The following is an 81,906-nucleotide window of genomic DNA, read 5'->3' as shown; positions in this document are numbered from 1 at the left end:
GGTGATGCGTCGGCGTCGGGTGATGCGGGGCGGGGGTGTTGCCGTCGGCGTCGGGCGTTGCGTCGGCGTCGTCTTCAGCCGCGACTTCGCCCTGAGTCGGTGATTCCGGGGGCCTTGGGCTCGGCGTCTTCAGCAGCCACTCCACCCTCCGGCGCCACTTCCCCCTCCGACGCGACCTCACCCTCCGGTGCGACCTCGCCCTCCCGAGTCGGAGTCGGGGCCGGCGGGAGGCCGGCGCGGAAGGTCTCGAGGTGCGTCAGCACCGGGACGAGGAAGAGGATGCCGACGGCCGGCACCACGATGCCCGAGTCGTTGATGAGCGTGCCGACTCCCAACATGATCGCCAGGCTGATCATCGTCGCCCGCAGCAACGGGGTCCGCCAGTAGGTGTCCTCGATCCCGTGCAGCCCGAAACGCTGCGGGTCGAGCGCCATCCAGAACACGCCGATGATGATGAGCGGAAGCACCAGAGTCATCCACGACTGAGTGAGGATGTCGATGTTCATGCCGATCTTGCGAGCCAGGACGCTGAGCGCCTGACCGCTGATGATCGAGTCGAAGAACCGACCGAAGTGGGTGCGCTGGTCGGCTGGGCGCAGCCAGTCGAGGAACAGCACAGTGAGCATGACGAAACCGGCGATGCCCACCGTCAGCCCCAGACGTCTGAGCGAGAAGCGGATGCTCGCAGCAGCCAGCACCAGGTAGGCGATCCCGATGATGAGTGTGGGCACGGAGCCGAACTTCGTGCCCAGGCCGGGTGCGGCGAGGATGACGCAGGAGGCGAGCACGGGAAGAGTGACGATGAGGACCCGGTGCAGCGGCTTGGTCACCAGGGATGCGAACCCGGCGACCGCCAACAGCAGCGCACAGCAGTACAGCGCCAGCGCGGAATTCCCGATCCCGTAGAACCGGGAGGCGATGAGCAGCGGCTCACCCAGCAGAGTCGACATCTGCAGCTGGGAACCGGTGACGACGTCATAGGCGAGGACGGCGACGGTCACGGTGGAGACGAAGAGCACCGGCCCGAACTTGTGCCGCCGCCACGGCCCGAGCAGCGCCGCCACTCCGAGTACCAGCGCCCACCCTGCCAAGGCTCCGAGCATCGCGATGTCCGGGTTCGTCGCCCGCTCCCATGGCACCGTGTTGACCAGATAGGTCGAGATCGGCATCGCCGCAAACACCACACCGAGGCGGTAGGCCCCGGAATGGACGAGCTCACGATGGTTCTTCCGCATGAACCACGCCAGCGCCAGCAGCCCGACCATGAGCACAGCGACGACGGGGAAGAACCACGTCGACAGATCGTTCTGCGTCTTCACCGCCACCTGACGGTCGAGCACGGCCTGATAGCGCGAGTTCCAATCCGAGCCGTGCGACCCCGAGGTCATCGGTGCCCCGGCCGCATTGTCCATCTCCTCGGCCCCCGACAGAGCCACGAGCGTCGGCGCTAAGTCGGGCACCTGCACCAGCCCGGGCTGCCTGGTCGACGACGACGTGAGCAGTCCCGCCGGCTCGCCCGGTTCGACCATCATCGCCGCCTGCATCGACGACCCCCCATGGGCGCCGTCGGCGATCGAGGAGAACACCACGGGAACGCGTCCCTCGCCGAGGCGGTTCGGCCGGTCCGCACTCATCCATCCGGTCGATTCGAGGATGTTCCCGACCTGAGCGTCGAGCTTCTTCAGCGAGTAGCCGTCAGCTGCGGTATTGCCGAGATCGACGAGGGCGAGCTCACCGTCCCCAGCCGACTTCGCGACGTCTGAGCCCAGCTCGGAACCGACGGACGACCAGTTCTCGACATGTCCGGAGGGGGTGGCGGCGGCGATGGCTGCACCATTGCCGAAGGCGCGGATATCGGGCACCGCCTCGGCGAGGGCTCCGAGGGAGGCGTCGTAGTTGTCACCACGTGCCACCTGCGCATACACGTCCCAATCGGCGACCCAGCCGTCGAGCGGCGTCGCCGGCTCACGGCACAGTTCGCGGGGTTCGTCGGCGGCCCGCCGTCCGGATCCCAGACCCAGCCAGCCGTCGACCGGGCAGCTCGTCGCGCGCACGCTGCGCGGTGTGATCGTCCCGATCTGCCCGCCCTTCATCATCACCCACAGGTGCGGGGTGGTGCGGGGGCCGAGATCCTCGAAGCTGAATCCGGAGACGTTGATCGACACGACTCCGGGACTGGTCCCACCGTCATCCTGTCCCGCGGTCGGGGCTGCTTTCCGCGTATCCGGTGCCGTCTGCGCCGCGGCCTGGGCCGACCGGTCCGCGGCCGGGGCAGACCGGTGCGTCTCCGGGGCCGCCTGCGCTGCCTGGGGCAGACCGAGCACGAACAGGGCGATGGCCAGGACCCCGAGGAGAACCCGAGCGACGGGGGAGGTCACGGGGGCCCTCATCGGTGAGCCTCCTCGGCGTGTTCAGCACTGAGGGCAAGGAGGAAGGGCAGCAGCACCATGGCTCCGGTCGAGGGCACGGCGACCCCGGAATCGGTGAGCACGAGTCCGACGCCGAGCCCGGTGGCGGCGGCCAGGAAGCCGAAGTGCAGATCGGAATCGGTGAAGAGCCGGGGGAGTCGTCCCCGCCACTTGTTGACCAGGCGTCCGGTGCGGCTGCCGGCGTGGACGCGGGGGAAGTGGAGGAGGTAGCGGAGGAAGACGAGGATCGCGATGAGCGCGAGCGGGGTGACGATGGCCAGGGCCGGGTTGATCTGGATGATGTGGAGGTTCGCCCCCAGCTTGCGCCCGACGACCTGCAGGGCCTCACCCGTGACGATCTGGTCGAAGAACGTGCCGAAGTGCGAGCGTGCCCCCGTCGGGCGCAGCCAGTCGAGGAAGGCGATGCCGATGAGGATGGCCAACGAAGCCACACCGATGAGTGCGAGGCGGACGAGAGTCAGACGGATCTTCGACAGCAGCGCCAGCAGGACCATGAGGCCGGCGAGGATGGCGATCGTGCCGCCGAACTTCGCGCCCCAAGACGGATTGCCGGAGACGAACACGGCGGCGAGGCCGATGACGATCGGCACGACGATCACGGCACGAGCGTGACCTCGTGCTCGCAGCCAGGACACCACGAGTGCCAAGAAGATGAAGAGGCTGACGATGAAGATCGCCGCACCCTGATTGCCCAGTCCGTAATAGCGGCCGCCGACGATCGGGTTGTAGCCGAGCAGCGAATTCGCCTGCAGATGGGACCCGGTGGCCAGGTCGGTGGCAAGGATGAGCAGGTTCGCCCCGGCCAGCGCGCCGACCCGTCCCCGCCAACTCCGACCCCATGGCGGGATGAGGGAGACGACGAACAGCGCGGCGGCCGTGCCGATGACCGAGAGGAACAGACCGAGTTCGGGAGCGGTCGTCCGCGACCAGGGGATGAGCCCGGCGAGGAACGCGCCCATCGGCAGGGACGCGACGCCCAAGGACGCCCAGCCGAGGAATCGGTGGACGTGGGCTGCACGGGTGGCGCCGCCTCGGCGACCGAGGAACGAGCGGTTGAGCAGGACCGCGCACGCGAGGAAGAGGACGTAGAAGATGATGTCGAGGGTGATCGAGAACGTCGAGAGGTGCTGGTGGATCGTCGTCGACTTCTGCGCCTCGGCGACGAGATCGTCGATGCGCTGCTGCGGATCATCGTCGGTGGGGGTGAAGCCGAAGCCGACGGCACGCGGTGAATCGACGTCGAGGACATCGAGGATTCCCGGCGCCAGATCCGTGATCTGCAGCAGGCCGGGAGTGCGGGTCGTCGCCGAGGACAGGGAGCCGGGTGCGAGACCGGGACCTGCGGCGATGAACGCGCGCAGCTGCGGCAGACCGGAGCTGTCGCCGAGGCCCGCGACGATGATCGTCGGATCGGCGGCTCCGTCCTTCGCGTTCTCCCGCACTTCTTTCAGACGCACACCGAGGCGGCGGTCGGCTTCGGCGACGCGGGTCTCCCGGTCGAAGTCCGGCGGCACGGTATAGGAGTAGTTCGGGATCGGGTCGAACAGCCAGGACCGGATGCCGATCGCCCCCAGATCGACGACGTCGAGGCGGCAGTCCGTGGCGTTCGCGTTCTCCGTGAAGTTCGTCACCACCCCGTCGTCGTCTGCGGCGGCATAGGCGGCGCCGGGGCCTTCTGCTGCGACGCAGGGTTCGAGCAGAGAGTCCTCGTCTCCCTCCTCGGTGCCGGCGGGCACTACCTTGCCGGCTTCGGAGACGGTGCGCGAGAGCATCCCGTAGTCGACGGAGTATCCGGAGCCGATATTGGGCTCCTTGACCGCATCGAAGCCTTTGATCCGGGCCGTCGTCGCTCCTGCCACGGAGCGATCGGCATGAGCTTCATCACTCTTGGTCGCCTCATTCGCCGAGGCGGCCCCGGCCTCCTCGCCTTCGTGCACCGGCTCTGCGGCACCGGCATCGGAGTCGAGGGAATCGTGATCGTAGTCCGTGGTGGGGGCGATCATCGTCGGGCAGCGGGCCGGATCATCGGCGTCGGCATCCTCGGCGACGGGGGAGGGCCCGGCCTGCGCGCGGGCTCCGGCGCCGAAGGACAGCCAACCGGAGGCAGGGCAGGTGGCCGAGCCGATCGTGCGCACATTGAGATTAGCGGCAGCGCCCTCGGAAAGCAGGCGATAGAGGTTCGGAGTGTGCTCGGGATCGATATCATTGATGGTCAGGCCCGGAATGCCGAAGACGACCGTCTTCCCGGCCGGGGATCTGCTGGTGTCCGTGGCCTGTGCCGGGGCGGTCTGCGCTGAGGTCGCCTGTGTCGGGGCGGTCTGCGCCGAGGTCGCCTGTGCCGGGGCGGTTGACGGCTCGTCGGTGTCCGCGCCCTGCGCGGAGGCTGCCGGTCCGATTGCGAGGCCCGCAGTCAGGAGCCCGACCAGGAGACCCAGCATCAGGATTCTCAATGCGGGAAGTCGGAGGGGCAGGCTGGAGAGGGTCGGCACAGTTCAATACTATCGGCTCAGGTTTCGACCGGCCCTGAGACCGCTCTGAGCGTTTGCTCCCCAGGCCTGGAGCCATGTATATTTGATTGTCGTTGTGTGTACTTGTCGCACTCCCTTACATAGCCTCATGCGTTGCAGGCCCGTAGGTGAGGGGAATGCGTCGATAGGTTCACCCGATTGAAGACAACCAGCGCTTGAGACCCATTGGACTCACGACCCGATGAGGACCCGGCGCTGCACTGAACAAGATACGAAAAGAAGGCTACTTTTGCGTACGTACACAGCTAAGCCCGGTGACATTGAGCACCAGTGGCACGTCATTGACGCCACTGACCAGGTGCTCGGTCGCCTTGCTTCGCAGGTTGCACGCCTCCTGCGCGGCAAGCACAAGACCACGTTCACTCCGAACACCGACACCGGTGACTTCGTCATCATCATCAACGCCGACAAGGTCGCGCTGACAGGTGCGAAGCTCGAGAAGAAGCGCGCTTACCGTCACTCCGGTTACCCGGGTGGCCTCAAGAGCGTGAACTACGCCGAGCTCCTCGCCACCCACCCCGAGCGTGCAGTCGAGAAGGCTGTCGCCGGTATGGTCCCGAAGACTCGTCTCGGACGTGCCCAGATGCAGAAGCTGAAGGTCTATGCAGGTGCCGAGCACCCGCACGCCTCTCAGAATCCGCAGCCGTACGAACTCAGCCAGGTCGCGCAGTAAGCGCCTGAGCTCTAGACATCCCGAGGAGAACCGTGGCTGATACCACCAACGCGACAGAAACTGTCGAAGAAGAGATCACCGAATACACTTCCGAGACTCCTGCATCTGCTGGCCTGGGCGAAAGCACCGCCGGCGGACGTGGACAGTCCCTGACCGCTCCCGGCAACGGAGTGGGCCGCCGCAAGCAGGCAATTGCTCGTGTGCGCCTCATCCCCGGCACCGGTGAGTGGACGATCAACGGACGTACTCTCGAAGAGTACTTCCCGAACAAGCTGCACCAGCAGCTCGTCAACGAGCCCTTCACCCTGCTGGACCTCGGCGGACGTTTCGACGTCGTCGTGCGCATCTCCGGCGGCGGACCCTCCGGCCAGGCCGGCGCCGTCCGTCTGGGCGTGGCTCGTTCGCTCAACCAGATCGACGCGGAGTCCAACCGCGCCGAGCTGAAGAAGGCCGGATACCTCAGCCGCGATGCTCGCGTTCCTGAGCGTAAGAAGGCCGGTCTCAAGAAGGCCCGTAAGGCACCTCAGTTCTCGAAGCGCTGATCTCACTGGCGAACCGACTGTGGCTGGTCTGCCACTGAGTCGCAGTCATCGACAGTTCAGCATCATGAACATGAGAATGCGGCCCCGAACCAGGTTCGGGGCCGCATTTCTCATATCCGGACGCGGTCGCGCACGGCCGCCTCGGTGGCCCCATTCGCACACGGCCGCCTCGGTGGCCCCGGTCGCGGCAGCCCTGCCTCGCCTCGGTGACCACAGCCGCCTCGGTTTGTGCGGTTGGGCACAGCCGCCTCGGTGACCCCGGTCGCGCACAGCCCCGCACGTGCTTCATCCCGCCGTTCAAGCCCAAGCGCAGTTATCGAAAGGTACACCGGTCGATAAGTGCGCTCCGCCTTGAACGATTCACTAACGACCCAACAACGGGCCACCCACGGACTGCGGTGGCGTCGGTCGCGATCGGCCGCCTCGGCGAGGGCACCGTGTCGCGCCCAACGGATCGACTAAGATCGACTCCGACATTGACGAAAGGATCCCCATATGTCTCGACTCTTCGGCACCGATGGTGTGCGCGGTCTGGCCAACCGCGACATCACGGCCAAACTCGCACTCCAGCTCTCCGTCGCCGGCTCCCGCGTGCTCAGCCGCGGGTGGACCGGTGAGAGGCGGCCCTTCGCGGTGGTCGGTCGTGACACGCGGGTGTCGGGCGAATTCCTCTCCGCCGCTCTGAGCGCAGGAATCGCGTCGACCGGAGTCGATGTGCTCGACGCGGGAATGCTGCCGACCCCGGGCATCGCCGAGGTGGTCAAGGACACCGGTGCCGCGTTCGGCGTCGTCATCTCCGCCTCCCACAACCCCATGCCCGACAACGGGATCAAGTTCTTCGCCACCGGCGGCACGAAGCTCGACGACGCGGTCGAGGACGAGATCCTCGAGATCTTCGACCAGGACTGGGACCGACCGACCGGAGCCGACGTCGGCCACATCTCCCGCTACCCGGCGGCTGCCGATGAGTACACCGAACACCTCGTGCGCAGCCTCGACGCCGAGAGCGTGCGCCCCCTGTCCGGACTCAAAGTCGTCGTCGACTGCGCCCACGGCGCCGCTTCGATCGTGGGACCCGCCGCTCTGCGCCAGGCCGGGGCCGAGGTCATCGTCTCCGCCGCCGAACCCGACGGCTTCAACATCAATGACGGAGTGGGATCGACTCACCTCGAACCGCTGCAGCGCCTCGTCGTCGAGACCCAGTCCGATCTGGGCGTGGCCTTCGACGGCGATGCCGACCGCTGCCTGGCCGTCGACTCCCTGGGCCGCATCGTCAACGGCGACCAGGTCATGGGCATCCTCGCGATCGGGCTCAAGGAGCTCGGTGTGCTGAAGGGCGAGACCCTGGTCACGACCGTCATGTCGAACCTGGGACTGAAACAGGCGATGGACAAGTACGGCATCAAGACCGTGCAGACCGCAGTCGGGGACCGTTACGTGCTCGAGCGGATGCTCGCCGACGGGTATGTGCTCGGCGGGGAGCAGTCCGGACATGTGCTCATGCTCGATCACGGCACCACCGGCGACGGAGTGCAGACGGCCCTGCACCTGATGAAGCGCATGGCCGACGCCAAGCGGACCCTGGCCGACCTCGCCGCGGAGATCCCGCAGCTGCCGCAGGCGCTCGTCAACGTCAAGGGTGTGGACAAGAACAACGTCGATCACCCGCAGGTCGCCGCCGAGGTGGCCGCCGTCGAAGCCGAACTCGCCGACACCGGTCGCGTGCTGCTGCGCGCCTCGGGTACCGAGCCGCTCATCCGTGTCATGGTCGAAGCCGCCACCGAGGATGCCGCCGCCGCCCAGGCCGAGCGGTTGGCCGCCTCGGTCAAGGAGCACCTCGCCCTGTAGCGGGCGTCCTCGGGGCGCTTCGCATCCCTCAGGTAACGCGAACGTCGAAAAAGTCGTCACTGGCGACGACTATTTCGAGTTTCGCGTTACCTGAGCCTGTGGATTCGAGTGGGCGGTTATCCACAGGCGCAGAACTGACGGTTGTGGTCAGCTGCTCCGCTCCGGAATGCTTGATGCATGTTCGCATGTCTGACCTCGATCGAGCTCAACGCGGCGGGATTGAGCTCCCACCAGCTGCGAGTCGCTCAGCGTTGCTGCCTGAGGCGCGTCCGCCGCGGTGTCTATGTGGTGACGATGGTCTGCACCGACCCGGGACATCGATTCATCGCTGCTGTCGGTGGAGCATCTGGAACCACCCTGCCGCGTCAGTCGTCAGGGGCTTTGAAGAATAGTGAGGATCTGCGCATCCTCGTGCGATCCTATGTCGATGACCTCCCGGACGGAGCGGCATTCTCTCACCGGAGTGCCCTGATCGTCCACGGCCTCTCGATCCCGTATTTCGAGAACGACGAACCTCTCGTTGTGGAATTTGCCCATCCGGAGATCGGCGCGCGGCGTTCCTTCGTCCACATCTGGAAGCGGCCCTTGGAAGGCAGCACCGAGGATGTCAACGGTTGCCGTGTCACCACACTGCTGCGGACACTGCTGGACGTGGCCCGTGACTGCCCCTTGGCATTCGCCGTTGCTGTCGTGGACGAGGCGATCCGGCGAAATTTCGTTTCTGCTCGTGAGTTCGCAGACTACTGTGCCCGTGAACCGGTGCGGACCCGGCAGCGACGCATCAACGCAGTCATCACGAATGTCGATGCTCGGCGAGAGTCCGTGGCCGAATCGATCACGGCAGTCCGGTTCGTCGAATACTCAGTGCCGGGATTCGAACCGCAGGTGGTGATTCGCGACGAGAACGGAGACTTCGTCGCGAGGACCGACTTCGCCAATCCTCAGGCCCGAATCATCGCTGAATTCGACGGGGCTGGCAAATACTATCTCGACGGTGCTGACCCGAAACAGGCGTTCGAGCATGAGCGTCGGCGGGAGTATTCACTGCGCAATCTCGGCTTTCAGGTCTTCAGGATCACCTGGAAGGACCTCTTCAGGGGCGACTTGTTTCTGCGCATCAAGGACAGCGTCAAACAGCGCACACAGACAGCCTAAACGCGTGAGCTCCTTAGCCGAACCCGCGAGTCGACGGGACATTGGTCGGACGGGCGAATCGCAGTTGCATCCCTCAAGTCACGCGAATGTCGAAAAAGTCGTCACCGGCGACGACTTTTTCGAGATTCGCGTGACTTGAGCGGCGCCCGGGGGGTTCAGAGCTCCCGGAGAGGGCGTCCGTCGGCGGACGACAGGGCGAAGCCGCCACTGCGATATCCAACGCAGCACTCCGATGTAAGTGAGATGTAAGCGCCGGTTGGGAGCATCGAGGTATCCGAGGGCGGGTCAGAGTCGACTGTCGTCGGATGAGAACTTCACCTCTTCCAATGATCGGAGATCCATGATTCTGCAATCCCAAACCGTCCTCAGCGATTCCCTACGTGAGGACTCTGCCGATCCCAGTGCGCAACTTGCTTCGATGGTCGGCTCCACGGTGATCCACCTGCCCGGAGACCCGGGCTACGACGAAGCGAGGACGCTGTGGAACACAGCAGTCGACCTGCACCCAGCCGCGGTCGTCGAGCCGACCACCGCCGCCGAGGTGTCAGCCGTCGTTACGGCCGCTAGTCAGCTCGGGCTCCAAGTCGCACCGGTGAGCACCGGCCACAACGCCGGTCCGCTTGTTCAGCACGATCTTGCTTCGACCGTCCTGGTCAAGCTGTCTGCTATGGACGGGATCGAGATCGACCCCTTGACTGCCATGGCGAGAGTCCAGGGCGGTGCGCTGTGGGGCGACGTCACCGAGGCGGCTGGTCGTCACGGACTTGCCTGCCTGCACGGGTCGTCCCCCGATGTCGGCGTGGGCGGGTACCTGCTGGGCGGAGGCATCTTCCTCTACGCGCGTCGTCTGGGCATGGCCACCAGCAGCCTCACCGCTGTGGAGATCGTCCTCGCCGACGGTGAACTCATCCGCGCCGACCACACTCAGCATCAGTCGCTGTTCTGGGCACTGCGCGGTGGCGGCGGCAACTTCGGCGTCGTCACTGCCTTCGAATTCTCGCTCTATCCGGTGGAGACAGTGCACGCGGGAATGATGGTCTGGGACATCGACGACGCCGACCGGGTGGTGCGTGCCTGGGCCGAATGGGCTCCGTACGCGCCGCACGAGATCACGACGTCGATGCGCATCCTCAACCTGCCGGACTCACCGGACATACCCGAGTCCGTGGCAGGGCGACCCGTCGTCTGCATGGACGGTGCCGTCCTGGCCGATAAGAAGCGTGCGGTAAGGGTGCTTGCTCCGCTGCGGAAGCTGTCTCCGCGGGTCGACACCTTCGCGCAGGTGCCTCCGAGCTCCATTGCCCGGCTGCATATGGATCCGGAAGGGCCGACCCCGGTCACCGGAGACACTGCACTGTTGGGACGACTGACCGATGAAGCCGTCGATGCGTTCCTTGCCGAAGTCGGCCAGGGGACGGAGCACTCCCTGCTCTCGGCTGAACTGCGCCAGCTCGGCGGCGCTCTGGCCAGGAAACATCCCGACGGTGGGGCGCTGAGCCGGATGGACGGGAGCTTTCTGCTCTTCGCCGCGGCGATCGCCGACACTCCTGAGAACGAAGAGCGGGGAAAGCAGGATGCAACCGAACTGGTCCGGGCCATGTCACCGTGGAGCACCGGTCGTCAGTATCTCAACTTCGCTGAGGAGCCGGTCGACGTCGGCGACAGCTACGGTCAACGTGAGTGGCTGACGCTGACCCGGGTCAAGAGCGCATACGATCCTGAGAACGTGTTCGCGGCGAATCATCCCGTGCCGCCTGCGCAGCCCTGAGCACTGGAGCGTCACTCGATCTGCCAGCGATCGGGAATGGTATCGGGAAGTCGATGCGACGGTAGAAGGATTGGGCATCATGCCGGTGGCGGAGAGAGGAGGATTCGTCTCCCATCTGCTCTTCCGCCTCGGCGAGGCGGGCGACAGCCTTGGCGGCGAACAGCCAGCATCCGGACCACTGGGCAAGCTCGAGGCCGGCGCGGGAGTGCACGATCGCTGTCTTCGGCCTGCCCCACATCAGTTGTGCCTTCGCCATCGATGTATGAGCAATGGCGGCCAATGGGAAGCGCCCTGCCTCGTGGGCGAAGCGGAGCGCGGTTCGGTACCAGTCGAAGCATCGGACATCGCCGTCATCGCGCATCGAACAGGCGACATCGAGCAGAATCGGACCCACGTCGACTTCAGCGGAGTCCTGACGTGCGATGGTCCAGGCTGTGAGTGCTCCGACCGCTGAGTCGTGGCACCGACCTGCCCGCCGGTCGATCTGACTGCGAGTGCGCCACCACATCGCCTGCCGTGCCTTGGGGCCGGTCGGTCCGCCGGCGGCCGTCAGCGACTCTTCGGCTCGGTGCAGGCGTGACATGTGGGTGAGGACGAGGGCACGGACGATGCGCAGCATCGCATCGGTTCCCGTCGTCCGCTGGTCGAGCCTTGACGCTTCTCCGAGGAGCCGCAGGGCGCGGCGGAGGTCTCCGGTCAGCGCCATGACTGTCACCATGTCTTGGAGCAGGATCGCACACAGATTCTCGTGCCCCAGCCCGGAGTGGAGGGCTTCCAGCCGTTCCAACAGTGACAGCGCCTCGCTGTGACGCCCCTTCGCCATGAGGATATAGGCGAGTTCACGGCGCAGAACCGATCCGCGCATCGTCGGATCCGCCACATCCTCGCTGCGTGGTGTGAGGTCGCCCGCGGGGTCGAGGACGGCGAGGTCGGACCGGATCTCCTCTTCACGATTGCGAGCGAGTGTGCTGTGAGTATGGAGCAGGTCCGGGCTCGGGTCGATTCCCAGTTCGGCGAGGGCGCGGTGGACCTCGACGAACGTTCGGGGCAGCTTCGCACCCTGACCTGTCTGCTGCAGGGCCGAGAGCTTCAGGACCTGAGCATGCTCGTTCTCCGGGTGCTCATGCGTCAGGCGAGTGAGCAGCCTGAGCGCAGTGCTCCCGTCGCCGAACTCCAGATGGAATTCGGCGGATCTCTCTCGAATCCGGGTGTACAGACCGCTGAGCTCGGACTGCCAGTCCGCCGTATCGGGCAGGTCGACGTCGGGAAACGGTACGCCGCCCCACTGAGCCGCGGCTGCCTCGAGGCAACGGAGCGTCTCGAGGTCGTGGTCGGGCATATCCTCGGCGAGGGCGGTGCGGGCACTGTGCTCGAAACGCCACGCATCGACGGAACTCTGGCCGAGATCGAGTCGGTAGCCATTCGGTGAACTGCGCAGGACACCGCCTCCCAGCTGATTTCGCAGGCGGTGGATCTGGACGTGCAGGCGAGTGGTGACACGCTCGGACCACTCATCCGGCCACAGCCCTTCGACGATGAGTGACGCCGGCGTCCAGGCTCGGAGCCGGAGAACCAACAGAGACAGCAGGGCTCGCTGGGTGCGTCCATGTACCCCGTGGGCCACACCATCATGGAGAATCTCCACACGCCCCATTACGCGCACATCCATCCGGTCATCGTAGAGTCTCGAGATACCGGGCGGAATACTTCGACGAACCTCACGAACTTTCGGGGCGTTCGCGGCTCCGGCGTCCGGTCAGCGGCCGTAGGGTCGTCTCAGGGCACGCGAAACTCGAAAAAGTCGTCACCGGCGGCGACTTTTTCGAGTTTCGCGTGACCCGAGCGGAATTGGGACAGCTGGAGGGCCGTCGCCCGCGCCGGCACCGCCCGCGCCGGCATCGCACGACGTGCCGGCACCGCACGGGAGGCGTTCCTGTCAGCTCGAGGCGAACTGGGTGGCGTAGAGCTCGGCGTAGCGGCCGCCGCTGCCCACCAGCTCCTCGTGCGTACCCTTCTCGACGATGCGACCGGCTTCGACGACGAGAATCGTGTCGGCCTGCCGGATCGTCGACAGGCGGTGCGCGATGACCAGAGCCGTACGTCCGTGCATCGCCTGGGCGAGGGCCTGCTGAATCGCGGCCTCATTCGTCGAATCCAACGCCGAGGTGGCCTCATCGAGGACGACGATCTCCGGGGAGGCCAGGAGCATTCGGGCGATCGTCAGTCGCTGGCGCTCGCCTCCGGAGAGTCGGTACCCGCGCTCGCCGACGACAGTGTCCAGTCCATCGGGAAGCGCATTGATGACTCCCGTCAGCTGGGCTCGTTCGATGGCGTCGCGCATCTGATCCTCGGTGGCGTCAGGATTGACGAGTCGGAGGTTCGCGCGGATCGACTCGTGGAAGACGTGACCGTCCTGAGTGACGACGCCGACGGCTTCGCGCAGATCGGCGAACGACAGATCGCGAACATCCACTCCGCCGATGGTGATCCTGCCGCCCGTGACGTCGTAGAGGCGCGGCAGAAGTGAGGCGATCGTTGACTTGCCCGCACCGGAGGAGCCGACGAGGGCGACGGTGTGTCCGGCGGGAATTGTGAAGCTCAAGTCATGGAGGACCTCGTCGCTGCCGCGGGAATCGAGCACGGAGACGTCCTCGAGACTGGCCAGGCTGACCTGTTCGGCGCTGGGGTAGGCGAAATCGACGTGATCGAACTGCACATCAAGCCCACCGGCGGGCAGAGCCTCCGGCTGCGAGGGCTCCTTGAAGTAGGGCACGAGATCGAGGATCTCGAACACGCGCTGGAACGACACGACTGCGCTCTGGATGTCCAGACGGGCATTGGCGAGCATCGTCAGCGGAGTGTAGAGCCTGGTCAGCAGCAGTGCCAGGGTCACGACCTGACCGGCGTTGAGATTGCCGACCACAGCCTGGGCGCCGCCGACGCCGTAGACCAGGGCGAGGGCCAGGGCAGAGACCAATGTCAGCGAGGAGACGAACGTCGACTGCAGCATCGCGACCTTGACCCCGATGTCGCGGACCTGCCCGGCACGGTCGGAGAACTCCTCGTTCTCCTTGCGGGGATCGCCGAAGAGTTTGATCAGTGTGGCACCGGCCGCGGAGAACCGCTCCGTCATCCTCGTCGACATGTCGGCGGAGTTGTTCGCGGCCTCGAACTGCAGAGACGCAAGTTTACCTGACAGCATGCGGGTGGGGATGATGAACAGCGGCAGCAGGAGGATCGACATCACGGTCACCTGCCATGAGATCGTGACCATGACGCCGACGGTCAGAGCCAGGGAGACGAAGTTCGACACGATTCCCGACAGAGTGTTCGAAAACGCTCGCTGAGCACCGATGACATCCGTGTTCAGGCGAGAGACCAGGGCACCGGTGCGGGTGCGGTTGAAGAACGCGATCGGCATCGACTGGACATGGTCGTAGACGGCCGTGCGCAGATCGAAGATGAGCCCCTCACCGATCCGGGAGGACAGGTATCTGTTCGTGATCGAGATCGCGGCGTCGGCGATGGCCAGACCGCCGATCGCCACGGCCAGCCACACCACTGTTGAGACCGGGCCGCCGCCGGTGATCGCGTTGACGACGTCGCCGGCCAGCACCGGATTGAGCACACTGATTCCCGCGGTGAGCACGGAGAGGACGAGGAAGACGGTGAGCTTGCGCTTGTGCCGGGAGGCATACCCGGCGATCCGTCGGTAGATCCCCGGTTGGATCGAAGTCTGCGGGGTCTTCTGGGTCTTGACCGAGGAGTACATGACACGGTGCGCGGATGGCGAACTCATGCAGGCCCCTTTCTGCTGCTGATGCGACCGAGGCCCCACGGGGATCATGGGTGGTGACGTGCCAGAACACCCGGGGCGGTGCGGGGATCGCCCGCAGCCGGTCGCCGCCGCGGGCGGGTGGCCCACCGGCGAAGGATAGAACAGTGCACACTGTGCAACTGCGGAGAAGGCGAAACTATTTCCTCACGCCGGGCGAGGCCCGTCACAGCGCCATCGAAACGCGCCCCAACGACGCCGGCCACCGCAACCATCGCGCCGCACCGCCACAACGGTGCCGGCCACCGCACCATACTGCCGCGCCGCCGCAACCGCCGTACCGCAACCGCCGTACCGCAACCGCCGTACCGCAACCGCCGTACCGCAGCCGCGCCTCCGCAACCGCCGTACCGCAGCCGAGACCGCAACCGCCGCGCCGCAGCCGCGACGGCAGCAGTGCGATCGCAGGGTCCCGCTCACAGCTTCCGCAGCTGCACCTTCCGAATGGTGTGGTCGGAGGATTTGTGGAGCACGAGGTCGGCTCGGCCACGGCTGGGCTGGACGTTCTCGCGCAGGTTCGGGAAGTTGATGGAGTCCCAGATCTCCGTGGCCAGGGTGACCGCCTCCTCATCATCGAGCTGCGAGTAGCGGTGGAAGTAGGAGTCCTCGTCCTGGAACGCACCATGCTTGAGCTTGAGGAACCTCGAGACATACCACTGCCGGATATCTCGGGAGCGCGCATCGACATAGACGGAGAAGTCGAAGTAGTCGCTGATGGCCAAGCCCACGGTCCCGTCCTGACGGGGACGGGCGGGTTGGAGGACGTTGAGACCCTCGACGATGAGGACATCGGGCGAGCGGACGACCACCTCGGCGCCGGGGACGATGTCATAGGTGTGGTGCGAGTACACGGGCGCGCGGACCTCGGGCGCCCCGGATTTCACGGCGGAGATGAACTTGAGCAGTTTGCGCCGGTCATAGGATTCGGGGAACCCCTTCCGCCCGTTGAGACGCCGGCGATCGAGTTCGGCGTTGGGGTAGAGGAACCCGTCGGTGGTGATGAGTTCGACACGCGGGGTGTCGGGCCAGCGGGCGAGCAGCTCCCGGAGCACACGCGCCGTCGTCGACTTGCCCACGGCCACCGACCCGGCGACGCCGATGACGAAAGGTGTGCGCTTGGCATCCTGCGGTTCCAGCCCGCGTTCGTGCAGGGGAGAGAAGAACTCCCTGGTCAGATCGTGTTTCGCCCGGCGGGCGGAGACATAGAGGTTGAGCAGTCGTGACAGCGGCAGGTAGACCTGGGCCACCTCGTCGAGGTTGATCCGATCGCCGAGGCCGCGCAGCCTCTCGATGTCGCGCTGCTTCAGCGGCAGCGGAGTCGCCTGGGCCAGCGTGCCCCACACCTCCCGATCGAACTCCCAGAACGGGGACGTCGTGTCCGGCTCGCTCCGGCGGGCGATATTGAGGCCTGCAAGCCGGCGCGCACGGTCCAGCTGGGGGTCGACTGAGCTCATTCGCCCATTGTGTCATGCGTCATGTTCGCATCCTTCGCCGAGGTGGCCCCGCTGTCCCAGCCCACCCTCACCGGGATGGCTCGACGAACCCAATCCCACCCCCACCGAGGCGGCCCGACGAACCTAACCCCACCTTCGCCGAGGCGGCCCCACCGACTCGCGCGCGTGCAGTTCGTCACGTTGACCTGATCGTGACTCGCCGAAATACACGAGATCGCCGGTGAGTGCGTAAAATCTCCCTCATGTGTGGAATCGTTGGCTATGTATCGAAGGCCCCCGTTGACAATGCCGATCACTCGGCGCTCGATGTCGTGCTCGGCGGCCTGAAGAGGCTCGAGTACCGCGGCTACGACTCGGCGGGAGTCGCGCTCGTGACACCCGAGGGTCAGCTCGCCTCGGCGAAGAAGGCCGGAAAGTTCTCCGCCCTGACCGAGGAGATCGAGGCCAACCCGCTGCCCGCGGCACAGACCGGAATCGGCCACACCCGCTGGGCCACCCATGGCGGACCCACCGACGTCAACGCCCACCCGCACCTGGCCGACGGCGGCAAGCTCGCGCTCATCCACAACGGGATCATCGAGAACTTCGCCCACCTGAAGAAGGACCTCGTCGCCGACGGCGTCGAGTTCCTCTCCGAAACCGACACCGAGGTGGCCGCCGCCCAGCTGGCCAAGAACTACCGGACCACCGGCGACCTCACAGCCGCGATGCGCACGACCGCCGACGAACTCGAGGGCGCGTTCACTCTGCTCGCCGTCCATGCCGACCAGCCCGGACAGGTCGTCGCCGCACGCCGGAACTCGCCGCTGGTCATCGGCCTCGGCGAAGGCGAGAACTTCCTCGGCTCCGACGTCGCCGCATTCATCGACTACACCCGCACGGCGGTGGAGATCGGTCAGGACGAGGTCGTGACCATCACCCCTGATGAGGTCACGATCACGGATACGCAGGGCAACCTCGTCGAAGGTGAGCAGTTCCAGGTCGATTGGGACACCGCCTCGGCGGAGAAGGGCGGCTTCGCGTCGTTCATGGACAAGGAGATCCATGATCAGCCGCAGGCCGTGGCCGATACTCTGCTCGGACGCCTGGACACCGAAGGTCGGCTGACGCTGGATGAGATGCACATCGACGAGAACGTGCTCAAATCCGTCGACAAGATCGTCGTCATCGCGTGCGGCACCGCTGCGTACGCCGGGCAGGTCGCGAAGTACGCGATCGAACATTGGTGCCGCATCCCCACCGAGGTGGAGCTCGCCCACGAATTCCGCTACCGCGATCCGGTGGTGACGGAGAAGACGCTGGTCGTGGCGATCTCGCAGTCCGGGGAGACGATGGACACGATCATGGCCGTGCGCCATGCCCGTCAGCAGGGTGCGAAGGTCATCGCGATCTGCAACACCTTCGGATCGACGACCCCCCGCGAATCCGATGCCGCCCTGTACACGCACGCGGGCCCGGAGATCGCCGTGGCCTCGACGAAGGCGTTCCTGTCGCAGGTCGTCGCCTGCTACCTGCTCGGCCTCTACCTCGCGCAGCTGCGGGGCAATAAGTTCCGCGATGAGATCGCAGCGATCCTTAACGAACTGCAGACCATTCCGGAGAAGATCCAGCACATCCTTGATGAGACGAAGTCGCAGGTCCTCGCCCTGGCCGACCGCAATCAGGAAGTCGGTTCGGTGCTGTTCCTCGGCCGTCACGTCGGCTACCCGGTGGCGATGGAGGGTGCGCTCAAGCTCAAAGAGCTCGCGTATATCCACGCCGAGGGATTCGCCGCCGGTGAGCTCAAGCATGGGCCGATCGCGCTCATCGACGACGGTCAGCTCGTCATCATCGTCGTGCCGTCCAAGCGCGGTCGGGACTCGCTGCACGCAAAGGTCATCTCGAACATCCAGGAGGTGCGCGCCCGCGGTGCGAACACCGTCGTCATCGCCGAGGAAGGCGACGAGGAGGTCGATCAGTTCGCTTCCGAGGTCATCTTCGTGCCCGAGACGACGACGCTCATGGCGCCGCTGCTGACGACCGTTCCGCTGCAGATCTTCGCGATGGAGCTCGCCACGGCCAAGGGCCTCGACGTCGACCAGCCGCGCAACCTCGCAAAGTCGGTTACGGTCGAGTGATCCGCCTCGGTGCCGGGCCAGACGATGTCCGGTCCGGCACCTGAGCAGGTTGGTGTTCTCTGAGGAGGTTCGGTTATGGCGATTCTAGGGATCGGCACTGACATCGCGGATGTGCCGCGCTTCGCCGAGCACATCGAACGGGTGCCTGAACTCCTCGACCGTCTGCTCACCCCGGCCGAGCAGCTCAAACGCAACGGCAAACGTCGCACTGATGCCTCCTTGGCTGCCCGGTTCTCCGCGAAGGAGGCGCTGAAGAAGGCGATCGGCTTCCCCGGATGGCTGCCGTGGCAGTCCGCCGAGGTGGTCCCCGCCTTATCCGGTGCGCCGAGTTTCCGTCTGCGCGGGCTGGTGCTCGAACATTTCCGTGCCGTCGGCGGCACGAACATCCACCTGTCGATCACCCACGATGCGCACCTGACGATGACGTTCGTCATCGCCGAGGGGGAGGGGCCGTCGCTGAGTCCCGACATCGAGGGGGTCGCCGAGCATTTCACCCATTCGATGTACGGACGGAATCCTTCACCGGAGGTCTGACGCTAGGGGCCCGACACCGGACGACTGACGCCGCAGCTGAGACAATGAGTCCATGGACTCACGGACTCGCAGTGTTGCAGTGGTGCTCTTCGACGGCTTCGAGGTGCTCGACGTCTTCGGCCCCGTCGAACTCTTCAGCCGACTCCCGGATTCCTTCGCCCTGAGCTGTGTCGCGACACATCCGGGCCGCGTGCGCAGCGCTCAGGGCATCGAAGTCATCGCTTCCGAGTCCTTCGACACCGCGTCCACCCCGGACATCGTCCTGGTCCCCGGCGGAATGGGCACCCGCCAGCTGGTCGACGACCGAAGCTTCCTCGACAGCCTCGTGAACTGGTCGGCCGATGCCGACCTCATCACCTCGGTGTGCACCGGTTCGGCGGTCCTCGCGGCCGCGGGCCTGCTCGACGGGTACCGGGCGACGTCGAACAAGAAGGCGTTCACATGGGCGTCTGAACTCGGAGAGGCTGTCACTTGGGTGCCGCAGGCACGGTGGGTCGAGGACCGGGATCGGTGGACCTCATCGGGTGTGGCCGCGGGCATGGACATGACCGCCGCACTCATCGCCCATCTCCACGGCGCCGAGGCGGCCGCGACCGCAGCGCGCGACATCGAACTCGACATCCACACCGATTCCGACTGGGATCCGTTCGCCGCCCACCACGGACTGGTGTGAGCGTCGAATTCGAGTACAGTCTCGCACTACCGGGGCGTAATGATTTGTGCGGTGCGCTTGTATGAGGCGTAACCAGCACGGTAATAGACTCAGAACCATGAGCTCACTTCCCAGCACCTCCACCGACACTGCCGCTGGCGACGACACCACAACCCCGACAACCCCCATCCACCTGCCCACCGCCGAGGACGCCGCAGACATCGCGCCCGGCCTCGTCACCCTCCGCCGCGCACTCCATGAGAACGTCGAGGTCGGACTCGACCTGCCGGTCACGCAGAAGCTCGTCCTCGAAGCCATCGAAGGCCTCGACATCGAGGTGAGCACGGGAGAGAATCTGTCCTCGATCATCGTCGTCCTCCGCGGCGGGGCCCGCAAGGAGGACTCGACCGGGGTCGTGCCCGCCGTGCTGCTGCGCGGGGATATGGACGGGCTGCCCGTCACCGAGGCGACCGGATTCGACTTCGCGGCCACCTCGGGGAGGATGCACGCCTGCGGTCACGACCTGCATACGGCCGGGCTCGTCGGTGCACTCAAACTCCTCCACCGCGACCGCGAATCCCTGCCCGGTGACGTCGTATTCATGTTCCAACCCGGCGAGGAGGGATTCGACGGGGCCGGGAAGATGATCGACGAAGGCGTCCTCGACGCCGCCGGACCCCGCGTCAAAGCCGCCTTCGGCATCCACGTCTCTGCCGACGCCGACCTCGGAGTCGCCAGCTCCCGCCCTGGGTCCTATATGGCGGCGTTCTCGAAGATGACGATCACCGTCCACGGCAAAGGCACCCACGCCTCCCGCCCGGCCACCGGCAAGGACCCCATCCAGGTCGGAGCGATGCTCGTCGGCCAGCTGCAGGAGTACGTCACCCGCCGCTTCGACATCTTCGATCCCCTCGTCGTCACCGTCGGCCAGTTCAACGGCGGCACCGCCCCGAACGTCGTCCCCGACTTCGCGACTCTCGTCGTCAGCGTCCGCACGTTCTCCGAAACCGTGACCTCCCGCGCCGAGGCAGAGCTGCCCAACCTCGTCCGTGACCTCGTCGCCGCCCACGGGCTGTCCGCCGAGGTGGAATACGAACAGATCCTTCCCCCGACGATCAACAATGACGCCGAAGCCGAATTCTTCCTCTCTACCTTCACCGAACTCTTCGGTGAGGAGCGGACCGTGCGCAAGGCCAACCCGCTGCCCGGCTCCGAGGACTTCTCCCGCGTCCTCGACGCCGTGCCCGGCGCCTATGGGCACTTCGGTGTCGCGCTGCCGAACCTGCCGGTCGACGAACGAGAGGCCAACCATTCACCGCGCGCTCGCCACAGCGATGACGGCCTGGCCGACCAGGCACTGTTCCTCGCCCACTTGGCCGGTCGCCGGCTGGCACAGCTGGCCGAAAACTGACCCGGCAGTCTGGTCTGGAAAGTGGAAACGGCATACGGTGCAGGGACAGGTCCTATGCAGGGCGACGTCGAATCAGCAGCCGTGTCATGAAGAGGAGCAGTCGATGAGCGTGTTCGCCTACCCGAGCGAGATCATCCGGGAAGCCGAGGTGCCTCTGCTCGAGGCCGGCGTCCCGCTCATGGCCCGTGCGGCCCGGGCGCTGGCGAACATCGGCATCGACACGCTCACCACCCACCTCGGTCAGGTCGCCGGAACCAGGGTGTGCGTGCTGGCCGGTCCGGGCAACAACGCCGGGGATGCGCTCTTCGCCGCATCGACTCTGAGCAGGCGCGGTGCCGCCGTCACCGCCATCACACTCTTCGACCGCACTCACGACGAGGGGCTGACCGCCGCACGCCGTGCCGGAGCACAGGTCATCGCGTTTACGACGGCCGAGGCGAGCGCCGCTCCCACCAGCGCCGCTCCCACCAGCGCCGCTTCCACCTCCGCCGAGGCGGCTGGCCCCACTTCCGCCGAGTCTGCCCGCGCGGACGCGTACCGCGAACTCTCCCGCGCCGATCTCGTCCTCGACGGCATCCTCGGCACCGGCGGCAGGCGCGGACTGCCCGACCACATCGCGAAACTCATCGCCGTTTGGGCCCCGCACCGCACCGGGAGCCTCATCGCCGTCGATGTGCCCTCCGATCTCGACCCGGATCCCGACGACGCCGAGACCCGCCTGCATGCCGACCGCACCGTGACCTTCGGCGGATTGAAAGCCGAACTCATCGACCCGCGCGTGCACGAGTTCACCGGCAGGATCGACGTCATCGACATCGGCCTGGGACTCGATACAGATCTCGCTGTCGCCGAGCTGCTCGACTCAGGTGACCTCAGATCGGACTTCCCCCGGCCGCAGGAGAGCGGCCACAAATACTCCCGCGGCGTCGTCGGGGTCCTTGCCGGTTCCGAAGACTATCCGGGTGCGGGCGTGCTCACGACCACCTCGGCGGTGAGCACTGGGTCAGGTATGGTCCGCTATCTCGGCTCCCCGCTCGTCGCCGAGTACGTCCTCGGCCTCCATCCCGAGGTGGTCAGCTCCTCCGGACGGGTCAACGCCTTCGTCTTCGGGCCCGGCGACCCCGAAACCGAATTCGTCCAGGCCGCGGTCGACGCCCTCGGCGAATCACACATTCCCGTGGTCATCGACGCCGGCGGACTCGAGATGATCGGGCGAGCCGAGGCGATGGTCGGCACCTGGATGGCCGAGCGGCCGATCATCATCACCCCGCACGCCGGCGAGCTGGCCCGACTGCTCAGCCGACTCCTCGGCGAAATCATCACAGCCGGCCGCATCGGACAGGACCCGGTCGGGTGGGCCCGGCAGGCCGCGCAGCTGACCGGAACGATCGTGCTCCTCAAGGGCCACCACACCGTCATCGCCGCTCCCGACGGTCTGGTCGTCCTGCCCGAGCCGGGTCCGGCGAGCCTCGCCACCGCCGGGTCCGGCGACGTGCTGGCCGGGATCCTCGGCACGCTGACCGCGACCGCATCGGCACGGCACCGCTACGACGGCGATGACCTGCCCGTCCCGAACCGCGAATGGGCGCGGCTGGCCGGTCTCGGCGTGCTCGTGCACAACGCCGCCGGAGGGCGGGCCGTCACCGCCTCTGGGTTCGCCGATGCCCTCACCGAAGTGGTCGAGGAACTCATCCACGGCACCGACTGAACCGTGGGCTTCCGCCTCAGTGGATGAGGATCTGCGTCTCCGTCGATCCCTCCCACTTCATCGCCTTGACGAGGCTGGACTCGTACATCGATACGCAGCCGGCGGTCTTCATCGACTGCGTGTTCGCGTGTAGGAAGATCGCCGACCCCTTGCCTGGAGTGCGGGCCTCGTTGTAGCCGATGACCTGGGCATACTTATACGGCTTCGGCTGGTAGAGCGATTCGCCCTCGTATCCTTCCGACTTCAGCTGCATCGTGTTGTAGCCCTCGGCCTTCGTCGCGTCGCCGTCGACCCACACATGATCACGGGTGACCTTCGTCCAGGCCTTCTGCAGGCCCGGGTTCGCCGAGGTGCCGAATCCGTCGCGCATCCAGAACACTCCCTTCGGAGTCTTCCCGTCGCCTTCGCTCTTGCTCGACGTCGTTCCGTTGACGCCGAGCCGCGCCTTGTAGGGACCGCTGTCGCGAACGTACCGGTCGCCGGATTTACTGCACAGGTAGATATCGGCGGTGATCGTCGAGCGCTGCTTGACCTCGATGGCTTTCGCCGCCGTGACCGATTCGTTCGCCTCGACGCCGGTGCAGTGCTTCGCGGCCGCCTCAGCGGGGCTGGTCTGTCCGGTCATTGTGAGGACCGCCGCGACCATGACGGTTGCGATCACGATCGCGATGGTGCGAACTGATGTGGTGTGCATGATGTCTCCTTCTTCATCGAACGGTTCTGCGAACTCTTCTTCGCCGAACGCCTCGTCGGCTGCACCCGCGACGCCGGCACCGGAAGCGCCGACGGTCGCGGGGAAACAGCGTAGCGAAGGTGCTGACCGGGGACGGTGCATTCTCACATTGAAGATTTCGTCGGTGCGCCGCCTCTGCGAGATCGACCCCATCCGGCTCCGGCAGACGGTCCCGATACTGCTCGGCGGCAGGTGTCGGCGGTAGTCTTATCCAGTGACATCTTTCGACATCCCCGAGGCTCTTGTACGGGCCGAGATCGACGAGGCGGCCCTGCGGGACAATGCCGCTGTCCTTGCCGATCGCCTCGCACCCGCCCGCCTCAAATGCGTCGTCAAAGCCAACGCCTACGGCCACGGCGTCGACCTCATCGCTCCCGTCCTCTTCACGGCCGGATGGCGTGAGTTCTGTGTGGCCACGATCCCCGAGGCCCTTCACCTGCGCAGCCTGCTCGGCCCCGAGCCCGAGATCATCGCATGGCTCTACGGACCCACCACCGACCTCGACGAGGCGGTGCGCGCCGACATCCAACTGGGCGTGTCGACAGTCGAATCCCTCGACCGACTGACGAAGGCGGCCCGCCGCACCGGGGCCACGGCCCGAGCCCATCTGAAGATCGACACCGGCCTCGGCCGCAACGGCCTGTCACCGGAAGCAGTCGTCCGCGCCTTCGACTGGCTGCGCCGCCACGCCGAAGACAGCCGCAGCGCTGTCACCGACGACACTGACCCCACTCGCGACCCCGGCGCCACGACCGACCCCACCCGCGACCCCGGCGCCACGACCGATATCCGCATCGTCGGAATCATGAGCCACTTCGCTGTCGCCGATGAACCCGAACGCCCCGAGACCGCAGCGCAGAGCGCGGTCTTCTCCTCCGCCCACGGGCAGCTGCGGGCAGTGCTCGACGCCGCGGACGGCCGCCTCGGCGAATCGGATGACCTGGACGTCCATATCGCGAACTCGCCGGGCGCGCTCACCCTGGGACCGTGCCCGGGCACCTCGGCCAGGGTGGGGCTCGCGCTCTACGGACTGTCCCCGCTCGAGGGCGGGGATCCGACGGCCCTCGGGCTGCGACCGGTCATGCGGCTGGTCTCCACCGTCATCAACCTCAAGGACATTCCCGCTGGTCACGGCGCCTCCTATGGACTGACGTTCACCGCTGCGACCGACACCCGGTTCGCGCTCGTGCCCGGTGGGTACGGGGACGGCCTGCCGCGGTCGGCATCGAACCGCGCCGAGGTGGCCATCCGCGGTCGTCGCTACCCCGTCGTCGGGCGGATCGCCATGGATCAGATGATCATCGACATCGGCGTTGGAAACGACGAGGTGGCCATCGGCGACGAGGTCGTCATCTTCGGACCAGGCGGGCCGAGCGCGGCCGAGTGGGGGACCTGGGCGAATACGATCAACTACGAGATCGTCACCCAGCTCAGCGCACGTGTCGACCGCACAGTACGGAAAGGAGACGGACGATGAGGTTCCACCTCGAATCCTTGGAGCAGATGCGCACGTTCGCCGCCGCCTTGGCCGATCATCTGCGAGCCGGCGACCTGCTCATTCTCACGGGCAACCTCGGTGCGGGGAAGACGACGTTCACCCAATCGCTGGGGACGGCTCTCGACGTGGCCGGGCGGATCACCTCGCCGACGTTCATCATCGCGCGCGTTCACCCGTCGCGCAGCGGCGGCCCTGCGCTCGTCCATGTCGACGCGTACCGGTTGGCCGATGGGGAGGAGCTCGAAGACCTCGACCTCGACTCCGAGTTGGATGAGTCGATCACGGTCGTCGAATGGGGCGCCGGCATGGCCGAGCAGCTCAGCAGCGACCATCTCGACATCACCATCGCCCCGGTGTGGGACGACGACACCGACGACGAGGAACTGATCGGGGCCGATCCCGCAGACGAGTCTGAGGACGAACGGCGCACCGTCGACCTCACCGGCTGCGGGGATGCCTGGGCCGCGCGCATGCCCCGAATCCAGGCTGATATCTCGGCAGCTGCGAACGTGAGCGTCGAAAACCCGGCCTCCGCGGACCTGCCCGGCGAGGGCTCAGCGAATGAGGGAGACGAATCATGATCATTCTGGGCATCGACACCTCGCAGTCGGCCTCCGTGGCCCTCGTCGACACGGACACCGGTTCGGTCATCGCCGCCGAGCAGGCCGACGACCAGCGTCGACACGTCGAATTCATCGGCCCCGCGCTCGCCGACGTGCTCGCCGCGGAGGCCCAGCCCGAACTCGTCGTCGTCGGCATCGGGCCCGGTCCCTTCACGGGACTGCGAGTGGGCATCGCCGCCGGCATCGCCGTCGGCCAGGCCCGCGGAATCCCGGTCAAGGGCCTGCTGTCCCAGACCGCGATCGCCGAAGAGTTCGTTCGCAGCTCAGCGGGAGGCCCGCCCGGACCCGGCTCGGAGAGTGCCTCGGCAGCCGGCTCGACCGGCCCGAGCCCCGTCCTCATCGCCTCGGACGCCCGCCGCAAGGAGGTCTACTTCAGCGTCTATGACTCAGCCGATGCTTCGCTGAGAGCCGGACCCTTCGTAGCGAAACCGCCCGAGGTCGCCTCGGTCCTCGCCGCCAACGGTTGTCGGTTCGACCCGTTCGGAACCGAGCAGGCAGGGAACGAGGCCGCATCCGTCGAGTCGGCGACCGCAGCAACGGCCCTGATCGGCGAGAAGCTCGGCCGCGGGTTCCTCCTCTACCCCGACACCCTCGGAGCCACGACCACTGAGTCCATCACCGACCCCCGTGCCGAATACCTCGCCTTCGCCGCAGCACGTGAACTCGCCGCGGGTCGAGAACTGAGCGAACCGATCCCGGAATACCTGCGCGAACCCGATGCGAAGGCGACCCCGGTGCGCGAGAGCTCACTGAGATGACCTCCGTGACCATCGCCGAGCTGCCCTGGTGGGACCTCGCCGAGGTGGCCGACCACGATGCGGCGATCTTCGGGCCCACCGCGTGGACTCTCGGCTACTACTGGTCGGTCAAGGCACAGAACGGCACGATCATGCTCGCCGCCAGGACCGCCTCGGCGGGGGAGAACGGGCCCCTCGACGGTTCGACCGCGACGCAGGGCAACACCAACTCGGCGGGGGAGCTGGCCGGCTGGGTCGTCATGTCCGCATCCGGTGCGGAAGCCGATGTCATGACCATCGCCACCACCGAGGCGGCCCGCGGGCAGGGCATCGGTCGAGTCCTGCTCGACGCGGGGATCGACTGGGCGAAGGACCGCGGCGCCGAGGTCGTCCACCTCGAAGTCGACGAACGCAACACCTCGGCGCTGGCGATGTACGCGTCCTTCGGATTCGTGGAATGGGGACGGCGCCCGGATTACTATCCGGGCGCCGCGGCCGTGCTCATGCGTCTGCGGATCGGTGACTAGGCGACCGGAACCGCGCGCTGTTCGGTGGCGTCGGTGAGGTCGACGAGGAGGTCACCGTTGAGGCGGAAGGCCTCCATGGTCTCGTCGATGACGATCTGCTCGTCGCCGCCGGTCGACGCCACTTCGTCGAGGAGGCGGCGGTAGGCATCCTTGTACGGCTTCGTCTTGCCGAGTGCCGCGAAGTCCCACATCGTCAGTGAGGTCGCGGGCAGGCTGTAGTGACGTCCCATGAGGGCGCCGATCGCCTGGCCGCCGGAGAGATCCCCGAGGTAGCGCGTGTAGTGGTGGGCGATGACCTGGTCGGCTCGTTCGAGTCCGGCAAGGTGCGCGGCATAGGCGGCAGCGCTGGGCATCACAGGCAGTTCCGCACCGTCGAGGGCGGAGAGGTCGGCTGCGATGCGCTCGGAGCGGAAGAGGTCCGCGTCGTGGAAGGGCGCGAAGACCGGATCGTCGGCGAACTCCCGCGACTTGGACTCGAGCACGGGATAGATGACCTCGTACTGCTTGAGCAGGAGAGCGTAGGCCCGAGAGTCGAGCCGTCCTTCCATGAGGTCGACCATGAAAGTGGTGTGCTCGACCTCGTCGTGGATGGTGGCGGTGCTGGCCTTGAGGCGAGCGGAGAACGGTTCAGACATGATGTTTCCTCGTTGAGAGATCGTCGATCCGAATGACGGTTCGCGATAGCGGGTCTTAGGGGTGAGTCCGTCCCGGTTCGGAACTCAAGTTTCGAACCGGGACGGACTCGCTGGCTCACTACATTACTTGTCTATGGCCAGTTTAGCGCTTGCGCATCCGCGAGAACAGAACAGAACCTGCGCCGAGGATGATCAGACCGAGCGCGATCGGCAGAGTCATCAGATCGGCACCGGTGCGCGGCAGGTTCGATCCGTCGGAGCCGCCGGAAGCGGATCCTTCGGTGGACGATCCCGCCGAACCCGAACCTGCGGATCCCGAACCGGCACTGTCGTCGGAGCCGGAAGCGTCGGCCTCGGCACCGTCGGCCGCACCTTCAGACGCGCTCGAACCACTGTCGGAACCGGCCTCGGCGCCATCGGTCGCACCGTCGTCACCGGCTCCGTCTGCTGATCCGCCGTCCGAGTCGCCTGCGCTGCCGGCGTCGTCATCGGCGGCCTCGTCCTCGTTCACAGTGACGGTGAACTCGGCGGGGTCGGAGGGCACGCCGTCGACCGTGGTGATGGCCGAGTAGGCGTAGGTGCCCTTGGCGCTCGGCGCCTTGGCGGAGAAGTTGCCTTCACCATCGGCAGTGACCGTGACGTTGTCCTCGGCCGGGACAGTCGCGGCGAATGCCTTGACCTGGCTTCCGGCGTCCTTGTCGACCACAGGGGTCCACGCGAGGTTCACCTCGGCGTTCGGGGTGGTCGTGCCCTTGACGAGTCGGTCCTTGCCGACGGTCTGGTCCTTGACGACAGGCTTGGCAGGTTTATCCTCGTCTCCGTCGGAGCCGCCATCGGAATCATCTCCGTCGGCAGCGCCACCGGCATCCGAATCGGAACCGTCGGCATCACCTTCGGCGGCATCAGCTGCGCCGTTGTCGTCACCTTCGGCGGCATCAGCTGCGCCGTCATCGTTGCCTTCGGCGGCATCAGCGGCGCCTTCTGCACCGTCGTTGTCGCCTTCGGCACCGTCGGCAGCGCCGTTGTCATCGTTGCCTTCGGCGGCGTCAGCAGCACCCTCATCGTCGGACTCGGCACCGTCGGTGTCACCTTCGGCGGCATTGTGGTCTGCCTCGCCTTCAGCGGCGTCGGCTGCACCGTCGTCAGTGCCTTCGGCACCATCGGCTTCACCCTCGGCGGCGCCTTCGTCGGTGCCTTCTGCACCGTCGTTGTCGCCTTCAGCAGCGTCGGCAGCGCCGTCGTCACCGGCCTCGGAACCGTCGGCTGCGGCGTCATCCTCATCATCCTCACCGGAGAACAAGGCGTTCTTCTGCTCATCGGTCAGTTCGAGAGGTTCGCGATAGAGCTCGGCATCGCCGGTGGGCAGGCCATGGGCGACCCAGGTGAGCACGTCGTAGTCCTTGGACTCGTCGAGGTCGGTCGCCTTCGCGTTCACGTCGACGTCGATTGTGCCGTCCTTGATCTGCGGAGGCATCACGTACTGCACGGCGGTCGTGTTGCCGGCCGTGACGTCCTTGCTCGCCAGGTCACGGTCGACGATCGCCGCGTAGGCACCCGCCGAAGGCTTGCCGGTGCTGGCCTCGGGGAGGTTGTCGTAGCCGTCGCCCGTGACGTTGACGGTGAGACCGTCATCGGCGCTGGCCGACTTCACCGAATGTGAGGTCGAAACCTTCGGCGCCGGGGCCTGCGCGGTGTATTCGACCGTCAGCGGGTTGGTCTTCTTCCGCGGCTGGATCGACGTGCTCGCTCCGGCGGTGGTGTACCAGTACGAGTCCTGACCGGTCTCGACGTTGAAGTCGATCCAGTCCTGTGGCATCGCACCCCACCAGGACTCGTTCTCCGCGGTCTTCTCGGACTGCAGGTTGCGGCCGTCGGTGTCGGTCTCCACGCCGAGGTAGTCGGGGGTGAATTCGAAGCCGTCGTCGGTGACGTCGACTTCGCCCTGCTGGATTTCGACGATATCGCCGTCGCGAGCATCGAGTTTCTTCCAGATGCTCAGGTCGTCCATATCGGCGCCAAAGCCCGAATAGGTTCCCGTGATCGTGCCCTTGCCGTCCTTGACCTCGAGCTTCGGATCCGAGATCGTCCAGTAGGTCATGCCGCCGTAGTAGGCGAAGGACCAGGAGCCCTCCCACTGGATCGAAGCGCTGTCCTTGTCGGGGTCGACAGTACCCGTGCCGTTCGCGATCTCGATGTGGTCACCGGTGTGGTTGTTCTCTGCTTCGGCGTTGACCTTGCCGTTGACCGAGTTTCCGTCACCATCGGTGCAGCGGTCGGCGAAGTTCGACGCCTTGCCGTTCGTCTTCACGATCGAGGTGTTCCCGTCGGTGAAGTTGCCGTCATCGTCGACCGGGTAGATGGTTCCGGCATCGTCGGCTGTCCAGATCCGGGCCATGCCCGTGTCTCCGGCCTCACCGGCGATGAGGAAGTTGCACCCACCGAAGTAGGCGCCGCCGGTGGATTCGTCGTTGACCGACCAATTGAACACGGCGTCGTCGACGGTCTTGTCGACTGCGCCGAACGCCGGGGCGCTCATGCCCATTCCCAGCAGGCCGGTGGCGGCCGCGATCGCCGCCCCCGCCGCCAGCGGCGAAGTGAAGCGCCGAGCCTTCCCGGCCCGTGCGCGCGCACTCTTGTGCGTCATAGATTCTCCTCATTTTCAACGTCGTACACGGCGAAGACCGCGTGCCGCCAGGCATCCGAAAAGATCCTGGATTCATCATCAGCCGAAGTTGTGGATTCGCTGAACGGTATATAGACTACACAGACATAACCTAAAAAGCCAAGGTAAGCCTCACTTATGAATGTATAGCCTTGCCTTAACTAAATGACTTTCAGGAATGTTCGAGTAACTCATGCAGAAGTGGTCTTTGCGCAGGACTGTGCGCCGCCGATCGTTCCGCCGGACCGCCTGGTTCGCCGGGGGATTGGTGCTGGCGATCCTGTTATGGAACAACGGAATCCACAACATCGGATCGATCAACGCCCAAAGTGAGGGCGGCTGTCAGCAGCCTCCCGCCCGATCGACGCCGGACATGCCCGACGTTCCCGAAGTCGACCGTTCGGCGCTGCCGGACCCGACGGCGATCACGGGGCAGACGACCGCCTACACCCAGGCCGGAGAGATCCCGCCGGTCTCCGACACCGCCGCACACGAAGCGAATCTGCCGGTGACGGTGAAGAGCAACGATGGTCCTGCGCAGACGGTGAAGAAGACCGACCGGATCCTGGCGATGAACCAGAACGGCGGGATCGCCGCCGCCGTGGTCGGCCTCGGCCTCGGCTGCAACCTCGTCGGCCGCGACATCGCCACCGACTTCTCCCAGCTCGTGCCCGGCGCCGAGCAGCTGCCGCTGATCACCCAGGGCGGGCACGAGATCAACGCCGAGGCGGTGCTCGCGCTCTCGCCCGACGTCATCCTCACGGATACGACGATCGGCCCCTATGATGCACAGCTGCAGCTGCGCAACGCCGGCATCCCCGTCATCTTCATCTCCTCGTCCTACTCCGAGGGCGTGCGCTCGGCCGGTCCTCAGGTCCGAGAGGTCGCCGAGGCGCTCGGTGTGCCCGAGCTCGGTGACAAACTCGCCGAACGCACCGTCCGTGAGATCAACGACACGCAGAAGGCAGTCGCGAAGCTTGCTCCCGAGGATCCTGCCGACCGCCCGCGGACGGTCTTCCTCTACCTGCGAGGCAATATCTACTACTGGTTCGGGGTCGGCTCCGGAGCAGATTCGCTCATCCAGTCCGTCTCCGCCCGCGACGTCGCCGCCGAAGTCGGATTCGAAGGCATGTCACCGACGAACTCAGAGGCCCTCATCAAGGCAGCACCGGACGTCATCATCGTCATGACCCTGGGACTGGCCTCGGTCGGAGGGATCGACAAGGCCCTCGAACTGCCCGGCATCAAACAGACGCCGGCGGGCAAGAACCGTCGGCTCGTCGACATGAGCGACTACGAGGTGATGAGCTTCGGCCCGCGTTCGGCACAGGTGCTCGCGGCACTCGGCACCGCGATCTACGCCCCCGAGCTCGCCTACCACCCTGACCATCCGCCGAAGTCCATCGAAAAGCGTCTGAAAGAGATCAATGAGGAACTGGAAGAGGATGAGGCATGAGTGAGTCCACCGAGATACGGGACCGCTCACTGCGTCGCTCCCGCCGCGACCGCCTCGGCGAGGGTGGTGACAGCTCTGCCGACTCCGCAGCAGGAAACCGCGCTGAACCGACGAGCCGTCTCAATCCCGCAGGAAAGGGCGACGGCCTCGACCTCGGACGCATCCGCGGTCAGCGCACCGCGCGGGCAGGAACCCTGTTCCTCATCCTCATCATCGCCCTCATCGCCGCCTGCGTGCTCTCAGCTGCGATCGGTCAGCTCTTCATCCCACCGCTCGAAGTCGTCGGTTCGCTTCTGAACAAGGTCGGACTCGACTGGCTGCCGGGACCCAGCCATGACTTCGGTGAGGAGGCCCTGTGGCAGGTGCGCTTCCCCCGCGTCGTCATGACCGTCCTCGTCGGTGCCGCGCTCGCCGTGGCCGGGGCGATGATGCAGGGTGTCTTCGGCAACCCACTGGCCGAACCCGGAGTCGTCGGAGTCTCTTCCGGAGCCGCGGTCGGGGCCAGCGCCTCGATCCTCTTCGGCTGGTCCTTCCTCGGCGCGTTCACCACCCCGACCTTCGCCTTCGTCAGCGGCCTGATCACGACCTTCATCGTCTACACGGTCTCCCGGTCAGGCGGACGCACGGAGGTGATCACGCTCGTGCTCACGGGTGTCGCGGTCAATGCGATCGCCGGGGCCGCGATCGCGTACATCACCTTCGCCGCCCCCACCTCGGCGAGGGAGCAGATCGTGTTCTGGCAGATGGGCAGCTTCAACGGAAGCCTGTGGTCGCAGGTCGGGCTCATCCTCCCGCTCATCGTGTTCGGGATCATCATCGCCCAGACCCTGGCACCGGGACTCGACATCCTCTCACTCGGGGAGAAGAGCGCCCGCCACGTCGGCATCAACGTCGAACGGCTGCGCATCATCGTTATGGCCGTCGTCGCCCTGCTCGTGTCCGCGGCCGTCGCATTCTGCGGGATCATCGCCTTCGTCGGCCTCGTCGTCCCGCACATCATCCGCATGATCATCGGCCCCGGCCACCGGCTGCTGCTGCCGGCCAGCGTGCTCGGCGGTGCCGTGCTGCTCTCGATCGCCGACCTCGCCGCCCGCACCCTCGTCGAGTTCGCCGATCTGCCGATCGGCATGCTCACCTCGCTGGTCGGCGGACCGTTCTTCTTCTACCTCATCAGACGCAGCCGCAAGGAATCCGGAGGTTGGGCATGAGCATCATCACCGTAGGCAGATCAGCCGTCCGCCGCCCGGACTTCCCCGTCGCCGGCAAACCCATCATCTCCGTGCGCGGAGCCGAGGTCAGCTTCGGCGAACGCACTATTCTCGACGGCATCGACCTCGACATCCGGTGCGGGGAGGTGCTCGCCATCGTCGGCCCCAACGGTGCCGGCAAATCGACGCTCGTCAACGTCATCACCGCCGACGTCGAACTCGAAGCCGGGAAGGTGTTCATCGACGACGAGGTGGAGTACTCCTGGTCGACCCGCGAACTGGCGATGCGCCGGGCGGTCCTCCTCCAGGACATCGGAATGGCGTTCCCGTTCACCGTCCTCGAGGTCGTCGAGATGGGCCGCTCCCCGTGGGCGGGCATGCGCGAATCCCAGCACGACGACCTCATCGTCGCCGGATCGATGTCGCGGACCGAGACCGTGCAGTTCGCGGCCCGGAAGTTCACCTCCCTGTCCGGAGGTGAGAAGGCCCGCGTGGCCCTGGCCCGGGTGCTCGCGCAGGCGACCCCGGCGCTGCTGCTCGACGAACCGACCGCGCCGATGGACATCCGCCACCAGGAGCTCGTCCTCCAGCAGGCCCGCGACTACGCCTCCACCGGCGGAGCCGTGGTCATCATCGTCCACAACCTCGACCTCGCCGGTGCCTACGCGGACCGGATCGCGATGATCTCCGACGGATCGATCATCGCCGACGGTCCACCCGCCGAGGTGCTCACCGCCGACCGCATCAGCGACGTCTACGACTACCCCGTATCCATCTTGGCCGACCCGAACACCGGAGCACCGCTGGTCGTGCCCGTTCGTGCCGGCCGAAAGGAAGACTGACCCATGCTTGACAACGCACTCAACCGGACCATCGCCTCGGTACCGGTGAAGCGGATCCTCGCGCTCATCACGATCTCCGCGCTGTTGGCCGTGGCCGTGGGCCTGACGGCGACGATGCTCAACCCCACCCCCGCCGAGGCGGCCCCGAAGGTGTCCGTGTCCGGCACCCCGAAGGCCGATGGTGAGTCCGAACTGGGGCTTTCGGGATCGGGTTTCCAATCCGTCGAAGGCGGGTTCGGAGGAATCTACGTCCTCTTCGGCTGGGTCGACGACGCTTCCGGCGGATGGCGGCCGAGCAAGGGCGGAGTCACAGGGTCGAACTACCGCTACGTGTACGACGATGAGACCAAACCGGCCGGATACCAGCTGTTCGTGACCTTCCCCGGCTCAAGCACGGCGTATGCCGCCAATGGCGGTGAAGTCGCGGCGAACGGCACCTGGAGCGGAACCATCAAGATCCCCGGCCAGAAGTTCACAACCTACGACCGGTCCCAGAACGAGACCGAGGTCGACTGCGGCGAGGTCCAGTGCGGGATCATCACGATCGGTGCCCACGGCGTCGACAACGCCAACAACGAATCCTTCACCCCCGTCGACTTCGCCGCTTCCGGTGCCGCCGCCGGCAAGGATGCGGAGAAGAACGAGAATGACGAGAGGAAGTCGTCCGAGAACAAGGATGAGAAGAAGGACGATGGGGGCTCCGGCGGGGGCGACGCTCCGGCCGTCGACCCCGCGCAGAACCCGAATGCGGCACCGGTGGCCAGTGAACCGCCGATGAGCACCTCATGGCTGATCTTCTTCGCCATCCTCGCCGGAGTGCTCGTGCTCGGTTCGATCATCGCGATCGGCCTCGGGTTCGGCATCGGCGGGTACCTCGCGGCCAAGAGTCTGCTGCTGGGAGTCAGCCCGGCGGCGATGGAGAAGGAACGCGACCGGCGCGAGCGCAAACGGATCCGGACCCAGCACAAGCTGGCCAAACGCCGACTCGCGATCCAACGGAAGAAGAAGCTGCAGCTGGCCAAGCTCGAACGCGGCTCCGACCGTGCCGTGGCGCACGCGAACCATCAGAGTCTCGGCCCCGGCAACGGCAAGCTCCCGCCGCAGGTCATCGCCTTCTTCGAGGACGAGGACCGGAAGTCCTCGGGGAACCGCAGCGGAGGCGACGACGTCGGTTCGGCGCCGAGCTTCTACACCGGAAGCGCCCTCTCCGCCGGACCGGTCGCCGACGGCACGGCTTCGGGGGACGGCGGGACCGCCTCGGCGGGGGAGAGCGATCCGGAGGATCACAAGGACACGCGGGTTCTCACCCGGGTGGCCGCGGGCGACGCCGAGACCACCACCATCCCGACGACGAACTCATGACACGCGCACGGACCGTCCTGCGGGACGAGAACGGACGAGAAACCACGATGCACACTCACACATCCACCCGCAGGGGCAGGATATTCACACGCACCGCGGCCGGGATCGCGGCCCTGGCACTGCTCGGATTCGGGCTCACCGGTCCCGCACAAGCGGTGACCGCGCCGTATTCGGTGCCAGGGGAGACCTCGACTGCGGATCCCGGAAATGATGCGCCGGATACGGACGGTCCCCTCGACATCGATGATGCGGTCTTCGACTGGTCGGTCAACGACGAATCCACGGGCGGGTCCTACTTCGGCGGGTGCAACTACCTGGCCGCCGGTGAAGCCGGGGACACGGGTATGGCTCGGATCTGGACGGACAAGGACGCGGGCACACTGTTCAAGACGAACAAAGCCGGCAACTTCACCGACGGAAACGTCTCCATCGTCAAGGAGAACGGGAAGTACTCGACATTCCAAACACGGTGCGAAACCGGCGGAGGCGAGCTGGTCAACGGCAAGGTCAACGCCGAAGCCGAGAACAACCACACCGGCGACACGGTGAGAATCACCAATGGTGAGGGAACAGTCGACCCGAAGAACAACAACGCCTCGATCCAATGGAAGGGCTCCTGGACCTTCGCCTACTACGGCGGCATGACCTACTGGACCATCTCCGACCCGAAGCTCGAGGTCAAGGACGGCAAGGGCACGATCACGGGAACCTATTCGGGCTTTGGCGCCGATATGGACGACCTGAGCATCTGGAAGAAACTCGATGCTCGCGACGGCGATATCGTCGAAATCCAGCAGGGCGAAGTCGACGTCACCGACGACGGCTTCGAATTCACCCCCGACTACCTCGGTGTGTCGACTGACACCGACGGCCGCAATCTGCAGTCCGAGAAGACCGCGGAGAACGAATCCTGGTGGGGCGCGATGCCGCAGGACTGGATCGACTTCAACGTCGAGACCGGTCAGGACTCGTACTGGTACACCACCGCCGGAGCGAGCACCTCCATCCAACCGCGCAAGAAGACGAACGACCTCGAGGTCAGCTACTCCCAGCCGGTCGAAGAACCCGATGACGGAGACCACACAGAGAACCCCGATGACAATCCGAGACAGCCCGTTGACCCGGGCGATGACGGCACGGCTACTCTGTACTGGTCACTGAATAAGGAGGCCAACGGTGGAGCCTTCTTCGGCGGCTGCAACTTCCTCTCCGCCGGCAAGGCCAAGGACTCCGGAAGTGCCCGCGTCTGGCCCTCCGGAGGTGGCGGTTTCTACAAGTCGAAGTCCGGGAACGTGACGATTGAGAAGCCGACGGGCTCGACGTTCAAGGAGGCCTCCTGGGACTCTCGGTGCCAGGACTCCAAGGGCGAAGCCGTGTCGACTACCCGCAAGGACTCATGGACGCAGTCGCGGGTGGCGATCAAGGACGGCGAAGTCAGCGAATCCGATGACGGTGTGACCGTGCAGTGGAAGGGCAGCTTCACCGTCGCCTTCTACGGCGGCATGACCTACTGGTCGGCGACCGACCCGAAGCTCGAAGTCGACGCCGATGGCAAGGGCCGGCTCGTCGCCAGCCTCAGCGGTTACGGAGCCGACATGTTCGACGCCTCGAAGTGGATCACGCTCAAGCCCGAGTCGATCACGATGGCGAACTTCAAGAACATCGACATCGACGCACTCCTCGACGACGGTCACATCACGGCCACCCCTGACTACCTCGGCGTGAAGTACGACAACAAGGGCAAGTCGGGGTCCTCGGGCAGCGCAGTCGGCGGTTCGGACGAGAACGCCTCGGCGCAGGCGAAGAAGTCCGGAGAGAACTCCGACCACTGGGGCGCCTTCCCGCAGGACTTCGTCGATTTCCAGCACAAGACCGGCCAGTACTCGTACTGGTTCACCTCCGACGGCGTCCGCGATCCCTACAAGCCGGCCGAACCGATGACCATCTCGCTCGGAGACTACTCACCGGGTGCCGGGGACTACAACGCGGCAGCAGGCAACGGCGCACCCGGACAGAACGCCCCGGGCGCCGGCGGTCAGCCGGGAGCCGGTGGAGGCGGAGGCGGTTCTGCCGGTGGTGCAGGCAAGGGCTCCAGTGACAAGAAGTCGGGCAAGGGCAGCGACTTCGACGATGAGACGATCTTCGCCGAGGAGGCCGAAGAGGTCCGGGCCGCGTCCGAGGTGCCTGTGCGCGCCTGGATCGTCATGGGCACCGGTCTGGCGGTCGCGGTCGTGGCCGGGTTCGGCATCCGGTCGGGAATCCGCCGCCACATCGGCCTCGATCCCTCCGACCTCGTCTGAGGGTGCGTAACCGGTCGAGCAGGGCTCGGTTCGCGGTGGATCTCACCGTGAACCGGGCCCAGTCCCGTATGCCTCGGAGGGTAGGCTGGAGCATATGACACGTGTGCAATTGGCAGATACCGATCTCTCCGTCCATCCACTTCAGCTGGGCGGCAATCCCTTCGGCTGGGGAGCGGACCGAGATCAGAGCTTCGCTGTCCTCGATGCCTACGCTGCAGCCGGCGGAAACTTCATCGACACCGCCGATGCGTACTCGGCCTGGGTCGACGGCAACTCCGGCGGAGAGTCGGAGACGATCATCGGCGAATGGATGAAGTCGCGCGGCAACCGCGATGAGATGGTCATCGCGACGAAGGTCGGCATGCACCCGAAGCACAAGGGCCTCGATCCGGCGAACATCCGCGACTGCGTCGACGATTCGCTGCGTCGCCTGGGCACCGATCACATCGATGTCTACTACGCCCATGTCGATGACGACGAGGTCGACCAGGTCGCCGTCGCCGAGACCTTCGACGCTCTCGTCCGCTCCGGCAAGGTCAGCTACCTCGGCGCCTCGAATTTCAGTCTCGACCGGCTGCGGTCGGCGAGGAAGATCTCCACGAAGTTCTCCCTGGCCTGCTACCGCGTCGTCCAGGACCGGTTCAACCTCGTCTCCCGCGCTGCCGTCGACGAACAGAAGCAGGCATACCTGCGCTCCGAAGGGATCGCCGAACTGCCCTTCCACTCGTTGGCTTCCGGGTTCCTCACCGGCAAGCACACCGGTGGAGACGCCACAGGCAGCGTCCGCGGCGAACGAGTCGCAGGATTCGTTGAGGACCAGAATGCACTCGGCGCCCTCGAGGTCCTCCACGATGTCGCCTCGACCCACAACGCGACGATGACGGCCACTGCCATCGCCTGGCAGCTCAGCCACGATTTCATTCCTTCGACCATCGCCTCGGCGCGGGTGCCCGAACAGCTCACCGAGCTGCTGGCCGGCACGCAGATGCAGCTGAGTGATGAGGAGAAGGCCGCCCTCGACGGAGCCTGGGTGGAAGCATGACCGCGACCAGTCCGCGCCTGGTCACCTGGGAGAACGGAACCGACCTCGTCATCGAGCTGCCGGTGGCCCGCGATGTCGGGACCGTCTGGGACACCCTGACCGACAGCGAGACCGCAGGCACATGGTTCGCGCCGTTCCGCCTCGGCGAAGAATCGTCAGATGCGGGGGACGATCCCGACGTGCCTGCGTCCCGTCCGATCACCTTCGAACTCGAGGACGCCGATTTGGACGGAGCGGTGCTCAGCTGCGAGGAATACGACCATGTGCTGCTCGAACTCGAGGCCTTCGGTGTGCTGGGTATCCGGCTGCTGCCGGTCGAAGGTGATTCGGGTGACGAGACCTTGCTCGTGTTCACTCACACCGCCGCCGACGTCGAATCTGCTCGAACCCAGGCAGCCGAATTCGGACCTATGTGGGACACCCACCTGCGTCTGTTCGTGCGGGTCCTCGGCCTCGACGCCGCAGAGGCGACCGAACCCGAACTCGTCGCTGCCTATTCCGATCTCGCGCTCGAGGTTGCGGACTCCGGGGACGGCACGGACTCGGCCAGTGCTGATTCGGCTGGTGCTGAGGGCGAATCGTGAGCGACCCCCTCGTCCTCGGCATCGAATCCTCCTGTGATGAGACCGGGGTCGGCATCGTCCGCGGACGCACGCTGCTGACGAACACGGTGTCCTCATCGATGGACGAGCACGTCCGCTTCGGTGGAGTCGTGCCCGAGGTCGCTTCCCGGGCGCATGTGCAGGCCATCGGCCCGGCCATCGCCTCGGCGTGTGAGATCGCCGAGGTGGAGCTGTCCGAAATCGACGCCGTAGCCGTGACGGCCGGGCCGGGATTGTCCGGTGCGCTCATGGTCGGTGTGGGCGCGGCCAAGGGGCTCGCAGCGGCACTGAACAGACCGCTCTACGGAGTCAACCACCTCGCCGCACACGTCGCCGTCGACCTCGTCGCCGAGGATATCGACGGGCTGACCACGCCGACGATCGCGCTCCTCGTCTCCGGAGGACACACGGAGATCCTGCGCATCGGAGATGTCGTCACCGATATCGAACTCCTCGGCTCCACGATCGACGATGCCGCAGGTGAGGCCTTCGACAAGACCGCGCGTCTGCTGGGGCTCAACTACCCGGGCGGCCCGAACATCTCGAAGGCGGCCCTCGGCCTTCTCGACGGCACCGGAATCCCCGGCGATCGGAAAGCCGTGACGTTCCCGCGCGGACTGGCGAAGAAGCAGGACCTTCGTGATCCGGAGCGTCGGTATAACTTCTCGTTCTCCGGGCTGAAGACCGCGGCCCTGCGCGAGGTGACGAAGGCAGAGACGCTCGGTACCGATCTGCGCGTGGCCGATATCGCGGCCGGTTTCGAAGACGCGGTCGTCGACGTGCTCGTGACCAAGACCCTGCTGGCCGCGGCCGACACCGGCATCGATCACGTCGTCCTCGGCGGGGGAGTGGCCGCGAACACTCACCTGCGTGAGGTGCTCGCTGAACGCTGCGCCGAGGCTGGGGTGACCCTGCGGGTGCCGCCCTTGACACTGTGCACCGACAATGGAGCCATGGTCGCGGCCCTCGGTGCTGAGCTCGTCGCTCGCGGAATCGGGCCGAGCGATCTGTCCTTCGCCGCAGTCTCCTCATTGGATGTCGATCATGTCCTCGTCTGAGAACGACCCGAACAGCGCCGCCGAAAGAAACGCCCAGGCGGCGAAGTCCACGCGCCTGCCCGACGGTCGGCCGCCTCGGCGATCCGGGGACGGGTGGACCTACGGATCGGACGGGAAGAAGCATTGGGGGCTCAACGGGGCCGCCGGGCTCATGCTCGTCGATCCCGAGCGCGGGGTGCTCATGCAGCATCGGGCGCTGTGGTCGGTCGAGGGCGGGACCTGGGGATTCCCCGGCGGTGCCCGGGACATAGGGGAGTCCGCGGTGGAGGCCGCGATCCGCGAGTCCTGGGAGGAAGCCGGAGTGCCGGACCAGGACGGCACCGGCATCGAGATCGTCGAGACGCACGTCCTCGACCTCGACACCTGGTCGTATACGACGGTGATCGCGAAGACCCTGCGGCGCTTCGACGCAGTCATCAACGACCCCGAGAGCATCCAACTGACGTGGGTACCCCTTGACGAGCTCGACGATTACGAGCTGCACCCGGGAGTCGCCGCCGCACTGCCGACGCTGCTGGAGCTGCTGCGCCCCCACCTGTGAGCGCGTGAGTGTGATGAAGGTTGGGCAGGGCCCCGCCGAATAGTGGTCAACAACGGAGACCTTGGGCGCTCCGAAGTGTCTCCTCGGTGGATTGTCTGGTCGATCCACCGCGACCCAAGCCCTCAGAACGCCGGGGATCGACCAGGAAATCGAGGGAGGAGGCAGTCTGGCGCCGCGCAGCCCTTCAACTGTAGGAGTTGCGCAGGTCGCCGATGAGCGAACGGGTCACCTCGGTCAGCGACCCCGTGGCGCCGAAGACCTTCTGCAGGCGGCGATAGGGCACCCCGCGCTCGATGATCGATGTGATTGAGTGCAGCTCTTCGGCACAGCCGAGGCGTTCGGCAACGGGAGAGAGGCGTTCGACCTCATCGGCCAGGCACTCGGTGACGAGGCGTTCGTCGGCTGCAGCATTCTCGATGATGATCGCGTCCATGCCGTAGCGTGCGGCCCGCCACTTGTTCTCATTGTGGAACCAGTCGGGCATCGTCGGCAGGGTCTCACCGGAATCGAGGCGGGCCGACATGTCATCGACGAGGCACTGGATGAACGCGGTGATCGCGAGGATCTCCTCGAGCGTCGGCAGTCCGTCGCAGACTCGGACCTCGACGGTGCCCCAGTGTGGGGCGGGGCGGATGTCCCAGCGGATCTCATTGATGTTGTCGATGATTCCGGTCGTGAGCATGTCGTCGACGTACTTCTCGTAGTCGGCCCACTCATCGAACTGGAAAGGCAGCCCCGCCGTCGGCAGCTGTTGGAACATCATCGCTCGGTTCGAAGCGTACCCGGTGTCCGTGCCGCCCCAGAACGGGGAGGAGGCGGACAGTGCCTGCAGATGCGGGACGTAGGCGAGCAGAGCGTTGACGATCGGCAGCACCTTGTCTCGCGAATCGATGCCGACGTGGACGTGGACTCCGAAGATGAGCATGTTCCGGCCCCACCATTGGGTGCGATCGACGAGCTCGAGGTACCGGTCCTTGGCCCGGACCTCCTGCGACTGCCACTGCGCGAACGGGTGAGTGCCTGCCGACATCAGCTCGACCCCGCGCGCCTCGGTCAGCTTCCGCAGCGCCCCGATCGAGGCGGCCAGATCCTCGGCGACGGTCGACACCTGGGTATGCACGCCGGTGACGAGTTCGATGGTGTTCGTCAGCATCTCACCGACGATGTGCTTCTCGAACTCGGGCGCGTGCTCGGCCACATCCGCCAACAGGGTCTCGGCAGCCGGGGTCAGGTCCAGGCTGCGAGAATCCAGCAGAGCCAGTTCCCACTCGACACCGAGGGTGGAGCGGGGAGAGCGTGCAAAATCGACCATGGGTCGATCATAATGGCGCGTACCCGTTTCGCCTGATTCGGCACTGTGTTTCGGCCCGTGTCCTCACCCGCAGGCCTCGGACGACATCGATGCGGCAGCGGGGCCCGGCAGCCATCGATCCCGCGCAGTCCTCACGCGGGCTGTCGCACACCGTCCTCGATCCGCCGTCCCGAATCGGTGTCGAAGAGATGCAGACGCGCGGCATCCGGCACGACCCGCACACTGTCACCGCGGCGGATCGTCGACCGTCCGGCGACCCGAGCCACGACCGTCCTCTCCTCGCCGGGCAGACCCGCCCGCCCATGCACATAGGCATCGGCACCGAGTTCCTCGACGAGATCGACCGTGACTGTGAGCCCGTGCTCGCCCTCGGTGCGCAGGTCCTCGGGACGTACCCCAACGGTGACCGTCTCACCCGTGACCTGCCCGCGCTGGTCCGCGGTGAGTTCGATCTGCACATCGCCGAGGCGCAGCGTCGACCCCTCGAGACCGACCTCGACGAGGTTCATCGCCGGAGATCCCATGAAGCCTGCGACGAAGAGGTTCGCCGGCCGGTCGTAGAGGTTCGCCGGTGTGTCCACCTGCTGCAGACGCCCGTCGGCGAGGACGGCGACACGGTCGCCCATCGTCATCGCCTCGACCTGGTCGTGGGTGACATAGACGGTGGTCACGCCGAGGCGGCGGGTCAGTGACGCGATCTGCGCACGCGTCTGCACCCGCAGCTTCGCGTCGAGGTTCGACAGCGGCTCGTCCATGAGGAAGACCTGCGGGGACCGGACGATGGCGCGGCCCATCGCCACGCGCTGCCGCTGTCCGCCGGAGAGCGCCTTGGGCCTGCGGTCGAGGAAGGGCTCGAGGTCGAGCAGCCGGGCGGCCTCCTCGACGCGTTCGTCCCGCTCCTTCTTCGCCACGCCCGCGATCTTGAGGGCGAAGGCCATGTTCTCGCGCACGCTCATATGCGGATAGAGCGCATAGTTCTGGAAGACCATCGCGATATCGCGTTCGCGTGGAGAGAGTGAGGTGACGTCGTCGTCTCCGATGCGGATGTGCCCGGAATCGACGGGTTCGAGCCCGGCGAGCATGCGCAGGGTCGTCGACTTCCCGCAGCCCGAGGGGCCGACGAGGACGAGGAACTCCCCGTCGTCGATGTCGAGACTGATCTCGTCGACGGAGGGTGCCAGCGCCTCGGGGTACCGACGCAGTGCTTTGTCGAAGGTGACAGTGGCCATGGTGTTCTCAACCTTTCGCGGATGCGTCCGCATCCGATGATCGACGGTGATCGTGCAGTGAGTTGTCGTGCGTATAGGACCGGTACTGCTGCCGCACCCCAGACGGTCTCGGGTGCAGGGTGGCGACGAGTTCGACCGCCCATTCGGGCAGCGACCCGGTCAGCGTCCATGCCGCCTGCCGGGCGGCGCCGATGGCCACATACTCGGCTTGTTCGGGGACGTCGATGGGTACGGTGAAGATGTCCCGGGCGACCTCGCGGACCGCCGGATTCCTGGCCGCCCCGCCGATGATGAGCAGACGGCGGGCCGTCAGGCCCTGTGCGAGGACCGCGTCGAGTCCGTCCGCGAGTCCGCAGAGCATGCCCTCGACGAAGGCCCTGGCGACGTTCTCCGCCGAGGCGTTGGCCAGGGTCATCCCCTCGAGCCGGGCGGTGGCATCGGGCAGGTTCGGGGTGCGCTCGCCCTCGAAATAGGGCACGAGCGTGATCCCGTTCGCCCCCGGCCTCGAAGCCAGTGCCAGAGCAGCGACCTCGTCATGGCTGATGCGCAGCAGAGTGCTTGCCGAGACGAGGACCCTTGCGGCGTTGAGGGTCGCGACCAGCGGCAGGCGACCGCCGTCCGCGGAGGCGAAACCGGCGACCGTGCCGCTGCGATCGGCGATGGGCAGGTCCGTGGTGCCGAAGACGGTGCCCGAGGTGCCGATCGAGACGACGACATCGCCCGAGGTGACCCCGAGTCCCAGCGCCGCCGCCGCATTGTCCCCGGCCCCGGGTCCGACGAGGACCCCCTCGTCCGTGCGCCCGGCCGCCTCGTTGGGAGCGAGGACACGAGGAAGGATGATCGCCGAGGCAGCTTCCGGTTCCGTACCGTCGGTCGCCGCCTGGTCGAGGTCCGGCGTGGTGTTGTCGAGCGTGATAGCGCCGACCGCCTCGCGGGGGTCGGCACCGAAAGCGGCGCGGGCATCGCGGCCGAACGCGATGCGGAAGAGGTCGAGATCGTACTCGCCCGATGAGGGGTCGAAGTAGGCCGTGCCGCTGGCATCCGAGGCGTCGGTGATGAGGGCCTCGAGCTTGGGGCCGTGGATCGAGGAATCGGCGGCTCCGTAACCGAGGATCCGCCAGGTCAGCCAGTCGTGGGGGAGGGCGACGGCGGCAACCTCGGCGGCGTTGGCGGGTTCGTCGTCGCGCAGCCAGCGCAGCTTCGCGCCGGTGAAGGAGGCCACGGGCAGGACACCGGTGCGGGCGATGAAGTCCTCAGCGCCGACTTCGGCGATGAGGTCCCGGGCGGCGGCGTCGCTGCGCAGGTCATTCCACAGCAGGGCGTCGCGGATCACGCGGCCCTCGGCATCGAGGGCGACGAGCCCGTGCTGCTGGCCGCTGATGCTCAAGGCTGCGACGTCATCGAGTCCGCCGGCAGACTCGATCGCCTCCTGCAGGGCGGTCCACCAATACTGCGGGTCCACCTCGGTGCGGGGCCGCACCGGTGCGCAGGATGTCGCCGGAGTCAGGGTCGGCGATGACGACCTTGCAGCTCTGCGTCGAGGAATCGATGCCGGCGACGAAGCGGCGGGCAGCGGTCATGACTCCTCCTCGTGGGGTGCAGCCTCGATGTGAGCCGCCTCGGCGAGAGCAACGTCGTCACGATCAGGCTCGTCACGAGCCGCCTCGGCGAGCACGGCATCGGCGAGGTCACGGTCGATGACGGCGACGTCGACGATGCCCGCCGCACACGCGGCTCGCACTGCGCGGGCTCGCTCAGCGCCGCGGGCGACCCCGACGGTCGTCGTGGCCTGGCGCAGCTGGTCGAGGGTGACGGCGATGACGCGGTCATCGATCGTGGTCACGTCTTCACCGGCGGCATCGAACAGACGTCCGGACACCTCGGCGACGGCGCCGTCATCGATGCCTGACCGTCGCTGGACGGGGGTGCACTTCTCCCACACCGAGGACAGCCCCTCGGCCCACGAAGCCACGGAGACCACGGCGAGGTCGAGGTCGTCGGCGGCGGCGAGCGTGCCCGAGATCTCGGGCAGGGCTCGCAGGTCGGCGGCGGTTTCGGCCTCGGTGACGAGCAGCGGGGCCGGCAGACGGACCATGCTCACGGCCGGATCCTGACCCAGTCGGGTGAAGATTTCGGAGCTGGGACGGTGGGATTCGAGCCGCAGGGCACCGGCGAGCTGCACGATCGTGCACCTCGGCAGCGCCGGAGTGAAGGCGGCCGCGGAGTCGAGGGTGCGTGACCAGGACAGGCCGATGCGCATCCCCGCCCGGGCCTTGCGGCCGACGAGCGCGAGGGCCGCTCGGCCCATCTGCTGGGAGGCCTCGGCCTGGTCCGGGATGTCGACGATGACGACCGAGTGCAGGCCGAGGGCGGCGGCAGTGCGCTCTGACAGATCCGTGTCCTCACCCGCATCGGCCTCGATCGTGATCGTGACGACCCCGGTGTCGACGGCCTCTTGGAGGAGGCGGGCGACCTGGAATCGACTCAGTCCGTTGGCCTTGCCGATCTCGACCTTCGATCGTCCTTCGAGGTAGTGATCGCGGGCCAGCTGCGCGAGGAACCGGCGGTGGCGGGCGGTGGGCGCGGTGCTCATCGTCCTCCCTTCGGCGTCGACGGCATTGTGTTCGCTCATATGTGAAGTTTTGCACATCTGTGTGTTCCGTGACACAGTATTGCACATATGAGCGCCGATGCTCATATGAATTTCTCGAAGCGAACCCGATGGCGGGCGGCAATCCCGCGATGATGAGGGAAGGCACAACGATGAAACACAGGATCACCGGCCGAGGCGCCACCTGGGCGGCCATCGGCATGGTCGGAGCGCTCGCACTGACAGGGTGCGGTGGGGCCGGAGGCAGCTCCAGCGGCGGGGGAGGCGATGAGGTCAACGTCCTCATGGTCAACAACCCGCAGATGCAGGACCTGCAGAAGCTCACGGCTGACCACTTCACCAAGGACACCGGCATCAAGGTCAACTACACCGTGCTGCCGGAGAACGAGGTGCGGGCGAAGATCGGACAGGAGTTCGCCGCCCAAGCCGGCAACTACGATGTCGCGTCGATTTCGAACTACGAAGTCCCGACGTATGCGAACAACAAGTGGCTGACCCCCATGGACGAAGGCGTCGCCGATGCCGAGGGCTTCGACCAGGACGACATCCTCACCCCCATGGCCGAGTCGCTGACCGTCGATGACACGGTCTACGCGGAACCCTTCTACGGTGAGGGCTCGTTCCTCATGTACCGCACGGACATCTTCGACAAGGCCGGAGTCGAGATGCCGGAGAACCCGACTTGGGATGAGGTCGCCGATCTCGCCGCGAAGGTCGACGGTGCCGAGAAGGGCACGAAGGGCATCTGCCTGCGCGGTCTGCCCGGCTGGGGCGAGATGTTCGCTCCGCTGACGACAGTGGTCAACACCTTCGGCGGCACCTGGTACGACGAGGACTGGAATGCACAGGTCGACTCGAAGGAGTTCAAGGCGGCCACGAACTTCTACGTCGACCTCATCAAGGACCACGGAGAATCCGGTGCCCCGCAGGCTGGGTACACCGAATGCCTGACGAACCTGCAGCAGGGCAAGGTCGCCATGTGGTACGACTCGACGGCCGCCACCGGCACCCTCGAGGCGGATGACTCCCCGGTCAAGGGCAAGATCGGCTATGTCGCCGCCCCGGTGAAGGAGACGGACTCAAGTTCGTGGCTCTACACCTGGGCCTGGGGCATCCAGGCCGCGGGCAAGAACCAGGACGCCGCGAAGCAGTTCGTCGCCTGGGCCTCGTCGAAGGACTACGAGGAGACCGTCGCCTCCGAACTCGGCTGGCAGCACGTCCCGGCCGGAAAACGGACCTCGACCTATGAGAACGCGGACTACCAGAAGGCCGCCGCGCCGTTCTACAAGCAGACCGAGGAGGCCATCAACTCCGCCGATCCGAAGAATCCCGGTGTGCAGCCGCGCCCGACGCTGGGAGTGCAGTTCGTGACGATTCCCGAGTTCGCCGACTTGGCGACGGGCATCTCTGAAGACATCAGCTCTGCGATCGCCGGACGCACCACAGTCGACAAGGCTCTGCAGAAGGGACAGAAGGAAGCAGAGAAGGTCGGAGACAAGTACAAGAAGTGACCGTGCGGCCACAGCGTTGACTGCGTAGCCTCGGGGCGGATGATCGTCCCCGCCCCGAGGCGCAGGCCCCGCCTCGGGCGGCGACCGCCCGCGCGACCCCGCACCGGGACGCACCCGACTCAGCTCCGAGGCCGCACCCGCTCCAGCCCCTACCACCGCCCCACGAAGCGAAGGATGTTCGACGTGTCTGCACCCGCCGCCGAGCGTGCATCGAGATCGATCACGCCGCCGAAGACCCCAGCCAAGGACCGATGGCTCAAACGTGCGCCCATGCTCCCGGCGCTGATCTTCGTCATCATCGTCACCCAGATCCCGTTCGCGATCACGATCATCATCTCGTTCATGAACTGGAACGCGGCCTACCCCGATGACATCGCCTTCGGCACGCTCCAGAACTACGTCACCGTGTTCACCGACGCGAACCTGCTGCGCGCTGTGTTCGTCACCGTCGGGCTCACGGTCGGGGTGGTGCTCGCCTCGGCGCTGTTGGGACTGGGCATTGCGCTGCTCCTCGATCGGAAGTTCATCGGCCGGGGATTCGTCCGCACCCTGATGATCACCCCGTTCCTCGTCGTGCCCGTGGCCGCAGCACTCCTGTTCAAGCACGCGATCTTCAACCCTTCGTACGGTCTGCTCAACGGCTTGCTGACCGTGGTCTTCGGTGAGAACGCCCCGCAGCCGGACCTCATGTCCTCCTCGCCGCTGCTAGGCATCGGGCTCGTGCTCGTGTGGCAGTGGACGCCGTTCATGATGCTCATCATGCTCGCCGGACTCCAGTCACGGCCGATGGACGTCTACGAGGCGGCGCTGGTCGACGGTGCCGGACCCTGGCAGACCTTCCGCTTCATCACCCTGCCGCACCTGCGCCGCTACATCGAACTCGCCGCGCTGCTCGGCACGATCTACATCGTCCAGAACTTCGACATGGTCTTCACCATGACCTCCGGCGGGCTCGGCACCGCGACTCTGCCCTACGTCATCTACCAGGAGTTCTTCGTCGCCCAGGACTACGGAGTCTCCTCAGCCGTCGGCGTCATCGTCGTCATCGCCTCGCTCATCATCGCGACCTTCGCCCTGCGCACCGCGTCCACCCTGCTCAAGGAGGAGAACGCATGAGCACCCCCGAACTTTCCACGACCGTGGGCACACACCCCGAACCCGGGGTGACGCCCACCCCGACCGAACCCGGCGGACCCGGATCGGTCGAGCCGCCTCGGCGGAAGGCGAACACACCGAGGCGGCCCGGCCAAGGTCGGACCGGGAAGATCCTGCTCGGTCTGCTGGCCTGGCTGGTCGGGCTGCTGTTCGTCTCGCCGCTTTTGTGGATGCTGCTGACCAGCCTCCACGCCGAGACCGACGCGTCGACGAACCCGCCGAGCTTCTTCGCCCCGCTCACACTCGACTCGTATGTGAACTTCTTCGGCGGCGGCAACGGGGCGAACCCGTGGCCGTTCCTCATCAACTCCGCCGTGGCCGCGATCGTGTCGACCCTCATCGTCCTCGTCCTGTCGACGATGGCCGCATACTCCCTGGCCATCCGCCGCATCGAACGCTGGTCCGATGTGCTCTTCTTCCTCCTCTCGACGAAGATGCTGCCGATGGTCGCCGGCCTCCTGCCCGTCTACCTCGTCGCGAAATCAACCGGCATCCTCGACACCTGGCTTTTGCTCATCATCATCTACTCGGCGATGAACATGCCGATTGCGGTGTGGATGATGCGGTCCTTCCTCGCCGAAGTGCCCGTCGAGGTCCTCGAAGCCGCCGAACTCGACGGGGCGAGGCTGCCGCGGGTGTTCGTCCAGATCCTGCTGCCGCTGACCGCACCGGGCCTTGCCGCCACCGCGCTCATCTGCTTCATCTTCTCCTGGAACGAGCTCCTCTTCGCCACTGTGCTCACCTCCACCGCAGCCTCGACCGCGCCGGTGTTCCTCACCAGCTTCGTCACCTCGCAGGGTCTGTTCCTGTCCCAGGTGTGCGCGGCCTCGCTCATCATCTCCGTGCCGGTGCTCGTCGCCGGAATCGCCGCCCAGGACAAACTCGTCCAGGGCCTGTCCATGGGAGCCGTCAAATGACCGCACCGACCACTGCCGGCAACTCCGATCCTCGCCGAGGCGGCCCCACCTCGGTCCTGTCCCCGCAGAATCTCGCCCTGTCCGCACAGAACCTCGCCGAGGTGGCCGACCGCGGGATCACCGTGCCCAACTATGATCGGTCGTCAGTGAGGCCGGGCATCGTCCACTTCGGCGTCGGCGGATTCCACCGAGCACATATGGCGATGGTCCTCGATGACCTCATGGAGGCGGGATTGGCCGCCGATTGGGGGATCGTCGGCGCGGGAGTTCTGCCTCACGATGGTGCGATGCGTGATGCGTTGGCCGATCAGGACCACCTCTATACGCTCACTCTCAAGCACCCGGACGGGGCCAAGGAGCGGCGGGTCATCGGGTCGATCATCGACTACCGGTTCGGCCCCGACGATCCTGCCGGCCTCCTCGATCTGCTCGTCGATCCGGCGATCCGCATCGTCTCGCTCACCGTCACGGAGGGCGGCTACAACGTCAACCCCGTCACCGGTGAGTTCATCACCGATGAACCCGCGATCGCAGCGGACGCCGAAGCGCTGCGCGCGGGTAGCCTGCCGGCGACCGTCTTCGGGTATGTCGTCGCCGCACTGCGGAAGCGTCGTGAAGCCGGGATTCCGGCGTTCACGGTGCAGTCATGTGACAACATCTCGGAGAACGGTGAAGTCGCAGCGAAGATGTTCACCGCCTTCGCCCACCTCGTCGATGGTGAACTCGCAGACTGGATCGAAGCGAACGTCGCCTTCCCGAATTCGATGGTCGACCGCATCACCCCGGCCACCACCGATGAGGACCGAGCCGATCTGCTCGCTGACACCGGCGTCGTCGACGCCTGGCCGGTTGTGGCCGAACCCTTCTTCCAATGGGTACTCGAGGATGCCTTCACCGATGGTCGACCGCCCTATGAGCAGGCTCGGGTGCAGGTCGTCGACGATGTGCAGCCCTATGAGCACATGAAGCTGCGGCTGCTCAACTCGGGACACCAGGGGCTCGCGTACTTCGGGCTGCTCGCCGGATACACCTATGCCCATGAGGCGATGGAGAATCCGGACATCGCGACCTACCTGCGCCGGTACATGGACGATGAGGGCTCCCCGAGCCTCGCGCCCCTGCCCGGCATCGACCTCGAGGAGTACAAGGACACGCTCATCGAGCGGTTCAGCAACCCGGAGATCCGGGACACCTTGGCCCGCTTGGGTGCGGAATCCTCCGACCGCATCCCCAAATGGCTGCTGCCGGTCGTCAAGGACAACCTCGCCTCCGGCCATCCCGTCGAGGTGGCCGCGGCGATCTGCGCCTCCTGGGCCCGCTACGCCGAAAGCCACGACGAGACCGGCGGTCGGTTCACCATCGTCGACCGGTATGCCGCGGAACTCCAGGCTGTCGCGGGGGCACACGACGCCGACCCGCTGGCCTTCGTCCGGCAGGAACTGTTCTTCGGGAATCTTGCCGAGGACCCGCGCTTCACCGAACCGTACCTCACGGCACTGACATCGCTGCACGAACGCGGGGCGAAGGAGACCGTGCGGCGCCTGGCAGCCCGCGAAGCACTGTAAATCGAGCGCCTGAGAGGGTCGACACCGTCCAGTTGCGGGCCGTCCTCGTGACGAGTCTGACGGGCGCCGAGTCAGGTTCAGCGTCTAGCATGGATATATGTTGCGTTCTCGCCTGAGCATTCTGGCCCTGACCACGACTCTCGTACTCGTCGGCTGTTCCGGCGGAGCGTCGACGCCCGAGGCCGATCCGAATGACACGCGATCATCATCGGGATCAGCAGCTGAGTCCGATCCCCAAACCGGAGCCCAGGCCGAACCGACCCTGGCCGACCCCGCTGACGCAGATCCGGCCGATTTCGAGGACGAGGCCGCGGACATCGTCGCAGGCTTCTCCGATGAAGAGCTCGCCGGCTCCCTCATCATCGGCACTTGGGAAGGCACGGACACGCAGACCCCGGTGGACATGGTCAAGCAGAACCACCTCGGCGGGGTGATCGTCATGGGCTACAACCTGTCGGAGAATCCGACGAGTGACGAGGTCACGGACCTGACGAAGGCGCTCAAGGGGGCGCGCACCAAGGGTCAGCCGGTGTCGATCGGCGTCGACCAGGAAGGCGGGCCGGTGTCCCGGCTGAGCTCCGCGGCGCTGCCGTTCCCGCCGCTCATGGGTCTGGCGGCCACCGATGATTCGAAGCTCATCACCGAAGCGACGACCGTGCAGGGGCGGAACCTCACCGACCTCGGCTTCACCATCGACTTCGCTCCTGACTCCGATGTCACCGTGGGGCCGAAGGACAAGACGATCAACGTCCGCTCGGCCGGCACCGATCACAACGACGCCGCCGAGGTCGTCGCCGACGCCGTCGAGGGATACCGGTCCGGCGGGGTCGCGAGCTCGGCGAAGCATTTCCCGGGACATGGCCGCCTCGGCGTGGATTCGCATGAGAGCCTGCCGGTGTCGGAGAAGACGATCGAGGAGATGGAGGACACAGATCTCCTGCCGTTCAAATCCGCGGTCAAGGCTGGAGTGCCGATGGTGATGATGGGCCATATCGGTCTGCCCGATGCGAAGACGACACCCACGACGCTCAACGAGAAGGCGTATTCGGCGCTGCGGGACACACTCGACTTCGACGGCGTCATCACTACGGATGCGCTGAACATGAAGGCCGTGCCGCAGAACCTGGGGGGCGGAGAGACTGTGAAGGCGCTCGCCGCCGGCGCGGACCTCGCGCTCATGCCACCGGACTCGGGGGCCGCGCAGAAGGCGATCGTCAAGGCGATGGGTGATGGGACGCTGAAGAAGAAGGACCTTGAGGAGAAGGCCGAGCGGGTCGTCGCCGCGCAGCTGGCCACCGCCGAAGCGCAGAAGAGTGTGAAGGCCGAAGGGTCCGACACCGGTGACCCGAAGAAGACCCTCACCGAGGTGGCCGAGAAGTCATTGACGGCGCTCAAGGGTGAATGCTCCTTCACCGGCACCGATTCGATCTCGATCGTCGGCGGCAGCGACAAGGAGAAGGCGGAGCTGACGAAGGCGGCCGAGGACGTCGGGCTCACCGTCGGCTCGGGTGGAACCTCGGTGAGTCTGAGTCCTTCGAGCTCCGCCGAGGTGGCTGTCGGCACCGCGGCCCCGTGGACGATGCGCAGCACCTCGGCAGAGTCCGCAGTGACTGCCTACGATTCGAACCCGTACGCACTGAAGGCTGTCGCGAAGTGGCTCAAGGGCGACCTCAAAGCCTCGGGCGAACTGCCTGCGGAGTACGAGGGCAGCGACAAAGCCCCCGACTGCGGGTGAGCCAGCGCTGAACGGTCGAGTGCCTCAGTGCACGAACGCTTGAACTCCCGAACGTTTCAGTGCCTGAGCTCCGTCACATCGGCAGCTGGCAGGCCATCGCCGGATTTGTTGGTCGATCCGCGGTGTTCTGAGCGCTCAGACCGCAGTGGATCGACCAGTAAATCCCGCCTCCACCGACACGAAGAACCCCTCGCCGGCGATAGTGCCGACGAGGGGTTCTTGGTGAGACGGATCAGAGCACGCGGATGTACTGGGCACCCTGTGCGGTCATCCAATCGACGCTGCGGTAGCTGGTATTCACACGTGTGTTCCCTGCGTCGTACATCATGCCGTCGCCCGCGTAGATGCCGACATGGCCCGGTGACCAGATGATGTCGCCGGCCTTCGCTTCGGAGGCCGAGACGATCTGCCCGGCGCCCTTCTGCGCCGACGACGTGCGGGGAAGATTCACGCCGACCTTCCCGTAGACGTACGCGGTGTAACCGGAGCAGTCCCACCCGCCGGGCGAGGTGCCGCCCAGCACATATGGGGTGCCGACGTACTGCTTCGCGATGGCAAGGACCTGCTCGGCCTTTGACCCGTCAGGGACCTTGACGTCCCCGGAACCCGAGTTCGCGCCTTCGTCCTTGCTCTTGTCCTCGGCTGAATCGGCGGGTTCCTCATCGCCGGTGCCTGCGGAGTCGGATGATTTCGCCGAGTCGTCCGAGTCCTTCGACTCGTCGGCGGCGGCCGTCTCCTGCTTGGGCTCAGGCTCAGGCTCAGGTTTCGGCTTCGGTTTCGGTTTGGGCTTAGGAGCAGCCTCGGCCGTGACGACGTCCGTATCAACGGTGACCGCGGAATCCTGGTCGTCCTTCTCCGATTCGCCGCCGGCGTCGATGGTCGGCGTCTGGTTCTTGAACTCGACCGGCGCCTGTTTCTCGGTCTCGGCGGAGACCGAAGCTTCGTCGTCGGTTCCCTGCCCGGCAGCGGGCATGACCGCTGCGGTGAGCAGTCCGCCGCTGGCGGCGACGACTGCGGCCCGCCGGCCGAATGCGCCGGAATTCGCAGCGAGCAGTTCGCTCAGCTCCGTCAGCGGTGTCTTAGCCTTGGCGTTGGCGGCGCGGCGGCCGTGCTGCTTAGATGCCACGATGTCCTCTCATTGCCTGTCTGTAACGATATCCACAACTGTAACGAATTCGTGATCTTCTGTCACGTTTTTGTTACAAAAGGATTTTTCGACAGGCTGGGATGCATAATCCCTGGTCAGAGGGTCAAAAACAGTGGGAATGGCAGCGAAGAGGCGGCGAAACCGTCTGATTCGGTTTGTGATTCAGCGCGCACTCTCCAGCTTGAATAACGTTTCGTGACATTCGCCCGGCGTGATCCGGTGGCTGCGCTCGGGCTTCAGGCGCCGGTTTCGACCGGGCGGTCGGGATCGGACGACCAACCGGACCAGCTTGCGGGGTAGAGGGCCGCCTCGACGCTGAGCGTCGCCAGCGCCAGAGCATTGTGGCAGGCAGTGACCCCCGAACCGCAGTAGACGCCGACCGGTCCGTCGAGGGCACCCAACTCTGCGAAGCGTTCGCGCAGAAGAGCCTCGGGCAGGAACGTCCCCGCAGGGACGTTGTCGGTGGCCGGGGCACTCTTCGCCCCGGGTATATGACCGGCCCGCGGATCGAGCGGTTCGGTCTCTCCGCGGAAGCGCTCACCGGCGCGGGCATCGAGCAGTACTCCGTCGAAGCCGGCCGCCGCCTCGGCGTCGATGACGGGCAGTCGGCCCGGGCGGATCACCACGGAGCTGGGTGCGACCTCGGGGGAGTCGCCGGTCTCGAGCGTCCCACCGGCGTCCCGGAAAGCGGCGAGGCCGCCGTCGAGGACTCGCGCGCTCAACCCGGCCCAGCGTAGCAGCCACCAGGCCCGGGCCGCGCCGAGAGAGGAATTGTCGTCATAGACCACGACCTCGGTGCCTTCGTCGATGCCCCATGAGCGCACCGTCTCCTGGAAGGCCTCGGGGCTCGGCAGCGGATGCCGACCGGCCGTCGCGTCGGTGCTGCCGTGGTCGGCGAGCTCGGTGTCCAGGTCGACGTAGACGGCTCCGGGGATGTGCCCGGCGGCGAAGTCCTCGCGACCATCGGGCTTCGGCAGGGTCCAGCGGACGTCGAACAGCCTCGGCGCGGGGGAGGTGGCCATTCGAGTGAGCAGCTCATCGGCGCTGATGAGGACGTCGTTGCGGTTCAATTCGATCTCCTTTTTGTGCGTGGTCACACCGGTTGGGTGAGCAGCACGACGTGGCGTTCGCCGAGGCGGGTGAAGACGAGCGTGGCTTTGTCGCCCTTGGGCAGCTTGAGCTGGCGTCGGACCTGGTCGGGCACGATGTCTGCACCGCGCTTCTTGATCACGACCGAACCGATTCCACGGGAGACGAGCTCTTTGCGCAGACTCGGGACCTTCGCGGGCAGGACGTCGATGACCTCGTAGGCTGTGACTCCTGCAGAGGCCGGGCCACTCGGTTCGACGTCGGTGGTCAGATATGCGATCTTCGGGTGCAGTCGGCGTGCCTGCAGGGGTGAGCACAGAGCAGCGACGAGGCCGGCGCGCACGATCGCCCCATCGGGTTCGAGCAGATGCTTCCCGAGTTCCCCGATGTCCGCCTCGTCCTCGTCGGGCAGGTCGTCTTCGTGGACGAGGAGGGTCCGTTCGCCCATGACGAGAGCGCCACGTCCCGGTCGCTGCCGGGCCGCACCGAAGTACAGGCAGACTTCGACGACCTCGCCGTTGTGGGAGACCCACTGGGCTTCGGCCTCTTCGGGCACGAGATCGTGGTCGAGGGCCGGGCCGAGCTTCACTCCGGCCGCCTTCGCCGCGCCCGCCTTCTCGATCACCCACGACAGAGAGGGGGAGAAGGCATCGGGGTCGGTGATGCGGGCGGTCGATCCGCGTTTGTCGGCCTTGCCGATCGTGCGGCGGGCCGGGTCGAACCAGAGGGCGTCGAATTCGTCGAGGTCGACGTCCTCGGCGCGCGTGTTCTCGACGGAGGCGTCGGGCAGATGGCGGAGGTTGAAGGCGGCGATGGCGGCCGTGACTTCGTCGGCGTCGACGGCCGACACGTGTGCCCCCATTCCGGCGAACGCGACCGAATCCGCGCCGATCCCGCATCCGAGATCGGCGATGCGGAACGTGGTGTCCTCCGGCAGGTCACCGATGAGGCGGCGGGCATGGTGGGCGGCGACCGGCAGGCGCGTGGCCTGAGCGAGTCCGTCGCGAGTGAAGAGCATGTCGTCGGCGAAGGGCCCGAGTTTCGCGGCTGCCTCCGTGCGCAGCTGGGCCTGTGTGAGCAGGGCCGCCGTCACCTCGGCGGAGAATCCCTCTTTCCGCAGCGCCTTCGACCGGGCGAGGTCATCGCCTGCTAAGTCATCGATGCGGTCGAGCCGGTCGAGAACGGCCACGTCGAGCAGTTCGGTGAGAGTCTGCGGATCCATGGCTTCACCCTATCGCCCGGGGGTCCTGAGCAGATACCTCGCCGAGGTGGCCCCGCCGTCCACCCGGATGCGGCCCTGTCCGTCGGCCACCGAACCGCCGGGCGCGCGGTGATTGTGCCAGCGCGGCGGTGCGGTAAGTTGTTGGCTGTGACGTTATTGACCGCCCGCGATATCCGCGAAACAGCCGCTGAGATCGGTCTGCGCCCGACGAAGCAGAAGGGCCAGAACTTCGTCATCGACCCCAATACCGTGCGCTCGATCGTCACCGCCGCCGGGCTCGAGGAGGCTTCGAACGTCGTCGAGATCGGTCCCGGACTCGGCTCGCTGACCCTCGGTCTGCTCGAAGCCGGTCATTCCGTCACCGCGGTCGAGATCGACGAGGTGCTGGCGACGAAGCTGCCGAGCACCGTCACGAAGTTCGCCGGCGGCGATGCGCCGTTCCAGTTGGTCAACGCCGATGCGCTCAAGGTCACCGAACTGCCGGCCCCGAACGACAGCAACGCTGCGGACGGCAGGGCCGCTGCTGACGGCCCCGACGCGCTCGTCGCTAATCTGCCCTACAACGTGGCCGTGCCCGTGCTGCTGCACTTCCTCGAGACCTTCCCGAATCTGCAGACCGTCCTCGTCATGGTGCAGCTCGAAGTCGCCGAACGGCTTGCCGCCGATCCGGGCTCACGCACCTACGGAGTTCCCAGCGTCAAAGCGCAGTGGTACGGAGACGTGCAGCTGGCCGGGAAGATCGGCAAGAACGTGTTCTGGCCGGCACCGAACATCGACTCCGGTCTGGTGCGCATCGACGTCACCCGCACCGATCGTGACCCTGTGCACCGGCACCGCCTCTTCACTCTCATCGACGCCGCCTTCGCCCAACGCCGCAAGACCCTGCGTGCGGCCCTGTCCGGATGGGCCGGCAGCCCGCAGCGGGCCGAAGAGCTGCTCACCGCGGCCGGAATCGACCCGAAGACCCGGGGCGAGGCACTCACCGTCGCCGACTTCGAGCGTCTCGCCGCAGAGGACCCCTCACCATGACCACCCCGCTGCATCCACCCTCGATGATCCCGGCCCCGGTGAGAGTTCAGGCTCCGGGGAAGATCAACATCCACCTCGGTGTGGGTGCGGCGACCGACGGATACCACGAGCTCGCGACCGTGTTTCAGGCTCTCAACCTCGGCGAGACCCTGACCCTCATCCCGGGCGGAACACGGTCGATCATCGTCCAGGGACGCTACGCGGATGCCGTGGTCCCGCTCGATGAGTCGAACTTCGCCAGACGTGCCGTCGACCTCCTCATCACCGCCCTCGAAGGCGACCGTGACGTCGATGTGCTGCGCGACCTCGACATCGTCATCGACAAGCAGGTGCCCGTGGCCGGCGGAATGGGCGGGGGATCAGCCGACGCAGCCGCCGCCCTCGTCGGGGCCGCCCACCTCGTCGGAGGCGTCGACGAGGCGATCCTCCACGACTGCGCGGTCACCGTCGGCGCCGACGTCGCGTTCCTCCTGCGCGGGGGCACGGCCATTGGCCAAGGCCGCGGGGAACAGCTGAGCCCCGTGCTCACCCGCGGAACCTTCCACTGGGTGATGGCCACCTCGGCGTGGCCCCTGCCCACCCCGGATGTCTATGCCCGCTTCGACGAACTCAACCCCGATCCGGCCCCCGCCGCCGTGCCCGACCAGGTTCTCAAGGCGCTCGCCGCCGGTGAACCGGACACACTCGCCGAGCACGCGGCGAACGACCTCACCGAGGCGGCCGTGTCCTTCATGCCCGAAATCGCCGAGGTGATGGAAGCCGGCCGTGATGCCGGAGCTGTTCTGCCCCTGCTCAGCGGCTCGGGTCCGACCATCGGCTTCCTCGCCCGCGATGCCCACCATGCCCTCGACCTGGCCGTACTGCTGCAGGCCACGCGGGGCGTCAACGAAGCGCTGCGCACCACCGGACCCGCCCCCGGCGCGCATATCGTGGACGGCGACTGACCGTGGGGGAGAAGAACACCACCCCCGCCGAGGCGGGCGGAAGTCCGAACGCGAACTCCCCGGACTCGGGCCCGGAGAACCGCGGCAACCTCCACGAACGACTGCGCGACCAGGTGGGGCAGGACATCGTCGCCGGACGCCTCGCCGCCGGGATGATCATCAAAGCCGAGGACCTGCGCGCCCGGTACGACGTGTCACTGTCGGTGGTGCGCGAAGTCGTCCGAGTCCTCGAGTCCTTGGGTATGCTGCAGCCGATCCGTCGGGTCGGCCTCGTCGTGCTCGCGATGAGCGAATGGATGCTGCTCGACCCCCTCGTCATCCGCTGGAGGATGACCGAAGCACCCGCCAGGCAGCTGCGTTCGCTGACCGAGTTGCGAGTGGCCATCGAACCCGAAGCGGCCGGTCTGGCCGCACAGCATGCTCCGGCAGAAGCCGCCGAAGAGATCATGGGTCTGGCCGCCCGGATGCGAGCAGCGGGCAGACAGGGCGACGTCGAAGCGTTTCTCGACGCCGATGTGGCCTTCCACCGGGCGGTGCTCGGCGCCGGAGGAAACGAGCTCTTCGCGGCCTTCGACACCGTCATCGGAGAGATCCTGTCCGGCCGCACCGGGGCAGGACTGATGCCGAAGTTCCCGCACCCGGATGCCCTGCAATGGCATTTCGACGTCGCCGACGCCATCGGCGGACAGGACGCCCAGAGGGCCAAAGGGGCGATGGCGAAGATCGTGGCGAAGGCCGACGCGGAGATGGGCAGCGTCTGGGCCGACGAACCCCGACATGCAGGCAGCTGAGAACCGGGCCTAGAACAGGCTGACGACTCCGTAGAGAGCGAGGCTGAACAGGAATCCGACGGTGCCCAGCAGCGTCTCGGCGACGGTCCAGGTCTTCAGCGTCGTCTTCGTGTCCATACCGAAGAACCGGGAGACGAGCCAGAATCCGGAGTCGTTGACGTGGCTGGCGAAGACCGAACCGGCGGCCAACGACAGCACGATCGCCACGACCTGCAGACTCGAGAAGTCCGGATTGCCGACGACGATCGGCTGGACGAGAGCCGCCGCGGTCGTCAGCGCCACCGTGGCCGAACCCTGGGCGATGCGCACGATCGCGGCGATCACGAAGCCGGCGACGATGACGGGCAGACCGAGGGCCGCGAGCGAATCGGCCAGCGAATCGCCGATGCCGCTGGCGCGCAGCACTCCGCCGAACATTCCGCCGGCACCGGTGATGAGGATGATCGAGCACACCGGGCCGAGCGCGGAGTCGACGACGGTCTCGATGAGTGAATGGTCCTTCCTCTGCTTCCATCCGAGCAGCCACATGGCGATGACGACGGTGAGGAGCAGGGCGATCGGGGTCTCGCCGAGCAGTCGCAGGGAGCTGATGAGCACCGAGTCGGTGTCGACCCATCCGGCCTCACCGGCGAAGTTCAGTCCGGTGTTGAGGAAGATGAGCACGAGCGGGAGGATGAGGAGGAAGAGCACGTGGCCGAGCTTCGGGCGGGAAGCGAAGTCCGCATAGGCGCCGTCCTTTCCGCCCGAGAGGACGGCGGGCACTGCGACGTCGATGCGTCTGCCGATGATGATGCCGAACAGATACCCGGTGAGGTACCAGGCTGGGATGGCGATGATGATTCCGCAGATGAGGACGAGCCCGACGTTCGCGCCGAGCAGTCCGGAGGCCGCGACGGGGCCGGGGTGCGGGGGCACGAAGATGTGCATGGCGGAGAATGCCATCGCCGCCGGCATCGCATAGAGCAGCAGGGATCCGCCGAGGCGGCGCGCGATCGTGAAGATGATCGGCAGCATGACGACGAGGCCGGCGTCGAAGAAGATCGGGAAGCCGAAGAGCAGCGAGGTCACGCCGAGGGCGAAGGGCGCTCGCTTCTCGCCGAAGAGGCGGATGAGGGCGTCGGTGAGCACCTCGGCGCCTCCGGAGAGTTCGAGCATCCGCCCGAGCATCGCACCGAGTCCCACGAGCAGGGCCACGCTGGCCAGGGTGGACCCGAAGCCGTCGTAGAGGACGTCGATGAGGTCGCCGGGCATGATCCCTGAGGCCAGCGCCGTGATCACGCTGACGATGACGAGGGCGATGAAGGCATGGACCCGTGCCTTGATGATGAGCAGGAGCAGCACAGCGATGGCTGCCGCTGCGATTCCCAGCAGGGCCGGCGTGGACAGAGTCCAGGCCAGTTCGAGTTCGGTCATTGTTCCTCTTCCTTGAGGTCAGGCGGATGTGCGGACAGTGGACGGGACGATCATCGGGTCAGCCGTTCGACGGACTCGAGGATCGCATGGAGGACATCGGGGATCGAACGGTCGACGTCGACGGTGGCATGGGCCTCTTCTGCGGTGAGCGGTTCCAGTGTGGCCAGCTGGGAGTCGAGCAGATCGGGGGACATGAACTCGTGGTCACGGCGGGCCAGATGGTCGGCGATGACGTCGCGAGGCCCGTCGAGGTGGATGAACACGAGCTCGGGTGCGGACCTGCGCAGCTGATCCCGGTAGGCACGTTTGAGGGCGGAGCAGGCGATGACCGGGGCTGGGGTGCGGGCCGCTTCGACGGCGACGCTGTCGAGCCAGGGCGCCCGATCCTCATCCGTCAGCGGCACACCGGAGCCCATCTTCGCTTTGTTGGCAGCGGAGTGAAGGTCGTCAGCGTCGACGAAAGGGCGATCGAGGACTTGCGCCACCTGCGCGCCGAGGACGGTTTTGCCGGTTCCCGAGACACCCATGATGACGAGCGGTGGAAGGAAAGGGCTGTGACCCATCACCGAAACCTCTCGATAAAATATGAAGAAATATCTATAATCAGTTATTAAAACAGATTTATAGCACCGTAGTGCTGGTGGGAAGCGACTGTCAACACTGCTGATCCAGGGAAGAGGAATGCTCATGAAGGCCGATGTCGCGGTGATCGGAACCGGCGTGATGGGATCGAACCTGGCCCGCAACCTCGCCCGTCAGACGGGCCGTCGGGTGGCGGTCTACGACCGCGACGTCGAACGCGCCGAAGGGCTGGCCGCGGACTTCCCCGACGCCGAGTTCATCGTCGCCGCCGACCCGGATGACCTGGCCGGGAAGCTCGCCGAACCGCGGGTCGCCATCCTCATGGTCAATGCCGGACACGCCACGGATTCGGCGATCGGCGACCTCGACGAGGCGTTCGCCCCCGGTGACATCATCGTCGACGGCGGCAATTCCCATTTCCAGGACACGATCGCGCGCGGGCAGCGCCTCGAGGGCACCGGCATCGAATTCGCCGGGGTCGGAATCTCCGGGGGAGAGGTCGGTGCCCTGCTCGGCCCCTCCCTCATGGTCGGCGGATCGGAGGCCGCATGGCAGCGCCTGCGACCCCTGCTCGAGCCGATCGCGGCGAAGGCAGGAGACGCGGCCTGCGTCGATCACATCGGCACCGACGGGGCCGGGCACTTCGTCAAGATGGTCCACAACGGCATCGAATACGCCGATATGCAGCTCATCAGCGAGGCCTTCACTCTCCTGCGCGACAGCCTCGGGCTGACTCCCGCCGAGATCGCCGAGGTCTTCGCCGACTGGAACACCGGAGACCTCGAGTCCTACCTCGTCGAGATCACCGCCGACGTCCTCGCCCACGTCGACGCGGAGACGGGGCGGCCCTTCGTCGACATCGTCGCCGATGCTGCGAAGGCCAAGGGCACGGGTGCGTGGACGGCGCAGGTCGGACTGGATCTCGGGGTACCGGTGCCCACCATCGCCGAGGCGGTCTTCTCCCGTTCGCTGTCATCCGCAGTCGATCTGCGCGCCGAGGGACTCCGCCTGGCCGGTCCCCGTCCCGGCACTGCATTCTCCTCCTCGTCTGCAGCCGAACGTGCGGACCGCATCGACGAGATCGGCAGCGCCCTGCTGCTGGCCAAGGTGATGGCCTACGTGCAGGGATTCCACGAGATCGCGGCCGGGGCGAGCGAGCACGGCTGGGACATCGACCTCGGCGCGCTCGCCGGAATCTGGCGGGCCGGGTGCATCATCCGAGCACGCCTGCTCGATCGCATCGTCGAGGCTTTCGACGCGCCGAACCCGCCGAAGAATCTGCTCGCCGCCGACTATGTCCGCGACGTCGCCGACCGGTGCCAGGAATCCCTGCGCTCGACCGTGGTCCAGGCGATCGGCCACGGCATCGCCGTGCCCGGCCTGGCATCGACCCTGTCCTACTTCGACGGACTGCGCACCGAGGCGGGAAGCGCGGCACTCATCCAGGCCCAGCGCGACCGTTTCGGTTCGCACACCTATGCGCGCACCGACCGTCCGGGGATCTTCCATACGCTGTGGTCGGGGGATCGCAGCGAAGTCGAGGTCTGATCGCCGCGGCCGCCTCGGTGAGGGGCGAGACCGACGGTGGGCCGCCTCGGTGACGGTCGATTCGGTCTCACTCATCGACTGTGGTGGCCCGAATGGCGGACTGTCGATATGTTAGAGCCATGACTTTGCCACACGAAGATGTTGACCCGGACGGCCTGCTCGAATACTCGGTGGTCTTCACCGACCGATCGCTGAACCATATGTCGCAGCGGTTCGTGTCCGTGATGCAGGAGATCAACCGGATCCTGCGCTCGGCCTACGATGCCGACAGCGTCGCCATCGTCCCAGGTGGAGGCAGCTACGCCATGGAATCGGTGGCCCGTCAGGTGGCCACCGGCAAGAAGGCGCTGATCGTGCGCAACGGTCTGTTCTCCTTCCGCTGGTCGCAGATCCTCGACGCCGGTGCCATCGCCTCCGAGACGACCGTGCTCAAGGCCTCCCCGGACAGCGCCGAGCACCAGTCCGCCTGGTCGCCCGCCCCCGTCGCCGAGGTGGTCGCCGCCATCGAGGCCGAGAAGCCCGATGTCGTGTTCGCTCCCCACGTCGAGACCGCCTCGGGGATGCTTCTGCCCGACGACTACATCCGGGCCGTTGCCGATGCTGTGCATTCGGTCGGTGGTCTGTTCGTCCTCGACTGCATCGCCTCGGGCGCGATGTGGGCGTCGATGACCGACCTCGGCGTCGATGCGCTCATCTCCGCTCCGCAGAAGGGGTGGAGCGGTTCGCCGTGCGCCGGGTACGTCATGCTCAGTCAGGCAGGCCGTGCCGCCGTGGAATCCTCGACGTCGACGAGCTTTGCGATGGACCTGAAGAAGTGGCTGTTCATCGCCGACGAATACGAAGAGGGTCGGGCGCCGTACCACGCGACGATGCCCACCGATGCTCTGGCGCACAATGCCAAGCTCATGGCTGAGAGCGAGGAGCGCGGCTTCGACAAGCTCGAATCGGCTCAGCGTGAGCTCGGTGAGCGGGTGCGGGCCGTCTTCGCCGAACGCGGACTTCCCTCGGTTGCCTCGGATGAGTTCGCCTCGCCGAGCGTGGTCGTCGTCCACACCGACAACCCGAAGCTCGCCACGGGTGCCAGCTTCAAGGAGGTCGGGGTACAGATCGCTGCCGGCGTGCCGCTGCAGTGCGATGAGCCCGAGGACTTCTCGTCCTTCCGCATCGGCCTGTTCGGACTCGACAAGCTCAGCGACATCGACGGCACGATCACGCGCCTCGAGGCGGCTCTCGACTCGATCGGCGTGACGCCCCAGGGCTGAGCGTTGCCGGGGACGGGAGACCGACTGCGATGAGTGTGACGTGATGGCTGTCGGCCTCGCGCAAGTCGCCCTGCAGGTGAAGGACCTCGACGATGCGATCGCCGATCGTGCTGCCGATCGGATCTACTCTGAGATGGCCAGCTATGTCGACGTGCCGCGTGCTGAACTGCTCACATCCGTGCGCACGAATGCTGCACGCGCCGTCGAGGTCCTCACTGCAGGCACCGTTGTCGAGGCTGAAGAGGTGCCCGAATCGCGTGCGACCACTCGAGCCCGGATAGATCAGAACGTTCCCATCGAGGACATCATTCGGGCATATCGAATCAGCCTCAACGTCGTCCATGACGCATTCATCGCGGAAGCAGAGCGTCAGGGTCTCGAACCACAGCAGACTTTGACGGGCTCGACGTTGCTATGGCAACTCGGAGACTGGTTCACCACCGGGGCGGCGGCAGAGTACCGATACCGGGCGGGGGCCGCCGCGCTGCGCGAATCCTTCGCCACGGCCGCTCTGATCCGCAGCCTCATCGACTCCGAAGAGCCAGGACCGGATGTCCTCCTCAAGGCTCGTCGCTACGGGCTCACTGATGACTGCGACTACGCCATCATCATCTGTGCGGCGCCGGAAGAGCCTGGAGGTGAGCACGGGTTCAAGCACGCCGGACCGAGTGTTGAGTCCCTCCAGTTTTCCGGCTCGGATGGTCGGCGGCAGGCCGTGGTGGCACAGATGGATGATCGCATCGTTGGGATCGTGGCCCGCACCCCGTCTGCATCAGCGGCACCGGTCGCCGTAGGACCCTTCGTCCCTCTGCCACGGATTGCAGAATCCGCGAGAATCTGCGAAAGGGTGTGGACGGTCGCCCAGCACAGTCAGCCGGGAGTCCACTCGCTCGCGGACATCACATGGCAGATCGCAGTGCCTGCACAGACCGATCTCAACCGACACCTCGTCGATCGCTACATCTACCCTCTTCATCCTCACACTGCCGCCGGTTCCGACGTGTTGGAAACGGTGCGCACCTGGATTGCCACGGTGATGAATGTGAAGAAGACCGCTGAGGTGCTTCACGTTCACGAAAACACAGTGCGGTATCGAATGCAGCGTTTCCACGATGCCGTCGGCCTCACCGAACTGGGAGCGAAAGAGCTGCTCGACATCACGTGGGCGCTGGCGGCGTTCGACCTCGACGAGAACTGAAGAAGACTCGCCTCTTTCTTACGCGGTAATGCAAGAAGGTATTTAGAGAAAACTCTGAAAATATCCTCGGTCTTTCAGAGTCCTCACCGTTCAATCCGGAACTGCATCATGCGAGCATTGTCGTATTCTGCAAATCTAACCGCAGTCAACGACGACAACGGAGTTCTCCAGTGACATCGACGCCTACCCCCGCCTCGGCCCAAGACATTTCGACATTCGCGCAGCTGTGGGCGGCTGCCTCAGAACGTGTTGCCGACCGCGAGTTTCTTCTCTTTCGGGAGAAGAACGGCGATGTCCCTTCTTGGACCTATGGCGAGTTCGATGCGATTGTCGACAAGGTGGCTGCGACTCTGGTGGATCTCGGCGTGAGACCGGGATCGTCGATCCATCTCTGCCTGAAGAACTGCCCGGGTTTCATCGCGCTGTGGCTGGCTGCCGCTCGTATCGGCGCTTGGATCGTCCCCGTTGATCCAGCGTCGGCGAAGAACGACATCACCACTCAGATCTCCAGAGTGGCGCCCGTGCTCGGCATCTGCAGCTCAGAACGCGCAGAGGTCTACCGGCAGGGAGCGGTCGACTATCCGCAGCTGCCGATCATCGATCTTACGGAGACATCAGCAGATCTCTTCCCCGGCGCTCCGCTCGTGCAGGCTCCGGATGACCTGGTCGGACGGGCAGATGTAGTCGAGTCAGGTCGGGTCGACAAGACCGAGCGTATCGAGCCGAAGCCCGTTGACCGGCTGGCGGTGATGTTCACTTCGGGAACCACCTCGCAGCCCAAGGGCGTCGTCCTCACCCAGGCGAATTACCTCGAAGTCGCCGAGCGTATGGCCGAGGCCGCCGACCTTGAAGCCACACACCGCTGGTACGTGACCCTGCCGCTGTTTCACGCAAACGCACAGTACTACTGCTTCTCTTCGGCGATCCGGGTCGGAGCCTCGGTGGCTTTGACCGCGGACTTCTCCGCGAGTCGGTGGGTCGAGTGGGCGCGAGAGCTCGAAGTGACGCATGCGAGCCTCTTCGCTGCCCCGATCCGGATGATCCTTGCCCGCACCCCTGCCAAACAGGTGCCTGCCGAACTTGAACATGTCTGGTACGCGCAGAACCTGGCACCCGACCACCATGCGGTCTTTGCCGGTCTGGTCGGGGTCGCTCCCCGGCAGCTGTATGGCATGACCGAGACGATCGCGATCGTCAGTTACGACCGTTCGCGACCCCCACGTTCTGAGGTCATCGGCCAGCCGCTGCCGAACCGTCGAGTCGAACTCCTAGACCCTGTGGACAGGCGGCCGGCCGCTGCCGGTCAGATCGGAATGATTGCTGTGGCGGGGGAGCGCGGGAGGGACCTGTTCCTCGAATACCTTGACGACCCGTCGACGACGGCAAAGGCCTTCCACACCGATGAGGAAGGCACCGAATGGCTGCTCACCGGCGACCTCGCGCGTCGCGACGAACGCGGTATCCTCACCTTCGTCGGACGCGTCGACGACGTCATCAAGGTCTCGGGCGAAAATGTCAGTCTCACCGAGGTCGAAGCCGCACTGGCCCAGGCCCCTGGCGTGCTCGAAGTCGCCGTAGTTGCTGTACCAGACCCGATCCGCGACGTAGTCCCGCACGCCTACGTCGTCCCCGCTGATGCCACAAGCGGAGTCGACATCGACCAGTTGAAACAGTGGGCCGAGGAGAATCTCGCTCCCGCAGCACGTCCGCGCGAATGGCACATCCTCGACGAGCTTCCGCGGACCAGTGTCGGCAAGATCCGTCGTTTCAAGATCGGAGCGCAAGCGCAGAAAGCGCTCTGACCCGCCCAATACGGCACCGCGGAACGGAGTGCCGAATGAAGCATTCCCAGTGTTCAACGAAGACACACATCATTTCAGCGCAACGATGCGCAGAAAGAAGGAACAGCAATGGCCGAAATCACGATCACCGAGGCTGATGGGACCCGTCGCAGACGAGCCTTCGTCGGCGCCGTCACCGGGCATGTCATCGAATGGTACGACTACGGAATCTACGGATTCCTCGCCGTCTACATGGGGCAGCTCTTCTTCGCCTCTGAAAATCCGACAATCTCTTTGCTCAGCAGCTTCGCCGTCTTCGCCCTGAGCTTCTTCATCCGGCCGCTCGGAGGGCTCTTCTTCGGACCCATGGCCGACAAGATCGGCCGCAAACAGACTCTCCTCGTCGTCCTCATCTGCATGGCTGGTTCGACCTGCCTCATCGGTCTGCTTCCGACCTATGCCACCATCGGCATTGCCGCGCCCGTTCTCCTCGTCCTGCTTCGCTGCATACAGGGATTCTCAGCCGGTGGAGAGATCGGCACAGTAACAAGCTTCCTTGCCGAATATGCCGGCCCCGGAAAGCGCGGTCATTCGACGAGCTGGCTGATGACCACCGCTGTCCTCGGTCTGCTGCTCGGCAGCCTTATCGCCAACGGCATGTCCGCGATGCTCGGTGAGTCGGCAATGCTGGCCTGGGGATGGAGGATTCCCTTTCTCTTCGCGGGCGTGCTCGGCACGATCTCCATCTACATCCGCCTCAAGCTGGAAGACAGCCCGGAGTTCCTCGCCATTGTCGCAGCCGGTGAGAGCTCGGAGGCTCCACTGCGCGAAACCATGGCGTGGGGTCGGGCGATCATGCTCGTATTCTGCATCATCACCGTTCACGCTTCGATCTTCTACCTCGTGTTGACCTACGCCTCGACATTCATCGGCGAGATGCTGCAGTTCTCAAGCTCGGTGCGCTTCTGGTTCATCATCGGCGCCTGCCTGCTGGCGGCGGCGGTCATGCCGATCGGGGGAATGATGTCGGATAGGTGGGGTCGCAAGCCCGTGTTGCTCGTTTCCGGTGTGGCCGCGACCCTGTCGATGCTGTGGTTCTTCCTGGCGGCACCTGGCGCGACACCGCTGAGCTTCTTCTTCCCGCTGATGGCCTGCGCACTGTCGTTCGGCTTCTATGCCTCGTCGACGTACGCCACGATGACCGAACTCCTGCCGACGAAGATCCGGTCGACCGGCATCGCTGTGGCCTACAACCTGCCTGTCGCGATCTTCGGGGGCAGTGCCCCGCTCATCGCCGCCTGGTTCATCTCGACCACCGGTGACATCACCTCGCCTTGGTACTTCTTCGTCGCCACCGGAGTGTTGTCGCTTGCGGCGTTGCTTGTCCTTCGGCCCGACGACTTCACAAGGGCCGAACAGGTGCAGGCAGTGCGCGTCGACAAGAACCTCACTGCTGAAGCGATCTGAGCCACAACGGTCTTCACCGTCCTACTGGCGGTAGAAACACTCAGCGCCATAACCTCCCGTTGCAACGAGGGGTGATGGCGCTGAGTGTATGTGGCGTGGCTACCGGTGAGGGACGCTCAGCTTCGGGTAGGGCTGTCCACTCGATTCTCCGGTAGGCAAATGTAGAAATCCTCGTGCGAAATCAACATTTGTCTACCGGAAAATCCGAACCTGCCTCAGGCAGTGTCGCCGAGGGCGACGACGTTGTCGGCCAGCCGTTCGTTGTCGCCGTACATGAAGTGGTTGCGCATGTTCTCGGAGAACCGGCTGGCATCGGTGGTCAGTCCGACGGCCTCGGCGACCTCGCGGATGTGCATCGGGGTCGCGCCGCAGCACACGCCGATGTAGTTGACACCCAGGTCGAAGGCTTCCTTGGCGAATGCACCGATCTCGTAGCGGTTGGTCTGCAGCGGATCGAGAGCGGTGGGGAACGTGCGTCCGTGCGGGGAGGCCACCTCGGCGCGGGGGTCGGAGAGGTTGAAGAACGTCGGCTCATTCTCCGTGGTGCGGTAGGGGATCGGCAGGGCGCCGACGTGACAGGACACGGCCGCGCGGATCTGCTTCAGCCACGGCAGCATCGTCGCGGGTCCGCGGAAGCAGTTGAGTCCGACGACATCGACGCCGAGCTGTTCGAGCTTCTGCGCGGTCTCGAGGATTCCGATGCCGTCGGCCATCTCCTGGAAGGCCATGGGTGCCAGCGTGAGGACGACAGGCAGGCCGCTGGCCTTGGCGATCTCGGCGGCGGCGATGGCCTCACCGGCGAAGTAGAAGGTCTCGCCGATGATGAGGTCCGCGCCTTCCTCGACCGCCCAGGCGACCATTTCGGCGAACATGGCCCGGACCTCGGCCTGCTTGGACTCATCCGCGGGGTCCCAGATGTTCGAGTTCGAGATGTTGCCGGCCATGAAGTTCCCGGGCTTGGCGTCCGCAACGCTGCGGGCGATCTGCAGGGCCGAGCGGTTGAGCGGTTCGAGGAGGTCCTCCTTGCCGATGACGCGCATCTTCTCGCGGTGCCCGTTGTAGGTGAAGGCCTCGACGATGTCGGAGCCGGCGCGCTGGAAGTCGACGTGCAGGGAGCGCAGGGCGTCAGGGAATTCGAGGGCCACCTCGGGGACGAACTCGCCGGCGGACAGGTATCCGCGCTTCTCGAGCTCGAACAGAAAGCCTTCCGCGCAGATCACGGGGCCGGCGTCGAGGCGTTGGGTCAGGGCGTTGGTCGCGGTCATGGATGCTCTCCGATTCGATGGTGGGGTCGAAGCCCGGGCGAGCGGCCCGAACCTGCACATCACACCATCATTCGGCGAAGCGATGTCCGTCACATCGACATAAAACGACGTCGATCGCCATGAAAGGACACGTCCCTCGCCGAGGCGGCCCGACCACACGCATGCACAGCTGAGTTCCTGTGGGGTCCGATGGGGATCAGGGATCGCCGAGGCGTTCCGAGAGTCAGTGTTCGTCGCCGCTGAGGTAGACCGGGAGGCGACGGTAGCGCACTGCTCGCTGGGCGGAGCCGGCGGGCACTTCCTGTGTGGTTTCGTAGATGGCGTTGTTCTGCGGGACCTCGTGCGAGCCGGGCAGCGGGTACGGTTCGGCCGCAACCGGCGCAGGGGAGGCGAAGGACTGCTGTTGGGCCGGCTGCTGTTCATGACCGGGGGAATGTTGGTAGCCGACTCCGGGCAGCGGCTGCAGGCCGAACCCCTGCCGATCCGGACCGTCGCCCTCACTGTAGGAATTCCCGGGGTGATAAGCGTCGCCGGGATAGTGGGCATCGCCCGGCTGCCCACCGAACCGGTCGAAGGGACCCTGCGCGAAGTTTCCCGGGTCGAATGGTTCCTGGTCGTCGGCACCCGAGTAGGCTCCGGCAGCGGTCGCTCCACCGCGACCGCCACCCCGACTGCCACCGTCATGCCCGCCGCGACCGTCACCCCGACCGCGACCGGCGCCACCGCCGCCGCGACCGTCGGAGTCCTTCGGGCGCAGGAACGGGAACGGCATGAGCAGCAGGCCCGTCACCGTCGAGGACCACCAGCGCAGGGCGCGTTCGAACGGCCCCCAGGACAGCAGACCCGTCCACACCACGGCCAGTGCCACACAGATGAGGAGGACGATGGCGTCGTGGAGGACATCGCGGCTGTCATCGAGCACCGGCTGAAGACCGCGGACGACGAAACCGTGGAGGATGTAGACGGCCAGGCTGTGTTTGCCGATCGTTGCGATCGTGTCCTTCGTATTGCTCAGCCACGACAGCAGAGCCAGCGTCAGCAGCACCGCTCCGATGTCCACGATGAGGCGCAGTCCCACGCCTTCGGGAACGCTGACGTCGAAGTGCGCGAAGTTGAGGCTGCCGTAGAGCCAGTGATGATCGACCTGGTCGAGATAGAAGTATCCGACAGCTCCGAGAGCAGCGGCGCTGAAGAAGAGCTTCTGCCAGATTGCGAGGCTGCCCGCCCAACCGATGATCTGCTTGCCGTAGAGCTTGCCGATGACGAAGAACGGCCAGAACGCCATAGTCCGAGCCGCAGAGAGTTCGGTGTCGAGGATCGGCAGCATGCCGCCGAAGAGACCGAGCACGAGTGAGGCGACGAGCATCGTGCGCGGGAAGCGTTCGATGAAGGGAACCGTGATCATCCACCACGCCATCGACAGCAGGAACCACGTGTACCAGAACGGAGTGAGGAGGCTGTAGTCGGGATCGAGCCCGAAGGCCCACATCCACACCCACATCAGCGGCAGCACCGTCGCCAACAGAACGAAGTAGGTCAGCACCCGCTCGGCCAGTCTGTTCGACTTCGCCGTGATACCTGCGAGGAAGACGAACGCCGGCATATGGAACATGTAGATGAAGTACATCGGTGCGCCCAGGATCGGCGACTCCCAGGGCCCGGTCCGTGCGAGAAGGTGGCCCAACACCACCAGGAAGATGAGTATTCCTTTGGCGCGGTCGATGCGATAGTCACGTGTTGACACGCCGACACACTACCCCACCTGACCGGATTACGGGAACGTCTGCACGCTCGCCGAGGCGGCCGTCGAGCCTCCTGTGACCGTGCACTCCCGTCATTCGATGGGAGGTTCGAACGCCTAGCTGCGGGAGGCGCAGTCCACGCATTTCGCGGCGTAGGGCCGGGCCTGCAGCCGCGCCTCGGCGATAGGCATGCCGCAATCGCAGCAGATCCCATAAGTGCCCTCATCGAGCCTGGTCAGCGCTTCAGCAACAGCGTCGAGGCGGTCCTTCGTCTGCTCGAGCAGGGTCGCGGCCTGCGATCTTTCGAAGGCGAGAGTCGCCCCTTCCGGATCGTGTTCATCATCGCTGTTGTCACCCTCCCGGGCTGCCGAGACCTCGTCGATGCCCTCCGTCAGGCGTGCGATGAGCGTCTGCGCATCCGCCCGCTCACCCTCGAGCAGGTCCCGCACCTTCGCTTCGTCAACCATCGTCGTCTCCTCGACTCCGTTCTGCCCCGCCGCCGTTCGTCACCCCGAACGGCTCAGGCCTCCAGCGCCTCGGACGCCTCGAGCCAGCGCATCTCGAGCTCGTCGAGTTCGTCCTGGGACTCCCGGATCGCCGAGGTGAGCGCGCCGAGTCCTTCGAAGTCCGTCTGTTCGTGGGCGGCCATCTCCTCGTGCTTCTTCGCGATCCGAGCGGTGAGCTTCTCCATGCGCCGCTCGAGTGAGGACAGTTCCTTCTTCGCCGCCCGCGCCTCAGCGCCGGTGAGCTTCGAGGCCGATCCGTCGCTCGCCGAGGCGGCCCCGCCGGAACCGTTCCCGTCGGCTCCCGCGGTGGCCCCGTTCCGGCTCGCACCGTTTGTGGCAGAACCACCGGAACGGGCCGCCTCGGCCCGCAGTCGCAGGTACTCCTCGACACCGCCGGGAACATGGCGCAGCCCGTGATCGAGGATCGCGTACTGCTGATCGGTGACTCGCTCCAACAGATAGCGGTCGTGGGAGACGACGATGAGGGTGCCGGGCCAGGAGTCGAGGAGGTCCTCCATCGCGGCGAGCATGTCCGAGTCGACATCGTTCGTCGGCTCATCGAGGATGATGACATTCGGTTCGGCCATGAGCAGCAGCAGAAGCTGGAGTCTGCGTTTCTGCCCGCCGGAGAGTTCCTTGACCCGAGCGGACAGATGCTCCTTCGCGAAGCCGAGGCGTTCGAGCAGCTGGGCGGGGGTGAAGTCCTTGCCCTCGATGGTGAACGAGGTCTTCGATTCGGAGAGGACCTCGCGGACGCGCGAATCGGCGATCCTGCCCAGGTCCTTGAACTGCTGATCGAGTACACCGATCTGCACCGTCTTCCCGCGTTTGACCCGACCGGCATCGGGTTCGATCTCGCCTGAGACCAGACTGAGCAGGGTCGACTTCCCGGCACCGTTGGGGCCGAGGATCCCGGTGCGCTCACCGGGACCGATGCGCCAGGTGACATCGTCGAGGATCGTGGTCTCACCGAAGTGTTTGGACACTTCGAGCAGGTCCACGACATCCTTGCCCAGTCGGGCAGTGGCCATCTTCTTCAGCTCGATCGGATTGCGCACCTCGGGCTCATCGGCGATGAGCTGGTTGGCCGCCTCGATGCGGAACTTCGGCTTCGACGTCCGGGCGGGGGCACCCCTGCGCAGCCACGCGAGTTCCTTGCGCATGAGATTCTGTCGCTTCGCCTCGGTGGCGGCAGCGATCCGGTCGCGCTCGACCCGCTGCAGGACATAGGCGGCATAACCGCCTTCGAAGGGTTCGACGATGCGGTCGTGGACCTCCCAGGTCTTCGTGCACACTTCGTCGAGGAACCACCGGTCGTGGGTGACCAGCAGCAGGGCTCCGGCGTTCTTCGGCCAACGGCTGCGCATATGATTCGCCAGCCAGGCGATGCCGTCGACGTCGAGGTGGTTCGTCGGCTCGTCGAGGATGAGCATGTCCCAATCGCCGATGAGCAGAGCGGCCAGGGCCACCCGCCGGCGCTGACCGCCGGAGAGCGAGGAGATCCGTGCGTCCCAATCGAGGTCGGCGATGAGACCGGAGATGATGTCGCGGGCCTGCGGGTCGGCGGCCCATTCGTGATCGGCGGCATCACCGACGACGGAGAATCCGACCGTGGCCTCGTCATCGAGGTCATCGCGTTGGCCGAGCATGCCCAAGCGCAGACCGCCGCGGTAGGTCACTCGCCCGGAATCGGGCTCGATGGTTCCGGCGAGTATGCCCAGCAGACTCGACTTGCCGTCGCCGTTGCGGCCGACGATGCCGATCATGTCGCCGGTCTCGACGCCGAGGGTGACGGAGTCGAAGACGACGCGAGTGGGGTATTCGAGATGGAGGGCTTCAGCCCCGAGGAGATGTGCCATAACGCCCTCAAGCCTAGTTCACTCGGACACCGAGCCGTTCACTCGGATGCGCAGACCGGCCGCCTTCGTTCCCGCCTCCGGCGTCTCAAAGATGGCCTGGTCACTGCTCGCATTTCGGACGGATGAGTCCCCGCCGTGACGGATTATTGCGTTTTCGTATCGGTGTCCGCGATTGAAGTGCTAGCAGGGCTTCCGAGAGCTCGGAAGTGCATTAGACTGGCCGAAACTCACCAAAATATGACAGTTCGTCCAGTGGTTTCACATTTTCGGCAGGGGCAGATAGGGGCCTCGACCGTGTCCGCTGTCTGTAATCAGAAAAGAGAAGACGTGAAGAAACTCGCTTCCGCGGTGTCGATGATCGCCGCATCCGCCCTGGTCCTCTCGGCCTGTGGCTCAGGTGGAGACTCGAGCTCCGACTACCTGGCCTGCATGGTCTCCGACTCCGGCGGTTGGGACGACCAGTCGTTCAACCAGTCCGGCAAGGAGGGCCTGGAGAACGCAGTGAAGAACCTCGGCATCGAAGAGAAGGATGCGGAGTCCCAAGGCGATGCTGACTTCAAGCCGAATGTCGACAACATGGTCCAGGCCGGATGCAACCTCACCTTCGGCGTCGGGTTCCTCCTCGAGGACACGATCCAGGAAGCCGCCGAAGCGAACCCGGACCTCAACTTCGCGCTCATCGACTCCACGTTCTCCGACGCTGACGGCAAGCCGGTGACGCTCGACAACGCCAAGGCCGTCGTCTTCAACACCGCCGAGGCCGCGTACCTGGCCGGCTATGTTGCGGCCGCCACCTCGGAGTCCGGCAAGGTCGGCACCTTCGGCGGTATCCAGATTCCGTCGGTGACGATCTTCATGGACGGCTTCGCCGATGGTGTGGACAAGTTCAACGAGGACAACAAGGAAGACGTCAAGCTGCTCGGCTGGAACAAGGAGAAGCAGGACGGATCGTTCTCCGGTGACTTCGAGAACCAGGGCCAGGGCCAGGAGCTGACCAAGCAGCTGATCTCGCAGGGTGCCGACGTCATCATGCCCGTCGCCGGACCCGTCGGTCTCGGTGCCGCGGCGGCCGCGAAGGACGCCGGTGACGTCAACCTCGTGTGGGTCGACTCCGATGGCTACGAGTCGACCGAATACGGCGACATCATCCTCACCTCGGTGGTCAAGCAGATCTCGCAGGCCGTCGAAGACACCATCAAGGAAGGCACCGAGGACAATTTCTCGAACGAGCCCTACGTCGGCACTCTCGAGAACGAGGGCGTGGGCCTTGCCCCGTACCATGACTTCGAGGACGAGGTTCCCGAAGACGTGAAGAAGAAGGTCGAAGAGCTGAAGAAGCAGATCGTCGACGGCTCACTGACCGTCGAGTCGGAAAGCACGCCGAAGTAAGCTCGTCGGTTAAACTGCAGGGCCGAGTTCTTTCGGCCCTGCAGTTTTCAAGTTTGTGAGGAGAACCGGAAGCAGTGAAACTCGAGCTTCGCGGGATGACCAAGGTGTTCGGATCGTTTGTGGCCAATGACCACATCGATCTCACCATCCAGCCGGGCGAGATCCACGCCCTGCTGGGTGAGAACGGCGCGGGCAAATCCACAATGATGAATGTCCTCTACGGACTCTATGACGCCGATGGGGGAGAGATCCTCATCGACGACGAGCCGGTGAAGTTCTCCGGCCCGGGCGATGCCGTGGCCGCGGGAATCGGCATGGTCCATCAGCATTTCATGCTCGTGCCCGTGTTCACCGTCGCCGAATCCGTGGCGCTGGGCTACGAGCCGACGAAGAGTCTCGGGCTCCTCGACATCGCCGAGGCGCGGAAGAAGGTCATCGAGATCTCTTCGCGCTTCAATTTCCATCTCGATCCCGATGCCCTCATCGAAGATCTGCCGGTCGGTGCGCAGCAGCGCGTGGAGATCATCAAGGCCCTGTCCCGGAATGCCGAGATCCTCATCCTCGACGAGCCCACGGCTGTGCTCACCCCGCAGGAGACCGACGAACTGATCTCGATCATGCGCCAGCTCAAGGAGCAGGGCACCTCGATCGTGTTCATCACCCACAAACTCCGTGAGGTCCGTGCGATCGCGGATTCGATCACGGTCATCCGTCGCGGCAAGATCGTCGGTGAGGCCTCCCCGGACTCCACCGAGGCCGAACTGGCCAGCCAGATGGTCGGCCGTGCCGTGTCGCTGACGACCGAGAAAGATGCCGCCGACCCCGGCGATGCGACCTTCCAGGTCCGCGGGCTCACCGTCGTCGACAAGGCCGAGAACGTCGTCGTCGACGATGTGTCCTTCGACGTCCGCCGCGGTGAGATCCTCGCAGTCGCCGGCGTCCAGGGCAACGGGCAGACCGAACTGGCCGAGACGATCATCGGCCTCACCGATCCTCGGCTGGGCACGATCACCCTCGACGGGAAGGACCTCGTCGGCGAATCCGTGAAGGACCGCCTCGGCGCGGGTGTCGGCTTCGTTCCCGAGGATCGGTCGACCGACGGCATCATCGCGGAGTTCGCGATCCGCGAGAACATGATCCTCGACGTCTACGATCGCGAACCCTATGCCAAGGGACTGAATCTGCAGCCGAAGGTCATCACCGAAGAGGCGAGAGACAAGGTCGAGGAATTCGACATCCGCCTCGGCAGCGTCTCGGACCCGATCTCGACCCTGTCGGGCGGCAACCAGCAGAAGGTCGTGCTCTCCCGCGAGCTCGGTCGCGATCTGCGTCTGTTCATCGCCAGCCAACCCACCCGCGGGCTCGACGTCGGGTCGATCGAATTCGTGCACAAGCGCGTCATCGCCGAACGCGATTCCGGCACGCCCTGCATCATCGTCTCGACCGAACTCGACGAGGTCTACGGGATCGCCGACCGCATCGCCGTGATGTACGCCGGGCGGGTCGTCGGCATCGTCGGACCAGAAACCTCACGAGAGGCGCTGGGCCTGATGATGGCCGGCGTTCCCGCCGACGAAGCCCTCGAAGCGACGGCGGACTCGACGACCGGCCCTGCAGACGATGCGGAACCGGCCGCCGCCTCGACGGATGATGACGACTCAGCCAGCACCTCGGCAGAGGAGAACAAATGACGACTGATATCTCACCGGCCGCCCCATCGCCGGCGCCGCCGCCGTCGGTCGAAGCCGAGGACGGCAAGCAGCAGAGTCTGCTGCAGGAGATCCTGTCGGGCTCCTGGCTCGTCTCGCTGCTGGCGGTCGTGGTCGCGCTCCTCCTCGGCGGTGTCCTCATCGCTGTGTCGAACGCCGAGGTCGTGGCGGCCGCGGAGAACTTCTTCGCCGCCCCGGGCGAGTTCTTCTCCACGCTCTTCCAGACCGTCGGCAACGCGTATTCCGCACTGTTCCGCGGTGCGGTCTTCGATTGGGAGGCGCGCACCACCGAACGTGCCATCCGCCCGCTGACGGAGTCGATGGTCTCGGGCACCCCGCTCATCCTCACCGGTCTGGGCATCGCTCTGGCCTTCCGCTGCGGACTGTTCAACATCGGCGGGCAGGGTCAGGTCATCCTCGGCGCGACCATCGCCGGGTTCCTCGGCTACGCGATCTCCCTTCCTCCGATCGTGCACATGCTCATCGCCGTCATCGGCGGCATCGTCGGCGGTGCGATCTGGGCCGGCATCGCCGGTGTGCTCAAGGCGCGGACCGGAGCCAACGAGGTGATCGTGACGATCATGCTCAACTCGATCGCCGGCTACGCACTGGGCTACCTGCTCAAGCAGAACTGGTTCACCCACACGAACTCCGCGAACCCGCAGTCACGCGTCATCGATGACTCCTCGCAGATGTTCCTGCTCCTGCCGCCGCCGTTCCGCCTCCACTTCGGGTTCATCATCGCGATCCTCGCCACGATCTTCGTCTGGTGGCTGCTCGAGCGGTCGACGATCGGCTTCGAGTTCAAGGCCGTCGGTGCGAACCCGCATGCGGCCCGGACCGCAGGCATCTCCGTGTCCAAAGTCACTGTGACGGTCATGATCGTCGCCGGTGCCCTGGCCGGGCTCGGCGGTGCCGCCCAGGTGCTCGGCACCGAATTCAAACTCACCGGCGGAATCAGCGGATCGATCGGCTTCGACGCGATCACCGTGGCCCTGCTGGGCCGGTCGAAGCCGCTGGGCACGCTCCTCGCCGGTCTGCTCTTCGGTGCGTTCAAGGCCGGCGGTTACCTCATGCAGTCGCAGACGGGAACGCCGATCGACATCGTCCTCGTCGTCCAGTCCGTCATCGTGCTGCTCATCGCGGCCCCGCCCCTGGTGAGGTCGATCTTCCGGTTGCCCACACCGGTGCTCAAGCGGAAGGAGGACTGAGATGACTGCTCAGACCGTGGACAACACACCTTCGCAGGTCAAGGCGCTTGCGCCGATCGCCTGGAAGTTCCCGATCGTCTACACGATCCTCGCCCTCGTGTCCTTCATCTTCTTCGGCCTCATCGGCCGGGATGGTGAGACGACCTTCCGGGTGGCCACCGGCGGTGACTTCTTCGCCATCCCCGACGTCGTCATCTCCTCGACGGCGGCCGGACTGGCCTTGGGCATCATCGTCGTCATCATGGCCGCCGTGTCGATCTATGTGGCGATCAAACGCATCAGCCTCGGCTCCTGGTTCCCGATGCTCTTCGGAATCCTCTTCGTCGTGTCCTTCCTCGCCTGGGCCGGCGGCGGATCCGGCGGCGTCATCCCGCTGACCACTCTGCTCGCCGGAGCCCTGGCACTGTCCGTGCCGCTGATCTTCGGCGCCATGTGCGGTCTCGTCGGTGAGCGTTCGGGCATCATCAACATCGCCATCGAAGGTCAGCTGCTGGCCGGTGCGTTCCTCGCCGCCGTCGTCGCCTCCGTGGTCAAGAACCCCTACGCGGGTCTGCTCGCCGCCCCGATCGCCGGTGCGCTGGTCGCTGTGGTGCTCACCTTCTTCGCGGTGAAGTACTGGGTCAACCAGATCATCATCGGCGTCGTCCTCAACGTCCTCGTCGTCGGCGTCACGAGCTTCCTCTACTCGACGGTGCTCACTCAGGATCCGGAACTGTGGAATGCCCGCCAGAAGCTGCCGAATCTGCCGATCCCGATCCTGTCCGACATTCCGGTGCTCGGACGGGTGCTCTTCGACCAGAACATCCTCGTCTACATCATGTACGTCGTGGTCATCGCTCTGCAGATCTTCGTCTTCCGCTCGAAGTGGGGTCTGCGGATGCGCGCCGTCGGCGAGCACCCGAAGGCCGCGGACACCGTCGGCATCAAGGTCAACTTCACCCGTGTGCGCAACACTCTGCTCGCCGGTGCGATCGCCGGACTCGGCGGTGCCTTCTTCACGGTCGGCTCCGGATTGGCCTTCGGCAAGGAGATGTCGGCCGGACAGGGCTATATCGCCCTGGCCGCGATGATCCTGGGCAAGTGGAATCCGAAGGGGGCGCTGCTGGCGGCACTGCTGTTCGGATTCTCCAAGAGCCTCGGCAACACCCTGCAGTCCATCGGCACCCCCGTGGCCAACGAACTGCTGCTCATGCTGCCCTATATCGTCACCGTCTTCGCCGTCGCCGGCTTCGTCGGCCGGGTCCGCCCACCGGCCGCGGAAGGTGTTCCCTACGTGAAATGAGCCCCACCTCGGCGATGGGATGAATCCCACCGATGGACCGGGGCGACCGGGTCCGCCCGAGAGTTCGGCGCACCCCCTCGACACACCAACAGTCACACCGTGAAGGAAGAGGTATCCCCATGACTGTCCCCGACACCGACGCATCCGAGCACGTCTGGAGCGACGAACCCACCCCGGTCCGCCCCGATGACCTCAGCGAGGGCACCTGGGAGCTGCTGCGAGCCGAAGCGAAGCGGGCCATGGCGAAGGCCTATGTGCCGTATTCGTCGTATTCCGTGGGCGCGGCCGCGCTCGTCTGCGACGGGCGCATCGTCAGCGGCTGCAACATCGAGAACGCTTCTCTGGGCGTGACCCTGTGCGCCGAATGCTCGCTCGTGTCCGATCTGTTCATGTCCGGCGGCGGCCGGCTCGTCGCCTTCGACTGCGTGGACGGGGACGGCAACACCCTCGCGCCCTGCGGTCGGTGCCGGCAGCTGCTGTTCGAACACGGCGGCAACGACCTCGTGCTCAACATGCCCAGCGGACGTGTCCCCATGTCCGCGGTCCTGCCCGAAGCATTCGGACCCGAGCATCTCAGCGCAGCCCGCGGCGATCACACCGCGAAACACTGACGATTCCACCCTCGCCGAGGCGGTCGACCGTGACCGTGCCACCGCCAGGTGGATGGGTTCGGGCGGTGGAGGAATCGCCTCGGCGGGTCCACCAGCACCGGTGGGAGCACCGCCTCCGATGGGAGCACCGCCTCGGCGGTCAGATGAACGATGACAGAGAAGGAATGAGACTGTGACAGTAGAGGCATTCGACGCCGTCGACGTCATCGCGACGAAACGCGACGGGAGGGTACTCAGCAGGGAGCAGATCGATTGGATCATCGACGCCTTCACCCGCGGTGCCGTCGCCGATGAGCAGATGGCGGCACTGGCCATGGCGATCTTCATCAACGATATGGAGCCCGGCGAGATCGCCGACTGGACGCAGGCGATGATCGACTCCGGTGAGCGCATGGACTTCTCGTCCCTGTCCCGACCGACCTCGGACAAGCATTCGACCGGGGGAGTCGGCGACAAGATCACCCTGCCCCTGGCTCCGCTCGTTGCGGTCTTCGACGTCGCCGTGCCGCAGCTCTCGGGCCGCGGCCTCGGTCACACGGGTGGGACCTTGGACAAGCTCGAGTCCATTCCCGGGTGGCAGGCGGGCCTGAGCAACGAGGCGATCCTGTCCCAGCTCGAGGACATCGGCGCCGTCATCTGCGCGGCCGGGTCGGGTCTGGCTCCGGCGGACAAGAAGCTCTACGCCCTGCGTGACATCACCTCGACGGTCGACTGCATCCCGCTCATCGCCTCGTCGATCATGTCGAAGAAGATCGCCGAGGGCACCGGCGGTCTCGTCCTCGACGTCAAGGTCGGGTCCGGTGCGTTCATGAAGGATCTCGGTATGGCCGGCCAGCTCGCCCGGACCATGGTCGAGCTCGGCAAGGCCGCCGGCGTGAAGACCTCGGCGCTGCTGACCGACATGTCGACTCCGCTGGGGCTGACCGTCGGCAATGCCCTCGAGGTCCGCGAGTCCGTGGAGGTCCTCGCCGGAGGCGGTCCCGCCGACGTCGTCGACCTCACGGTGGCTCTGGCCGAGGAGATGCTGCGCCTGGCCGGGAAGACCGACGTCGACGTGCGGGCCGCACTAGCCGATGGGCGCGCCATGGACAAGTGGAATGCGATGATCCGAGCCCAGAATGGCGACCCTGCCGCCGCCCTGCCCGTGGCCGGGCACACCGAGGTCGTCACGGCGACCGATTCCGGGGTGCTGACGACGCTCGATGCGCTGTCGGTGGGAGTCGCCTCGTGGAGGTTAGGCGCCGGCCGCGCTCGGAAGGAAGACCCGGTCCAGGACGTGGCCGGAATCGAACTCCATGCGAAGCCCGGGGACACGGTGACGGCCGGTCAGCCGCTCATGACCCTGCACACGGCGACACCCGAACGCTTCGCCCGCGCGATCGAAGCGCTGGACTCCGCGGTCGAGATCGGCGGGGATGCCGCCTCGGTGCCGGAGTCGATCGTGTTCGAGAAGATCACCTGAGCCTGATCGCACGCCGTCGTCGGTTCCCTGCCGGCCTTAAGCCCCGCTACTCTGAAGCCACTGCACCACTTCATTTGGAGGAACTCATGACCAGCCGAAACGATGTCGCCGCGATCATCGACCACACTCTGCTCAAACCCGAAGCCACACCCGCCGATGTCGAGGCGCTCGTGGCCGAGGCGAAGGAACTCGGGGTGCTCGCGATCTGCGTGTCCCCGTCGATGCTGCCGATCACCGATCCGGGAGAGATCGTCGTCGCGACCGTCGTCGGTTTCCCCTCCGGCCAGGTCAAGCCTGAGATCAAGGCCGCCGAGGCCAAGCGCGCCGTGGCCGATGGTGCTGCCGAAGTCGACATGGTCATCAACATCGGCCAGGCCATCGCCGGGGACTTCGACGGCCTCGAGGCCGACATCCGCGGAGTCGTCGAGGCCAGCGGAGACTCTTTGGTCAAGGTCATCATCGAATCGGCAGCGCTGAGCGATGAGCAGATCGTCGAGGCCTGCCGCCGCGCCGAGGCCGCCGGGGCCGGATTCGTCAAGACCTCCACCGGTTTCCACCCGGCAGGCGGTGCCAGCGCACACGCAGTGGGCCTCATGCGTGAGACAGTGGGTGACCGCCTCGGCGTCAAGGCCTCCGGCGGAATCCGCACCGCAGAGGCGGCGGAAGAGATGATCGCCGCCGGTGCGAGCCGCCTGGGTCTCTCCGGCAGCGCCAAAATCCTCAACTCCCTCTAATTACTACCTGACGGCGGCTCTGCAACCTCGATCCTTCTATGTCTTGTCAAGCAGGTTGAGGAACGGTATCTAGCGCGTTGAGGATCTTGTAGACCCGACGCGCTAGATACCATTTGAGCTTGCGTCGGATTTCCTTCTTCGACTTCTT

At 65.8% G+C, this 81,906-nt stretch carries 63 protein-coding genes and 1 pseudogene; 43 read left to right on the top strand and 21 right to left on the bottom strand.

The window, feature by feature from the left end; all coding sequences use genetic code 11:
* Positions 1-74: 74 nt before the first annotated feature.
* Positions 75-2,390 carry a hypothetical protein gene (locus tag EB835_RS14315; RefSeq protein WP_240688757.1) on the bottom strand — a complete coding sequence of 772 codons (2,316 nt, stop codon included), beginning with the start codon at positions 2,388-2,390 and terminating at the stop codon, positions 75-77.
* Entirely contained in the window at positions 2,387-4,867 is a 2,481-nt protein-coding gene (locus EB835_RS14310; protein ID WP_135810125.1) for a hypothetical protein, read from the bottom strand. The genes EB835_RS14315 and EB835_RS14310 overlap by 4 nt, the downstream gene beginning before the upstream one ends.
* Before the next feature lie 319 nt (positions 4,868-5,186).
* Here EB835_RS14310 and rplM point away from each other — a divergent pair, with 319 nt between their 5' ends.
* The 5 genes from rplM to EB835_RS14285 all read left to right on the top strand — a co-directional run bounded on the left by rplM (position 5,187) and on the right by EB835_RS14285 (position 10,943).
* On the top strand, positions 5,187-5,630 hold the full coding sequence (gene rplM / locus EB835_RS14305; protein WP_135810124.1) for a 50S ribosomal protein L13: 444 nt from the start codon (positions 5,187-5,189) through the stop codon (positions 5,628-5,630).
* Positions 5,631-5,662: 32 nt separating this feature from the next.
* The gene (gene rpsI / locus EB835_RS14300; RefSeq protein WP_135810123.1) at positions 5,663-6,172 is read left to right on the top strand and encodes a 30S ribosomal protein S9; all 510 of its coding nucleotides are present in this window, start codon (positions 5,663-5,665) and stop codon (positions 6,170-6,172) included.
* A gap of 495 nt (positions 6,173-6,667) precedes the next feature.
* A complete protein-coding gene (gene glmM, locus EB835_RS14295) occupies positions 6,668-8,020 on the top strand; it encodes a phosphoglucosamine mutase (protein WP_135810122.1) in 1,353 nt (450 codons plus the stop codon).
* 177 nt (positions 8,021-8,197) lie between these two features.
* Positions 8,198-9,175, top strand: a complete 978-nt coding sequence (locus tag EB835_RS14290) for a PDDEXK family nuclease (RefSeq protein WP_135810121.1) — start codon at positions 8,198-8,200, stop codon at positions 9,173-9,175.
* Positions 9,176-9,515: 340 nt separating this feature from the next.
* Complete coding sequence (locus EB835_RS14285; protein WP_205749947.1) at positions 9,516-10,943, top strand: FAD-binding oxidoreductase; 1,428 nt, start codon at positions 9,516-9,518, stop codon at positions 10,941-10,943.
* On the opposite strand, the gene EB835_RS14280 is transcribed toward EB835_RS14285, so the two are convergent.
* The 3 genes from EB835_RS14280 to coaA form a co-directional block, all read right to left on the bottom strand.
* The gene (locus EB835_RS14280; RefSeq protein WP_135810120.1) at positions 10,876-12,612 is read right to left on the bottom strand and encodes a BTAD domain-containing putative transcriptional regulator; all 1,737 of its coding nucleotides are present in this window, start codon (positions 12,610-12,612) and stop codon (positions 10,876-10,878) included. The genes EB835_RS14285 and EB835_RS14280 overlap by 68 nt on opposite strands.
* Before the next feature lie 267 nt (positions 12,613-12,879).
* Positions 12,880-14,742 carry an ABC transporter ATP-binding protein gene (locus EB835_RS14275; protein WP_135810119.1) on the bottom strand — a complete coding sequence of 621 codons (1,863 nt, stop codon included), beginning with the start codon at positions 14,740-14,742 and terminating at the stop codon, positions 12,880-12,882.
* A gap of 452 nt (positions 14,743-15,194) precedes the next feature.
* Entirely contained in the window at positions 15,195-16,232 is a 1,038-nt protein-coding gene (gene coaA / locus EB835_RS14270; RefSeq protein WP_135810118.1) for a type I pantothenate kinase, read from the bottom strand.
* 242 nt (positions 16,233-16,474) lie between these two features.
* On the opposite strand from coaA, the gene glmS reads away from it, so the two are divergent.
* The 5 genes from glmS (at position 16,475) to EB835_RS14245 (ending at position 22,654) form a co-directional block, all read left to right on the top strand.
* Positions 16,475-18,349 (top strand): glutamine--fructose-6-phosphate transaminase (isomerizing), encoded by a 1,875-nt coding sequence (gene glmS, locus EB835_RS14265; RefSeq protein WP_135810117.1) that lies wholly within the window; start codon positions 16,475-16,477, stop codon positions 18,347-18,349.
* Positions 18,350-18,424: 75 nt separating this feature from the next.
* Positions 18,425-18,883, top strand: a complete 459-nt coding sequence (locus tag EB835_RS14260) for a holo-ACP synthase (RefSeq protein ID WP_135810116.1) — start codon at positions 18,425-18,427, stop codon at positions 18,881-18,883.
* A 52-nt stretch (positions 18,884-18,935) separates the two neighbouring features.
* Positions 18,936-19,556, top strand: a complete 621-nt coding sequence (locus EB835_RS14255; RefSeq protein WP_135810115.1) for a DJ-1/PfpI family protein — start codon at positions 18,936-18,938, stop codon at positions 19,554-19,556.
* 97 nt (positions 19,557-19,653) lie between these two features.
* Positions 19,654-20,946, top strand: a complete 1,293-nt coding sequence (locus tag EB835_RS14250) for a M20 metallopeptidase family protein (protein ID WP_135810114.1) — start codon at positions 19,654-19,656, stop codon at positions 20,944-20,946.
* A gap of 103 nt (positions 20,947-21,049) precedes the next feature.
* Positions 21,050-22,654 (top strand): NAD(P)H-hydrate dehydratase, encoded by a 1,605-nt coding sequence (locus EB835_RS14245; RefSeq protein ID WP_101639120.1) that lies wholly within the window; start codon positions 21,050-21,052, stop codon positions 22,652-22,654.
* 16 nt (positions 22,655-22,670) lie between these two features.
* Here EB835_RS14245 and EB835_RS14240 read toward each other — a convergent pair whose 3' ends face one another.
* The gene (locus EB835_RS14240; RefSeq protein ID WP_135810113.1) at positions 22,671-23,348 is read right to left on the bottom strand and encodes a hypothetical protein; all 678 of its coding nucleotides are present in this window, start codon (positions 23,346-23,348) and stop codon (positions 22,671-22,673) included.
* Between the two features lie 253 nt (positions 23,349-23,601).
* Between EB835_RS14240 and alr the strand changes: the two genes are divergently transcribed.
* The 4 genes from alr to EB835_RS14220 are packed head-to-tail and all read left to right on the top strand — an operon-like array spanning position 23,602 to position 26,772.
* Positions 23,602-24,864 (top strand): alanine racemase, encoded by a 1,263-nt coding sequence (alr, locus tag EB835_RS14235; protein ID WP_135810112.1) that lies wholly within the window; start codon positions 23,602-23,604, stop codon positions 24,862-24,864.
* Entirely contained in the window at positions 24,861-25,466 is a 606-nt protein-coding gene (gene tsaE / locus EB835_RS14230; RefSeq protein WP_135810111.1) for a tRNA (adenosine(37)-N6)-threonylcarbamoyltransferase complex ATPase subunit type 1 TsaE, read from the top strand. Before alr ends, tsaE begins: the two co-directional genes overlap by 4 nt.
* A complete protein-coding gene (gene tsaB, locus EB835_RS14225) occupies positions 25,463-26,266 on the top strand; it encodes a tRNA (adenosine(37)-N6)-threonylcarbamoyltransferase complex dimerization subunit type 1 TsaB (RefSeq protein WP_135810110.1) in 804 nt (267 codons plus the stop codon). The genes tsaE and tsaB overlap by 4 nt, the downstream gene beginning before the upstream one ends.
* Complete coding sequence (locus EB835_RS14220) at positions 26,263-26,772, top strand: GNAT family N-acetyltransferase (protein ID WP_135810109.1); 510 nt, start codon at positions 26,263-26,265, stop codon at positions 26,770-26,772. The genes tsaB and EB835_RS14220 overlap by 4 nt, the downstream gene beginning before the upstream one ends.
* Here EB835_RS14220 and EB835_RS14215 read toward each other — a convergent pair.
* Positions 26,769-27,407 (bottom strand): biliverdin-producing heme oxygenase, encoded by a 639-nt coding sequence (locus EB835_RS14215; protein WP_135810108.1) that lies wholly within the window; start codon positions 27,405-27,407, stop codon positions 26,769-26,771. The genes EB835_RS14220 and EB835_RS14215 overlap by 4 nt on opposite strands.
* 142 nt (positions 27,408-27,549) lie before the next feature.
* Entirely contained in the window at positions 27,550-30,051 is a 2,502-nt protein-coding gene (locus EB835_RS14210; RefSeq protein WP_135810107.1) for an LPXTG cell wall anchor domain-containing protein, read from the bottom strand.
* Positions 30,052-30,277: 226 nt separating this feature from the next.
* Here EB835_RS14210 and EB835_RS14205 point away from each other — a divergent pair, with 226 nt between their 5' ends.
* The 9 genes from EB835_RS14205 (at position 30,278) to EB835_RS14170 (ending at position 40,480) form a co-directional block, all read left to right on the top strand.
* Positions 30,278-31,525: a heme/hemin ABC transporter substrate-binding protein gene (locus tag EB835_RS14205; RefSeq protein ID WP_240688756.1), complete on the top strand. Its 1,248-nt coding sequence runs from the start codon at positions 30,278-30,280 to the stop codon at positions 31,523-31,525.
* A complete protein-coding gene (locus tag EB835_RS14200; protein WP_101638843.1) occupies positions 31,522-32,733 on the top strand; it encodes a FecCD family ABC transporter permease in 1,212 nt (403 codons plus the stop codon). Before EB835_RS14205 ends, EB835_RS14200 begins: the two co-directional genes overlap by 4 nt.
* Positions 32,730-33,575 (top strand): heme ABC transporter ATP-binding protein, encoded by an 846-nt coding sequence (locus EB835_RS14195; RefSeq protein ID WP_101638844.1) that lies wholly within the window; start codon positions 32,730-32,732, stop codon positions 33,573-33,575. Before EB835_RS14200 ends, EB835_RS14195 begins: the two co-directional genes overlap by 4 nt.
* A gap of 3 nt (positions 33,576-33,578) precedes the next feature.
* Complete coding sequence (locus EB835_RS20315) at positions 33,579-34,937, top strand: hypothetical protein (RefSeq protein WP_168216747.1); 1,359 nt, start codon at positions 33,579-33,581, stop codon at positions 34,935-34,937.
* Between the two features lie 47 nt (positions 34,938-34,984).
* Positions 34,985-37,237 carry an HtaA domain-containing protein gene (locus EB835_RS14190; RefSeq protein ID WP_168216746.1) on the top strand — a complete coding sequence of 751 codons (2,253 nt, stop codon included), beginning with the start codon at positions 34,985-34,987 and terminating at the stop codon, positions 37,235-37,237.
* Between the two features lie 94 nt (positions 37,238-37,331).
* The gene (locus tag EB835_RS14185) at positions 37,332-38,279 is read left to right on the top strand and encodes an aldo/keto reductase (RefSeq protein ID WP_168216745.1); all 948 of its coding nucleotides are present in this window, start codon (positions 37,332-37,334) and stop codon (positions 38,277-38,279) included.
* The gene (locus EB835_RS14180) at positions 38,276-38,863 is read left to right on the top strand and encodes an SRPBCC family protein (RefSeq protein ID WP_135810105.1); all 588 of its coding nucleotides are present in this window, start codon (positions 38,276-38,278) and stop codon (positions 38,861-38,863) included. The genes EB835_RS14185 and EB835_RS14180 overlap by 4 nt, the downstream gene beginning before the upstream one ends.
* Positions 38,860-39,939 (top strand): tRNA (adenosine(37)-N6)-threonylcarbamoyltransferase complex transferase subunit TsaD, encoded by a 1,080-nt coding sequence (gene tsaD, locus EB835_RS14175; protein WP_135810104.1) that lies wholly within the window; start codon positions 38,860-38,862, stop codon positions 39,937-39,939. Before EB835_RS14180 ends, tsaD begins: the two co-directional genes overlap by 4 nt.
* Complete coding sequence (locus EB835_RS14170) at positions 39,926-40,480, top strand: NUDIX domain-containing protein (protein WP_168216744.1); 555 nt, start codon at positions 39,926-39,928, stop codon at positions 40,478-40,480. Before tsaD ends, EB835_RS14170 begins: the two co-directional genes overlap by 14 nt.
* 184 nt (positions 40,481-40,664) lie before the next feature.
* On the opposite strand, the gene EB835_RS14165 is transcribed toward EB835_RS14170, so the two are convergent.
* From EB835_RS14165 to EB835_RS14150, 4 genes and pseudogenes are all read right to left on the bottom strand, one after another.
* Positions 40,665-41,792 carry a glutamate--cysteine ligase gene (locus tag EB835_RS14165; RefSeq protein WP_135810102.1) on the bottom strand — a complete coding sequence of 376 codons (1,128 nt, stop codon included), beginning with the start codon at positions 41,790-41,792 and terminating at the stop codon, positions 40,665-40,667.
* Between the two features lie 131 nt (positions 41,793-41,923).
* Positions 41,924-43,021 carry an ABC transporter ATP-binding protein gene (gene ugpC, locus EB835_RS14160; RefSeq protein ID WP_135810101.1) on the bottom strand — a complete coding sequence of 366 codons (1,098 nt, stop codon included), beginning with the start codon at positions 43,019-43,021 and terminating at the stop codon, positions 41,924-41,926.
* Between the two features lie 7 nt (positions 43,022-43,028).
* Positions 43,029-44,601 (bottom strand): annotated as a pseudogene (locus tag EB835_RS14155) (FGGY family carbohydrate kinase).
* Positions 44,598-45,653, bottom strand: coding sequence for a sugar-binding domain-containing protein (locus EB835_RS14150; RefSeq protein WP_168216743.1), 1,056 nt, complete (start codon positions 45,651-45,653; stop codon positions 44,598-44,600). The pseudogene EB835_RS14155 and the gene EB835_RS14150 overlap by 4 nt, the downstream one beginning before the upstream one ends.
* A 131-nt stretch (positions 45,654-45,784) precedes the next feature.
* On the opposite strand from EB835_RS14150, the gene EB835_RS14145 reads away from it, so the two are divergent.
* From EB835_RS14145 to EB835_RS14125, 5 genes are all read left to right on the top strand, one after another.
* Positions 45,785-47,143, top strand: coding sequence for an ABC transporter substrate-binding protein (locus tag EB835_RS14145; RefSeq protein WP_135810099.1), 1,359 nt, complete (start codon positions 45,785-45,787; stop codon positions 47,141-47,143).
* Between the two features lie 219 nt (positions 47,144-47,362).
* Complete coding sequence (locus tag EB835_RS14140; RefSeq protein ID WP_240688758.1) at positions 47,363-48,259, top strand: carbohydrate ABC transporter permease; 897 nt, start codon at positions 47,363-47,365, stop codon at positions 48,257-48,259.
* Positions 48,256-49,215 carry a carbohydrate ABC transporter permease gene (locus EB835_RS14135; RefSeq protein ID WP_240688755.1) on the top strand — a complete coding sequence of 320 codons (960 nt, stop codon included), beginning with the start codon at positions 48,256-48,258 and terminating at the stop codon, positions 49,213-49,215. Before EB835_RS14140 ends, EB835_RS14135 begins: the two co-directional genes overlap by 4 nt.
* The gene (locus EB835_RS14130; protein ID WP_135810098.1) at positions 49,212-50,780 is read left to right on the top strand and encodes a mannitol dehydrogenase family protein; all 1,569 of its coding nucleotides are present in this window, start codon (positions 49,212-49,214) and stop codon (positions 50,778-50,780) included. Before EB835_RS14135 ends, EB835_RS14130 begins: the two co-directional genes overlap by 4 nt.
* 97 nt (positions 50,781-50,877) lie before the next feature.
* The gene (locus EB835_RS14125) at positions 50,878-52,515 is read left to right on the top strand and encodes a glycoside hydrolase family 3 N-terminal domain-containing protein (protein ID WP_240688754.1); all 1,638 of its coding nucleotides are present in this window, start codon (positions 50,878-50,880) and stop codon (positions 52,513-52,515) included.
* 232 nt (positions 52,516-52,747) lie between these two features.
* On the opposite strand, the gene EB835_RS14120 is transcribed toward EB835_RS14125, so the two are convergent.
* The 3 genes from EB835_RS14120 to EB835_RS14110 form a co-directional block, all read right to left on the bottom strand.
* Entirely contained in the window at positions 52,748-53,641 is an 894-nt protein-coding gene (locus tag EB835_RS14120; RefSeq protein WP_135810097.1) for a C40 family peptidase, read from the bottom strand.
* Between the two features lie 257 nt (positions 53,642-53,898).
* Positions 53,899-54,732, bottom strand: a complete 834-nt coding sequence (locus EB835_RS14115; protein WP_135810096.1) for a sulfurtransferase — start codon at positions 54,730-54,732, stop codon at positions 53,899-53,901.
* Positions 54,733-54,755: 23 nt separating this feature from the next.
* Positions 54,756-55,973 (bottom strand): class I SAM-dependent methyltransferase, encoded by a 1,218-nt coding sequence (locus EB835_RS14110; RefSeq protein ID WP_135810095.1) that lies wholly within the window; start codon positions 55,971-55,973, stop codon positions 54,756-54,758.
* Positions 55,974-56,120: 147 nt separating this feature from the next.
* Between EB835_RS14110 and rsmA the strand changes: the two genes are divergently transcribed.
* Genes rsmA through EB835_RS14095 form a run of 3 tightly spaced genes read left to right on the top strand, consistent with a single transcriptional unit; the run spans position 56,121 to position 58,737 of the window.
* Positions 56,121-57,002, top strand: coding sequence for a 16S rRNA (adenine(1518)-N(6)/adenine(1519)-N(6))-dimethyltransferase RsmA (rsmA, locus tag EB835_RS14105; protein WP_135810094.1), 882 nt, complete (start codon positions 56,121-56,123; stop codon positions 57,000-57,002).
* On the top strand, positions 56,999-57,946 hold the full coding sequence (locus EB835_RS14100; protein WP_135810093.1) for a 4-(cytidine 5'-diphospho)-2-C-methyl-D-erythritol kinase: 948 nt from the start codon (positions 56,999-57,001) through the stop codon (positions 57,944-57,946). The genes rsmA and EB835_RS14100 overlap by 4 nt, the downstream gene beginning before the upstream one ends.
* Before the next feature lie 2 nt (positions 57,947-57,948).
* Positions 57,949-58,737: a FadR/GntR family transcriptional regulator gene (locus tag EB835_RS14095; protein WP_240688753.1), complete on the top strand. Its 789-nt coding sequence runs from the start codon at positions 57,949-57,951 to the stop codon at positions 58,735-58,737.
* 9 nt (positions 58,738-58,746) lie between these two features.
* Here EB835_RS14095 and EB835_RS14090 read toward each other — a convergent pair whose 3' ends face one another.
* Both EB835_RS14090 and EB835_RS14085 read right to left on the bottom strand, forming a co-directional pair.
* The gene (locus EB835_RS14090; protein ID WP_135810092.1) at positions 58,747-60,150 is read right to left on the bottom strand and encodes a GntP family permease; all 1,404 of its coding nucleotides are present in this window, start codon (positions 60,148-60,150) and stop codon (positions 58,747-58,749) included.
* Positions 60,151-60,200: 50 nt separating this feature from the next.
* Positions 60,201-60,713 carry a gluconokinase gene (locus tag EB835_RS14085; protein ID WP_205749946.1) on the bottom strand — a complete coding sequence of 171 codons (513 nt, stop codon included), beginning with the start codon at positions 60,711-60,713 and terminating at the stop codon, positions 60,201-60,203.
* A gap of 124 nt (positions 60,714-60,837) precedes the next feature.
* Between EB835_RS14085 and gndA the strand changes: the two genes are divergently transcribed.
* The 5 genes from gndA to EB835_RS14060 all read left to right on the top strand — a co-directional run bounded on the left by gndA (position 60,838) and on the right by EB835_RS14060 (position 67,988).
* On the top strand, positions 60,838-62,280 hold the full coding sequence (gene gndA, locus EB835_RS14080) for an NADP-dependent phosphogluconate dehydrogenase (RefSeq protein WP_135810091.1): 1,443 nt from the start codon (positions 60,838-60,840) through the stop codon (positions 62,278-62,280).
* Positions 62,281-62,399: 119 nt separating this feature from the next.
* Positions 62,400-63,542: a pyridoxal-phosphate-dependent aminotransferase family protein gene (locus tag EB835_RS14075; RefSeq protein ID WP_135810090.1), complete on the top strand. Its 1,143-nt coding sequence runs from the start codon at positions 62,400-62,402 to the stop codon at positions 63,540-63,542.
* A 43-nt stretch (positions 63,543-63,585) separates the two neighbouring features.
* The gene (locus EB835_RS14070; protein ID WP_135810089.1) at positions 63,586-64,740 is read left to right on the top strand and encodes a PucR family transcriptional regulator; all 1,155 of its coding nucleotides are present in this window, start codon (positions 63,586-63,588) and stop codon (positions 64,738-64,740) included.
* 170 nt (positions 64,741-64,910) lie between these two features.
* Complete coding sequence (locus EB835_RS14065) at positions 64,911-66,542, top strand: class I adenylate-forming enzyme family protein (RefSeq protein ID WP_205749945.1); 1,632 nt, start codon at positions 64,911-64,913, stop codon at positions 66,540-66,542.
* A 108-nt stretch (positions 66,543-66,650) separates the two neighbouring features.
* Positions 66,651-67,988, top strand: a complete 1,338-nt coding sequence (locus EB835_RS14060) for an MFS transporter (protein WP_135810088.1) — start codon at positions 66,651-66,653, stop codon at positions 67,986-67,988.
* Positions 67,989-68,203: 215 nt separating this feature from the next.
* On the opposite strand, the gene EB835_RS14055 is transcribed toward EB835_RS14060, so the two are convergent.
* The 4 genes from EB835_RS14055 to EB835_RS14040 form a co-directional block, all read right to left on the bottom strand.
* On the bottom strand, positions 68,204-69,253 hold the full coding sequence (locus tag EB835_RS14055; protein WP_135810087.1) for a homocysteine S-methyltransferase family protein: 1,050 nt from the start codon (positions 69,251-69,253) through the stop codon (positions 68,204-68,206).
* A gap of 223 nt (positions 69,254-69,476) precedes the next feature.
* Positions 69,477-70,997 (bottom strand): acyltransferase family protein, encoded by a 1,521-nt coding sequence (locus EB835_RS14050; RefSeq protein WP_205749944.1) that lies wholly within the window; start codon positions 70,995-70,997, stop codon positions 69,477-69,479.
* Positions 70,998-71,111: 114 nt separating this feature from the next.
* On the bottom strand, positions 71,112-71,462 hold the full coding sequence (locus tag EB835_RS14045; RefSeq protein WP_135810086.1) for a TraR/DksA family transcriptional regulator: 351 nt from the start codon (positions 71,460-71,462) through the stop codon (positions 71,112-71,114).
* 53 nt (positions 71,463-71,515) lie between these two features.
* Positions 71,516-73,360 carry an ABC-F family ATP-binding cassette domain-containing protein gene (locus EB835_RS14040; protein WP_135810085.1) on the bottom strand — a complete coding sequence of 615 codons (1,845 nt, stop codon included), beginning with the start codon at positions 73,358-73,360 and terminating at the stop codon, positions 71,516-71,518.
* 327 nt (positions 73,361-73,687) lie between these two features.
* On the opposite strand from EB835_RS14040, the gene EB835_RS14035 reads away from it, so the two are divergent.
* The 7 genes from EB835_RS14035 to deoC all read left to right on the top strand — a co-directional run bounded on the left by EB835_RS14035 (position 73,688) and on the right by deoC (position 81,758).
* Positions 73,688-74,749, top strand: a complete 1,062-nt coding sequence (locus tag EB835_RS14035) for a BMP family lipoprotein (RefSeq protein ID WP_240688752.1) — start codon at positions 73,688-73,690, stop codon at positions 74,747-74,749.
* Positions 74,750-74,823: 74 nt separating this feature from the next.
* On the top strand, positions 74,824-76,440 hold the full coding sequence (locus tag EB835_RS14030) for an ABC transporter ATP-binding protein (RefSeq protein WP_135810084.1): 1,617 nt from the start codon (positions 74,824-74,826) through the stop codon (positions 76,438-76,440).
* Entirely contained in the window at positions 76,437-77,669 is a 1,233-nt protein-coding gene (locus tag EB835_RS14025; RefSeq protein WP_135810083.1) for an ABC transporter permease, read from the top strand. Before EB835_RS14030 ends, EB835_RS14025 begins: the two co-directional genes overlap by 4 nt.
* A 1-nt stretch (position 77,670) precedes the next feature.
* On the top strand, positions 77,671-78,951 hold the full coding sequence (locus EB835_RS14020; protein ID WP_135810082.1) for an ABC transporter permease: 1,281 nt from the start codon (positions 77,671-77,673) through the stop codon (positions 78,949-78,951).
* Between the two features lie 119 nt (positions 78,952-79,070).
* Positions 79,071-79,562 (top strand): cytidine deaminase, encoded by a 492-nt coding sequence (locus tag EB835_RS14015; protein WP_135810081.1) that lies wholly within the window; start codon positions 79,071-79,073, stop codon positions 79,560-79,562.
* Between the two features lie 172 nt (positions 79,563-79,734).
* Positions 79,735-81,024, top strand: a complete 1,290-nt coding sequence (locus tag EB835_RS14010) for a thymidine phosphorylase (RefSeq protein ID WP_135810080.1) — start codon at positions 79,735-79,737, stop codon at positions 81,022-81,024.
* A gap of 86 nt (positions 81,025-81,110) precedes the next feature.
* Positions 81,111-81,758 carry a deoxyribose-phosphate aldolase gene (gene deoC, locus EB835_RS14005; RefSeq protein ID WP_135810079.1) on the top strand — a complete coding sequence of 216 codons (648 nt, stop codon included), beginning with the start codon at positions 81,111-81,113 and terminating at the stop codon, positions 81,756-81,758.
* The last annotated feature ends 148 nt before the right edge of the window (positions 81,759-81,906 follow it).

This window comes from Brevibacterium sp. S22 (assembly GCF_004745485.1).
Lineage (GTDB): Bacteria > Actinomycetota > Actinomycetes > Actinomycetales > Brevibacteriaceae > Brevibacterium.
The sequence above is the reverse complement of the archived record's forward strand: the minus strand, read 5'-3'. Positions and strand labels throughout refer to the sequence as shown.

Coding starts and splice junctions, on each gene's coding strand:
- EB835_RS14315 (WP_240688757.1), bottom strand. CDS start 2,390: ATGAGGGCCCCCGTGACCTCCCCCGTCGCTCGGGTTCTCCTCGGGGTC.
- EB835_RS14310 (WP_135810125.1), bottom strand. CDS start 4,867: ATGCTGGGTCTCCTGGTCGGGCTCCTGACTGCGGGCCTCGCAATCGGA.
- glmM (WP_135810122.1), top strand. CDS start 6,668: ATGTCTCGACTCTTCGGCACCGATGGTGTGCGCGGTCTGGCCAACCGC.
- EB835_RS14290 (WP_135810121.1), top strand. CDS start 8,198: ATGTTCGCATGTCTGACCTCGATCGAGCTCAACGCGGCGGGATTGAGC.
- EB835_RS14285 (WP_205749947.1), top strand. CDS start 9,516: ATGATTCTGCAATCCCAAACCGTCCTCAGCGATTCCCTACGTGAGGAC.
- EB835_RS14280 (WP_135810120.1), bottom strand. CDS start 12,612: ATGGATGTGCGCGTAATGGGGCGTGTGGAGATTCTCCATGATGGTGTG.
- EB835_RS14275 (WP_135810119.1), bottom strand. CDS start 14,742: ATGAGTTCGCCATCCGCGCACCGTGTCATGTACTCCTCGGTCAAGACC.
- coaA (WP_135810118.1), bottom strand. CDS start 16,232: ATGAGCTCAGTCGACCCCCAGCTGGACCGTGCGCGCCGGCTTGCAGGC.
- glmS (WP_135810117.1), top strand. CDS start 16,475: ATGTGTGGAATCGTTGGCTATGTATCGAAGGCCCCCGTTGACAATGCC.
- EB835_RS14260 (WP_135810116.1), top strand. CDS start 18,425: ATGGCGATTCTAGGGATCGGCACTGACATCGCGGATGTGCCGCGCTTC.
- EB835_RS14255 (WP_135810115.1), top strand. CDS start 18,936: ATGGACTCACGGACTCGCAGTGTTGCAGTGGTGCTCTTCGACGGCTTC.
- EB835_RS14250 (WP_135810114.1), top strand. CDS start 19,654: ATGAGCTCACTTCCCAGCACCTCCACCGACACTGCCGCTGGCGACGAC.
- EB835_RS14245 (WP_101639120.1), top strand. CDS start 21,050: ATGAGCGTGTTCGCCTACCCGAGCGAGATCATCCGGGAAGCCGAGGTG.
- EB835_RS14240 (WP_135810113.1), bottom strand. CDS start 23,348: ATGCACACCACATCAGTTCGCACCATCGCGATCGTGATCGCAACCGTC.
- tsaE (WP_135810111.1), top strand. CDS start 24,861: ATGAGGTTCCACCTCGAATCCTTGGAGCAGATGCGCACGTTCGCCGCC.
- tsaB (WP_135810110.1), top strand. CDS start 25,463: ATGATCATTCTGGGCATCGACACCTCGCAGTCGGCCTCCGTGGCCCTC.
- EB835_RS14220 (WP_135810109.1), top strand. CDS start 26,263: ATGACCTCCGTGACCATCGCCGAGCTGCCCTGGTGGGACCTCGCCGAG.
- EB835_RS14215 (WP_135810108.1), bottom strand. CDS start 27,407: ATGTCTGAACCGTTCTCCGCTCGCCTCAAGGCCAGCACCGCCACCATC.
- EB835_RS14210 (WP_135810107.1), bottom strand. CDS start 30,051: ATGACGCACAAGAGTGCGCGCGCACGGGCCGGGAAGGCTCGGCGCTTC.
- EB835_RS14200 (WP_101638843.1), top strand. CDS start 31,522: ATGAGTGAGTCCACCGAGATACGGGACCGCTCACTGCGTCGCTCCCGC.
- EB835_RS14195 (WP_101638844.1), top strand. CDS start 32,730: ATGAGCATCATCACCGTAGGCAGATCAGCCGTCCGCCGCCCGGACTTC.
- EB835_RS20315 (WP_168216747.1), top strand. CDS start 33,579: ATGCTTGACAACGCACTCAACCGGACCATCGCCTCGGTACCGGTGAAG.
- EB835_RS14190 (WP_168216746.1), top strand. CDS start 34,985: ATGCACACTCACACATCCACCCGCAGGGGCAGGATATTCACACGCACC.
- EB835_RS14185 (WP_168216745.1), top strand. CDS start 37,332: ATGACACGTGTGCAATTGGCAGATACCGATCTCTCCGTCCATCCACTT.
- EB835_RS14180 (WP_135810105.1), top strand. CDS start 38,276: ATGACCGCGACCAGTCCGCGCCTGGTCACCTGGGAGAACGGAACCGAC.
- EB835_RS14170 (WP_168216744.1), top strand. CDS start 39,926: ATGTCCTCGTCTGAGAACGACCCGAACAGCGCCGCCGAAAGAAACGCC.
- EB835_RS14165 (WP_135810102.1), bottom strand. CDS start 41,792: ATGGTCGATTTTGCACGCTCTCCCCGCTCCACCCTCGGTGTCGAGTGG.
- ugpC (WP_135810101.1), bottom strand. CDS start 43,021: ATGGCCACTGTCACCTTCGACAAAGCACTGCGTCGGTACCCCGAGGCG.
- EB835_RS14150 (WP_168216743.1), bottom strand. CDS start 45,653: ATGAGCGAACACAATGCCGTCGACGCCGAAGGGAGGACGATGAGCACC.
- EB835_RS14145 (WP_135810099.1), top strand. CDS start 45,785: ATGAAACACAGGATCACCGGCCGAGGCGCCACCTGGGCGGCCATCGGC.
- EB835_RS14135 (WP_240688755.1), top strand. CDS start 48,256: ATGAGCACCCCCGAACTTTCCACGACCGTGGGCACACACCCCGAACCC.
- EB835_RS14130 (WP_135810098.1), top strand. CDS start 49,212: ATGACCGCACCGACCACTGCCGGCAACTCCGATCCTCGCCGAGGCGGC.
- EB835_RS14125 (WP_240688754.1), top strand. CDS start 50,878: ATGTTGCGTTCTCGCCTGAGCATTCTGGCCCTGACCACGACTCTCGTA.
- EB835_RS14110 (WP_135810095.1), bottom strand. CDS start 55,973: ATGGATCCGCAGACTCTCACCGAACTGCTCGACGTGGCCGTTCTCGAC.
- EB835_RS14100 (WP_135810093.1), top strand. CDS start 56,999: ATGACCACCCCGCTGCATCCACCCTCGATGATCCCGGCCCCGGTGAGA.
- EB835_RS14090 (WP_135810092.1), bottom strand. CDS start 60,150: ATGACCGAACTCGAACTGGCCTGGACTCTGTCCACGCCGGCCCTGCTG.
- EB835_RS14085 (WP_205749946.1), bottom strand. CDS start 60,713: ATGGGTCACAGCCCTTTCCTTCCACCGCTCGTCATCATGGGTGTCTCG.
- gndA (WP_135810091.1), top strand. CDS start 60,838: ATGAAGGCCGATGTCGCGGTGATCGGAACCGGCGTGATGGGATCGAAC.
- EB835_RS14075 (WP_135810090.1), top strand. CDS start 62,400: ATGACTTTGCCACACGAAGATGTTGACCCGGACGGCCTGCTCGAATAC.
- EB835_RS14070 (WP_135810089.1), top strand. CDS start 63,586: ATGGCTGTCGGCCTCGCGCAAGTCGCCCTGCAGGTGAAGGACCTCGAC.
- EB835_RS14060 (WP_135810088.1), top strand. CDS start 66,651: ATGGCCGAAATCACGATCACCGAGGCTGATGGGACCCGTCGCAGACGA.
- EB835_RS14055 (WP_135810087.1), bottom strand. CDS start 69,253: ATGACCGCGACCAACGCCCTGACCCAACGCCTCGACGCCGGCCCCGTG.
- EB835_RS14045 (WP_135810086.1), bottom strand. CDS start 71,462: ATGGTTGACGAAGCGAAGGTGCGGGACCTGCTCGAGGGTGAGCGGGCG.
- EB835_RS14040 (WP_135810085.1), bottom strand. CDS start 73,360: ATGGCACATCTCCTCGGGGCTGAAGCCCTCCATCTCGAATACCCCACT.
- EB835_RS14025 (WP_135810083.1), top strand. CDS start 76,437: ATGACGACTGATATCTCACCGGCCGCCCCATCGCCGGCGCCGCCGCCG.
- EB835_RS14020 (WP_135810082.1), top strand. CDS start 77,671: ATGACTGCTCAGACCGTGGACAACACACCTTCGCAGGTCAAGGCGCTT.
- EB835_RS14015 (WP_135810081.1), top strand. CDS start 79,071: ATGACTGTCCCCGACACCGACGCATCCGAGCACGTCTGGAGCGACGAA.
- deoC (WP_135810079.1), top strand. CDS start 81,111: ATGACCAGCCGAAACGATGTCGCCGCGATCATCGACCACACTCTGCTC.